We start from the raw sequence: 115343 nt of genomic DNA, 5'->3' as shown, positions 1-115343 counted from the left end.
AAGGCATGGCTGTGGCGCGTCGTTTGTTCAAGCCTGAGCAGTATCGCCCGGTGGATTACAAGATGATCCCGACCGCCGTGTTCAGCCTGCCGAACATTGGCACTGTCGGCTTGAGCGAGGAAGAGGCGCGCGAAGCCGGCCACGACGTGCAGATTTTCGAAAGCCGTTTCCGCCCGATGAAGCTGACCCTGACCGAATGCCAGGAGCGCACGCTGATGAAGCTTGTCGTCGATGCCAAGACCGACAAGGTTCTGGGCTGCCACATGGTCGGGCCGGATGCCGGCGAGATCGTTCAGGGGCTGGCAATTGCCTTGAAGGCTGGCGCGACCAAGCGCGACTTCGACGAAACCATCGGCGTGCATCCTACTGCCGCCGAAGAGTTCGTCACCATGCGTACGCCGGTTGCCGGTTAATCGCTCTTTTCGCTCTCTGATGCGTCTGGTGCTGTTGCAATGACAGCCGCCAGGCGCAGGCTTTCATCGAGGCTCGCCTGAGTCTTGAGCAATTCCATCTCCAGCATTTTGTTTATCTGCGACTGCTCGTCGACGTTCTGCTTGAGCGACTGACTTTCCAGCAGGGCGGCGCGCAAGCGTTCCTGGAGGAGGGTGCGTTCGCTGTCGATGCGGTTGACCTGCTCCAGCAGTTGATCCTGACGGCCGTTAGTGTGTTTCAGTTGCTCCTGCAATAGCCCCAGCTCTCGCAGCGTTCCGCGGTTCTCGGTGAGCAGGCGCTCGTTGTCGCGGTGCAATTGAGTAATCTCATCCTGACGCACCAATGCGCTTTGCTGGGCTTGGCGCAGTTCCATCTGAATTTGCTGCACCTGGCCTTCGTGGCGACTTTGCTCCTGCTCGCGTTGTTCCTTGACGGCGTTGCGGTAGTGTTCCAGGGCATCGCGCGTGTGCAGGTGCTTTTCTTCCAATGAGCGGATCTGCTCATCCTTGTCTTGCAAGCGCAGTTCGAAATCGGCCAGCGCCTGGTTCAGTCCGGCGTTGCGGGTTTGCTCGGTCTGCAGCATGGAGCGGGTTTCTTGCAGGGCCTCGGACTCTTGAGTCAGTGCCAGGCTTTGAATCTCGTATTGCTGGTGCAATTCAGTATTGGCTTGCCGGGCTTCGGTCAGCTGGATTTCCAACTCTTTTCGTTGCTGATCGAACTGCGCGCGTGCCTGGTCGATGGGTTCTTGCGCCTGCTCCTTGAGGCGTTGCGCCAAGCGCGAAACCAGCCCTGCCAGCTCATCATCGATGGGCTCTGAAGGCGTTTCGGTGCGTTCGCTGCCGTCATCCAGCTCCTTCAGGTAGCGGTGGATGGTGGTTTTCGAGCCGGTATTGCCCATTTCGATCCGTACTGCATCGATGCTGGGGTTTTCGCCACGGGCGAGGATTGCCAAGCGTGCCGCCTGCACCACTGCTTTATTTACGCCGCCACGAGCCATGTGTTCTCCTACGATTTCGTACTGTGGTACATGCCACCAAGGTACGCAGTGTACCATCTTGTTTGAGAAGATAAAAATTGTGAGTTATTGATACGGGATATACTGGTATTACCCCGTGTGATACGCCGTGCGGCAGGTTTTATCCCGCGAAAGCGGTACGTTTTAGAGAATTGAGCCCATGACTGATCTGGATCGCTACCTGCAAGCCGCCACCCGCGACAACACTCGTCGCAGCTACCGGGCGGCCATCGAGCACTTCGAAGTCAGTTGGGGTGGTTTCCTGCCTGCAACGAGCGACAGCGTGGCGCGTTATCTCGTGGCCCATGCGGGCGTGCTGTCGATCAATACGTTGAAACTGCGGTTGTCGGCGTTGGCGCAGTGGCATAACAGCCAGGGTTTTGCCGATCCCACCAAGTCGCCGGTGGTGCGCAAGGTCTTCAAGGGCATACGGGCGCTGCACCCGGCTCAGGAGAAACAGGCCGAGCCTTTGCAGCTTCAGCATCTGGAGCAGGTGGTTGCCTGGCTGGAACAGGAGGCGAAAACCGCCAAGGCGCACAATGATCAGCCGGGTTTGCTTCGCGCCAGACGCGACACCGCGCTGATCTTGCTGGGTTTTTGGCGTGGCTTTCGCAGTGATGAGTTGTGCCGCGTACAGATCGAACACGTGCGGGCGAGCGCCGGTTCAGGCATCACCCTTTACCTGCCGCGCAGCAAGAGCGATCGCGAGAACCTCGGCAAGACTTACCAGACCCCGGCCTTGCAGCGACTCTGCCCGGTGAACGCCTACATCCAGTGGATCACCGAAGCCGCGCTGGTCCGCGGACCGGTGTTCCGCGGTATCGACCGTTGGGGCCATTTGAGTGAGGAGGGCTTGCACGCTAACAGCATCATCCCCTTGCTGCGCCAGGCCCTGGAGCGTGCCGGCATTTCAGCTGACCACTACACCAGCCATTCCCTGCGACGCGGTTTTGCCAGTTGGGCCCATCAGAGCGGTTGGGATTTGAAATCGTTGATGAATTATGTGGGCTGGAAGGATGTGAAGTCGGCCATGCGCTATGTTGAAGCCAGCCCGTTTGTCGGGATGGCCCGAGTCGCTGAAAAGCCATTTGCGCGCTAGATACCGTTTTCTTCTATTAATACTGTCCGCTAATAGCGAAAACCAATCAGCAGCATGAGCTTTGCCAATGAGCCAAGCGGTGATCGAGTGGGTAGGATTCACCCCATCAACTTCTCAACCGAACTTTTCAACCCTGACGGAGAGTCATCGATGCCTATCATCAACAGCCAAGTTAAACCGTTCAAAGCAGACGCCTTTAAAAATGGCGACTTCGTAAAAGTGTCGGACGCTGACCTGAAAGGCAAGTGGTCTGTCGTGTTCTTCTACCCAGCCGACTTCACCTTCGTTTGCCCGACCGAACTGGAAGACCTGGCTGACAACTACGACGCGTTCCAGAAACTGGGCGTCGAGATCTACAGCGTTTCCACCGACACCCACTTTGCCCACGCTGCCTGGCACAACACTTCGCCAGCCATCGGCAAAATCCAGTACACCATGATCGGCGATCCTACTCACGCCATCTCCCGCAACTTCGACGTGCTGATCGAAGACGCTGGCCTGGCTGACCGTGGCACCTTTGTGATCAACCCTGAAGGCCAGATCAAAATCGTTGAACTGAACGATGGCGGCGTTGGCCGTGACGCTTCCGAGCTGCTGCGCAAAATCAAGGCTGCTCAATACGTCGCTGCTCACCCAGGCCAGGTTTGCCCAGCCAAGTGGAAAGAAGGCGAGGCCACTCTGGCGCCGTCCCTGGACCTGGTCGGCAAGATCTAAGTCTGTGAAAGCATCATCAGGGCGGGTTTCCGCACCTAAGTAAGCTGCTACCGCCCTCAAAAACGCCCGGGCGAGATTCGCTCGGGCGTTTTTTTATGTCTACGTCTCTTCACCAAACTGCATGGAAATCGCCCGTATGTTGGACGCCAATCTTAAAGCCCAGTTGAAATCGTACCTGGAACGGGTCACCCAGCCGATCGAGATCGTTGCCTCCCTTGACGACGGTGCGAAATCCCAGGAAATGCTCGCATTACTCAAAGACGTTGCCAGTCTTTCTACCCAAATTACCTTGCTCGATAACGGTGACGATGCACGCAAACCATCGTTCTCGATCAACCGCCCGGGTGCCGATATCGGCCTGCGTTTCGCCGGCATCCCGATGGGCCATGAATTCACTTCGTTGGTGCTGGCATTGCTGCAAGTCGGCGGCCACCCATCGAAAGCCAGCGTTGAAGTGATCGAACAGATCCGTTCGCTCAAAGGCGAGTTCAGCTTCGAGACTTATTTCTCGCTGTCCTGCCAGAACTGCCCGGACGTGGTCCAGGCGCTTAACTTGATGGCGGTACTGAACCCGAACATCCGCCACGTCGCCATCGACGGCGCGCTGTTCCAGGCTGAAGTCGATGATCGTCAGATCATGGCCGTGCCAAGCATTTACCTGAATGGCGTTAACTTCGGTCAGGGCCGCATGGGCCTGGAAGAAATCCTCGCCAAGATCGACACCAGCGGCATCGAGCGTCAAGCCGAGAAGATCAGCGCCAAGGACGCCTTTGACGTATTGGTCGTCGGTGGTGGTCCAGCGGGTGCTTCGGCCGCGATCTACGCTGCTCGTAAAGGCATTCGCACCGGTGTGGCGGCTGAACGTTTTGGTGGCCAGGTCCTCGACACCTTGGCCATCGAGAACTTCATCTCCGTGCAGGAAACCGAAGGGCCGAAACTGGCGGTGGCGCTGGAAGAACACGTCAAGCAATACGACGTCGACATCATGAACCTGCAGCGCGTTGACAAGTTGGTGCCGGGTAAAAGTGGCGAGCTGCACGAAATCCACTTCGCCAGCGGCGCGACCCTGAAAGCGAAGACAGTGATTCTCGCGACCGGTGCGAGGTGGCGTGAAATGAACGTCCCGGGCGAGCAGCAATACCGCAACAAAGGCGTGGCGTACTGTCCGCACTGTGACGGTCCGCTGTTCAAGGGCAAGCGCGTGGCGGTGATTGGCGGCGGTAACTCCGGTGTCGAAGCGGCCATCGACCTGGCGGGCATCGTGTCACACGTCACCTTGCTGGAGTTTGACGTGCAGCTGCGTGCCGATGCGGTGTTGCAGCGCAAGTTGCACAGCCTGCCGAACGTCACCGTGATCACTAGCGCGCAAACCACTGAAGTGTTGGGCGATGGTCAGAAGGTTAACGGCTTGCGTTACAAAGATCGCCAGTCTGATGAACTGCGTACCGTGGAACTGGAAGGGATCTTCGTGCAGATCGGTTTGCTGCCCAACACCGACTGGCTCAAAGGCACCATCGACCTGTCGCCTCGCGGCGAGATCATCGTCGATGCCCGCGGTGAAACGTCGATGCCGGGCGTATTCGCTGCCGGTGATGTCACCACCGTGCCGTACAAGCAGATCGTGATTGCGGTGGGCGAGGGCGCCAAGGCTTCGCTGAGCGCATTCGATCACCTGATCCGCACCTCCGCGCCGGCATAAACGTCGTCGCTGAAAACACAAAAACCCCATGAGTGATCATGGGGTTTTTTGTGCCTCACACCTTCCCACCGGGGAATGGTGGTGGAGGTTACATCGGGGCTGGCTGGATGATCTCAACCCAGTACGCATCCGGGTCTTTGATGAACGCCAGGCTCTTCATGCGACCGTCGTTCAGGCGTTTCTGGAAATCGCAGCCCAGCGCTTCAAAGCGTTCGCAAGCGGCACGGATGTCCGGCACAGAGATGCAGATATGGCCGAAGCCGCGCGGGTCGGTGTTGCCGTTGTGGTAGGCGAAATCTGCATCGTTCTCGGTGCCGTGGTTGTGGGTCAATTCCAGAATGCCCGGGATCGATTTCATCCATTCGGTACGGGCGGCAGCGTCGGCCGGAATCTGGGCTTTATCGACCAGCGCCAGGAAGTACAGGCTGAATTCGGCTTCCGGGAAGTCGCGTTTTTCCACCAGCGAAAAACCCAGGATGCGCGTGTAGAAATCCAGGGACTTGGTGATGTCTTTGACCCGCAGCATGGTGTGGTTGAAGACGAACTTCTGGGTGGCGGTGTCAGGTTGCGCGGTCACGCCGGGGAAAGTGTTCAATTCGTGCAGGCTCATGGGCCCTCCGGAAAATAAGTGGGGCTAACGAATGGCGACAATGATACGCAAGGGCTGGGACATCACCAAACGCAAACAGTCGGCTATTGCCTGACGGACGGGCGAGGCTCAGACTTTACGGTTCAATCCGTGAGTGTTCATTGCAATGATCCGATTCTGTAAATCGACGTTGGTCCTGTTTTGCCTGCTGTCAGGTGCTACTAGCGCTCATGCGGATGCGCCGGTGGTGACCTGGCCAAATGGCTGGGAGGTTGAAGCCGTGCCGCAAGATGACGCCAAACCAGAGGTTGTCCGGCAGCGCGCGGTGAAAGTCGACCAGGGCGGAACACCGGTGCTGGTAATGGAATTGACCATGACTCCAGTAGAAAGCAGTCATCAGGTCAATCTGGAAGGCGTGTTGCTGGAAATGCGCAAGTCGGTGCAGAAAGACTTTTTTCAAAGCGGCTATCAAAGTGTCTGCAACAAAATTCATCCAGCGCCCTTGAGCCGCTTATCGGGGTTGGAAACTACCTGCACGATTACACAGAATGGTCGACATGTGCTGTCGCAAACATTGGTCGCGGCGGTGGATGCCGATAAGGCCTATGTTCTTTCCTACGCGGGGCAGTCCGAGGCTTATAAGGCAAGTCAGGACGAAATAGCAGCAGCTCGTAACAGCTTGAAACTTTAGCTGACGGTTTGCATGACTGCAGATTTCAGCGCGATCCGAAATTTTTAGATACCCAAACGGATTAAGCACAAAGTTGAGTCGGCAAGTAGCGAGTTGATCGTCTCCTTTCGTTGCATTTAGAAGGCGTTTATAAAAAAGCCCTGCATTGGCAGGGCTTCTTTTATCACCGCGAGTGCTTAGCCTCGCAGCCAGGAATCAACGGTAGCGGCACCGTACTGTTCCTTCCAGGCTTTCAAACCGCGGTGGTTGCCACCCTTGGTTTCAATCAGTTCGCCGGTGTGCGGGTTATGGTAAACCTTGACCACGCGAGCGCGGCGGGTTTTAGGGGTTGCTGTCTGCAGGCCGGATTTTGCCGGGTTCGGATCGAGGATGGCGATGATGTCGCGCAGGCTTTTGCCGTAGGTTTTCATCAGCCCCTGGAGCTTTTCTTCGAACTCGATTTCTTTCTTGAGCCCGGCATCATTCTTCAGCGATTCCAGCTGCTTGAGCTGTTCTTGAAGGGCCTTTTCAGCGGCACGAAATTCAGCGAGTCTGGACAAATTCATTACTCCAATAGTGTGTTTGGCTGATACCAACCGCAAACAAAGCTATAAGCCAAGAGCCTTGAAGCGACTCGGTGATAGTGGCTCACCTGCCAATCTTGCACAGGCATGAAAAATTGTAGTAGTTAATTGGCCAAGAGTAAATCCTGTCTTTTTCTTCATGTAACAACAGTAGACTTTTGATTCAATTTGGTGCGCTGTTTCGTTGTCTCGTCGCTTAAAACCGCCGGTTAATGGTGCCTTAATGCATTAATGAACTCTGCACCGGGCATCGGTCGACCGAACAAATAACCTTGCAGGAAGTTCACGCCATGGGCGGCCAGATAGTCACTTTGCGCCTCGGTTTCCACGCCTTCGGCGACGATCCCCAGATCAAGCTTGGCCGACAGTTCGATAATGCTGTCCAGAATGTGCCGGGAAAGCGCGTCAACGCCGATCATCGCGACAAAACTCTGATCGATCTTTAGGAAGTCCACATTGAACTGACGCAGGTAACCGAGGCTTGAGTGGCCGGTGCCAAAGTCATCGATGGCGATCATCACGCCCAATGCGTGGAGCTGCTCGAACAATTGGTGCGTGATGGCTGTCGGCTCGATCAGTTCGCGCTCGGTCAACTCCAGCACCAGATTGATGGCGCCCGGCGCAAAGGCACTGAGAAACTCACGGCAGTCCTCGACCAGATCCAGGTCCTTGCAATGGCTGGCAGTGATGTTGATGCCGATGTGGAACGGACCGTCGAACGACGACGCAGCAGGCGCCAACAATGCTGCGGTCTGTCGCATCAACGAGCGGGTCATCGGCACGATCAACCCGGAATGCTCGGCAAAAGGAATGAACAGGTCCGGGCGCACCAGGCCTTCCTTCGGATGGTTCCAGCGCATCAACACTTCGGCCCCGGACCAGGTTTTAGTATCGCCATGCACCACGGGCTGAAAATACGGAACGAACTCGGCAGACTCCAGCGCACGCTGCATTTCGTGACTGGGGGATGACGAGCGTTTCTGTAGGACATGTCCGATAGCGCCCGACACCATCCCGAAGAAGATAAGCAAACTGAACAGCGGCGGATACTCGCTGCTCATGTAGCGCCAGGTTTCACCCTTGGGGAAACCGGCGGCGACCTCAAAGGCATAACGCGAAGATGTCAGTTCAATTGGCGCCACTGGCGAGGCCATCAGAACACCTTCATGAAACGCGCCATCGGCAGATAACCAGTTGGGACCGACTTGCAGCAACAACACGGTTTTGCGGCCGATCATGCGCAGCACGTTGCTCAGGTGATAGCCGTCCAGGGTACTCATCGCGCCCTGTTTTCCTTCACTGAGTCGATACACCAGTAACGCAGTATCGGGCGTGACCGGGTTGCCTTTCATCAGCAGCAACTGGCCTTTGGAGTAGTCGCCGGCACTGATCTTTTCCTGGTAGTCACCGAACAACGAACTGCAATAAATGTTGTTGTCCCACACTAGGTTCGTCGAGCGCACGAACGGTCGGCGGGTAACCTGCTCGCGCAGGGCCAGTTTGACGTCATTGCAAGGTTGGCCGGCCAGCGGCAGCAGTTCGCGCGCAGCCTGGGCGGTATTGTCGAGTATCAACTCGAATTGGCGGACGGCTTCTTCGGCCGTCAGCTCGGTACTTTGCTGGAGCGTGCGCTCAGCCTGCATATAGAGGATGACGCCCCCCAACAATACTGGGAGCAAGCCGCTCAGCAGCGTTACAACCAGTCGTTTGCCGCGCTTGCGGCGGGTTTTGGCGTTCAGTGGCATTCGCGAAGCCTGTGACGATGAGGTACGGCTCTCAAATGCTGGGAGGATAACGGCACGTCCCCCAAAAAGAGTTCAGGTAGTGGGCATGATAGATGGTCGTCGATCCTTTTGCCGCTCAACGATAGCTCAGGCTTGAAGCCAGTTGAATAAACGCCAGCGTTGCGGGCGACGACTGACGCTGGTCGAGCACCGCCAGGCACACCTGCCGAGTAACGGGTGGCGACAGCGGTTTTTTCACGTAGCGGCTGTCGTTGTCGTCGGGCAACGAGCCTTCGGCGACAACGGTCACGGCATCGCCACGGCCCACGGTGTCGAGGGTGCTGAGTAGCTGCGAGCAGCGATAACGGATGTTCGGTGTCAACCGGGCAGCACTGAACAGCCGTGAAACCAGCTCCGAAGATCCGGCTTCGGTCAGCACGAACGGGTCGTGACACAAGTCGCTCAAACTCAGGCTGTCGCGACCCACCAGCGGATGACCGGCGGGCAGCAGGGCGACCATCCGGTCTTCGATCAGTGGGAAGGTGTCGAAACGATCTTCGGGCAGCACCACGAAACCGATATCGATTCGCCGCTCTTCCAGCCACTGGAGAATCTGACGGTCCGGTCCTTCGTCGATGTGGACTTCGATACCGGGGTGAGCGGGGCGGTAGTGCTGCAGGATCTGTGGCAGCAGTTTGATCGATGAAGTCGGGCCGAACGAGCCGATACGCAGGGTGCCATGCTTCATTCCGCGGGCGTCGGCGGCTTCCTGGCGCAAGGTGTTGGCCAACCCGAGCATCGCCCTGGCGCGCGATAAGAGCTGTTGGCCGATGTCGCTCAGTTCGATTTGAGACTGGTGGCGCCTGAACAACTCGACCCCCAATTCCTGTTCCAGCGACTTCAGGGCGTGAGACACCGCCGATTGGGAAATCCCCAACCGATTGGCCGCCATTGTGAAGCCGCGCAGTTCGGCGACCAGCGAGAAAATCTCGAGTTGTGTCAGGGTCATGAGTCTTTACTCATTTTACGATGATCGCGCATTAATCCAATGATACGTCATCTACCCCCGATTAAAGTCCTGACGCCTTATGAATAGCTATGCGCAAACCATGTCATCGGATGTCCCGGTGTATCTGAAACTCGCTGCCGTCACCATGATCTGGGGCGGGACGTTCGTGGCCGGCCGGTTTCTCGCGGACAGCCTCAGCCCGTTGTTTGCCGCCAGCCTGAGATTCCTGCTGGCCAGCGTGGCGTTGCTGGTGTTTTTGCTGCTGGCCCGCGTGCCATTGGCGAAACCGAGCCCCAGGCAATGGCTGCAACTGACACTGTTGGGGTTCTTCGGGATCTTCTTCTACAACCTGTGTTTTTTTTACGGGCTGCATTACATCAATGCTTCGCGAGCGTCGTTGATCGTGGCGCTGAACCCCGCCGTGATCGGACTGGCGTCATGGCTGCTTTTCAAGGAGCGCTTGAGCCGGACGAAGGTCGTCGGGATCGCGGTGTGCATAGCCGGGGCGAGTCTGGTGATCGTCAGCCGAAACCCGCAACTGCTGGCCGGCAATGCTAACGCCTGGATCGGTGACCTGCTGATTTTCGGTTGCGTGCTCGGCTGGGGGATTTACTCGCTGTTCTCCAAGGACCTGAACCAGACGCTGGGGCCGGTGCAGACAGTGACGTATTCGATTCTGCTGGGTACGCTGATGCTCTGGGTGACCAGTGCGGTGCGCGGTGAACTGAGTGTCAGCGCGCTTATCGGTCTCGGCCCGCAACAATGGCTGAGCCTGATGTACCTGGGCGTGTTGGGCTCGGCGCTGGCCTACATCGGCTATTACGACGGCATTCGCCAAATCGGCGCGACACGTTCGGGGGTGTTCATTGCCTTGAATCCGCTGACTGCCGTGATCCTCGGCGCGTTGCTGTTGGGCGAGCAGTTGACGCTGGCGATGTGCCTGGGAGGAGGGCTGATTCTCGCCGGGATTTTCCTGTGCAACAAACCCCTTGCGCGAGCAGGGAAAAAGGGGATTTGATACAGAAGGCGGACAAACCTATTTACGCTGTGTAGAATCGGGTTACGCATACAATAATAATCGTCTTCTGGAAGCAGAAGCCTCGCCCGCATCAGCCTTGGGTCGACAATGAAAAGTTTCGGGTTTCAATTGATCTACGGTGACTTCCTCGCCCGCAGCGTGCGGGGCATCTCCTGCGCGCCACCCGCCGGCTTCAGCATTATTAGCAACTAACGTTCCGTTAATTCTAAAAAATGATGAGGCGCCAAAATGGCAGATTTATACGAAAACCCAATGGGCCTGATGGGCTTTGAATTCATCGAGCTCGCATCGCCGACCCCGAACACCCTGGAGCCGATCTTCGAGATCATGGGCTTCACCAAGGTCGCGACCCACCGCTCCAAAGACGTGCACCTGTATCGCCAGGGCCAGATCAACCTGATCCTCAACAACGAACCGCACAGCGTCGCTTCATACTTCGCGGCCGAACACGGCCCGTCGGTGTGCGGGATGGCGTTCCGCGTCAAGGATTCGCAGCTGGCCTACAAGCGCGCACTGGAAATCGGCGCCCAGCCGATCCACATCGAAACCGGCCCGATGGAGCTGAACCTGCCAGCGATCAAAGGCATCGGCGGCGCGCCGCTGTACCTGATCGACCGTTTCGGCGAAGGCAGCTCGATCTACGACATCGACTTCGTGTTCATCGAAGGTGTGGACCGTAACCCGGTCGGTGCTGGTCTGAAAATCATCGACCACCTGACCCACAACGTTTATCGCGGTCGGATGGCGTACTGGGCCAACTTCTACGAGAAGCTGTTCAACTTCCGTGAGATCCGTTACTTCGACATCAAGGGTGAATACACCGGCCTGACCTCCAAGGCCATGACCGCGCCGGACGGCATGATCCGCATCCCGTTAAACGAAGAATCGTCCAAGGGTGCCGGGCAGATCGAAGAGTTCCTGATGCAGTTCAACGGTGAAGGCATCCAGCACGTGGCCTTCCTCAGCGATGACCTGATCAAGACCTGGGATCACCTGAAGAGCATCGGCATGCGCTTCATGACCGCGCCACCGCAAACCTACTACGAAATGCTCGAAGGCCGTTTGCCGAACCACGGTGAGCCGGTCGATCAGCTGCAATCGCGAGGGATCCTGCTGGACGGTTCGTCCGAGTCGGGCGACAAGCGCCTGCTACTGCAGATCTTCTCGGAAACCCTGATGGGCCCGGTGTTCTTTGAGTTCATCCAGCGTAAAGGCGACGATGGTTTCGGCGAAGGTAATTTCAAGGCGCTGTTCGAATCGATCGAACGTGATCAGGTTCGTCGTGGTGTACTCGCCACCGAATAAGCCGCATCAGATGTAAGAAAGCCCGGTCAGCAACAATGCTGGCCGGTTTTTTTTGGATCATGCAAAACCAATGTAGGAGCGAGGCTTGCCCGCGAAGGGGCCGATGAAGACGCTAAAAGCTTCGCGGGCAAGCCTCGCTCCTACATTGGTTTGCGTCGTTGTCGCACCAGGTGTTTGAAGCCTTCAAACACCAGCACCACTACCGCCAACCAGATCGGAATATAAGTCAGCCATTCCCCAGGCTTGATGCTTTCCCCGAGCAGCAACGCAACGCCCAGCAGCAACACCGGTTCCACATAACTCAACAGCCCGAACAGGCTGAACGGCAACAGCCGGCTGGCGATGATGTAGACCACCAGCGCCGACGCACTGATCACCCCGAGTATCGGGATCAGCAGCGACAACCACGGATGTTGATCAAACACGCCGAAACCCTGCTCACCACTCTGCACGAACCAGAACGCCACCGGCAGCGTCAACGCCATGTCCAGCCATAAACCGCCAAGGTTGTCGGCTGCCAGACGCTTGCGCAGGATGAAGTACAGGGGATAGCCGATGCAGACCAGCAAGGTCGCCCAGGAAAAACCACCGACCTGATACACCTCGTTGATCACGCCGAGGCAGGCCAGCATCACGGCGATTTTTTGCAAATAGGACAGGCGCTCGCCATAGGCAATCCGCCCGGTCAGCACCATGGTCAGCGGCAACAGAAAATACCCGAGCGACACATCCAGGCTGTAGCCGTTGAGTGGCGCCCACATGAACAGCCAAAGCTGTACACCGAGCAGGGCCGAAGAGGCGACCAGGCCGGCGATCAATTTCCGATTGCCAGCGATGCGCCGGAAAATTTCGAGCACACGCTTCCATTCGCCGGAGACCACCATGAACACGGTCATGCACGGCACGGTCAGCAGCATGCGCCAGCCGAAAATCTCCACGCCGCTCAGGGGCGTGAGCAACGAGGTGTAGTAATACATGACGGCAAACAGCACCGAGGCCGAGACCGATAAAGCGATACCTTTAGACAAACTGCCCTCGCGAGGTTGGACGTGAAACGGGCGCAGAGGATACGTGGTTTTCGCGTTCAGTATTGACGAACTGATCAACATTGATCGAGTGCGAGAGCGGCGCTGCGGTCTTAGCTCAGAAGCCGAATCGGCTCACCGGCAGACCACGCCTGGACATCCTCGATCATCTGCGAAAAGAACTGATGGTAGTTCTGTCGACTGACGTACCCGACATGGGGCGTCGCCAACACATTGTCCAGCGTTCTGAACGGATGATTCACTGGCAATGGCTCGACGTCGAACACATCCAGCGCAGCCCCCGCCAGCCGATTCTTCTGCAACGCCTTGATCAGCGCGGCCTCATCGACAATCGGTCCGCGGGCGGTGTTGACCAGCAGCGCCGAAGGTTTCATCCAGTTCAGCGCTTGGGCGCCGACCAATCCCCGGCTGCGATCACTGAGCACCAAGTGAACCGACAGCACATCGGCCTGCTCGAACAGTTCCTGCTTACTGACGTAGGTCACGCCCACCTCGGTGGCACGTTCGGCCGTGAGGTTTTCGCTCCACGCGATAACCCGCATCCCGAACACCTGACCGAACTGCGCGACGCGTTTGCCGATGCTGCCGAGGCCGAGGATCGCCAGCGTCTTGCCGTGCAAGTCGCCACCCAGGCCTTGCTGCCATTTTCCTGCGCGCAAGGCATTGGTTTCGACCACGAGATTACGGGTCGCGGCCATGATCAGCGCCCAGGTCAGCTCCGGAGCGGCATGTTTGTAGCTGTCGGTGCCACTGACCTGGATGCCCAGAGCAGCAGCGGCCTTGAGGTCCAACGCGGCATTGCGCATGCCGCCAGTGACCAGCAGTTTGAGCTTGGGTAACTGGCGCAGCAGGTCTTCATCAAACCGGGTGCGCTCGCGCATCACGCAGATCACCTCGAACTTGCCCAGACGCTCAGCCAGGGTTTCGTTGTCGGCAGGATAGTCATGGATAAAACGCACTTCGCCGAGGCTGTCCAGCACTGACCAATCGACCACGTCACGGGCCACGTCCTGCCAATCATCGATCACCGCAATCTGCACAGCCATCAGCCTTACCTCATCAACGAACGGGATTGGATTTGTTCAGCCAGTCGAGCAGTGCCTGGTGGAATTGCGCCGGTTCTTCCATCTGCGGCGCGTGGCCCATGCCAGGGAATTCAACCAGTGTGGACTGCGGAATCAGTTTCGCCACTTGCTTGCCGAGCACGTCGTAGTGACCGAGCTTCGCCTTGACCTCCGGTGAGGCAATGTCACTGCCGATGGCCGTGGTGTCGGATGTGCCGATCAGCAAAAGCGTCGGCATCTTCAGGTCCTTGAATTCGTAATACACCGGTTGGGTGAAGATCATGTCGTAGATCAACGCCGAGTTCCACGCCACTTGCGTGTGCCCCGGGCCTTTATTCAGGCCGGCAAGCATATCGACCCAGCGATCGAATTCAGGCTTCCAGCGGCCACCGTAATAGGTGTTGCGTTCGTATGTGCGGATGCCGTCGGCGCTGAGTTTCAGTTCGCGCTCGTACCATTGATCGACGGTGCGATACGGCACCCCGAGGGCTTTCCAGTCTTCCAGGCCAATCGGATTGACCAGCGCCAGTTGCTCGACCTGATCGGGGTATTGCAGCGCATAGCGCGTGGCGAGCATGCCGCCGGTGGAGTGCCCGAGCACGCTGGTCTTCTGGATGCCAAGGGCTTTGAGCAGTTGCTGGGTATTGGTCGCCAATTGCTGGAACGTGTATTGATAGTTGTCCGGTTTGCTGGAGGTGCAGAAACCGATCTGGTCCGGCGCAATGACCCGGTAACCGGCTTCGCTCAGGGCTTTGATCGAGCTGTCCCAGGTGGCGCCGCAGAAGTTTTTGCCGTGCATCAACACCACGCTGCGCCCGTTGGCCTTGCCGTGGGCGGCGACGTCCATGTAACCCATCTGAAGGGATTTACCCTGGGACTCGAACGCGAAGTGCTTGACCGTGTAGGGGTACTCGAACCCTTGCAGTTCCGGCCCGTATTCCGGGCCTTCAGCATGAGCCAGAACCGGCAATGCCGCTGTCAGAAACAGGCCGGGCAACCAGCGCGAAAGAGCAAGGGGCATGGGTGGACTCCGTTGGAAAACAGCCGATGCTGGATCGGCATGATTAGGGCGACATTAAACACAGGCAATTGCCGCACCTGATCGTTCAACCGATCCAGCCCAGCGTGGCTAGGGCCAGCACCCCATAACGAGCACCCTTGGCGAGGGTTACGATCAGCAGGAACCGCCCAAACGGCTCGCGCATGACGCCTGCCACCAGCGTCAGCGGGTCACCGATGATCGGCACCCAGCTCAGCAGCAATGACCAGTGACCATAGCGTTGATAGTGTTTTCGGGCCTGTTCGAGATGGCGCGGGCTGACCGGAAACCAACGCCGGTCGCGAAACCGTTCGATGCGACAGCCGAGCCACCAATTCACCACTGAGCCAAGGACATTGCCCAGCGTCGCGACGGCCAGTAGCGACCAAAGCCAGTATTGCCCGCTGAGCAACAGCCCTACGAGCACCGCTTCGGACTGCAACGGCAGCAAGGTCGCGGCACCGAATGCCGAAAAGAAAAGCCCGATGTACGCACCGCCCATCAATGGGCAGGGTAGTCCGCCACCACCACATCAGTGCCGTCCTTTTTCAGGCCGATCACTTGATAAGCATCGCTCATGCCGTCCATTTCCATCCCGGGCGAGCCCATCGGCATGCCCGGTGCCGCAACACCCAGCAGGTCATCGCGTTTGCTCAAGGCAAGGACTTGATCCGCCGGAACATGGCCTTCGACGAATTTGCCATTGATGAGGCCGGTGTGACATGACGCCAGGCGCGGAGGCACGCCGTGCTGTTGCTTGAATTCGCTCATGTTGGATTCGACGTGGTCTTCAACCTTGAAGCCATTGGCCTCGAGGTGGCTGATCCATTTTTTGCAGCAGCCGCAGTTGGCGTCACGGTGGACTTCGATCGGGATCAGGTCGGCGGCCTGGACCAGGGAGGAGATAAAAAGGGCGCTCAGGGCGACCAGACGCAGGTGGGTTCGCATGGGGGGCTCGTCTCGGGGTTGCGGCCAAAAAGATACATTTTGACCATTTTTTGCCGCGGAGAGATACGAGGTTGTTTCGAAGTAATACCGCCAGTTCCTCACCAGACCAAGCTCCCTCGCCACAGGGAGCTTGTCAATCAGCAGCGGTCAACGCACCTTGAACCGCCCCATGATCGCGCTGACGCGAGTGTTGGCTTGCAGCAGTTGCTGAGTATTGAGCTCGCTGGCCTGACCGCTTTTCACCAGCTCATCCACCATGTGGCGGATCTGCACCATGCTGCGGTTGATCTCTTCGGTCACCGCGCTTTGCTGCTCGGCGGCGGTGGCGATCTGCGTGCTCAGGCTGTTGATGTGGCTGACCGAACCGGCCATTTCATCCAGGCCCGTGTTGACCCGCGCCGTGGCATCGGCAGCGGACTGGCAGCTGGCCTGGGTGTTTTCCATGGCGCTCACTGACGAACTCACGCCTTGGGTCAGGCGCTTGAGCATTTCATTGATTTGCGAAGTGCTGGCCTGCGTGCGGGCGGCGAGGGCGCGGACTTCATCGGCGACCACTGCGAAACCACGACCTTGCTCACCGGCCCTGGCGGCTTCGATGGCGGCGTTGAGTGCCAGCAAGTTGGTCTGCCCGGCAATGGCGCCAATTACCCCGAGAATCTCGGTGATGCGCTGCGCATCCTCCTGCATGCTTTCAACTTTATGGGTGGCGCTTGCCACTTCGTCGATCAAGGCGATCACGCTACTGGACGCTTCACCAACGACGACGCGCGAACGGTCAGCGTTTTCGTTGGCGCGCTGGGTGAAGGCAGCGGTTTCTGCGGCGTTCTGCGCGACACTTTCGGCGGTCGAGCTCATCTCGGTGATCGCCGTGACCGTCTGATCGGTTTCAGACGCATGGCGGACCAAAATCTGGCTGGTGTGGGCGGAGGTGCGCTGCAAGTTGTCGAGGCTGGACGCCATCGCGCCGGTGGCCTGGGTGACTTCGCCGATCATGTTCTGCAAGTAGACGATGAAGGCGTTGACCGAGTGCCCGATGGCGCCCAGCTCGTCTTCGGCGCGGATGGTGATGCGCTTGGTCAGGTCGGCATCGCCAGCGGACAGGGCGTCGATGTTGGCCTTCAGAATTCTCAAGCGCTGAACCAGTTGGCGAATCGCGTAGATCTGCAGCAACACCAGCAGGATCACCATCGGGATTTGCAGCAGACTCAAGGTGCTGAGCACATCGTCACGCTGGGCGGTGATCAGCTTGGTCGGCAGGGCAGTGGCGAGGAACCACGGTGTGCCCTCGATCGGGCGCATGAAGAAGGTGCTGGCTTCACCGTTGTTATCGAACTCGCCCCGCTGCGACTGATCACGGTTTTGCAGGCCGGCCTTCACTTGGCTGGCGAAGGGCGAGTTGCTGGCCAGTTCACTGATGCTCTTCAGCACGATCGGCCCGCTGATCCGCGAGCTGTTGCTGATGATCTTGCCGTCGGCCTCGACGATCAGCATTTCTGCGCCGAGGTCTTTTTCCTTACGCGCGATCAAGTCGTTGAAGAAACCCAGGGTCACGTCGATGGTCGAGACACCATACGCCGCGCCATTTTTCTGAATGGCCATGGCGCAGTTGGTCCGCGGCTCGGCGCTGGCGTCATCTTTATAGGCAGCAGCCCAGGCGCATTGGCCGCGCGGGGTTTGCACGCCGCCCTTATACCAGGTCTGGTCGTAATAGTTGGGGGCCGCATCACTGTTCCAGAACGTATTGACCGCGAGCTTGCCCGAGGCGTCGCGGTGCCAGAAGGTGCTGAACTTGTTGCGTCCGGCCTCACGCTGGCCGGGCAACGGCCAGATCCCGCCACCGAACACTTTCAACTCGCCGTACTGATCGACCAGGCCTGGCAGCACCGTATCGATGGCGGCGCTGTCGAGTAATGGGATGGTCTGGGTGATGCTGCGCTGTTGCGCCTGAACTTTGTTCAGCTCGCCCTGGATTTGCTCGGCCACTTCGGCGATGCGGTTGAGGGCCACCTGTTCTTCGGTGTGGCGAAGTTTAGGCGCGACCAACTGGCTGATGCCGACCACTGTCAGAACGAACAACAGCAAGATGAACAGGACCAGAAACAGCGTGTAGCGAGCCTGGATAGTGCGGAATGCGGGCATGGGACCGGTCCTTGTGCAGCGTTTTTATTGTGGTTTTCGATCGAAAGATCGGCGCTTCAAAGGGCTATCGGCCCGCAACAGGCGAGCTTTAGGTACGAACGTACAAGAATGGAGCTGGGTGACGGACGGTCAGCCCCTGAAGGGTGTCAATGTGGATACAAATGCACTGTTCAGGACGCATTACGAGCCGAATCAGTTGTGTCGACCAATGTTGGAAAGTTGGTCTAGACCAATGAATAAAGGCACTTGGTGCTTTGTATCTTAAATGTACGAAAATTGTAAAAACCGGAAATAGTTGTAGGCAGTCGGGAGTGCAGTCATGACTATCGGCTATGCCGGGGCTTGGACGTCCAAGGCAGGTTTACTGGTTAAAGATACGGGCGGCGGCAAGCCTGTAACGCAAAGCGCCAGGATCAAGCAGATGCTGGCACTGGTGTGGACCAATCCAAACGCGCTGAGCACGGCGAAAATGGATGCAATGAAAATCCACCGAAACGTAAAAGGTTTCGACCCGGAAAATGTCTCCGCCAAACAACTGGGCAAGCTCAGTGCCTTCCTTAGAGGTAAAGGCCTGATTTCCGATACTACGTGGATGACGTTAATGAATGCCGGTGACAAGTTTGACCGGTTCGGGGTTCAGAATGACCCGGATGCAAAATTCAATGCGCTGGAGTATTTCGCCACGCAACTGGACACCATCCAGAACAACAGTATCAGGGGCGACAAGTACGCCACTGGCCTGATCCCGGAATACAAGACAGCGATCTACGTATTGCAGAACTTGCAGACTTACGGCAAGGGCAATGGGACGACGGTGCCACCTACCGATGGTGGCGTCAGCGCCAAGGCCTGACATTCGGTAGTGCTGGCCCACTCAGACCGGGTGGGCCAGGCGTCGGTTACCGGTCAAGCAACTTCATCACTTCCTCTGGATAGCGCAATCCTGCGGTGGCATTGGCCGGGAAGATCGCTTCCAGCGCGTGCAATTCGTCGCGGCTGAGCTTTACCTCCAGTGCGGCAACATTCTCCTCAAGGTATTTACGCTGTTTGGTCCCTGGAATCGGGATCAGGTAGTCACCCTGCGCCAGCACCCAGGCCAATGCCAATTGGCCTGCCGTCACACCTTTGTCGGCTGCCAAGGCCTGAACTTGCTGCACCAGCAACAGGTTTTTCGCGAAATTTTCCCCTTGAAAGCGCGGGCTGAAGCGGCGGTAATCGTCGGCGGCAAAGTCATCCGGGCTTTTCAATGCACCCGTCAGAAAGCCGCGACCCAATGGGCTGTAAGGGACGAAGGCAATGCCCAGGCGCTGACACGCGGCCAGGCAACCGTTCTCTTCCTGATCGCGGCTCCACAGCGAATACTCACTTTGCAGCGCGCTGATGGGATGGACCTTGTGCGCACGTTCCAGCGTGGTCACCGACGCCTCACTCAACCCCAGGTAACGCACTTTGCCGGCCTTCACCAACTCCGCCATGGCGCCGACAGTTTCCTCGATGGCCACCTGCGGGTCGATCCGGTGCTGGTAGTACAAATCCAGGGTTTCAACACCCAGGCGTTTAAGCGTGCCGTCAATTGACTCGCGAATGTAGTCAGGTCGACCGTTCACGCCCCGGGCTCCGGGGTTGGACGGATCGCGGACGATGCCGAACTTGCTGGCCAGGAACACCTGCTCGCGCTTGCCGACAATCGCCTTGCCGATCAGCTCTTCGTTGGTGTGCGGGCCGTACATGTCAGCGGTGTCGAGCAGGTTGATCCCCAGTTCCAGCGCCCGATGCAGGGTGGCGGTGGCTTCGCGGGTATCGACACCGGTCGTGTAGAAATCGGTCATGCCCATGCAGCCCAGACCGATGGCAGAAACCTGCGGGCCATTTTTGCCCAATTGACGTGTTTGCATGAAATCAACTCCCTGTGGTGTAAGCCCCTAGTGTTGACCTCGACAGAAACAAGATAAACCGGCTAAAACTGCTTTCACTGTTCGTAATTTCTAAATAATCACTTGGATCACCTGACAAATGGACCGTTTTAACGCCATGCGCGTGTTCACCCGAATCGTCGAGCTGGGCGGCTTCGCCAAAGCGGCGGACAGCCTGCAGTTGCCCCGCGCGTCGGTGAGCATCCTGATCAAGCAACTGGAGGCGCATCTTGGTGTGCAACTGTTGCAACGGACCACGCGGCAGATCAGCCTGACCCTCGACGGTGCCGCCTATTACCCCCGTTGCGTGCGATTGCTTGCTGACCTGGAGGAAACCGAAGCGGTGTTTTCCGCCGCCCACCACAATCCCAAAGGCTTGCTGCGAGTGGACATGCCGTCCGGGATCGGCCGCTTGATCGTGATCCCGGCATTGCCGCAATTCACCCGTCGTTATCCACTGATCGAGCTGGATATTGGCTTGAATGACCGACCTGTCGACCTGATCCGTGAGGGCGTCGATTGTGTGTTGCGCGGCGGTTCGGCGCTGGATGATTCGCTGGTGGCGCGGCCGCTGGTCATGCTGGACCAGGTGACCTGCGCGAGCCCGGAGTACCTGCAACGCCACGGCTCGCCTCAACATCTGGCCGACCTTGAGGGCCATCTGATGGTCGAGTATTTCTCCAGCACCACCGGCAAGCGTTACGGGCTGGAGTTCGTTGTCGACGGCCAGATTCAGTTGATCGATCTGCCCAAGCATGTGTCGGTTAACAGTGCCGACGGCTATCTGGCGGCGTGTGAGGCAGGCTACGGACTGATCCAGACGCCTTACTACCACGTTGCCCGACAGTTAAACGAAGGCCGTTTGTGTGAAGTGCTCAAAGCGACTCCGCCACCCGGGATGCCATTGACGGCGCTCTATCCCCCACACCGCCAGTTGTCCCGGCGGGTGAGGGTGTTTGTCGACTGGCTCGTGGAGCTTTGCGCGCAGCCGGGCAATGACTTTCACAGAAAAGACTCAAGCGGCTGAGCGCGCGCTGCCCAGTGATTCGGTGTTGCGCTGCAAGTCGTCGTGCAACTGTTGCATGTAGGGGCAATGCAGGTTGAGGTGCCGAGGCTGTGCCCCTCGATGAAACAGGGCGAACCATCCATGACTGCCGGGCTTGGGCATCAACCCGGTGAAGGTGAAACCAAGCCGCGTCAAGCTGTGCAGGTCCTCGGCAAAGTGCTGCGACAACGCCAGTTGGGTCGAGATCATCCAGTGTCCGGGTAATTGCCGTATCTGTTCGAGCAGGCGCTTGGTCAGGCGGTGAATGACTATGTCGAAACGGTGATGGTGTTGCGTGATCTGTAAGGGCATCGCAGGTGGTGTTGTCGTTTCCGGATGGGTCCCGAACAGCGAACACAGGTGTTGCATAAACCCCCGGTAACGCTCGGGCCAGGGAATGTCGGGGAGCGGGCGCGCGTGGCCTTCGACCAGGTGGCAACCCATCACGATGGTTTCCGGGTGCGGTTCGGCGAACGGCGAAGGAACGTAGTCGGGAAGCACTCCCGTACTGTGGAAGCCAATGTTTGCGGCCATGCGTTGCGTGTAGGGGTGGTGGGTCACTTGTTTGATCAAGACGCTTGTGAAACCCAGCGGCCCTGCCTGCAACAGCAACTCCCGGCCCAGACGCGTCGCGATACTGTGCCCCTGCGCAGCGGGATGCACCACGCTGAGGGCCAGTTCCGCGGTCTGCGGGGACGCTTCATGGCACAGCGCTGCATGCCCGAGAACCCGCACGTCGTCCACCGCCAGCATGGATTTCCAGCGGCCGTCGGCAATGTGCTGGCTGATCATGTTTGGCAGGTAAACATCCGGTTGAACGTAATGATCGCCATAGACCTCGCGAAACAACTGGCTCACGTCGCGGGCGTCGCAAGGGCGGTAGCGTCGAAAAATCAGATGAGACATCACGCAGTCTCCGGCGATGGCGCGTCATAGGTGCGCAAGTCCAGGACCCGCATCTGCTTGCCCGAACGAGGATGAAGTTTCAGTTCGGTGACGGTGCAGGACAGCACTCGCAACTCCAGCAGCCCTTCGCGATTCAGGTGCTCGAGCGCGGGGTAGTGGGCCACAAGCGCTTCATACAGCGCCCGGCACAGCGGGGCGGTGGCCACGGTTTTAGCGTCAGGCACCCATTTCACACTCACGATGTCCTTGTAGCCGTCATGTTCGATACGCAATTGCCATTGGTCGGTGTCAGCGACGCGCTGGACGATCTGCTGCATTTCGTCGATCAACAACGACATAGATCCCACCCGAACCCGCTGACTATGGGCACTCCGTCCCTTGAGGGCGAATTTGCGCATCGGGATTGTGCCAGGCTCACGCCAGCAGGCGCGGTCGCCCACCGGGTAACGCAGCAGTGGCATGAGCCGGCGTGTCAGGTTGGTCACCACCAGCAACCCGGTGCGGTCGCATTCGTCGATGACTTCACCGGTGAGCTCATCGACGATCTCCAGAAAGGTCTGTGGTTCAAAAACCCGATGCTCGCCCAGAGCGCAGTCGCGGCTGGTGGCGCCAATCAGGCCTGCATCGACGCTGGCATAGCCGATTGAGGCGATGCGCACGTTGGGAAACACCTGGTTGAGAATTGCCAACTGCGGGGCGAACAGGCTTTCGCCGCCGTACAGCAACGTATCAACTCCGCACAGCACCCGTTGATGCTGAGTCAGGTACGCCGCAAAGCTTAATAACTGAGCCGGTACGCCGACCAGCACATTGATCCGGTGTTGATCAAGCGCATCGGCCAGGACGTCCATGCTGACTTCGCCGGTGAACGGAAACTCGCAGATGGACCGTTTCACGTGCGCCAGGGAGTCGTGGATGAACACAAAACTGGCATAGAGATCGCCGCAGAAGAACAGATTGGCAACACGATCGCCGTTTTCCAGCTGCGAGGAAATACTTTCGCCGAACGTGCCCACCAGCGTTTGCCATTCATCCGAGGTGTAAACCGACAGTTTGCCGTGACTGGTCGATCCCCCGGTTTTGAACACCAGCGCGTCATTGATCTGCCCCGTCAACACTGGCCATTTATTCAGATCGTTACTGTCAGCCCAATAGTCGGCCACGTTAGTCAACGGCAAGTCTTTTAATTTAATACCTTCTGCCGGTAAGTGGCTCAGGTGTGTACGGTAGAAATTTGAGTGTTGCCTTATGTAAGGCACGAGTTGTTCAAGCGAATAAGTTGTTTTCACTGGGTTCTCTTTTTTATCAGGCGTTATCAAGGCAAAAAGACTAACGATGTCATTATTTTCTATTATCAATAACCAACGGTATTTTTCCGCTGTGATTGTTTCTTGTGAATTCGGATTCGGCGCACTCGTGAACCTCCACCGTTATAAGCTCGGCGTACACGGCATTGGCCAGTGCTTCATGGCTCAATAACTTTTCATAAACCTTATCGGCCTCCAGGTTCGCTAAAACCTCCAGCCGCTCCCTGCCATCGGGGGCGTGGTCCAGGACAAGTTGAACAGGCATGCCGACGCTTTCCTGCAACGCCATAGGTGAAATGAATTCCGTGCCCATCCGTATCAGCTTGCCGTGGCGCTGCAACAACTCGAATCGGGGCGTGTCGAGTCCACAAGGACAGGCTCCTGGTATCCAGCGGCCCGTGTCTCCGACGTCATACCGGCGCACAGCCTGGCCTTGCCGGGCCCGGGACGTAAACAGCAGCCGGCCGATCTCGTTGGCCTGTACCGGCACGTCGTGTTCGATATCCACGATTTCCAGATGCTGGGTATCGCACATCAAATGAAAGACGCCGTCTGCCGTTGCCGTGCAGGCATGCCCCAACGGGCCGGCGTCGACCGAGCCATAGATCGCCGAGCGGATCGTCGAGACTCCGCAGCTTTCCATCAGGCGCAGGCTGGCCTGGCCGGGGTGCTCCCCGCCAAGGAACACTTTGCCGATGCCGGCGTACGCGCGAAGTCGGCTTTGTTCGTTGAAAAACAAGCGATGCAACGTACTTGGCATGCCGATCAGCACGGTGACGCGGTGATCAACGATCATCTGCGCAATTTCGCTGAAGTCATCATGGTGCGGCGCCCCCATGGGGAAATGCGTGACGCCCATCTGTTCCAGGACCTTGGTGAAGCTGGAGAAGCCTCCATACAGGCTGCCGCCGTAAAACAGGTTCATCACCCGATCCGTTGACGGGTCGAGGCCGGCGGCAAACATCCCGTCAGCCGCAGCGCGCATCTGCTGTTGAAAGTCGAGATAGCTGAACCCGGCGAGGGCTGGCGTACCGCTGCTGCCCCCGGAGCGAAAATACAACTGTGCCGCGGCGTTGATCGGCTGGGTCGTGAACGCGTTTTTGTCCATGATCGGTTCATGACGTGTATCGGGCGCGGAGGGGAGCGCATCGAGCGTAGCCCGGCCAGATACAACCTCCGGTGCCAGACTCACTGAGAGGCGGCGACTGAAGCGTGACAGCGCGTAGACGCCGTCGTGGGGCTCGCCGGGGTAGCCGTCATGAATCAACCCGCACGGCGCGATACGCGTGACGCCGGCGTTGACCAGCGTCCGCACCAGCCCAGGCGTCTCTGCCGGAGCGCAAATCAACGCGCAGCTTTGCAGGACCGTGCGCCAAGGTAATAGCGTCTCGGCGATCAAGTGTTGCGGCACGGGTTTGAGCAGCAGCGTACGAAACAGCGGCGAGGGCGCGAGCATTTGGTGGTGATCCCAGATGACTCTCCATCCGGGGCCGGCCCAGACCTGGCCGGTCTGGTTCCCAAAGCAATGTTCCAGTTTCGCCATGGCGGTGCGGGTGGTGATCTCAGAGGCTTCCTGGTCTGTCGGTACCAGCGCTGGCCAGTGTGAAGCGCGGCGTGTGAAGGCTTCAGCCAGACGTTCACCCATGTCCCGCAAAACCGCCGGATCGCTGCTGTCCACCAACAGCCATTGCGGGCTGGAACACGCTTGCTGATCGAGACTGCACACCTCATCCACCAACGCGTCCAGCGTCGAAGGACTCGCCGCGTCGGGCAACAGGTAAGCGAAACTGATCCTGTGACCCCAATCGATCCAGCGACACCCGGCCGGGATTTGCTGACGAATCGCCTTGAGGGCCTTTTCACCGCCCCAGGCGGCGACGCCATCGGCGTGGGTGCAGAGTTGCGCGATCTGAGCAGTGCCGACCGGCAGCACCGCAATGAAATCAGCCAGCTTGCCGCTGGTGTCGCAGTGCACCAGCGCCGCGAGTAACCGGGCGGTCAATCCTTCATCGCTGGAGCTGGGGCGCAGCCAGTTGATGTTGCCGGCCAGCAGGCTTTCCAGGACCGCACAGAACGCCAGCAACGGCGCATTGCCCGGCGTCACGTGCACCACCAGCCCCAATGGGTGCCAGCTTTCAAAACACGCTTGCCGGTAATCGATTCGCCGCAGCGATCGCGGTTGTACACCCAGTTCTCGCTCAAGTTTGGAACGCAGGTTGCTGCGCTGGCAGAAGTCGACAAGCCCCGATTGTTGATCGTTGTCGAGGCGCACATCGAGCCTGCCAGCCTGCAATTGCAGGATGAAACGGGCCGCTGCGTCGATCACGGTGTCGCTGTCGATCGGTGTATTCAGCAGTCGCGGCAGTTGTGGGTGCAGCTCCTCGAGCGCAGCTTTGAGGGTGATGTCGTCACGCAGTTCGCCATTGATCAGGTACATATCAGATCCCTCCAATCAGTTCAGACGCGGCCATTGCGCAGCTTCGGCTGGCGGTCGTGCCGGCGCGTCCATGCAGTTCAAACCAGTCGGTCTTCAAGCCGCACCCGCAGCTTGCACCGGGGTGCAACGTCGCCAGATCCCCCATGACCACGGCGTGCGCGGGGCTGGACGAAATGTAGGGCGACACGAACTCCAGCAAGCCGCGCCGGCCGTAGGGCTGGACGGTGAAATCGGCTGGATTGCGCACGAAGACCTTCGAATAAACCGGCACATGAAAATGCTGGTGAGCGCACTGGATGTAAGGCACTGCATGCTCGACAGCGCCGTAGCCGTCCCGGCAGCGGGCCAGGTCGATGCCCAGTTGGCGGTTGATCCGCTCATACAATTGCGACAATGGAATTTCCTGCGCCGCCTGGGTTTTCCAGCCGCCACCGAGAAACACCAGTGACTCGGCCGGCAGCTTCAGGTCCGCTACGCCGGTGTCTTCCATGTGCTGCAACGCGTGGGAAAGGAAGGCAGGGAAGCCAAGAATGCGAACGGGTAAACCTTCTTCGGCAAACGCCTGCAAGGCGTGGATCACCCCAAACAGATCAAACTCATGACCATTGCCAGTCAGGCGCAATCCATAGACGACACGGTTTACCGGCGCATAGCTGCACAGAAACTGGTCGGTGTAGGCGGTGCCCAAGGTAATCGCAGCCTTGGGTTCATAGCTCAGGAGCAAGTAATTGCAGGGACTGTGCGGAGTGTCCCAGCCGTAATGGCGAAAAATGTGGCTCACCATGCCTTGGGCAGCGGCCATGCTGCGCTGGTCATAACGCAGGCGACTTTTCTGGCCGCTGGTGCCGGACGATGTCAGTTCCAGCGCGCCTTCGCCCGTGGGGCCGTACAACAGGTGACGCTTGAAATAGTTGGCGAAAATCGGCGGCAGTCTTGACCAGTCATCCAGCGTCTCCAGGTCCTGTGCATCAAGACCGTTGCTGTTGAGCCAGCGCTCATAGCCAGGCGTGTGGTGACAATGAAACAGGCTGATTTCCGCCATGGCCCGGTCGAACAGGCCTTCAGGCACGGAATCCAGGCAATAGGGTTGCGTTAACGCGCAAAGCGCATCGGTGTGGGGTAACTGGATCATCAAAGGACCTATCGGGTCAGGCAGCAAGCGGGAGGTGGGAACGCCGCAGAAACAGGCGCAAGGGCAGCAGGCACATGAGCCCTGCGATACCCGCCATCAGGGCGAAGGATTCGTGGCTGTCGCCGGCGCCGGCCGCCGCAATCAGTGACCCGCCGCCGCCCATGACGGCGATTGAAATCATGCCGATCATGGCCGAGACCAGGCCCTTGCTGTCGTCGCTTGAAAACAGCGCGAGCCGGTAGAGAGCGGCATTGCTCATGCCCAGGCCGACGGCGTACAGCGCCAGGACGCTGATCAGTACGGGTGTTGCAGCGCCATAGAAACCGATGACAAGCAAGGTGATGAGCCCGCCACAAAACGGCCAAAGCGCGTATCGAATCAGTTGCGGCAGCTCAGTGTTGGCAATCAATCGGTTGAGTATCAGATTGCCGACAATCACCGCCGCAAACACCGGGATTTGCCACAGGCCGTACTCAAACGACGAAAACCCCTGGTTCTGAATCAGCAGGAGCGGCGCCAGTCCGATCCAGGCGATCAATGGCAGGCTCATCACGCCCAGCGCAACCGAGGCCGTCATGAAACGCAGGTTGGTGAGTAACGCGACATAGCGACGAAAGATGCCGCGCCATTCGAAGGGTATTGCAGCCAGGCGCTGACCATCGTGGCGCAGAGTCCCGACGGTCTCCGGCATGAAGGCGAAAAGCGCAACCCAGGTCAGCACGCCAATAACGCCCAGCAGTAAAAACAGCTCCCGCCAGGAGATCCATTCCAGCAACAAACTGCCAAGCAATGGCCCCAGAAGCGGAGAAAGCAGGGCAACATTCCCTAGCAGCGCCATGATTTTTACCGCGTCGGCTTCGCAGAAGACTTCCTGCAAGGCCGGGTAGCTGACGGCGATGACGAACCCCAGCCCCATGCCTTGAATCAGGCGCAAGGCGTTGAAGGCGAATATGGTCTGCACGTTGAACGCGGCAACGCAGGCCAGGGCGAATAGCGCGCAACCGACAAGCAATACCCTGCGACGACCGAATTGATCGGACAGCGGCCCGATCAGCCACTGCAGAAGAATGCCCCCGGCCAAATACAGATTAAAGGCATAAGGGACATGCTCGGGACTGGCATCCAGTTCTCGAGTGACAGTCAGCATGGCTGGCATAATCATATCGCTGGCCATATAAGTGAGAAGTTCGAAAAGAGCAATTGCGATGCAAAACCCGAATAATCGAATGGGTCTTATATTAATCAAGGCGCGGCGCATGAAATTCCTTTGGGGGCTGAAGTTGTAAAGTGAGTTCTCAGGTGACGAGGCAAGAATAGTCATCATCGATGAATGATTTCATTGCGGTTATTGAGACACAAAATTTCAGAGTTTTTGTGACCGGTCTAGCTCGCGGTTCAAAGGAAAAAAGAGAGGTTGTTTGTGAAGTGACTTACAGTAGTGCGGGAATATTCCTACACGAAAAAGCCCGCTAAAGAGCTAATGCTGTTCACTTAAGCGCGGGCACTCATTTGTGGCGAGGGGATTCATCGAAACGTCGCACCGCCCCGTTCGGCTGCGAAGCAGTCGTAAATCCACACAACTCGGTCTGTCTGAACGGGCGCAGGGGGCCGCTTCGCAGCCCAACGGGGATGAATCCCCTCGCCACAGGTTCTCGCTCGACTGATGATTGTCTTAAGTGAACAGCATTACGCTAAAGAGCGGGCTTATTTACAAGTATTACAGGGTACGTTTTTTTATAAGTGATCAGCTTTGCACTTGCAAATGCGCGTTAACGGTGCTGGTAATAACCAGGTCCACCCCTGTCGTAATGGTGGTCGCCGTGCCAGCCGCCGTGGGGGAAAACGATGCAGCCGCTCAGGGTCAGCAGAGCGAGCAGGGGAATCAGCAGTGTGATTCGACGGAACATTTGAAAATCCTCATGGTTATCGCCGCGATAAAGCCAAATCTCTTCATCGGCTGTAACATGAGACCCCGTTTGCAGCGTCCCATTCCCGCACATAGGTAGGGGCTTGGCATGCTTTCGGATACAAGCCGGATACATTTTTCAGGTTCAGGAACTCGCAATGACTCAATCGCAACGTTTGAAATACTCGATTCTGATCTCCCTGGTGGTATTGGGGATCATGTTCGGTCTTTCGTATCTGCAAAACACAGGCGTCATCAGCGAGAAGCTGTTTCAGTACATCGCCATCGGCGTGGCGGTGGTCGTGGTGGTGATCAATGGCGTGATGCGTCGCAAGGTCAAAGCTTGAGCGACGCACCTTTGAGCTGATCAGTCGCGATGAAGCATGGCTACAGCGTCTGGATGCAGGCTGTAGCTTTTGTCCGCATTGAGCGTGATCACGCCTTCGCTGCACAAGCGTTTCAACACTTCTCGCACACTGAGAAAGGACAGGGGAATATCCAGGTCCAGCAAATGGCCGTGCACCCCGCGCACGCCCAGGCTGCGCTCGCTTTCGGCGGCGGTCAGCAAGGCGTCGATGACTTTGAGGCGAATCAGGCTGGTTCGCAGACCAAAGCTTTTGAGCAGCAATCTGATCCGTTCGTTGCCATTGCGCTCGCCCCGTTGATTGAAGACGCCGGCGCCCATGGCTGAGCCCTTTGGCGCGTTACCACCGTCCGTTGGCAGTTGCGAGTTGTACATGCAAAAACTCCTTTTCCGAGCCGGCCAGGAAATGTGATGGGTGCTCTCATTCAATAAGACGTACGAGCACGACAAATAATGAAGGCTCGAATGTAGAAAATTCGTCACCGTCACGTCACAGGCCTGTGAGATGGCCGGATAAAGCGCCTTTGCGGGCCTAAATTTTTGTCGTGGGTTTCGTTCCTAGGGGGAGGCGCGGTGCGTGTTTGACGCAGGGTGTTTGTCTTTTCGATCAGGAGCGAGCGTGATTATTTCCAGTCAATTAACCAGGTTGAGCCTTGCGGGCATGTTGGTGGGGCTGAGTCTTGCGGCAAGCGCGCGCAGTACGCCCGAGCAGGCGAGCGCCGACATTCGCCGCACCAGTTTCGGTGTACCGCATATTCGTGCCGAAAACGAGCGTGGGCTCGGTTATGGCATCGGTTACGCCTACGCGCAGGACAACCTGTGCTTGCTGGCCAATGAGATTGTCACCGTCAATGGCGAACGTTCGCGCTATTTCGGCCCGGATCAGCTGACGGTCGAGGAGCGCGAGAACCAGGTCAGCGATCTGTTCTTCACCTGGCTCAACACCCATGAGGCCGTCGCCGGATTCTGGAAGGCGCAGACCCCGCAAGTGCGTGACCTGGTGGAAGGTTATGTCGCGGGGTACAACCGCTCGCTGCGCGAACGTCGCGCACAGGGTTTGCCGCAGCAGTGTCAGGGCGAATGGGTACGGGACATCACCTCGCAGGATCTGGTCAAGTTGACTCGCCGTCTGTTGGTCGAAGGCGGAGTAGGGCAGTTCGCCGAAGCACTGGCCGGCGCCACGCCACCACAAGACGTCGCCCAAGTGGCCGGCGACGCGTCGTCATTTGAGGTAGCGGCTTCGCGCATGCAGCGCTTTGCCCTGGATCGCGGCAGCAATGCGGTGGCGGTTGGCAGCGAGCGTTCGTTCAATGGCCGCGGGATGTTACTGGCCAACCCGCATTTCCCGTGGATTGGCGGGATGCGCTTCTATCAGATGCACTTGACCATTCCCGGCAAGCTGGATGTGATGGGCGCAGCGTTGCCGGGGCTGCCGATGATCAACATCGGTTTCAACCAGCACCTTGCGTGGACCCACACCGTGGACACGTCCAAGCATTTCACCCTGTATCGCCTGCAACTTGATCCCAAGGATCCGACCCGCTACCTGCTCGACGGCAAGTCGCTGCCGATGGACAAGCAGACCGTGACGGTGAGCGTGAAGCAACCCGATGGCCAGACCCAGGCGGTGTCCCATGTGGTCTACAGTTCGCAATTCGGCCCGATCGTGCAGTGGCCCGGCAAACTCGACTGGGACAAGCAATACGCCTACAGCCTGCGCGATGCCAACCTGGAAAACGACCGGGTGTTGCAGCAGTGGTACGCCATGAACCAGGCCGCCAGCCTCAAAGATTTGCAGGCCTCGGTGCAAGAGCTTCAGGGCATCCCGTGGGTCAACACCCTGGCGGTAGATAATCAGGGACAGACGCTGTACATGAACCTGTCGGTGGTGCCGAACGTCAGTGCCGACAAACTGGCCAAGTGCAGCGACCCGCACGCCGGGGTGCAGATGATCATCCTCGACGGTTCCAACAGCGCCTGTGCCTGGGACAACGACCCGAACGCGGCGCAAAAAGGTATTTATGCGGCGGACCAGTTGCCGCAACTGCTGCGCAAGGACTACGTACAACACTCCAACGACTCGGCGTGGATGGCCAACCCGGCGCAACCGCTCACCGGTTTCTCGCCCCTGATCAGTCAGGAAGGCCAGCCACTGGGACTGCGCTCACGTTTCGCCCTGGACCGGCTGAGCACGCTGAGCAAGGCTGGCCCGGTCTCGGCGGCGGATTTGCAACGGATGGTGATGGATGATCAGGTGTACCAGGCCGGGCAGGTGATGCCGGACCTGCTGCAAGTTTGCGCCGGTGATCTGGGCGCCGATGCCGCAGCGCTGGCTCCGTTGTGTGCGAGCCTCAAAACGTGGGATCGCAGCGCGAATCTGGACAGCGGGCTCGGTTTTGTTCACTTCCAGAATGTGATGGAACCGTTGCAGCAAGTCCCGGGCATCTGGCGAGTGGCGTTCGACCCGAAAGACCCGCAGCACACGCCACGTGGGCTGGCGCTCGATAATCCGCAGGTCCTCAAGGCGATTCGCGAGGTGATGCTGGCGTCGGTGGAACAGGTGAAAAAACTGGGGCTCAAGGATGACAGCCGCTGGGGCGACATTCAGGTGGTCAGTAGCGGCGGCCAACAGACGCCGATCCACGGCGGGCCGGGCACGCTGGGCGTGTACAACGCTATCCAGAGTGTGCCGAGAACCGATGGCAAACTCGAAGTCGTCAGCGGCACCAGCTATTTGCAGGTGGTGACCTTTGATGACAAGGGGCCGCACGCTCAAGGTCTGCTGGCCTTCTCGTTGTCCAGCGACCCGACGTCGAAGTATTCCCGGGACCAGACCCTGGCGTTTTCGAAGAAGCAGCTGAGCCCGTTGCCATTCACCGAGCAACAGATCACCGCGGATCCGCAGTACCAGGCGCAGACGATCCGCGAGCAGGATGAAAAAGCCGGGAAGGTGGCCGCTCAGTAAGAAGAGTGTAGTTCAAGCAATAATAAGGCCGCATCCCGCTGAGGGTTGCGGCCTTTTCAGCTTTTGGGGGTTTGTTGCGGGATCGAATTGAGCACCGGATTACCTTCCTTGTTACGGGTCAGGTAGACCGGCAACACTTTGGGCAGGGAAGCCACCAGGTTGTTCAGTTCTTTGATGTTATAGATGCCACCCAGACGAATCGTGCCAGTGCTGTAGTCAGCGACCATTATCGGTTTGTTCAGATAACGGTTGATCAACGGCAGTGCGTCGTTCAGCGCCAGATCATCGAGCACCAGTTTGCCGCTGCGCCAGGCCAGGGAATTGTCGTTGGGGTAGGTCTGGTTGATCTGCGGCGTGAAGTCGCCGTGTTTATAGCGTGCCTGCATCGCCGGCCCGAGACGCAAGCCGTCGCCCGGAAGATCGTCGTTGCTGCTGACCAGCACCGACCCTTCAATCAGGTTAACGCGCACCTGATCTTCATACATCCAGACGTTGAATTTGGTCCCGGTGACCCGAATCCTGCCGTCCGCTGCCCTGACAATAAATGGGCGAGCCATGTTGTGGCTGACGCTGAAGAAGGCTTCGCCTTTTTCCAGCGTGACCCGGCGCTGATCCTTGTAGTTGCTGAAGGTCAGCTCGCTGCCCAGGTTCAGTTCCACCTGGCTGCCATCGCTCAGGGTGACCTGACGAACCGTGTCACTTGCGTCGAAGTGCTGATACGAATTCGGTAGCCAGCCCATGTTCCAGCCGCTGTACGCCGCCAGCGGCAACGCCAGGGCGCAAACGGCGGCGGCAATGCCGACCGTACGCCACGGCGTGGCAGGTTTGAAGCGGGCAACCGATGGGAAGGCTTCGGGGCGCGGCAAATCCCCCGCGACTTCCCAGATCTCCAGCATGGCCTCGTACTCGAACGCATGCAGCGGATGAGCTTCACGCCATTGTTCGAAGGCGATCCGCTCTTCGGCGGTGCAGTCGACGGCGTGCAGACGCATGCACCAGTGCGCAGCGGCATCGGTGATGGCGTCATATTCGGCTTGCGAGAGAGAATTGTCGGTCATTGACTCATCCTGATTTCCTGCATTCTAACCTTGAGGGGAAGCATGCGAGAACAGCCGTCATGGCAATTAACCATCAATTGAGAATTATTTTTGACATCAGGGCGTGCTGACGTGCAGTTGGCGCCCCAATTGACTGACCAACCAGGAGACGCTGTCAGCATTACTTAGCTGCACGGCCAGCCTGACCAGTGGATCTTTCTTGAAAGTGTGGCGGGCACCGCTCAGGTTTTCTGAGCCAGTCAACGCCAGAATATGCGCCTTCACCCGATCCGTATCTTCATAAGACGTACTGCCTGGATCCTCCCACACACCGGTATCAGGATCCTGGGTCATAAACAGCTGGGTCAACGGCGTCTTGATCGAGAGTGCCGTGGTCTGAGCGTCGGTTAAGGCGCGTTTGAGTTCAGTTGCCGGGGGAGTGGCTGTTCCAATCAGCTCGGTGAACGGTCTGCCGGGATCGAGATAAGAAATGTCCTCGGTTTTACAGGCCATGTGCGACAGCTCATGAATCAAGGTCACTGCTCGGGCATGGGTGTGGATAGGGAAGGCCGCGTCGGTCAGGTGTTGGCGGTAAAGTTCGAATCCGGGATCGAAGAATCTTTCCGCGAGGTGAATTCTACGGTTGGCGTCTGAAGCCACGATGAAGGCAAATGTGTTATGTGCGTCTTCGGTCAGTCTGCCGACCGCAAAACGACTGGACTTCGGTTTTCTGAGTGATGGCTCCAGCAGCGCGGTGAAAACGTCGCCGACGACTTTTTCAATCTTCTCGACATGCGCCGGCAGCACTTCCTGCACACCCATGAAATCCATGACGAGTTGATGCACGGGAGTGACCTTACCGTCGGAAGTCTTCAGCAGTTGCAGATTTCGATAGCTGTTCCAGGCATAAGTCGTTGCCAGGTCCAGCGCTTCGTCGATCTGGCGGGCCTTTTGCGGAAACTTGCGACGAATGGCGGGCATTCCTGTGGCATCGACGTTCATGCCCTCAAAAACTGATCGTGCGGTCTCCCATCGTCCGAACAAGCTGAAGCGGGGCGCGGATTTCGGCCCATCAAGCACCCATTGTTTCGATCCGTTCTGGCGCAGAAGCGGGCCACGGGTGTTCGTGTCGCCGATGCGCCAGTGGGTACCGCACTTCATGACCGGATACACCTTTCCTTCAACCGGCCCGTACTGTTTTTTTGTCGTTGGATGGGTGTAGAGCCCAAGCTTTGCGTCTGATGTCAGCGAACCCAGATCGACATTAATACTTTCATGGCGTTTCAATTTCGTGCGTTCGGGGGCGGTGACGTCGATGTCCTGCCATTTGAGCCTGGTATCGGGTGTTTTTGTCTCTGTCTCTGTCTCCGGTGTGGCGGGTGTCGAAGGCAGCAATGTCTCATTCCCCAGTGATTGGCGCAGCGTAGAGAGTTCGGCCATGCCGCTGATGAACTCTTTAATGGCGACGCCCCATTTATGGGTTTGCAGGTCTTCGGCGGATTGCTTGATATCGCGGTAACTGCGCCACACCGTCTCCGGGTAGGCGAGTTTGCCCATGAAATACGAATAGGCCGCGTGCAGGTCTTCGCCCAGTACATGCTTGATGGTTGCCCATTCTCCCTGTTTGTTGTCATCGGACTGGCAACCGAGCAATCGGCCCAGCAACGCGGCGTTGTCATTGAGCAGATGTTTGAACAGGTTCCCCTTGATCGGATTGGAGGCCAGCGTAGTCACGGTGGAGAGATGACCCGTGTTCTTCGGCTCGGCTCTGGCAACACGGCGATGGGTGGTCGCCATGCGGGTCTCCAGCAGTATCCGCTCGGGCTGCGGCAGATTCAGCAGTAGCCAGTCGAGCAACGGTCCGCGGGTCTTCAGTTCTGCCAGCAGTTGCGCTTCATTTTCATATTCCTTAACCCCGTGTCGAGGGCTGTGAGGTGCAACAAGCACCTGGGGTGCCGCGCGATCAGCCGATGAGCCGATCAGATAAACACCGGGCACTTTGATTGTCTGGTCACTCTTGATCCCCAAAAACTCAAGCGGACGGATGATCGCGTGGGCACCGTCGACGGCTGCGCGGGCAATAGCGTCTGGCATGTCCATGACTTGCCGGATCAGATCAAATCCGGTCTTGCTCAGATGTTCCTGCAGATGTTCTGCATGGGCGTAATGCATCAACTGCCAAGGTAATTGTGTGTAAAACCGCTTCCTGCGGTCCGTGTTCGCCTGGGTGTCAGCCAAGGCGTCGCTGACTATTTTCTGCTGATGTTCGCCCGGTTTGAGATTTCGTATCAGGTCTTTGATGTAGCGTTCGTCCATCCCCTCGGGAATCACGGTGGTATCCAGTGACACCAGTTTGAAATGGAGGTGATCCAGCTCCTTGAGGTGAGTCAATGCAAAGTCGGTCAGGGTTTGGGTTCTGGCGACAGATGTGGGGCGGGCGCTGATCTGGACCTGGACGTTGTCCGGGTTGATGTTGAAGTCGTCTGCCTTGAGTTGTTTTTCAAGTTCATGGTGCGCCGTGCGTTGCAGTGACCGTATTCCGGTCAGGTAATCCTGGTCGTCTTTAACGTTGTTGAGGTATTGCTGAAGCAGCTCGGCATGCAGAATCAGATCGTTGACGGGCGCCTGGGCCAGCCATGCCGGCAGTTTTTGTTGCGTCGTCAGTGACCGCGCAATGTCTACCGCACGGTCGAGCCCTGTCATCGGCTTACGCAGCGCCACCAGATTCAGGAGACTGGTCAGCGGCGTGGCGGAGAGCTTGGTCGCCAGCGCGTTGGTCAGGCACGACTGGTCCAGGTGCACATAGGGTTTTTGCAGATAGTCAAGAAAATGCCCATAGACCCGCTGCAGGGGCGCCAACGTGTAAGTCTTGCCAGGCAATCGCTCGCTGCGGCCAAGGTTCTCCAGGAGCGTTGAGCGAAGGTTGACGTCTGCGAGGCGTCCTCCGAGTTCGGTCAGCAACGGTGTCAACGCCTTGAAGGCTTCAAACCCTAGCGCTGGCGTCCACAAAATCGCCTTGCCCGAATGCACCGGGTCCAGGCCACCTCGCTCAGTCAGCACAAAACAACTGGCCAGTTTCAACGGGGCCGTTGCGTCGCCGGCCTTCAGCACTAGGGAAAATACCTCCGGCAAAAAGCCGTTCAATGCCGCTCGCTGCAGGTGTATCGGGCTATCAAGCACGGTTTTGATGATGGCCTGTTCCGTCGCACCCAAGGTGCGCGTGACGGCACGCAGCTTCAATTCACTGCGCAATGCGGTTGACAGGGTGTGGGTGAAACTCGATTGCAAGCTCGCCACGGAGGGGCCCAGTACGCGCTGCGCGTCAGCGATTGAGCGGGTTGCCGTGGAGATGGCCGGGTGTTTTTCCAGAAGGAGATCAAGCGCCTGCTCGACAGCATTGAGCAGCGACAGCTCCTCTTTGGCCGACTCGGCACGCACGGTGGCCGGTCGTGCGCTCCCGCCCCGGTCCACGCGTATACTCCAGCGCCCCGAAGGTTCGGGAGTCAGCAGTCGATCATCGATCAATCCCCGTACATCCAGTGCGCTGTCGAGCAAGGCATGGGGGTTGATCGTACCTGCGCTTTCGCGCAAGCGGCTCAGCGCATGGGACAGGTTGTCCTGCTGCTTGCCAAGAATGTCGACCATCAAATGTTTAAACACCGGGCCGATGACCGGTTTGCCTTCAATCAGGCGCTCAACCGGCTCCAACGCAAGAAAGGTGGCGCGTTCGTCCAGCGACATGAAATTGAGTAGCGTGTCTTCATGCCCTTCGGTTTTCATCATCTCCAGCACGATTTTTTTGACCGCCGGCAGATTGCTCGTCGCTTCGATCCCTCTGGAGGGGGTGTAGAGAAAATCCAAGGTGTTGGTGCCCCCGATCATCAAGGTCGAGGCCAGCTCGGCAAAGTGCTTGAAGGGCGCAGTCACACGCACTTTCTCGACGCGAAGCGGATCGTGCGCGTCAGGCGAGAGGCTGACTTTCATCAGTTGCAGGTAGTCCTGCGTCGTTAAAATACCGTTCTGGCGCTGGTGTAGAAGCTTTGTGTGAAAGGTGTCGCGCAAGCCTTCGGTGAAAAAATCCAGACGTGACAAGCCAATGCTCATTGAGGTGTTCCAGAACAAGGCGAGCAGGCTGTGCAAATGAGGCGTAAAGCTTTGCGCGATCTCCTTCACCGCGCTTTCCCATGCCTGGTTATCAGCGTCGCTGCTCACGTTATGCTCGGGATTGGCGAAGACTCTTGAATCGCCAGCGGGCCAGTGGTTGGTCAGGTAGAAATGCAGAAGCGCATCGCTCAGCGGTATCGACGAAATCGTGTGCTGGTCTTCGTTGCCGTCGAAGGCTGAGACGGTCTTCATGAAGCTCTTCAATTTGGTCAGGCGCTGGTCCAGTGTAGGGAATGCTTTGTGCAACGCGTGCTTGAGGGTGTCGTCCAGCATCGATTGCAGCGTTGGCGTCTTGAGCAGCTCATCCTTCATCGTCTTGATGTTCTGTTCCTGATTGCGATCGAGGTTCTGTTGCTGGTCCTGAAATACCGCACCTTCGATATCTTTGGTGGAAACATCGGGTGCGGTGGCGGCGGGTAAAACGCTGCGTTGTTCGATGGAGAGAAAGCGCAACAGCTCCCGCTTCGCTGTAGCCTGCGCCAGCCATTCCTTGAGCTTGTTTTTGAGGTCGGTCATGTCCGCAAACTTGATCAAGCCTTTCCTCGGTGTGTAGAGCGTGACCTCTGCATCGTCAGGCCGGCTCATGGCAAAGGCGCCGGCCAATTGAATATCCGGTGTGCCCGTCACCTTCAGCAACAGTTGGTAGACGTGCATAGGGTCTTTTTGCGCAATGCGGGCAGCGTGGGTGGCCAGGTAAACGTGCTTCAACCATTTCAGGTCGGCGAGTGTGAAATTCAGTGCTTTTTCTCGGTCACCGGGCTGTTTGGCAGTGGACGCACGCTCCGCCTCGTCGAAAAAGTAAGGCTCTACAGGTTCAGTCATGGTTTTTCCTCATGCTGCGATCAGCGGCCTGGCGCAGGCTATTGCTTGAGGAAAAACACTAAGGTCAGTGGAGTGCTTCGGTGCGGTACATATTGCTTGAGCCGAACAGGCGAGACTTGACAGGACGCCGGTAAAACAGCGCTTAATCGACGCCTGCTTCAGGTTGCACTGCAACCTCGTTTCCCTGGTGCCCGTACTCAATAATAAAACTGGAGCTTCAGATGACCGCAACGCCCGAAGTGGCCGTCAGTTCGACCACCCCATCGCTCAATTTCGACGAGCTCGTTCTATTGCTTGAGCAAATTTTCCTGCGCCATGGCACTTCATCCGATGTCGCTAAAACCCTGGCGTTGAACTGCGCCGGCGCTGAACGCGATGGCGCCCACAGCCATGGCGTGTTTCGTATTCCAGGGTATGTATCGACGCTCAAGAGCGGCTGGGTCAATGGCCAGGCCGTGCCAGTGGTCGAGGACGTTGCCTCGGGTTTCGTCCGGGTCGATGCCGGCAATGGTTTTGCCCAGCCCGCGCTCGCGGCGGCCCGTGCACTGTTGGTGGAGAAAGCCCGCAGCGCCGGGATCGCGGTGCTGGCGATCCGTAATTCTCACCATTTCGCGGCACTGTGGCCGGATGTCGAGCCTTTCGCCTATGAAGGGCTGGTGGCGTTGAGCGTGGTTAACAGCATGACCTGTGTTGTGCCCCACGGCGCCGACCGGCCGTTGTTCGGCACCAACCCGATCGCCTTCGCTGCGCCCCGGGCTGACGGTGAACCGATTGTGTTTGACCTCGCCACCAGCGCCATTGCCCATGGCGATGTGCAGATTGCCGCACAAAAAGGTGAACGCTTGCCGACGGGCATGGGCGTGGACGGCCTTGGCCAGCCGACTCAGGACCCGAAGGCGATTCTGGAAGGGGGCGCGTTGCTGCCGTTTGGGGGGCACAAAGGTTCAGCGTTGTCGATGATGGTGGAACTGTTGGCGGCGGCACTGACCGGCGGCAATTTCTCTTTCGAGTTCGATTGGTCGAACCACCCGGGAGCCAAGACGCCCTGGACCGGCCAGCTGCTGATCGTGATCGACCCGAGCAAGGCGGCCGGGCAGAATTTCGCCGAGCGCAGCCAGGAACTGGTCCGGCAGATGCACGGCGTAGGGCTTAAGCGCCTGCCGGGCGATCGACGTCACCACCAGCGAACCAAGTCGACCCCTCAAGGCATTCAACTGGATGCTCAGACATTGGCGAATTTGCGAGAACTGGCAGGGCTCTGAAACGCTTTTTGTAGGAGCCAGGCTTGCCGGCGAAGGCGTATTTGAAATCGCCTTCGCCGGCAAGCCTGGCTCCTACAGGTTCGATGTATTTCCGTTTAACGGCGACCCAGCAACAACCCGACCACCAGGCCGAAACCGGCGGAGATGGCCACGGTTTGCCATGGATGACCACCGATGTACGTCTCGGTCGCGTCGACCACAGGTTTTGTGCGGTCGCGAACACTGGTGACCGAGTCCCGGGCCTGCTGGAGTTTCTGAGCGATTTGCGCGCGAAGGGTCTCTGCTTCCTCACCCACCAGTGAAGCGCTGCTCTTGAGCAGTTTTTCCGACTCTTCGATCAGGGACTGAAGTTCGCTGAATGCCTGATCCTTGATCTGGTCATTGGCGATTTGTGTGGCAGTTTTCCGGGCCATTGGGTACTCCTTGCAGGTAAATGGGCAGTGAACAATGGAGTCTTGCACGACTGAAAAAGTTGCAGCGGGTTTGCGTATCGACTGTGCGCCGAGGAAAAATCCGGAGTCGGACATTTCCTCCTACAGTGTAAGATGTCGCCTATTTTACGCAGCAGGTAATTCCCATGAGCTTCAATCTGGCCGACAAACCCCTGGCTGAGCGCGCCGCGCTTGAAGATGAGAAATCCCGTCTGTTCGATCTCTGGCAAAGCAACCTTGGCAAGTCCAAGGGCGAGGCCGCGCGGTTGTTCGGCGAGCGCGCCAAGCGCAAAGGTAAATGGGCAGAATGGGTTCGCTCGGAACTCGACGGCATGTCGCCCCCGGAATTCGCGAACATGGTGCGCAGTGAAGTGAATCGCTTGATGGCCGCCAAGTAAGGCCAGCCTCAGGCAAAACTTGCGACGATGGCCTCGCGCACTTTCAACACCACTGGATCGAGCTGCGTGCTGGTGCGCCAGCCCAGTTCGATCGGGTAGCGCGGCAAGGCCAAAGGGCAGGGCAGCAGCGCCAGTCCGCAGAGCGCCGCAATACTTTCAGCGGCGTGGGCCGGAATGGTCGCCACCGCCTGACTGCCTTTAAGCAAGTGCGGCAACGCCGCAAAGTGTGTCGTCGAGGCGCACACCCGCCGATTCAGACCCAGCGCCGCCAATCCTTCATCGGTGATCCCGATGAAACCGCCCGACGACACCAGAATGTGTTCGCGGGCCACAAATTCTTCAAGACTGATTTCCGTTTGCCCCGGTGTCAGGCTGAGCGGGTCCACCAGGCACAGATAACCGCCTTCACCCAGTACCTGACGGCTGAGCAACCGCTCGGTAAACCCGCCTGCGGTGATGGCCAGATCGATGCTGCGTTCCATCAACGCCTGAGCGACGATCTGGCTGTGAGTCTGCCGGAAGATCAGGCGCAATTTCGGCGCACTGAGCGCAATCGCCTCGATCAATCGCCGCCCGTAGGCAATCTCGAAATCATCCGACAACCCCACTGTGACCGAACGTCCGTCGTAATGATTGGCCGCCGGATCGACCATCGCCAGGCTCTGACGGCATTTGTTCAGCGCGTCGCTCACCACCGGTTTCAACTGGTTGGCCCTGAGCGTCGGTGCCAGGCCACGGCCGGTGCGCACAAACAACTGATCGCCATACATCTCGCGCAGCCGTCGCAGCGCCGCGCTGACGGCCGATTGCGTCACGCTCAGGCGCAGTGCCGCGCGGCTGGCGCTGGATTCTTCATGCAGCGCTTCGAAGACTTTGAGCAGGTTGAGGTCAACCGTGGCGATATTCATATGGCTCATATCATTCAGCAGTGAATCGGGCTTTATTCATGATCCCGTGGCGCATGAGAATGGGCAACACCTCATTGCTTTCGGAGTGACCGCCATGCCCAAGTCCATGGTTGCAGCGTTGCAAATCGGCGCCTTGCCCGGTGGCAAGGCCGAAACCCTTGAACAGATTCTCGCCTGGGAAAACACGATTATCGAATCCGGCGCCGCGCTGGTGGTCATGCCTGAAGCGTTGCTCGGTGGTTACCCAAAAGGCGAGAGCTTCGGCACGCAACTGGGCTATCGTCTGCCGGAAGGTCGCGAGGCGTTTGCCCGGTATTTTGCCAACGCCATCGACGTGCCCGGCGCGGAAACTGAAGCACTGGCTGGATTGTCAGCGCGCACCGGGGCCAACCTGGTGATCGGCGTCATCGAACGCGCCGGCAGCACGTTGCATTGCATGGCGCTGTATTTCGATCCGCAGGCCGGACTGGTCGCCAAACACCGCAAGCTGATGCCCACCGGCACCGAACGCTTGATCTGGGGCAAGGGCGATGGCTCGACGCTGCCGGTGATCGACAGCCAGGTCGGGCGAATCGGCGCGGTGGTGTGCTGGGAAAACATGATGCCGCTGCTGCGCACGGCGATGTACGCCAAAGGCATCGAGGTCTGGTGCGCGCCGACGGTGGATGAGCGGGAAATGTGGCAGGTCAGCATGCGCCACATCGCCCATGAAGGACGCTGCTTCGTGGTCAGCGCGTGTCAGGTTCAGGACTCACCGCAGGCCTTGGGCGTGGAGATCGCCAACTGGCCGGCGGATCGGCCGCTGATTGCCGGCGGGAGTGTGATTGTCGGGCCCATGGGCGACATTCTGGCGGGGCCGTTGCGAGACGGGCCGGGGTTGCTCACCGCTGAAATCGACACCGACGACTTGATCCGCGCGCGCTACGACTTCGATGTGGTCGGTCACTACGCGCGCCCGGATGTGTTTGAGCTGAGCGTCGACGAACGAGCCAGACCTGGCGTCCGTTTCAACACATAACCTCTCCCACAATTGGAATTGGGTCCATCACAATCTCCCGGCCGGCCAGGAACCCTGTGGGAGCGGGCTTGCTCGCGAAGGGGCCATAACATTCAACATCTATGCTGGATGTGCCGGCCTCTTCGCGAGCAAGCCCGCTCCCACATTGGGATCTCCAGCGTCAGGATCTTTCGGGATTACCAGGTGCCGGTAGTAGCCCCCGGCAAGCTCAGTTTGCCAGTGTCCACAAACCTCATCGTGCCAAACAAACCGCCGGCCAGTTTGCCGCGCAGCACGTAAGGCAGATTGTTCAGAGTTTGCGTCTGGCTCAGGCCCAGGGTCTGGCGTATCACCGAGAACGCCGAAACGCTCACCGGCACGGTCAGCACGGTTTCGGAAAAGCGTGCAATCGAGCCCGACTGATCGCTGACGCCGGAGGCAAGCGGCTGGCCATTGACCTCCAGATTCAGCGCCACGCCGTTGTAGTCGATCGGCGTTTCGTTGGGGTTCTGCACGCGTATCTTCACCGCAAAGCGCACTTCCATGTCCTGGCTTTGCAGCGGCTCGATGCCGACCACATTGATGTTCAACGGATCGCGATTGGGGAAGAGGGCGCAGGCGCTCAGGGAGAGCAACAGCAGGGAAAGGATTGTCGCGTGGACGCTGCGCAGGGACAGGCTCTCGTGTAGAAAAGGGCTGAACCGCCAGCGGCTCAGCCCTTGAGCTTTCCTAGCGGTTCAACTGTGCGACCGCCGCAGGCCGTGCGGGTTCACCCTTGGCCGGGACATCCGGATTCTCCATGACCTGGAGGATCGAGGCTTCCGGATCGAAATCGTCCTCTTCCAGCTCGATGAATTCTTCGGGCAGGAAGATGTTCAGCACGATAGCGCACAACGCCCCGACGGTGATCGGTGATTCGAAGATGTTGTGCAGCGCCTTCGGCAGCTCGCGCAACACTTCCGGCACCGCGGCGACACCCAGGCCCATACCGATGGAAATCGCCACGATCAGCATGTTGCGTCGATGCAAACCGGCTTCGGCGAGGATCTTGATCCCGGCCACCGCCACGGTGCCGAACATCACCAGTTCAGCGCCGCCAAGCACCGGTTTAGGCATCAACTGCAGCACCGCGCCGATCATCGGGAACAGCCCCAGCAGCACCAACAAACCAGCAATGAAGAACGCCACGTAACGGCTGGCCACGCCGGTGAGCTGGATCACGCCGTTGTTCTGGGCGAAGGTCACCATCGGCATGCTGTTGAACACCGCCGCCATGGCCGAGTTGAGGCCATCAGCCAGCAGACCGGACTTGATCCGGCGGATGTAAATCGGGCCCTTGACCGGCTGCCGGGAAATCATCGAGTTGGCGGTCAGGTCACCGGCGGCTTCCAATGGCGACACGAGGAAAATCACCGCCACCGGCACAAACGCCACCCAATCGAAATTGAAGCCATATTTAAACGGCACCGGCACGCTCATCAGCGGTACGTCGGGCAGGCTGGCGAAGTTGACGTCGCCCATCAGCCAAGCGACGACATAACCGAGGGTCAGGCCAATGACAATCGCCCCCAGGCGCAGGAAGGGCACATCGACCCGGTTCAACACCACGATTGTGCCGAGCACCAGCGCCGCCAACGCCAGATGACTGGCCGCGCCAAGGTCCGCCGCGCCGAAGCCACCAGCGATGTCGGTCATGGCGACCTTGATCAGCGACAGGCCCATGAGGGTAATGATGGTGCCGGTCACAACGGGGGTTATCAGCATCCGCAGCTTGCCAATGAACTGGCTCAACACCACTTCGATGAACGCGGCGAAAAAGCACACACCGAAGATCGTCGAGAGGATTTCATCGGTGCCGCCACCCCGGGCCTTGACCATGAACCCGGCGCTGAGAATCACGCTGATGAACGAGAAGCTGGTGCCTTGCAGGCACAACAGGCCGGAACCGATCGGGCCGAACCGCCGCGCCTGAACAAACGTGCCCAGGCCCGAGACAAACAGCGCCATGCTGATCAGGTACGGCACTTCGCTTTGCAGTCCGAGGGCGCCGCCCATGATCAGGGTTGGCGTGATGATGCCGACGAAACTCGCCAGCACATGTTGCAGGGCAGCGAAGACCGTGGCGGTGAGATGCGGGCGATCGTTAAGGCCGTAAATCAGATCGTTGTGGCGCGGGGCAGGGGCTTTTTCAGAGGCGGTCATGGTTGTTTGCGGGCCGAAAGGCAGGCCGGGTCAGAAAATGGAGGCGCAGGATGCCAGAAAGACTATTTCGAGGCGAGCGATGAGCCCGATACCCAGGTCGCTCCCACGAGAATGTCGCTGGTCTCAGGCAAACGCCGCGAGTAGATCCTCTTCAAACGCCTTCTGCGCATCCCCCGGCACTTGAGCGCGATGGCGCGCCAGATGAAACGCCACGTCGAAGCTCATGTCATCCCGGCGCACAGCGCGCAGCAAGCCTTTGTCTTCCCAGCCGCGGGCAAAGTGATTGGGCAAATACCCGACGTGTTTACCGGACAGCACGAAGGCGAGGGTGCCTTCGACCTGCTCGGACCTTGCCGAACATAGCTTCCCTTGGAAGGGCTCATCCATGCGCAGAAAGCGATAAGGATGATCAACCCGGTCACACGCCTGCAACGCCAGATCATCCGGCGCATCGTCGGTGAACAGCGGATGCCCGGGGGCGCAGTACAGGTGTTGGGTTTCGGTGAACAGTTCGCGGTAGTCAAACGCGCTTTGCACCTGGGAGAAATAGCCGATCGCCAGGTCCAGTCGCTGTTGCAGCAGCAGGCGTTCCATCTCGCCGGGCATGGCGCTCATCAACTCGATGCGCACCGATTCGTCACGTTCACGAAAACGCCGGATGGCATCGGCCACTTTTTGCAGCACCGATTGATCCAATGCCTCGGACAAGCCCAGGCGAACTTCGCCGATCAAACGACCCGCCACGCCGTTGGATTGATGGCGGAACGCTTCGATGGATTCAAACAGCCCGCGTGTTGCGCTCAGCAACTGTTCGCCCTTGGGCGTGATCCTGAATCCACCCTTGCCGCGACTGCACAAGCGATAGCCGAGCCGGGTTTCGAGTTTGGCCATTTGCTGGCTGATGCTCGACTGGCTCAAACCCAGTTCACCTTGCGCCGCGCTGAAACCGCCGCACTCCACCACGCGGACAAATAAGCGCAGCAGTTGCAGGTCGAGGTCGTGGAGTTGACCGAGCATCAAACATTACTCCGCAATAAAGTCAGGTTAACAAACTTGATATTTCGCCAATGTATCCGAGCGCGCACGCTGCAACCACTTCCTCTGGTCAGGTGTTCGTCATGGCTCCCGCAATCAAGCTGTGTTTACCCGCGCTGTTCCTCGCCATGGCCGTGTCGGCCCAGGCTGAGGAAAAGACCCTCAACCTCTACAGCTGGGCCGATTACGTAGCGCCTGAAACCTTGCAGCGTTTCGAAAGGGAAACCGGCATTCACGTGCGTTACGACACGTTCGATTCTTCGGAAGTGCTTGAAACCAAACTGCTCACCGGCGGCAGCGGCTATGACGTGGTGGTGCCGTCATCCAGCGTATTGGCCCGAGGTTTGGCAGCCGGTGCGCTGAAGGAGATTGATCACGAAGGGCTCAAGGGCTACGCCAACCTCGACCCGGACCTGTTGGAAAAACTCGCCGCCGTCGATCCCGGCAATCGTTATGGCGTGCCGTATACCTGGGGCACGCTGGGGTTGGGGATGAATGTCGAAGCGGTGCAACAACGCTTGCCGGGTGTGCCGCTCAACAGCCTCGACCTGCTGTTCAAGCCGCAATACGCCAGCAAGCTGAAGGACTGCGGCATTGCGATTCTCGATTCGCCGCAAGAGGTGATCGGCCTGGCATTGCACTATCTCGGTAAAGATCCCTACAGCACCGACAAGGCTGATCTGACAGCCGCCGAGGCGTTGTTGCATCAGTTGCAGCCCAATGTGCTGTACGTCGCCACCGGGCGGCAGATCAGCGATCTGGCCAATGGCAGTGTTTGCCTGGCATTGACTTACAACGGCGATGCCAGCATGGCCGCCGACCAGGCGCGCAAGGCCAACAAACCGTTTGAGGTGGCCTACCGGATTCCGAAGGAAGGCACGCTGGTCTGGCAGGACAACCTGGCGATTCCCAAGGACGCACCGCACCCCGAAGCGGCCCGGGCGTTCATCGAATTCATGTTGCGCCCCGAATCCGTGGCGGCGCTGACCAACACGTTGTTCTTTGCCACGGCCAACCAGGCGGCGACCCCGCTGGTGGATGAAGCCGTGCGCACCGACCCGGACATCTACCCACTGGCGGACACCCGCGAACGGCTGTACGCCGACCGCAGCATGAGCCTCAAGGACATGCGCTTGCGCACTCGTCTGTGGACCACTTTCCGTAGCCGCCAATAAATAATAAGGAGATCACCATGGACGTCCCGATGCAAAACGATCAGGCCATGACCCGCGACAGCCTCTTTGGTACTGCCGCCGAAAGTACCTACGCCGGTATCACCAGTTTCATGCGTCGTCGCTACAGCCGTGATTTGCGCGGCGTCGACGTGGTGGTCAGCGGTGTGCCCTTCGACACCGCCACCAGCAACCGCCCGGGTGCGCGTTTTGGACCGCGTGGCATTCGCGCCGCCTCTACGGGAATCGCCTGGGAACGCCACTGGCCGTGGACCTTTGATCCGTTCGATCATCTGGCGGTGATTGACTACGGCGATTGCGACTTCGATTACGGCTCGCCGCACTCGGTGCCGGAAAGCATCGAGGCCCACGCCGAGCACATCCTCAACGGCGGTTGCGCGATGCTGACGTTCGGCGGTGACCACTTCATCAGTTACCCGCTGCTCAAGGCCCATGCACGCAAACATGGCCCGCTGTCGTTGATCCACTTCGACGCCCACAGCGACACCTGGCCGGACGAAGAGGGCAAGCGCGTCGATCACGGCACCATGTTCTGGCACGCGGCCAAGGAAGGTCTGGTGGATCCGTCGCGCTCGGTGCAGATCGGTTTGCGCACCACCAATGACGATCACCAGGGCTTTGAGGTGCTGGATGCGCGGCAAGTGCATCGGCAAGGGTGTGAGGCGATTGTCGAGGCGATCCGTGCGCGGGTGGGGGATAACCCGGTGTACCTGACGTTCGACATCGATTGTCTCGACCCCGCTTTCGCACCCGGCACCGGAACGCCGGTATGCGGCGGTTTGAGCACGGTGCAGGCGCTGGAAATACTCGGCGGGTTGCGCGGGATCAATCTGGTGGGGATGGACGTGGTGGAAGTGGCACCGGCCTACGACCATGCGGACATTACCTCACTGGCGGCGGCGACATTGGCGATGGAAATGCTGTGCCTGTATGCGGCCAGACATAAGGTCAACCGGTAAGACGCCTTCGCGGGCAAGCCTCGCTCCTACAAGGATCACATCGAACCTGGAGCGAGGCTTGCCCGCGAAGCTTTTTCAGGCGACCGGGATAATTGGCAGATCGAGGGCCTCAGCCCCGGTATAGCGCGCCGCCGAACCGGCAATCGTTTCATGCGGAACACCCTTCGACACACCACTGACCTCATCAAGCCGCGACAATTGCTCAGCACTCAATTGCACGTTCAACGCACCCAATGTCGCATCCAGTTGCTCACGAGTACGTGAACCAAGAATCGGAATCAGCGCCGTCGTCGAACGCTTGGCCTTTTCCCGCAATCAGGCAATGGCCACGTGGGTCGGCGTGGCTCCAAGTTCAGCCGCCACCGCGAGCAACGTGTCGAGCAGGGCGGTTTCGTGGGCGCTTTTCTCAGTGTGAATCAGCATGCCGAGTTTGGCGGCGCGGTTGTTCTCATCATTGCTGCGGTACTTGCCCGTGAGGAACCCACCACCCAGCGGCGACGCCCCAGCCGGTGCCGATGTTACCGGCGCCCAGCGCCAGTTCCGAAACCCGCAAACCGGTTTTGCGGCCGAAGACTATGTAATGCACGAGGTAACTCCTAAAGAACGACGCCGGGGAGAGGATATAAATGTCCAGCAACATGTATTTAATATGATGTGAGTAATATGAGCCGTCAAGGCGCTTTTTCATTCGGGGCAAAAGGTCCGACCTGCGGGGCAATGATTCTTCAGTCGACCCCTCGCCACAAAGTAGGTGTGACTGAGCGTCCGCGCAGCCTTTTGCTCCTGCCAGTTTCTGACAGCAGCCTCTGCTAAGCTCCGACGACTTTTCAGGAAAGAGCCTGCCGATCGTGTCGCGTACCACTCGTTTACTCACGTTGCTGCAAGTGCTGCGAGGTAAAAGTCGTCCGGCCACTGCTGCAATGCTCGCCGGTGAACTGGAGATTTCCGAACGCACGCTGTACCGCGACATCGCCGAACTGACCGCGCTGGGCGCACCGATCTTCGGCGAGGCGGGGGTCGGTTATGTGTTGCGCAGCGGTTTGTTTCTGCCGCCCCTGATGCTCAATGCTGACGAAACCGAAGCCATCGTGCTGGGTTTGCGTTACGTGGATCAGCGTGGCGACGAGGTGTTGAGCAAAGCCGCGGCCGACGCTCTGGCGAAGATTGCGGCCGTGTTGGCCCCTGAAGCTCAAGATGCATTGCGCAATCCGACAGTGCTGCCGGGCCCGCGCGGTTATGGTTATCCGCAAAATGCAGTGCCGTTGAGCGTCTTTCGTCAAGCTATCCGCGATCAGTCCAAACTGAATATCGACTATGCGGACGCCCATCAGGTGCCCAGTCAGCGGTTGATCTGGCCACTGGCGCTGGGCTTTCTCAATGAGGTGCGGATCATTGTCTCCTGGTGTGAGTTGCGCAGTGCCTATCGCACCTTTCGCACCGACCGGATTTCCGCTGCCCATGAGCAGGGCGAACGCTATCCGGGGCGGCGCAGCGACTTGTTGCGCACCTGGCGCAAGCAAATGCAACTGGATGAGGCCGGGCGTTTCACTCCTGACAAGAACTGACACAGACCTGTTCTAGCATGGCTCCAGAATCAATAAACAAGGAGCCGCACCCATGTCCAATCCAGCCTCTTCACTGGCACCCGCCATCGCCGCTTACATTGCCGCCGCCAATGCTCGCGACACCTCGCGTGTTGGCAGTTTTTTCGCTGAGGATGCCAACGTGTTCGATGAGGGCCAGCACCGGATCGGCACGCAAGCCATCGCCCAATGGATGCAAGACACTGCGCAACGTTACGAACCACGGGTCGAAGTGCTCGACGTTCAGCTGCGCACCGGCAAAGTCCTGGTGCACAACCTGATTTCCGGGACATTTCCCGGCAGTCCCCTGGAACTGAGGTACATGTTCCGCCTCAATGAACAGGGCAAGATCGCCAGGCTAGACATCTCTCTGTAAATCCTGACGCGTGGCATACTCCCGCGCATGAATGTCGACTCTCCCTTAAGTGCCTGGCAACACGCCATCGAACAGAAGGGTTTCGTCCAGGACGAAGCCCAGGAACATGCCGTGTGGGCGCTGCAAAAATGCCACGAAGCCTTGCATGAAGGCCGCGCGCCGATCACTGGTGTTTACCTCTGGGGGCCGGTCGGACGGGGCAAGACCTGGTTGATGGACCAGTTCTACGAAAACCTGAAGGCCCCGGCCCGGCGTCAGCACTTTCACCATTTCATGGGCTGGGTGCATCAGCGTTCGTTTCAGTTGACCGGCACCGCCGACCCGTTGAAGGCATTGGCCCGTGAATTGAGCGAAGAAGTGCGGGTGTTGTGCTTCGATGAATTGTTCGTCAACGACATTGGCGACGCGATCATCCTCGGGCGTTTGTTTCAGGTGATGTTCGAGCAGGGCGTGGTGGTGGTCTGCACTTCCAACCAGCCGCCGGACCAGCTGTACGCCGATGGCTTCAACCGCGACCGTTTCGTCCCCGCCATTGAAGCAATCAAAAAGCACATGCAGGTGATCGCGGTGGATGGCGGCGAAGACCATCGCCTGCATCCCGGCGCTGCTCTGCAACGTTACTGGGTGACGGCGCCCGGGCAGCCCAGCGCGCTCGGTGAAGTGTTCAAGGCACTGACCGTTGGGCAGTCGCTGTCCGACGAGCCGATCACGGTCGGTTACCGTTCAGTCAACGTGGTGCAGGCCAGTGCCACCGTGCTCTGGTGCCGTTACGCCGACCTGTGCGAACAGCCGTTTGCCGCCATGGACTTCATGGCCCTGTGCGACACCTTCAGCGCTATTCTGTTGAGTGACGTGCCCAATCTCAGCGCGCAGAAACGCGAAGGACGCATCGCCCGAGGCACCGAAGACGGTGCCGAGCGGGTCGTGGCCGGTGATCGCGAGCTGCCGCAATTGTCAGTGCATGACGACGGTGTCCGGCGTTTCATTGCCCTGGTGGACGAGTGCTACGACCGTAAGGTGCCGCTGTACCTCGAAGCGCAGGTGCCGATGGCCGTGCTGTACACCGAGGGGTACCTGGAATTTCCGTTCCGCCGCACGTTAAGCCGTTTACAGGAAATGCAGCTGCAACGTTTCGCCGAAGCCTAATTACCGGGAGCCGCGAAGATGAATCAGCCCCTGTCTCATCATTTGCTGACCATGGCTTATCAGAATGCCTGGGCCAATTACCGACTCGCCAAAGCGTGGAATCGGTTGACCCCGGCCGAACTGGCGGCACCGCGCGTCAGCTTCTTTCCCAGCCTCATAGCCACCCTCAACCACATCCTGACCTGCGACTGGTTTTACGTGGATGCGCTGGAGCGGGAGTTGCGCGGCCACGACCCGCACCCTGATTGCTATGTGTTCTTCACCGAGGACGAACCGTTCACGACGGGCGACGAGCTGCAGCGCGAACAAGCGTATGTCGACCGCCGCCTGATTGCCTACTGCGAACAATTGCGCGACACCGACCTGGGGCGAATCGTGACCATCGCCCGGGACACGCCGCAACATGACAGCCGTTTGCGCTTACTGTCGCACCTGTTCGAGCACCAGCTTCATCATCGCGGTCAGGTTCACGCCATGCTCAGCGGCACTTCGGTCAAACCGCCGCAACTGGACGAATTTTTCTGCGCCGGTGAATCGCGGTTGAGGGCCGAGGATTTTACCGAACTGGGCTGGACCGAAACGCTGATCTGGGGCGTTTGAGAAAGGTTCGGGTTGTCGAAGACGGCGCCTCGCGATAATGTCCGTCGACCTCCCGGTGCGACAGACGTGCCGGGACAACTTGACGGGACGTTGACGATGGAAAAGGAATCCGCAGAAATTCTGGTACTTCAGGCCAGCTACACCAATCCACTGCATGCCGAAGCCATCGGCGTGGTGCTCAATGCCTACGCCGAAGACCCGATGGGCGGCGAGCAGCCATTGCCCGAAGACCTCCTGCAACAACTTCCGGGGGAGCTGGCCAAGCGTCCTCATGCGTTCAGCGTACTGGCGTTTGTCCGCGGCGAGCCAGCCGGGCTGGTCAATTGCTTCGAAGGTTTCTCGACGTTTGCGTGCCGGCCGCTGGTCAACGTGCACGATGTGTCGGTAGCGCCGAAGTTTCGCGGCTTGGGGTTGAGCCAGAGGATGCTGCAAAAGGTTGAAGACATCGCCCGTCAACGGGGTTGCTGCAAGATCACCCTGGAAGTCCTCGAAGGCAATGCTGTCGCGCAGGCGTCATATGGCAAGTTCGGATTTGCGCCCGGCATGATCGACCCGGCCCATGGCCGAATGCTGTTCTGGACCAAGAACCTTTAACGCCCCATGAATAGCCTCGATGGCACGCAGGGCAGGGCGCCCATGGCAGACAAACCGTGGGTGATTTTCCTGATCTTCCTGCGTCTGGGGCTGACCTCGTTTGGCGGCCCCGTCGCGCATCTGGGCTATTTTTGCAGTGAATTCGTTCAGCGTCGGCGCTGGTTGAGCGAAGCCGCTTACGCCGAATTGATTGCCCTGTGCCAGTTTCTACCGGGCCCGGCGAGCAGTCAGGTGGGCATGGCGCTGGGCTTGTCCCGTGCCGGCTATTCGGGGGCATTGGCGGCGTGGGCGGGTTTTACTTTGCCTTCGGCACTGATCCTGACGCTGTTGGCGTTCGCCATCACCCACGGTGGCTGGGCATTGCCGACCGGTTTGATTCACGGGCTGAAAATCGTCGCCGTCGCCGTGGTTGCCCACGCCGTGTGGGGAATGGCCCGTACGTTATGCCGAGGTCCGGTGCGCGTGGGCATCATGCTGGTGGCGACTGTCGGGGTGTTGCTCTGGCCTACGTCTGCCGGGCAGATGACGGTGATGGCCGTGGCGGCGTTGATCGGGTTGGTCTTGCTACAGAACGCAAATGGAGCGCAGCAGGAGGGCCTGTCGATTCGAGTCAGTCGACTGGCAGGCTGGCTGGCGCTCGGCCTGTTCGTGGCTCTGCTTCTGGGTTTACCGCTGATTTCGCACCGCTGGCCGGACTCGCTGATCAGCCTGTTCGACGGCTTCTACCGCACGGGTGCGCTGGTGTTTGGTGGCGGCCACGTCGTGTTGCCGCTGTTGCAAAGTCAGGTGGTGGGCACGGGATTGCTGAGCAACGACGTGTTTCTCGCCGGTTACGCCGCGGCTCAAGCGATGCCGGGGCCGTTGTTCACGTTCGCGGCGTTTCTCGGCGCGTCCATCAGCGGCTGGAGTGGTGCGCTGGTGTGCGTACTGGCGATTTTCCTGCCGTCGCTGCTGTTGGTGATCGGCGTCCTGCCGTTCTGGCAGCGCTTGCGTGGCAATGGCCGGGTGCAAGCGGCGCTGGCCGGGGTGAACGCCGGGGTGGTCGGATTGTTGCTGGCCGCGTTGTATCAGCCGTTGTGGACCACCTCGATCCTCGGCCCGCTGGATGTGCTGTTGGCGGTGCTGGCATTGATGGCGTTGCTGTTCTGGCGATGCCCGCCGTGGTTGCTGGTGCTGCTCGGCGGCTTTTGCGGTGTACTGCTGGGCGCTTGAAGCTTTTCAATCGGGCATGAAAAAGGGCGTCCATCAGGACGCCCGTCAGTCATCGTTTAGTTCGGCCGATAGGTTTCGGTCACCTGTGCCGTTTGATCGTTCGGAACCCGCAGTTCAATAGATCTGGTTTCGACGCCATTAGCCTGCTGTTGTTTGAGTCGCAGGGTTTCGAAGTAGTACCTCATTCGTTCGGCGCCGCCTTCGGCAAAGGCAGCGGTGGAACCGAACATCATCAGACTGGCGAGGATCAACGCGGTACGTTTCATGGTTTGCCTCCCACTACGGATATCGGGTGCCTTTCATCCATGAACCAATGTTGCCGGGACATTATCCGCCGATTCCGTTATTTGGGAATTAACCACCTCAGAGCTTCCAGTCCAGGCTCAGGGTGACCGTGCGCGGGTCGCCCCAATAGACGCCGTTGTAGAACCCGACGTTGTCGTAATACTTTTTGTCGAACAGGTTGTCGACGTTCAGCGAAGCCGACAGGTGCTTGTCGAACTGGTAACGCGACATCAGTTTGACCACGGTGTACGCCTCCTGGCGGATGTTGGTGCTGGCGGTGATGATTTCGCCATCGGCGCCACGGCCGACCGGGCGTCTGGCGGCGCGGTAGACGTCGCTTTGCCAGTTCACCGCGCCGCCCACGGTCAGTGCCTGCCAGTCGCCGGGCAGGCGATAGGCCGTGGAGAAGCGGAGCATGTTCAACGGCTGGTTGGTGTTGTTGCGCTGCTTCTCGCCATTGGCCGAGTGGGTGTAGGTGTAGCCAGCCGTCATGTTCCAGCCCGCCATCACCTCGCCGGATACCTCGGCTTCAAAGCCCTGGACCTTGTTGCCCTTGCCCCCCGATTTGAAGAATTCCTCGCCGGTGACCGGGTCCGGTGGCACCGAGTCGTCGCGTTCGGCGACGTTGTCCTGCTTGCTCCAGAACACCGCGGTGGCGAGGTTGAGTCGTTCTTCCAGCAGGCTGCCCTTGAGCCCCAGTTCATAGTTGCTGCCAACCACCGGCTCCAGGTATTGGTGATTGCTGTCGCGATCCTCCTGCGGCTTGAAAATGTCGGTGTAGCTCACGTACACCGTGTATTCAGGCGTGAGGTCGTAGAGCAGCCCGGCGTACGGCGTCCACATGTCGTTGTGCTGCTGGCTGATGGCTTCAACACCGGTCCGTTGCAGGTTGCTGTCGTATGTGTAGGTGTTTTTCGAGATCTCCCAACTGCCGTAGCGACTACCGAGTACCGCGTGCAGGTCGTCGGTCAGGGTCAGGCGCGTGGCCAGGTAACCGGCCTTTTGCCGGGTGCTTTCATCGGACCCTTTCAGGCTGGTGACGGTGTCGGGGAATTTGGGAATGCCGCCCATGTACTTCCAGTCAGGGACTTTCTCGTAATCCGACGACCGTGCGCCGTCTACCGTGTAAGGGTTGTCTTCGCTGCGTTCGGCTTCGCCATAGCCAATCATCATTTCGTGCTCGCGTCCGAACAACGAATATGGGCCGGACACGTTGAAGTCATAGGCCTTCATTTTTTGCGTGCCGACCATGTGGCTGACGTTGGCGAACATGCCGCTGCGATCCGCCTCGGGGAAACCGCCACCGCCATAGTAAATCTTGCCGTCGGTGTCACTCTCGCGGTGGGTGTAGGCCGCCTTGAGCTGCCAGCCGGCGCCCAGTTGCTGGTTCAGCGTGGCAAACGCGGTCTTGTCCTTCAGCGGCCACGAACTCCACGGCGTGGCCATGTTGGTGGAGCGTCCCAGGTTGGCTTTGCTGCCGTCAGCGTTCCAGTAGGGCACGGTGCCCCAGGAGGTGCCTTGCACCTGCTTGTCCTGATAGTCGTAACCCACGGCGAGCACGGTGTCGTCGGTCAGGTCGGCTTCGAGAATCCCGTAGCCGACTTCCCGTTGCTGCTGGTACTTGTCACGGTAGGAACCGCTGTCGCGATAGGCCAGTACACCGCGACCGCGCAGGCGCCCGTCGAAAGCCAGCGGTCCACCAACGTCCACATAGCTGTAGTAATCGTCATAGCTGCCGCCGCTGACACCGGTCTGGGCTTTCCATTGCGCGGTCGGCCGTTTGCGCACCATGTTGATCGTCGCTGAAGGATCGCCGGCACCCGTGGTCAGGCCGGTCGCGCCGCGAACCACTTCGATGCGGTCGTAAATGATGGTGTCGGAATCAGACTTCATGTAGCTGAAGGTGTTGAGCATCCCGTCGATCTGGAAATTGTTGATCGAGTAACCGCGGGACGAATAGCTGACGCGGTCCGAGTCGTTGTGCTGAACCACCACGCCGGTGGTCTGGCTCATGGCTTCGGAGAGCGTGCCGAGTTTGAAATCGTCCATCTGCTGGCGCGTGACCACGGACACCGATTGCGGCGTTTCCTTGATCGACAGGTTCAACCGCGTCGCGGTGCTCATGGCGCCGGTGGTGTACGACTCGGTGTTTTCGGTGGTGCTGCCCAAACCCTGGGCGGTCACATTGGTGATGCCCAGTTCAAGGGTGCGGCTTGGCTCTTGATCGGGGACGGTTTCAGCCAGCAGATCGGGGCTCAGTGCAGCACTGCACAGGCCCAGGGTAAAGGTCATGGAACGGGTGATAGGCGCGAACATCGCGGCCGACTCCTTGTCTTCGAGGGAAAAATTCCGTTTGTTCAAAGACGAAGGGGGAGGAGGGGATTTAGTTCTAAACGAGAATAATTGTTATTTTAAGATGTTTCGGAGGTGGCTTTCATGCAGAAGAAAGCTGGAAACACGAGACCTGTGGCAGCTGGCGAAGCCCTGTGGGAGCGGGCTTGCTCGCCAAAGCGGTGTGTCAGTCAACGATGATGTAGAAGCTGGCGGCCCCTTCGCGAGCAAGCCCGCTCCCACAGGGCTTCGCCAGCTGCTAGGTGTGCGCTGGAGCCATGGATTAATTATGCGCAACCTCCGGATCGCCAGGCTTGCCCTTGGGCTTCATCAGGCTGAAGTCGATCAACGGGCGCGACTGACGCTCGTACGGATTACCGATCATCAACGGACGCGGCTTGAAGCTGTCGCTCACAAGGCTCTTGCTGCGGTCCAGTTCGTCAAAACTCAAACCCGCCAGATCCGCCCAGGTGTGGATCAGGTGAGAGCTGCTGTACGGCCGCGCCAGGTCACCGGCAAAACTCCAGTCGTGGGTTTCACGCCATTTCGGCGAAGCCCAGGCCATGAACGGAATGGTATACATCGGCGACGTCGGCTTGGCCTCGTTGCGCCCCAGCGTGCTGTGGCCCGGGGAGTCGAAGACATCTTCACCGTGGTCCGAGAGGTACATCAGAAAGCCGTTCGGATCGGACTTGGCGTAGTCCTTGATCAGGCTCGACACCACGAAGTCGTTGTACAGCACGGCGTTATCGTAGCTGTTGTAGGTCGGCACCTGATCGTCACGAACGCCCTCGGGCACACCTTTGCGATCGGTGAACTTGTTGAAGGTTGGCGGATAACGGTACTGATAGCTCATGTGCGTACCGAGCAAGTGCACAACGATCAGCTTGCGCGGCGCGGCGTCTGCCAGTGCCTTGTTGAACGGCGCGATGACGTCGCCATCGTACTGCGCGGCGTTCTGGTTGCGGTTGTTGTTCAGGTACACCTGCTCGTCGGCCTGTTCGGAGAAGGTCGTGAGCATGGTGTTGCGCTTGGTCATGGTTTGCTGGTTGGTGATCCAGAAGGTCTTGTAGCCCGCCTGTTTCATCATGCTGACCAGGGACGGCGTGGACAGGTAAAGGTCCGGGTTTTCTTCGTCGGCGAAGGTCAGTACCTGCTGCAACGCCTCGATGGTGTACGGGCGCGGGGTGATGACGTTGTTGAAGACCGCCATCTGATCCTTGAGCTTGTCCAGTTCCGGCGTGGTTTCACGCGGGTAGCCGTAGAGGCTCATGCGCTGACGGTTGGTGGACTCGCCGATCACCAGCACCAGGGTCGCTGGCTGGTTGGCCATCGTGTCCTTGAGGTTCTTCAGTGGTGGAATCTTGCTCGCGCTGTCGAGCATGTCTTGCATGCCGGCCAGCGTGTCTAGGTAACGGTGATACGCCACCGCCATCTGCCAAGGCACCGCCGGCTCGATACGGGTTTCGAATTTCTCGAAGCCGCCGGCCAGGCTACCGGTGCGCGCGGTTTGCTTGATCAGCGGGTAACCGACCACGGCTACCAGGATGGCGGTCGCGGCTACCAGCGCTCGACCGCGGGGCATGTACACCGGGCGCAAGCGAGTCCACAGGAAATACGCGAACAGCGTGTGGGCGAGGAACGCCGCCACCATCCACCAGGCGAAATACTGGGTCATGTACTCGCCAGCTTCAGAGATGTTCGATTCGAACATGATGAAGATGACGCTCTGGGAAAATTCCTGCTGATAGATGAAGAAATAACCCAGGCTGGCCATCGAACAGGCCCACAGCACCACGCCAATCAGCGCGGCCAACACTCGTGTCTGTCTAGGGAACAGCAGCATCGGCGCGAGCCAGATGGCACTCATCACAAAGGCCTGGCGGAACCCGGTGAAACCCGAGGTGCCCGTCAGTTGAATCAGCAGTTGGGTAATGCCGGAAAAATACCAGAAGAACAGGAACAGCCAGAGAAATCCTGCCCAATCGAAACCTTTCGCAGTCGTAGTGCTGCGTTTAAACACAGTCATTCAGCGCTCCAGCCAAGAAATCACGTCGACCCGTCGGGAGCCTTCCATGTTGCCGACGAACAGAGGCCGCGCGGATACCGAGCGGCCATAATGAGCCGGAGTATCAACAGGTCGGTGTGAAAACTTTGTGAGTTGCCACAAACGGCAAGGCAGGGAAGCGGTGTCGGAAACAGCAGAGGGCTGTTTCCGAATCAAGCGAGGGGATCAGGCGTGGGGAGCACGCTGGGTGACGGGCAAAGGCTGAGCCGAAGAGCTTTGTGTGAGTAAGCGCAGCTGCGCGAGTTCCTGCTTCAACAGGTCGCGCTCTTCTTTCAACTGGCGCAATTCATCACGACGGATCGTGACGTAAAGGGTTTGTGCTGGCCGTGCTGCTTGTACTGTGCCCATTGCTCACCTCGCAAATGGCTGTCTCAACTGTAAATCCGCCCCGACATCGGTGCTTATCTACTATCGGCGCCAATTTTGATTTCTTTTGCCCCTGAAGGGAACTTTTTTATTTTTCAGGGTCGTTGTGTCTTCAGTTCGATTTCTGACGTTATCAGTCAGGATCGGGCACAATGCCCGGAAACTTCACGCCAGCGCTCTGGACTAACCCACATTAGTCGCGTTGGGCTATAACCTTTGACACATTTTATTTGTAGTAGGGAGCATCAGCACATGCAACTCGGGATTATTGGACTGGGCCGCATGGGCGGAAATATTGCGCGTCGCCTGATGCTCAACGGGCATACCACCGTTGTTTACGACCGCAATACCGCCTTCGTCGACACTCTGGCCGCAGAAGGCGCCAAGGGCGTCATCGACCTGCCGGCGCTGGTCGCAGGCCTGGCCAAACCACGTGCGGTGTGGGTCATGCTGCCGGCCGGCGCGCCGACCGAAGACACCATCGACACCCTGAGCACCTTGCTCGAAGCCGGCGATACCATCATCGACGGCGGCAACACCTTCTATAAGGACGACATCCGCCGGGCGAAAACCCTGTCGGAGAAAGGCCTGCACTACATCGATGTCGGCACGTCCGGCGGCGTCTGGGGCCTGGAGCGTGGTTACTGCATGATGATCGGCGGCGAAGCCGAGGTGGTGAAACGCCTTGATCCGCTGTTCGACAGCCTGGCACCGGGCATGGGCGATATCCCTCGCACCAAGGACCGCAAGTCGGAAGACGATCGCGCCGAGCGCGGTTACATTCACGCCGGTCCAGCAGGCTCTGGCCATTTCGTGAAGATGATCCATAACGGCATCGAATACGGAATGATGCAGGCCTTCGCCGAAGGCTTCGACATCCTCAAGACCAAGGCCAGCACCAACCTGCCGGAAGATCAGCGTTTTGACCTTAACGTGGCCGACATTGCCGAAGTCTGGCGCCGTGGCAGCGTCGTGTCGTCCTGGTTGCTCGACCTGACCGCCGACGCACTGGCCAGCGATCCGAAACTCGACGGTTACTCAGGCTCGGTCGCTGACAGCGGTGAAGGTCGCTGGACCATCGAAGCCGCCATGGAACAATCGGTGCCCGTACCCGTGCTGTCGAACTCGCTATTCTCCCGCTACCGTTCGCGCGGTCAAGGCACCTTTGGTGACAAGATCCTTTCGGCCCAGCGCTTCGGCTTCGGCGGCCATGTGGAGACTGCGAAAAAATGACCCGTCTGATCCGCAATAAATCCAAGGCAGAACCCGCACCACCGACCACGCTGTTTCTGTTCGGTGCCCATGGTGACCTGGTCAAGCGCTTGCTGATGCCGGCGCTGTATAACCTGAGTCGCGACGGTCTGCTTGGCGATGGACTGCGGATCATTGGCGTTGACCACAACGCCATCAGTGACGAAGCCTTTGCGCAGAAGCTCGAAGATTTCATTCGGACCGAAGCGGCCACCAAAGTCGGCAAGGGCGACGCAGCCCTTGACCCGGCGCTGTGGGCCAAGCTTGCCAAAGGCATCAGCTACGTCCAGGGCGACTTCCTGGACGACAGCACTTATCAAGCGCTGGCGGCAAAAATCGCCGCCAGCGGCACCGGCAACGCGGTGTTCTATCTGGCCACCGCGCCGCGTTTTTTCAGTGAGGTGGTGCGCCGTCTCGGCGCCGCCGGCTTGCTGCAAGAAACACCCGAAGCCTTCAGAAGGGTGGTGATCGAAAAACCATTCGGCTCCGATCTGCACACCGCTGAAGCGTTGAACGCGTGTTTGCTCAAGGTGATGTCGGAAAACCAGATCTACCGGATCGATCACTACCTGGGCAAGGAAACCGTGCAGAACATCCTGATCAGCCGGTTCTCCAACAGCCTGTTCGAAGCGTTCTGGAATAACCATTACATCGACCACGTGCAGATCACGGCCGCCGAAACCGTCGGCGTGGAAACCCGTGGCAGTTTTTATGAACACACCGGCGCCCTGCGGGACATGGTGCCCAATCACCTGTTCCAGTTGCTGGCGATGGTGGCGATGGAACCGCCGGCAGCCTTTGGCGCCGATGCGGTCCGTGGCGAGAAAGCCAAAGTGGTCGGCGCGATACGTCCGTGGTCCACGGAAGAGGCGCGGGCCAACTCGGTGCGTGGCCAATACGCGGCCGGCGAACTCGATGGCAAACCCTTGGCCGGTTATCGTGAGGAAGGCAACGTAGCGCCGGACAGCAATACCGAAACCTACGTCGCGCTGAAAGTCATGATCGACAACTGGCGTTGGGTCGGCGTGCCATTCTACCTGCGCACCGGCAAGCGCATGAGCGTGCGCGACACCGAGATCGTCATTTGCTTCAAGCCTGCGCCGTACGCGCAGTTCCGCGATACCGAGGTCGATGAGTTGCAACCGACCTACCTGCGCATCCAGATTCAACCCAACGAAGGCATGTGGTTCGACCTGCTGGCCAAGCGGCCCGGGCCGGCCCTGAAAATGGCCAATATCGAGTTGGGTTTTGCCTACAAGGATTTCTTTGAAATGCAGCCGTCCACCGGCTACGAAACGCTGATCTACGATTGCCTGACTGGCGATCAGACGCTGTTCCAGCGCGCCGACAACATCGAAAACGGCTGGCGCGCCGTGCAGCCATTCCTCGATGCCTGGCAACTGGACGCGAGCGTGCAGCGCTATCCGGCCGGCGAAAACGGCCCGAAGTCGGCTGATGAGCTGCTGGCCCGCGACGGTCGCGTCTGGCATGGTCTCGGATGAGTGACGTCACGCAACAACCCATCCGTTTTCTGCTGAGCGACATGGATGGCACATTGCTGCTGCCCGATCACACGCTCAGCCAGCGCACCATTGAGGCCGTCCGATCCTTGCGCGAGGCTGGCGTGCTGTTCAGCCTGGCCACCGGGCGTCCACCGAAAGCCATGTTGCAGCAGATCGAAGCCCTCGGCGTCGATCTGCCAACGGCGGCGTTCAATGGCGGCACGATCGTCAATCCCGACGGCAGTTTGCTGGTCGCGCATTATTTACCGGCAACGGCTGCGCTGACGGCGTTGGCACTGTTTGCCGATCAGCCGGACGTTGAAGTCTGGGTGTTCAGTGGCGGCGACTGGTTGCTGAAAGACCCGAGTGGGCCGATGGTCCCGCGCGAGCAGCACGGCCTCGGTTATCCGCCGGTGGTGGTCGAGAGTTTCGAGCCGTTTCTGACGCGCATCGACAAGATCGTTGCCACCAGCAGCAACACACAACTGTTGATCGAACTGGAAGCGCAGTTATTGCCGAAAGTGGAGGGCCAGGCACAGGTCTCGCGCTCGCAACCGGTGTATCTGGACGTGACGGCAATGCAGGCGAACAAGGGCGCTGCGTTGGCGACACTGGCCGAGTTTCTCGGTGTGCCGCTGGAGCAGACCGCTGCGATGGGCGATGGCGGCAATGACCCGGCGATGTTTCATCGCGCCGGATTGTCAATTGCCATGGGGCAGGCGGAAGAAGCGGTGAAGCGCCAGGCCGATGTGGTGACAGGCACCAACACCGAAGACGGCGCGGCCCAGGCGATTGAGCAATACATCCTCCCTCGCCAGTTCACCTAAAACCAATGTGGGAGCGGGCTTGCTCGCGAAAGCGGTGTGTCAGTCAATATTTATGCTGAATGACACACCGCATTCGCGAGCAAGCCCGCTCCCACATTTAGGATTGTGTTACAGCCAGTAGCTGACGGCGTACCAACCCAGCACACCCATCACCACCGTATACGGCAACGCCATCCACACCATCCGCCCATATGACAGGCGAATCAGCGGCGCAATCGCCGACGTCAGCAAAAACAGAAACGCCGCCTGGCCATTAGGCGTCGCCACGCTCGGCAGGTTAGTGCCTGTATTGATCGCAATGGCCAGCGTTTCGAAGTGCTCACGGCTCATGTGGCCGGAGATGAACGCCTGTTTCACTTCGGTGATGTAAATGGTCGCCACAAACACGTTATCGCTGATGGCCGACAGCAATCCGTTGGCAATGAACAACATGCCTGGCTGCTGATCGGCCGGCAGCGCCAGCACCCACTGGATCAGCGGCGTGAACAACTGCTGATCGTGGATCACCGCGACCACCGCGAAGAACACCACCAGCAATGCCGTGAACGGCATGGCGTCCTTGAACGCGTTGCCGATACGGTGCTCGTCGGTGATGCCCGTGAAGGCGGTGATCAACACGATCACCATCAAACCGATCAAACCCACTTCAGCCACGTGAAACGCCAGGCAGCCAATCAGAATCAGTGCCGCCAACCCTTGAACGATCAGGGCTGCACGCTGGCGCGAGGTGCGTTTGACGTTGTCTTCGGCAGCGTAATTGGCCAGTACGGTGCGCACGTTGTCCGGCATCAGCGTGCCGTATCCGAACCAGCGCAATTTCTCCAGCAGGACGCAGGTCACCAGACCTGCGACCAATACCGGCAATGAAACGGGCGCGACTTTAAGAAAGAACTCGAAAAAGTGCCAGCCCATTTCGTGGCCGATCAGCAGATTTTGCGGCTCGCCAACCAATGTGCAGACGCCGCCCAATGCCGTGCCCACGGCGCCGTGCATCAGCAGACTGCGCAGGAACGCACGAAATTGTTCGAGGTCGTCATGATGCAGTTTGGGTAGGTGCTGATCATCGCTGAACTCACTGTCCTGACGCGGATCATTGCCCGAGGCGACGCGGTGATACACCGAGTAAAACCCCACGGCAGCACTGATGATCACCGCCGTCACCGTCAAGGCATCGAGGAACGCCGACAGAAATGCCGAGAGGAAGCAGAACATCAAGGCCAGCAGGGCCTTGGAGCGAACCCCCAGCAACAGGCGCGAGAACAGAAACAACAGCAGGTCTTTCATGAAGTAGATGCCCGCTACCATGAACATCAGCAGCAGGATCACCGGGAAGTTGTGCACCAGTTCGTCATAGAGCGCTTGCGGCGTGGTCATTTTCAGCAGCAGCGCTTCAATCAGCAGCAACCCGCCGGGCATCAGCGGATAACATTTGAGGGCCATGGCCAGGGTGAAGATGAATTCCAGCACCAGCAGCCAACCGGCCGCCACCGGACCTACTGTCCACAACACCAGGGCGTTGAGTATCAGGAAGCCGACAATGCTCGCCTTGTACCAGCGGGGTGAGTGGCCGAGGAAATTGTGCGCGAAGGCGTGGGCCATTGAACCGGACATCGGCTACTCCTTGTATTAAGAAGCGCGCAACTTGCCGTAAGCCGAAGGGAAGATCAAGTGTGGGAAAAGTGGTTGTCCTGACCGAGATAGCGCACCACAACCGCCCGATAGTTGCCATCCAGCGAATAACCGCCTACGACAATCCCTCCATCCGCCTGAACGGCCATCGAGGTGGCGGTGTCCAGGCTGCGGCCCAAACGGGTGCGAACCCAGCAGGTGCCCTCGGCAAAGCCGGGATCCAGCTGCCCGCCAGGTAAGTACCGGGCCAGGAGGAAGTCGGCTTCGACTCCGCCAATGGTGGCGCCAACCGTCAGCACGCGGCCGTCTGGCTGGAGTTGGGCGGCGGTCCACTGACAGCCGCTGAGACCGACTTTCAGCAGATGTGGCTGGCCACCGTTGCAACGAGCGTCCGGGCGACCGTTGCTTTGCAGTTTCAGCGCCAGGCAATGCATCGGGTCGCGGCTGGTGCCAAAACACTGCAAGTCGCCATTGTCCTGCTGGACGATCTGGCTGACTTGGGCGCTGTGCCCCTGAACGCTGAAGGTCATGAATCCATCCACGGCGAAGCTATCATCCAGGCTGCCGTCGGGCAGGTAGCGCGCCAGCAAGCCTTCTTCAGGGAAATTGATCGAACCGCCGACCATGATCCGACCGTCCCGCTGCACCATCAGGCTGCTGAGCCAGGAGTTCATCAGCAAATGCCTGACGATGACAAAGCCGCGGCCATTGAAGGCGCTATCCAACTCGCCATTGCAGGTAAGGCGAATCAGCAGGCCAACGTGATCGGCCAGTTCGAAATGGTGATTGGCCAGTAGTAGGATTCGGCCGTCAGCCTGAACCTTAACGTCGCAGGCTTCGGCCCCCGGCACCCCGGGAGGGAGCCAGGCGTCGCGCATGCCCAGTGACAGATTTCCCGGCAGGCGTATGACGCAGCGTCCATTGTCGCCAAAATCCCTGACCGGGTGACCTTGAGAGTCGAACAGCGCCAGGGCCGGCAACGTCTGGTGAGCGTCTTGATAGTGCAGGCCGGCGACCAGAATATTCCCGTTGGCCAGGACAAGGACTTTGCCCGCCATTGCCTCATAACCGCGCTGGAATTGCCCGATGACGCTGCCGCGAGTGCCGAATGCCAGGTCCGCCGAGCCGTCTTCAAGCAAGCGGGCCAGGCCAAAGCAATGGCCGTCGCGAGTGCCGACCTTTGCCGCCACCAGCACGCGACCGCTCGAGTCGATCGCCACGCTGTTGGCGATGCTCGACGTACTGCCGGCGAAATACACTTGGGTTTTGCCGTTGGAGGCAAAACTTTTATCGAGATGACCGGCCGTGTACTGCGCTGCAGGTCGGGCAAAAGCAGTCTGGTCTGGCATGCGCGCATCTCCTTGCGAGCTGACCGAAACCCGGGTACCGGGAGGGCAACTGCGTGTGCAAAACATTCAATCCCTGAATGATCGATTGCACAACTGTCACAACTAACGGATGGAGGGTCGTTTTGTGCCAGAACAGTGTCTTTTCGAACCATTGACAAGCCTGCCAAGTAATTCGTGGCAGGCAAGTTGGAAGACGGGGGCAATGACTACCGAAAACAGCCACTAAAAGAATGGCGAGGGGGGCGGATCACACTTGAGTAATCCGCCAAAACCCTTAGTGCGGCATGGACCAAGATTGCAGCGTGTAACCATCCTCGCTCAGTACGGCGCGAGCTTCTTCCAGGATGTGTTCAAGTTGCTCAGGATCAGAGTACGCACTGCTTGGAATCTGTGTGCGGCCGATGTGGGCATTGGTGCGATCGATAATGGTCAGGCTAAGTTCGCCATTGCCGTCTTGTGGGGCCCAGGCCACGCATTGGAAAGGTTCAAATGCACGGCCGGCAATCAAAAGAGCTTCGTTGATACGGAGCGGGGCGGTCATGGGGTCTTCTCTCTTTATGCCCAATCAAGTGACAGGCCGTCGGTTGGGCTTACCGTTCGGCTGGTTACTTGTACTGATGCCCTCAACCGGGGGTCAGGTCACACACAATCAAAAGAAATTTCAACTTTCTTTCATATACTCAATGCAGGGGCAGGTTTTGAAAGCTGAATGAAAGGTTGAACTCGTTAGGTAACTAACAAACTTGTTCTTATAACTAATAACGCGACGTTCCTATAGTCAAACGGTACAAGGGTGCGTCAAATTCTTGCTAATGTTACAGCCAGATCCGCCAAACGACTGTTTTTTAATAATATTTCCTAAAGTTTGGCGTCAAGGAACAGTCATGATCGAAACGCCTGCGTTACGACGTCTGTTAGTAGTTGACCCCTGTGATGACTGCCATCGTCTGTTGCCGGGTCTGCGCTCTGTGGGCTGGGATGTTGACAGCTGTTCCCTGGAGAATGCCGCCGACCGAACGTGCGACGTTGGCCTCTTGCGATTACAACCCTTTCATCTGGAACGCCCGGAAGCCGTCAAAGAGTTGATCAGCCGCAGCGGCACCGAGTGGATTGCCGTACTCAACCAGGAAGTCCTGCGCCTGCAAAATGTCGGTGATTTTGTTTGCGAATGGTTTTTTGACTTCCATACCTTGCCGTTTGACGTTTCCCGGGTACAAGTCACGCTGGGACGAGCGTTCGGCATGGCGCGCCTGCGTGGGCAGGGCACCGTTCACATTGATCAGCCTGAGCATGAGCTGCTGGGCGACAGCAAACCGATTCGTGAACTGCGTAAGTTACTCAGCAAACTGGCGCCCACCGAATCTCCGGTCCTGATCCGGGGCGAAAGCGGTACCGGTAAAGAACTGGTCGCCCGCACGCTCCATCGACAATCCCAGCGTCACAGCAAACCTTTCGTAGCGATCAATTGCGGGGCCATTCCCGAACACTTGATCCAGTCCGAACTGTTTGGCCACGAGAAAGGCGCCTTTACCGGCGCCCACCAACGTAAGGTCGGCCGGATCGAAGCGGCAAATGGCGGCACACTGTTTCTCGATGAGATCGGTGACCTGCCACTGGAGCTGCAAGCCAATCTGCTGCGCTTCCTGCAGGAAAAACACATCGAGCATGTCGGCGGCAGTCAGCAGATTCCGGTGGATGTGCGGGTATTGGCGGCGACTCACGTCGACCTTGAGGCGGCGATCGAGAAGAAACGCTTTCGTGAGGATTTGTACTATCGCCTGAACGTACTGCAAGTTGTCACCGCGCCCCTGCGTGAGCGTCATGGCGACTTATCGATGCTGGCCAATCACTTTTCTCACTTCTACAGTCATGAAACCGGCCGCCGTCCTCGCAGCTTCAGCGAAGACGCCTTGATTGCCATGGGCAAGCACGACTGGCCGGGCAACGTTCGCGAGCTGGCCAACCGGGTACGTCGCGGGTTGGTGCTGGCCGAAGGGCGGCAGATCGAAGCGCGAGACCTGGGGCTGATCAGCCAACAGCCCTTTGCCGCGCCGATGGGCACGCTGGAAGACTACAAGACCCGCGCTGAACGCCAGGCCTTGTGCGATGTTCTTAACCGCCACAGCGATAATTTGAGCATCGCCGCCAAGGTGCTGGGGATCTCCAGGCCTACCTTCTACCGTTTGTTGCACAAGCATCAGATACGATGAGCGATTGCAGACCCGTAGGAGCGAGCGGTACGGCGATCCGACTTGCCCGCGAAGAACGCTACGCAGTTTAACTGAATCACCGCGCTATCGTTCTTCGCGGGCAAGCCTCGCTCCTACAGGATCAACAAAAAAACCCGCCGAAAAAGCGGGTTTTTTGTGGGTGCCGGATCAGAAGTAGTACGGGAATTTCAGACTGAAGGAAAAGTCTGGCGAGTCGTCGGTCAGGCCGATGGCCAGGTTGGGCACGATCGTCAAGTTATCGGTTGCTGCCAGGGTCATGCCGATGTTGAAGTTGGCAGAGTTGTAATCGCTGTTGGTGATCGATTGCCAGTCGCCACCGTCAGGCCTGATCTTGCTCTTGCGGGCGAACTGATCGGTGAACGAGAACGACATACTCATCTTCTCGTTCAAGGCGAATGCAATGCCTGCGCCGACCTGCCAGGAATCGCCCAGCTTCACGTCCCCTTTCACCTTGGAGCCGACCTGAGGGCTGATGTCGCTGAAAGAGTCCTGCACGTTGTAGGTGTAGGACAGGCTGCCGAACAGTACGGCCGGGTCGAACGTCTTGACCAGCGAAATCCCCGGGGTGATCGACCAGATACCATTGCCGGTAGGCAAGTCCTCGGGTACCGCGAGGTTGTCGTTGTTCGGGTCTTCGATCAGCTTGATGCCGTAAGGGTCGTCACCGGTTGGTGCCTTGACGCGCAGTGTAACGACCGCGTCGGGCAGATTTGCCGACTCGTCCAGAAACTTGTAAGCAATGCCAACGTTCACGTCGCCGATGGTCGGATCCCGCGTAACGGTTGCGTCCGACGTCACCGGACCTGCGCCTCCGGCGCCACCGGAGGAATACGTCGATTCGCGATAAACCACGGGGACGTTGATGTCGAACTGCCAGCGTTGCGCCACGTTGTAGCGGGCGGTCAGGTCCAGTGTCCAGTTGTCGGCCTTGATGCGGTCGAGGTTGATGTTGCCGAGAAAAATCGAGTCCAGTGCCAGAAAGCCGTTGAGCGTTAATGCACGGGTATCGTAATGCGTGTAGGTCAGGCCGGTTTCGACGCTGAACTTGCCGCCACCGAAGAAGCCGCTGGCTTCGTCATAAAGGTTGGAAACGCTTTGCGCAGGCTCCGAATCATCCTTGAGCGATTGGCCATAGGAACTGCCTGTGGTTCCCGGCGCACCGGCGGCCACCGCCTGGCCACCCCTGGCCGGTTCGGCGGGGGATTTGGTCAGGCGTTTGGGAGCGGGTGTCGCCGGTGCTTCTTCGACTTGGCGAACGCGTTGCTCAAGGACCATCAGCGCGTTCTGTTGTGCTTCGTAACGCTGTTTCAACTCCATGAGTTCTTGTTTTAGGATTTCGACCTGGGGGTCCGGTGCTGCGTATAGCAAAGTGGTCGGGGCCAGGCTACTCAAACAGACAAAAGCTCTGAACGTTAAAGATCGGTGCATGGGTTAGTAGTCCCTTCTGACTCTGATGAGACTGAGCGTAGATCAGAATCCGATAGTGCGAAGACCTTTAAGCTGGTCCAGGTTGCCGCTCACCGATCCGGCTGTCGGCACATTGTCACGCAGCACGACATTGAAGGAAGTGAGGTTGCGGACCTGATTGCTACTGCCGAGCAAAGTCGTATTCTGCATCAGCCCACCCTGGGCCAGGCGTTGTACGGTACTGCCCTGATTGTTGTTGGCTACGATGTTGAGTTGCACACCAGTCCCGGTTGAGGAAATGCTCAGCGAGCCGGCGCCATTGTTGCCAACCAACGTTGAGCCTGCGGTCAATGCCTGGCCCTGCTGTTGCGTTTGTTGTGGTTGTTGCGTGGCTGTCCCCTGGCTAGCCTTTGAGACGTTGATATCAACGTTGTTGTAGGCAGTATTATTGTCGCCGGCAGCACGCACGACTTGAGTGACGCCCTCGGTGGTGTTGAGGCCGCTGCCGCCAGTGACGGTGCCCGTGCCAGTGCTCGCGCCTTGCGAGCGCGCTGAGCCATTACCTTTTTCGTCGATCATTGACACATAGAACTGTGGCTTGATGGTCGATTGTTGAATTTGCATCGTGGACGTTGCGCCGATCACTTCACCGTTGGCATTTTGCCAAGTGCTGGTCATCGCAATGCCGAAGCTGACAATCCGTCCCGGCATGACATAGCGGCCACGCAGGGTTGCCAATTCCTGGTCTTTCAGTTCGATGGGTTTGAATGTCTGTGCCTCGGTCGGCAGGCTGGCGGCCAGGCAAAGCACGGCCAGCCAGATTGGAGTCTTCATGGGATGCTCCCGGAGCGTCGTGCTCCTTTGTTATTAGAAGAAGTCGCTTTGGATGAATCCGAAATCCATCAACTCTGCGTCTTGCACCGGGCTGAAGGCGTTTATGCGGTTCTTGGCGGTCAGCGGCATGGGTGGGTCGAGCAATGCATTGGTTTTGTCGTAGCCCTGGCCGATGACGGCAAAGATGATGCCGTTCCAGCCTTTGACGAAGTCATCGACTTTGTAACGTTTATGACCGAGTACCGGATCTCCGATATAGACCCAGCCGTTATGGATTCTTTGCATGACCACAAAGTGTTTGTAGCCACGAATATCCATGAGTACCACCACCGGAATTCTGATGTCGCTCAACGTTTCCGGCGCTACCCGATAGCCACGGGCCCGCATGCCGATACTTTCCACGTAACGCTTCATGTCGAGCATGGAGAAGCCCTGTACGCGGACGAGATCTTGATCGGAGTGTGCAAGCATGCCTTCGATGATCTGCTCTTCATTCACGTCCAGCCAATAGGCTTGGCGCAAGATGGTCGCCAGCGCAGCCGCGCCGCAACTGAAGTCGGTTTTCTGTTGTACCAGGTCCTCAAATTTACGTTCGCGAACGCTCTGGATCGGCTTGTACACCAGCGCGCCACCCGGCAGGACGGAAAGCGGCATTTGTGCAGCCTCGATCACACTGGCCACGCAAAGCAAAAATGCCAAGGCAGTAATGCGCATGATGGGACGCCCCAAGAGGTGTTGAAAAAGGCCCCCGTAAGGGGGCCTCCAAAGACAGCCATTAGAACGAGTTGTTGGAAATGGCCAGCGAGTTGCTTTGTTGGTTGCCCACACCAGCAGCCACGTTGACGCCCAGGTTGCCGCTGCCGCCATTCACCGAACCACTCAGGGTTGCAGTGTTGGTCACAGGGTTGGCCCAGCCAGTTGGAGTCAGCACTTGATAGGAGTAGGTGTTGCTCAAATCATAAGAGCTGCTTTCACTGTAGCTTTTCGCTTTGTCGTATGCAGACTCGGACGATTTACTGCCCGATTCTTCGTACGAGGAGTCAGACGACTTCGTATACGATTTATCGTACGATTTTTGGAACGAGGAATTGCGCGATTTGTCATACGACGAGTCGCGAGATTTGTCGTACGAGGACTCGTGCGATCTGTCATACGATTTGTCTATCGATACATCAAGCGTTGCGTCGAGCGATGCGTTTAACGATGCGTCGGAAGAACTGCTGCGGGTGCGGTCGCCCCAGCCATTATTGACGGTAGTGGAGTTGGAAGCCGCCGCAGCAGCGTCCAGCGTAGCGCTCAAGGAAGCACTCAAAGAAGCGTTCGAAGAACCGCTAGCACTACTGCTGTTGGAACCGCTGGCATTACTGCTGTTGGAACCGCTCGCATTACTGGCGCTAGAACCGCTTATATCAACGCTTTTGGAACCGCTGGCGTCATAGCTCTTGGCGCCGGCCGCGTTCCAGCTCGAAGAAGCGCTTTGACTGCCGCTCGCCTCAAATGACTTATCTTTAGAGAAACTGCCGCTCGCCGTATTGGTAACGGTGATTGTATCCACGCGATAAGTACGATCGGCGGCGTTGTTCACAACCAGGCCAGGACCGTTTTGATCTGCAGAGGCGGTGGCTGTTGCGTTACCGAGTGGAGCATTGGTATTGGCAATTGCCATGGTGTTTTTCTGCTGGTTCAGGTCGCCGCCAGCAATGTTGATGCCCATGTTGCCGCTGCCGCTATTACCCGATCCACTCATAACGGCAGAAGATGTGCTGCCGTAGTTGTCGACCCGGTTATTGTTGCTGTATTGCCGCACGCTAGCGGTAGCGGAGGCAGTGCCGAACACGAAGCTGTTGTCGAGACTGGAGTCAGAAGCAGCGTTTGCAATGGCGGCCGCGTTGTCTTGTTGGTTGCCATTGCCTGCAGCCACGTTGACACCAACGTTGCCACTGGTGCCTGTGGCAGAGCTGGTCATCTCGGCTTCGTTGACAGTCCCTTCGTTACGGATGTGGTTGTTGGTACTGCTTTGGTTATCCCAAGCATTGGCAGTCGCGTAAACAGGGATCTTTGTTGGAGGAGGGGTGTGATGACCACCGTTGTGGTGGCCCCCATTGTAGTGGTTGTCACGCTCCCCAGCTTGTACAGCAACAGCCATGACCGCAGCAATTGCGAATACCAGAGGCTTTATTGCCATCGAAGGTTTCATGGTGATTCTCCGTGCTTATTTTAGGTTAAGTGTTGTTTCTTACCTTTTTGGGTCAATTCGCGACCCGTACGCTCAGGGTGTTGGCCGTTCGGTTTCCCACCCCGGCGCTCTGATTCAACTGAATCACCCCACGGCTACCGGTGAAAGCCTGGTCACTGGTAGTGACCTGGCGATAGCCTGGTGCAGAGTCAGTCGGATCGGAGTTGTTGAGCAGCGCCACGTTCTGTTGCATGAGGACGCTGTCGTCGATACTTTGCGGCTGTGTACTGATGCTTATCCGCAGGGCATTGGCTTGCTGGTTGCTCGCGCCCGTGCTCTGGTTGACACCCAGTACGCCATTGCCGTGGCTGAATGAGTCGCCTTGAATGCTGGATCGGGCATCGATCCTTGGGTCGACTTGCGTACGCAGCCGTTGGCGAATCTGTGTGGTTGCACTGGCGTTGGTGCCAATGGCGATGGCCCGGGCATTGGCCTGTTGCTGATAATCGCCCGCCGCCTGGTTGACCGTGAGGTTGCCTTGGTACTGCATGCCCGAACCGTCGATGTCGGCGTTATTGATGACGGGAGGTTGGGCAAAGATCGATGCACTGCAAAACATGGCGATAAAGAGCAGCGTACGATTCATCTTAACGGTCTCCCGTTATGATTTTCAGAGCACCCAGGCCCTGCTGGACGTTTGAATTGACCATGTTGGCAATACCGTTGCCCGAGTTTCCGGAACGTCCAGCGGGGAGGTTGGAAAGCTGGGTCTGGTTGCTGACATTGCCGCCCATGTTGTTGGTGTTTTGAGTGATCAGGCGGTTGATGCCTGCACCACTGGCGACGTTGGCAAAGTCGCCGTCGCTCAACTCGTTCGTTTGCTTGAGGATTTGTTTGGACGGGTTGGCATTGACGGTCGTGGGGTTAGGATCGGGAATCAACGGTGGAATCGTTGCGTTGCGCGGTTGGACATCACGTTTGATAAGAATGATGCCGTTTTCAGCCTGTACAGGCAGGCAGACACTTGAGCCCAGTGCGCATCCGATCAGCAGGAGGCTATAGATGCGTTGATCAAATTTCCCCACGGCGGCAATTCCTTCTGTAGTTGGAACGCTGGCCCTTATCAGCGTTGTGAGGTAGAGAGCAGAAGGTGTGCCGCTTTTGGTTTTTCGTTTAAAAACAGTGGGTTGGATTTAATTGTCGAGTTAGTCAAAAAAAAATTGTAACGCCACTGAGACAGACCCACGCCAAAGCGCAGCCCATGCGGGCGGCATTGCTCGTCGAGGGCACTGAATGCAGGTTGTATCAGTGGCTTAACATATTATTGCAGGAGTGCTCGGGCCGCTTTAGCTTGCGGCTCTGCACAGGGGAGGGTGTTTCAGGAATGGAACATCGGTGACGGGTAGGGCAACCCTGTCAGGCCTTGAGCAAGCGCGTGACAGCCTCGAATGCCGCGTCCCTTCGCTCTTGCCAATCACCTTGCACTACCTGGCAAGGCTGGCGGTGCAGGTCAAGCCATTGGCGGCTGGCCTGGAAAAACGCCTGGCGTTCTGCCAGTTGCGGTTGGCAACGTTGCCCGTCGTCATGCCAGGCTACGGTTTCAGGGCTCAGCAGCAAATGCAGGTCGTAGTGACGTGACAGCAATGCTTGCTCGATCCATGTCGGGCAATCGCCAAACAACGTGCGACTCCAAAGGATGTTGCTCAAGAGGTGTGTATCGAGAATCAACAGTGACGGTTGTCTGGCGCGTGCTTCATCCTCCCAAGTCAGCTGGCCATTGGCAATGGAGGTGATGTCATCGTAGCGAGTTTCGCGGGCTTCGCTGTCGATGAAATGCCGAACGTACTCATTGACCAATATGCCGCCAAAGTTGGCGTGAATCTCGTTCGAAAGCCAGCTTTTGCCGCTGGATTCCGGACCTGTTAGCACCAGAACTTTCATGCGCGCAATGCCGGGTCGGCGCGCCACTCACGCCAGCCTTGCACGGCCAGCAACAAGAACAGCGCGTAGAGGGCGGCGGTCAGGTACATGTCCTTATAGATGAACAGCCCGACGAAAATCACATCAACGGCGATCCACAGCGGCCAGCATTGCACGCGTTTTTGCGCCATCCATAATTGCGCCACCAGGCTGAACCCTGCCAGCGCAGCGTCGAGCCATGGCTGGGCGGCATCCGTCCAGTGCGCCATGGCGGCGCCCAGCAGCAGACTGCCAATGGCGCCGGCCAGAAGGCCCAAAGCAATCGATTTCCCATCGAGGCGGCTGACCTGTCGGCCGGTATTCGCCTCGCCCGCGCGGGTCCATTGCCACCAGCCGTAGAGCTGCAGCCCGGCGTAGACCACTTGCAGGAGCATGTCCGAATACAGCTTCACTTCAAAAAAGATCCAGCTGTAAAGCAACACCATGACCAAGCCGATCGGCCAGCACCAGGGGTTCTGTTTGACCGTCAACCAGACGGCAATCACGCCGAGGGTGGCGGCAAACAGTTCAAGCCCGGACATGGAGGTTCCTTGGGGGAAGACAAAGAGGGTGCGGATTGTACCGGCAGACACCGCCAAGTAGAACCGGCTTGCGCGGCCGGTAGCAGCTGCCGAGCTGCGCGAGGCTGCGTTCGGCGACGAAGTCGTCGTGAAATCAGCCCCGCAGTGCATCAGGAAAACAGCGCTCGCAGGGTTTACGACGACTTCGTCGCCGGACGCAGCCTCGCGCTGCTCGGCAGCTGCTACAAGAGGGCGTTTTACACGCGGAACTGTTTGAGAAGGCCGTTCAACTGCTCGCTCAAGTCCTTGAGCCGGACACTGGCCACGCTCGACTGCTCCGCCGCCAGCGCGGTGCTGTGGGACAACCCCGCGGCCTGGGTGACGTTCTGATTGATGTCTTCCACCACATGGGCTTGCTGCAGGGTCGCGCTGGCGATAGACGCGTTCAACCCGTTGAGGTTGCGCAACGCCTGGCCGATTGCATTCAGGCTGGCGCCCGCAAGACCGGCCTGTTCGATGGTCAGTTGCGAGGCTCTGCTGCTGTCGCCGATCACTTTGACCGCCGCTTCGGAGTGCGTTTGCAGGCGTTCGATCATCGACTGGATCTCCGCCGTGGACTTCTGGGTGCGTTGGGCCAACAGGCGTACTTCATCGGCCACCACCGCAAACCCTCGACCTTGCTCGCCGGCCCGGGCGGCTTCAATAGCGGCGTTGAGCGCCAGCAAATTGGTTTGCTCGGCGATGGAGCGGATAACCTCCAGCACGCTGCCAATCTGGTTGCTTTCAGCCGCCAGGGTGCGAATCACTTCAACCGCTTGATCGATGGTGCCGGACAGTTTGTCGATCTGCTGCAAGCTGCCGTCAATGTTGATCTGCCCCTGCTGCGCCTGGGATTCGGCATCGCGCATTTCGCTGGCCGCGTGCTCGGCATTCTTGGCGACATCCTGCACGCCGTAAGTCACTTCGTTGATCGCGGTCGCCACCAACTCCATTTGCTGGGACTGTTGCTGACTGCGTTGCTGAGCCTGGGCGGCGTCGTTGCCCAGTTCGCTGGAAGACTGGCCCAAGGCGCTGGCGGACACTTGCAGCTCACTGATCACCCCGCGCAGTTTGGCGGTGAAGGCATTGAAGTGACGGGCCAACTGAGTGACTTCATCCTGGCCATGGGTGTCGAGGCTGCGGGTCAGGTCGCTTTCACCGCTGGCGATATTGGCCATGGCGGTCACGGTAGCCTGGAGCGGACGCACGATGCTGCGAGCGATCATGATCACCAGCAGCGCCATGATCAGCGCAATCACCAGGCCGACGAAAGAAGCCTTCCACACCTGACCATAGAACTCGGCCTGCATGTCATCGATGTACACCCCCGAGCCAATCACCCAACCCCAAGGCTCGAACAATTTGACGTAGGAGGTTTTCTCGACAGGGGCGCTGGCACCCGGTTTAGGCCAGCGGTAGTTGACCGTGCCGGCACCCTTGGCCTTGGCGACGGCAACCATTTCGTTAAACAGCGCAAAACCGTCCGGGTCGCGAATTGCCGAGAGGTTCTGGCCATCGAGTTTAGGGTTGGCCGGGTGCATCACCATCACCGGCGTCAGATCATTGATCCAGAAATAGTCGTTCTGGTCATAACGCAGACCGCGCACGGCCGTCAGTGCCTGCTTCTGTGCGGCATCGCGGGTGAGTGTGCCGGCGGTTTCCAGGCCGTGGTAGTAATCCAGAATGCCGCTGGCGGTCTGCACCACGTGCTGGGTTTTCTGGGCCTTTGCCTGGTAAAGGTCGTCATGGATCTGTTTGAGCATCAACACGCCCAACGTCAATAACATCACCACCGACACGATCAAGATGAGCCACAAGCGTCGGCTGATCGACACACTGCGCAAGCTGTTCATAACGCTGTCACTCCGATTTCTTTTTCTTGTAATAAACGATTGCCAGCATCCAACCACGCTTTGCCGGTCGGGCATATGCGACCCAAGTCTCATTACGCGGCAGCGTTATCGAGGCTTGTCTGATAGGATTTCGGCCCCGCGCGGAAAAACCTGAACCCAAGTTGATTTTTCACGGAGTTTTTACGGCTCCGTCTGGATACTTTGCGCGCGGGACTTCAGCTACGCTTGGTGCGATGAACGCTTAAAAAATTAATGGGGCATGCCTTGGCGCATCGCCTTTGGGGGATTGATGGAACTTTGGACCGCCTTGCAGGCATTGATTCTTGGAGTTGTAGAGGGGCTGACGGAGTTTTTGCCCATTTCCAGTACCGGTCACCAAATTATCGTGGCGGACTTGCTCAACTTCGGTGGCGAGCGAGCCATGGCGTTCAACATCATTATCCAGCTCGGGGCGATCCTGGCGGTGGTATGGGAATTTCGCCGCAAGATCTTCGACGTGGTCATCGGCTTGCCGACGCAACCGAGTGCCCGACGCTTTACCGCAAACCTGTTGATCGCTTTCCTGCCTGCGGTGGTTTTGGGGGTGATTTTTGCCGATCTGATCCACGAATATCTGTTCAACCCGATCACCGTCGCCACGGCATTGGTCGTGGGCGGGATCGTGATGCTGTGGGCGGAACAGCGTCAGCATGAAGTGCATGCCCACACCGTCGACGAGATCACTTGGAAAGATGCCCTGAAAGTCGGCTTTGCCCAGTGCCTGGCGATGATTCCCGGGACCTCTCGTTCCGGCTCGACCATCATTGGCGGTTTGCTGTTCGGGTTGTCGCGCAAGACGGCCACCGAGTTCTCGTTCTTCCTGGCGATGCCGACCATGGTCGGTGCAGCGGTGTACTCGGGCTACAAGTACCGCGACCTGTTCGTGCCGGCTGATCTTCCGGTGTTTGCGATCGGCTTCGTCACCGCGTTCATCTTCGCGATGATTGCCGTCAGAGCCTTGCTGGTGTTCATCGGCACTCACAGCTATGCGGCATTCGCCTGGTATCGCATCGCGTTCGGTCTGCTCATTCTGGCCACCTGGCAGTTCGGTTGGGTCGATTGGGCTGCAGCACGTCCATGAATGACTCCAGCGCGCGCAACAATCCCGGACGCGAGAAAATCCAGCATCTACGGCTGAAACTGCTGGTGCTGGCGATCCTGTGCGCGCTGCCGCTGACGGGCTCGGTGTCGTTGTGGCTGCGCGGGATTTCGCTGATTCCGCTGGCGGCCTATGGCATCGTCAGCGTGCTGGCGTTCTTTCTGTACTGGAGCGACAAGCGCAAGGCTCGCGCCGACAGCTGGCGGACCCCGGAGAACGTCCTGCACGCGGTCGAACTGGCGGGCGGCTGGCCCGGCGCCTTGCTGGCCCAGCAAGTGTTTCGGCACAAGACCCGCAAGCTTTCGTTCCAGCTAGTGTTCTGGCTTATTGTGCTGATGCACCAGGTGTTCTGGATCGATCAGCTGTTTCTTGGCGCGCATCTGTTTGCATTGTTCTAAAACAAAGAGTTTTAAAGCAGCAAACTGATCTGGGTGCGCTTGGGCAGCTTGCTCACCACCAGTTGGTGAGAGCGTTGCAACAACCCTTGCAACTCTTCGCTGCCCAGCGGGTAGGGCGTTTGCATGATGATCCACTGAGCCCGCGCCAGATATGGCGCCGGGTGAATGCCCGGGCGGTCGCAATGTCCAAGGAACAGATCCTTGTCGACCTTGAAGGCCAGGGAATCGCCGCGCAGATTCTGCAAGGCGAACATCTTGTTCCCGGCAATCGAAAACACCCGAACGCCTCCCCATTTATAGTCTTCCCGCGCGCCGGGCAACGCGAGACAGAATTGCGCGACGTCCTCTTCGCCCATGCGTCCAGCCTTCATATCAATCGGTCCCCACAGGCATTGAATGATTCGATCAAATGGTCGATCCAGGCGCGCACGGCCGGCATCACCCCGCGCCGATGAGGGTAGACCGCTTGCAGCCAGCCGCCAGGCAATGACCAGTCGGGCAGCAACTGCACCAGCGAGCCATTCTCCAGTTCCGTTTCGCAATACATCATCGGCAGCATCGTAAAGCCTTGGCCGGCGAGCGTGCAGGCCTTGCGCACAATGAAATCGTCGATGCCCAATCGTGCTTCCAGGCTCAAGTCATAGCTTTTGCCCTGTTGATCGAGCATGCGGATGTGCACCATTCGGTCGGCTTCCAGCGCGCCGAGCACCGGCAAGGCTTTCAGGTCTTCGGGGTGGTTGATCTCACGTTCGTGCAGGAAGGCCGGGCTGGCGACCATCGCCATCTGCGCCTGGCGCAAGCGACGGGTCACCAGCAGCGGATCCTCATCGCCCAAATCACGGACCCGCAGCGCGACATCGACACCTTCAGTGACCAGATCAACACGGCGATTGATCAGCATGACTTCCAGTTGAACCTGGGGGTATTTTTCAAGAAATCTGCTGATCACCATCGGCAGCATTTCGTGGGCCAGGCCGACGGGGCAGGAAACCCGCAAGCGTCCCCGGGGCTCGCTGGACATACTGGCCACGGCCTCATCGGCCATCTCGGCTTCCAGCAGCATCGCCTGACAGTGCCGCAGGTAACGTTCACCCACCGCCGTCAGCTTGAGCTGCCGAGTGGTGCGTTGCAGCAGGCGCGCGCCGAGGCGTTCTTCCAGTTCGGCAATGCGGCGTGACAGCCGGGACTTGGGAATCCCCAGCAAACGCCCGGCCGCCGGCTTCGACCACCTTGGCGAAATAGTAGAGGTCGTTGAGGTCTTGCATGATGGGAATCCGATTGTTCTATCAGTGGGACGAACTATCGCATTGTTGCGGGCTAATCAGCTATTGGTTTCATCTGTAGGATCCTCCCCATCAGATCGCCCGGTGGCGATCCTCACCTGGAGATCCCTTATGAAACTGTTGCATATCGATTCGAGCATTCTTGGTGACAACTCGGCTTCCCGTCTGCTGAGCAGCGAAGTCGTCAAAGCCTGGCAAGCCGCCGAGCCAACCGCCGTGGTGACATACCGCGACCTGGCCGCTGATGCCATCAGCCATTTCTCCGCCACCACCCTGGTTGCCGCCGGCACCACCGCTGAACTGCGCAACGCCGCGCAACAGCACGAAGCCGAGCTGAGCGCCACCACCCTGGCCGAATTCCTCGCTGCCGACGCCGTTGTGATCGCAGCGCCGATGTACAACTTCACCATCCCGACCCAACTCAAGGCCTGGATCGACCGCATTGCCGTTGCCGGTCAGACCTTCCGCTACACCGAAGCCGGCCCTGAAGGCCTGTGCGGCGGCAAGAAAGTCGTGATCGTCTCGACTTCCGGCGGTCTGCATGCCGGTCAGGCGACTGGCGTTGCGCATGAAGAGTACTTGAAAGTGCTGTTCGGCTTCATCGGAATCACCGACATTGAGTTTGTTCGTGCCCATGGCCTGGCCTACGGTGACGAAGTGCGCACCAAAGCCATGAGCGACGCTCACACGCAAATCAGCGAGCAGTTGTTCGCCGCTGCGTAAGACTTGGGTAAAGAGTACAAACAGCTCAGGCACCAAAAAAACTCTGTATTCTGATCACGCAAGGGTCAGATACGGAGTTTTTTGTTTCTGATCGTTGCTGGTTGTTTCATATAGTGGCCCGAGTTATGCCGTAAGGGTTACCGTCTCCGGTCAAGTAACAAGGTGGGGCATCCCATGGTGCGTCTTTGTGCAACGTTACTGATTTGCCTGCTCAGCAGCCTGAATTCAGTGCACGCCGCGCCTGCGCCGCATCCTCACTGGAGCGTCGGCTTCCATGAGATGAGTTTTCTCGACCCTCTGGATTTGCAGCCGATGCGCGCCATCGCGTTCTATCCCTCCAGCGACCGGGAGCACACCAGCAAAATCGAGGGTTACACCGTCGAAGCCGGCGAAGACACCCGAGTTGCCATGGGGCGTTTCCCGATGCTGATGCTGTCTCACGGCAACACCGGAACCCCGCTGGCCCTGCACGACCTTGCCACCTCGCTGGCACGCAAAGGGTTTGTGGTGGTGGCGGTGATCCACCCTGGTGACAACTCCAAAGACCACAGCCGCCTCGGTACTTTGAGTAACCTTTACGGCCGGCCCATCCAGATTTCCGAAGCCATTACCGCGACCCTGAGTGATCGCATGCTCGCGCCTTTCGTCAATGCCGATCAGGTCGGCGTGATTGGTTATTCGGCGGGTGGCGAAACGGCGCTGATCCTGTCCGGGGCGACGCCTGACCTGGATCGTCTGCGCCGCTACTGCCAGGAACGCCCGGACGACCGCGATGCCTGCAACACCAAAGGCGAGTTGATCGTCGACCGTGATGACTTGCAACCCGTGGCGGATCCCCGTGTGCATGCGTTGCTGCTGATGGCGCCGCTTAGCCTGAAGTTCGGCCGCCACACACTGGCCGACGTGCATGTGCCGGTGCTGCTCTACAGCGGGGATGGCGACAAACTGGTGGCATTCGACAAAAACGCCGCCGCCCTGGCGCGCAAACTGCCGATCGCACCGGACTTCAAATTGCTGGCCGGGGCAGGGCACTTCGTGTTCATGGCGCCTTGCAATGAAGAGCAGATCGCCGCCATGCCGGCGCTGTGCACCGACGCTGACGGCGTCGACCGCGAAGACATCCATCGCAACATGGTGTCCGAGGCCGGGCGGTTCTTCTCTCATGCGCTGGGCAAGCCTACCCGGGCCGGGATGCAAACCGCTGATCAGTGATTCCACCCGAACCCTTGTGGGAGCGGGCTTGCTCGCGAAGGCGGCGTTACTGTCGATACTTTAGTCGTTTGACACACCGCCTTCGCGAGCAAGCCCGCTCCCACAGGGGATCACACGCGTCAGGCTGTAGCGCGGCGTTTCAGCAATAAGGTCAAACCGAGTCCAGTCACCGACAACATCGCCGCGCTGAAGAAAATCCACGAATACCCCAGATTCAACGCGACAGCGCCCATCAACGGCCCGGCAATCGCCAGTGCCAGATCGAAAAACACGGCATAGGCGCTCAAACCCGCGCCACGACTGGAGTTGGGCACCTGCTTGATCGCTTCCACCCCCAGCGCCGGGTACACCAGCGACAGACCAAACCCGGCCAGGCCGGCGCCGATCAGCGTATAAGCGGTCGAGGGCGCAAGCCACAGTAGCACCAGGCCCACGGTTTCAATGCTCATGCAGGCAATCGCCGAGGTGAAACCGCCGAAGCGGCTGATCGCGGAGATAAACAGCAATCGCGACAAAATAAAGCAGATGCCGAAGACCGTCAGGCAGTAGGCCGCGCCGGTCCAGCCACGGCTGACGTAATACAAGGTAATAAAGGTTGTCAGGGTGCCGTAACCGATGGAGGCCAGGCTCAAGCTCGCACCAAACGGTGCAATGCGTCCGAACACCGCCCAGAATGGCAGGCGCTCACCGCGAATCACCGGCACCGAGGGTTTATTTCGGATCAGCAACAGCGCGGCCAGGGCCAGCAGTGACAGCGCGATGCCCAGGCTGGCAAAGCCGTATGCGGCGACCATCACCACGCCCAGCGGTGCACCGATCGCAATGGCGCCATAAGACGCAATGCCGTTCCACGAAATCGAGCGCGCGGTGTGCTCCGCACCGACCTGGCCCATGCACCAACTGATCGTGCCCACGCCGATTAAGCCCTGGGCGACGCCAAGCAACAAGCGTCCGACAATCAGGATCGACAGGCTCAGCAGTGGAAAGCTTTGCAGCATTGTTGAAATCAACGTCAGCACGCCACTCAGCACGATCCCCGACAGGCCGTAGACAATCGCCCGTTTGGTGCCAATGGTGTCTGACATGCGCCCAGCCATGGGGCGGCTGAGCAGGGTGGCCAGGTACTGGGAACCGATGGTCAGCCCGGCGACGATCGCGCTGAAACCCAGCTGCTCATGGACATAGCCCGGTAACACCGCAATCGGCAGGCCGATGCAGAGGAACGCAATAAAGGTATAGAAAACGATGGAGACGATCTGCAGGGTAATCGCCATGGAGCTTTGCGGTGGCAGTTGCTGCGCAGACATGAGGGCTCGTTCGCGGGCGGCGGTGGGAGAGCTGCATCATGGCGTGGGTTGGAAATAAAAGGAAGCAGGCTAACTATGCTCGTCGAGTTTGAGGGCCTCTTCGCGGGCAAGTCGGATCGCCGCACCGCTCGCTCCTACAGGATTTGCGTCGTGCGCAATGATTGTGGACGACATCGATCCCGTAGGAGCGAGCGGTGCGGCGATCCGACTTGCCCGCGAAGAGGCCTTCAGCACCAAAACATCCCTCGGCCCTGAAATGCAAAAGCCCCGTCACAAGGACATAATGCTGTTCACTTGAGCGCGGGCACTCATTTGTGGCGAGGGGATTCATCGAAACGTCGCACCGCCCCGTTCGGCTGCGAAGCAGTCGTAAATCCACACAACTCGGTCTGTCTGAACGGGCGCAGGGGGCCGCTTCGCAGCCCAACGGGGATGAATCCCCTCGCCACAGGTTCTCGCTCGACTGATGATTGTCTTAAGTGAACAGCATTACGTCACAAGGACAGGGCTTTTCATTTATAGCGAACGCTTAGAACACAACGCCCTGGCTACGCAGGTAGTCATCATAAGTACCGCTGAAGTCGATCACGCCGCTAGGGCTCAACTCGATAATGCGGGTGGCCAGGGACGATACGAACTCACGGTCATGGCTGACGAAGATCAGCGTGCCCGGGTAGTTTTCCAGCGCCAGGTTCAGTGCCTCGATGGATTCCATGTCCAAGTGGTTGGTCGGTTCGTCCATGATCAGCACGTTCGGCTTTTGCAGGATCAGCTTGCCGAACAGCATGCGACCTTGCTCACCACCGGAGATGACCTTGACCGACTTCAGAATCTCGTCGTTGGAGAACAGCATCCTGCCGAGGGTACCGCGAACGATTTGCTCGCCGCCCTGGGTCCATTGGCCCATCCAGTCGAACAGGTTGCAGTCGTCTTCGAAGTCGTGTGCGTGGTCCTGGGCGTAATAGCCCAGTTCCGCGGCGTCGGTCCACTTCACGGTGCCGGCATCCGGGGTCAGTTCGTTGACCAGGGTGCGTAGCAGGGTGGTTTTACCGATACCGTTCGGGCCGATGATCGCCACGCGCTCGCCAGCTTCAACCTGGAAGCTGAAGTCCTTGAACAGTGGCTTGCCGTCGAAGCCTTTGGCCATGCGCTCGACGATGACCGCTTGACGGTGCAGCTTCTTGGTTTGTTCGAAACGGATGAACGGGCTCACACGGCTCGAAGGCTTGACCTCAGCCAACTGGATCTTGTCGATCGCCTTGGCGCGGGACGTGGCCTGCTTGGCTTTCGAGGCGTTAGCCGAGAAGCGGCTGACGAACGATTGCAGTTCCGAAATCTGCGCTTTCTTCTTGGCGTTGTCCGACAGCAGTTGCTCGCGGGACTGGGTCGCCACGGTCATGTACTCGTCGTAGTTGCCCGGGAACAGACGCAGCTCGCCGTAATCCAGGTCAGCCATGTGAGTGCACACGCTGTTCAGGAAGTGACGGTCGTGAGAGATGATGATCATCAGGCTGGAGCGCTGGGTCAGAATGTTTTCCAGCCAGCGGATGGTGTTGATGTCCAGGTGGTTGGTCGGTTCGTCGAGCAACAGCACTTCAGGATCGGAGAACAATGCCTGCGCCAGCAATACGCGCAGTTTCCAGCCTGGGGACACTTCACTCATCGGGCCGAAGTGCTGCTCGATGCCGATACCCAGGCCCAGCAGCAATTCACCGGCGCGGGATTCGGCGGTGTAGCCGTCCATTTCGGCGAATTCGGTTTCCAGCTCGGCCACAGCCATGCCGTCTTCTTCAGTCATTTCCGGCAGCGAGTAGATACGGTCGCGCTCGGCTTTGACCTTCCACAGCTCTTCGTGACCCATGATCACGGTGTCGATGACGGTAAATTCTTCGTAGGCGAACTGGTCCTGGCGCAATTTACCCAGACGCACGTTCGGCTCGAGCATGACCTGGCCGCCGGACGGCTCGAGGTCACCGCCGAGGATTTTCATGAAGGTCGACTTGCCGCAGCCGTTGGCGCCGATCAGACCGTAGCGGTTGCCCGCGCCGAATTTTACCGAAACGTTTTCGAATAGCGGCTTGGCGCCGAACTGCATCGTGATGTTAGCTGTAGAGATCAAAGGTTTTTCCTGCGAAGCATTCAGAGTAGCTAGGGTTGCGGCAGTACCGATTCAGTACCCGTTTCCGGTATCCGAACCACGGGAAATGCATCCCGGTCAGAAGCGGAAGGTCCATCTGGCAATAAGTGGACAGCAGCATATGGAGCGCTTGGCCCGAGTCGAAGTGCGCTGAGGCGGGTTCATTCCCGTCATCAACCAAGGGGGGCGCGTAATGTTTGGCGGCGATTGTACTGGTCTGGCTCTTTAAACGATAGGGCGTTGAGGCCACGCGGGCGCTTTGGCGGCACCAGCGGACAGATTTTCACATTTGAAGGTTAACTATTGGTTACAAAATGAGACTAAAATCCCACTTTTTCACCTGACGCCGACTATCGGCACAGGCTCAAGGACGCGCCACCGGGACCGCTGTTTCGTATTCAGACACTGCACTAGACCCCTGGGCCGCTGGGTTGGCGGGGGAAACAGTTTGTTCACTTCTGACATGTGACGATTTCTGTGAAACTGATTATTGCCGCTATATATGTAATATCCATTGCCTACGTCCACCTGCGCGGTCGGGTGCGTCACAAGCTGGGCCGCCAATTGAGCGATCACTCGTCCTTTCTGGCGCCAATCAATTGCTTCCTTTATATGTTCTCGAAAATCCCCAACAAGCCTTACCTCGACCCGGCCGATTTCCCAGACCTGAGTCCGTTGCAGGAGCATTGGGAAGAAATTCGCGCGGAAGGCCAGAACCTGCTTCGGGCCGGGGAGATCAAGCGCTCGAACCAATACGACGACGTCGGTTTCAACTCGTTCTTCAAGACGGGCTGGAAGCGCTTCTACCTGAAGTGGTACGGCGACAGCCATCCCTCGGCGACGAAACTCTGCCCGCGCACCACTGAACTGGTGCAAAGCATCGGTTCGATCAAAGCCGCGATGTTCGCCGAGTTGCCGCCGGGTTCCAAACTGGTCCGCCACCGCGATCCGTATGCCGGCTCTTACCGTTATCACCTGGGCCTGGAAACGCCGAATGAGGCCGGTTGCTATATCAACGTCGATGGTGAGAACTACCACTGGCGCGACGGTGAAGCGGTGATGTTCGACGAAACCTTCATTCACTACGCCGAAAACACCACCCAGCAGAACCGCATCATTCTGTTCTGCGACGTCGAGCGGCCGATGAAGTACCGCTGGGCGGCGGCGTTCAACGGCTGGTTCAGCCGTAACGTGATGTCGGCGGCGGGCGCGCCGAATAATGCGGGGGACAAGACCGGTGGCATCAACCGTTTGTTCGCCAAAATCTACAAGATTCGCCTGCGCGGCAAGGCGCTGAAGAAGCGTAATCGCAAACTTTATTACCTTGAGAAGTGGGCGATTTTTGGTGGGTTGCTGGCGGTTTTTGTTCTGATCTGAATGTTGTGTTGTTACATATGGCCCCATCGCGAGCAGGCTCGCTTCCACATTAGAACTCGGTCAACTGTAGGAGCGAGCCTGCTCGCGATGGGGCCATGACAGACACCGCAGAACCATCAATCAGCCACGAGAAGTCTTCGTGGCTTTTTTCTGCGCAGCGGGTTTAGCCGCCGGTTTGGCCTTAGCGGCACCCTTGCCCCCAAGGCTACGTTTAAGCAACTCAGTCAAATCAATCACATCAGCGGTTTTACGTTCCTCTTCGCCCGTCGCCGTTTCCACATCCTCAATCTTGCCTTCATTCGCTTTCTTCTCGACCAGCGCCATGATCTTGTCTTCAAAACTGTCGCGGTAATCCTCGGGTTTCCAGTCGGCGCTCATGTCTTGCACCAGACGCTTGGCCATGTCGAGTTCGCCTTTGGCCAGTTCAGGCTTGGTCACTTCAGTGCCCAGCTCCAGCGTCTCCAGACTGCGCACTTCGGCGGGCCAACGCAGCATCACCAGCACCATCGCCGATTCGAGCGGCATCAACGCAGCCAAATGCTGACGGGTATGCAGGACAACATGGGCGAGTGCGACCTTGTTGGTCTTGCTCAGGGTTTCGCGCAACAGCGCATAGACCTTGCCGCCGCGTTTGTCCGGCGCCAGGTAATAGGGCGTGTCGATGTTTTGCAGGGGGATCTGTTCGGCGTCGACAAAGGAAAAGATGTCGATGGTCTGCGTTGATAATGGGTGCGCCGACTTTATTTCGTCCTCGCTGAGCACCACATAACGGCCTTTTTCGTACTGCACACCTTTGACGATGTGTTCCTTGGTGACTTCCTTGCCGGTGACCTTGTTGACGCGCTTGTAACCCACCGGGTCCATGCTGCGGCTGTCGAGCCAGTCGAAATCCACGCCTTGCGAGGAGGTCGCCGAGACCAGCGCCACAGGGATATGCACCAGCCCGAAACTGATTGCGCCTTTCCAGATTGCCCGTGCCATGGTCGTCTACTCGCAAGTGATGTGTTCAGGTGACCCGCGGCGCGGCGCAAAAGTTTCAGCGGGCTGCGGCCCGGTCCTGCGGGGTGGTCAACTGGTGTTACATCTTATGAAAGAGGTTTTAGTTAACAAATCCGAACCCCGGGCGTAGCGTGCTATCGAAGACCCTATCCACGCTGACGCCCGGAGGCCTCCCATGAACAGATTCGTGCTCGCCTGCACCGTACTGGCATTCAGCGGCCTGTTAAGCAATCTGGCCCAGGCCGACGTCGCAGTGCCGTCGTCTTCTTTACTGCTAGCCCAAAGTCCAACGGGCAGTAGCAATAACAACCCTTACAACAGCCCGATTCGCCGGGCCAATCCCAATAGCATGCAAGGCACGCAACCGAGTGCCCCGGCCATTCGCGGGCCGAACACGGTGCCGGTACCGCGTCCACCGACCCTCGATAATGGCGGCATCGGCAATCGCTATCCGCAGGACCGAACCGCTCCCGCCACTCCACCCAAATTCATTCCCAATCCGCCTCATCGAGACGCAGACACCAGCAACCGTTGAACGGCAGGACAGGTTCTTGCCAGCCATTCGAACGACATAAGGAATCGTGCATGTTGCGTAAAACCCTCTTGGCCACCTTCTGCGCCAGCGTACTGATCACCGCCACGGCACCCGTTTTCGCGGCACCGCCCCAGGACATGAACAGCGAACAGGGCACCCTTGAGGTCTGGCAAGTTGCCAAGGGCCTGGAACATCCTTGGGCCTTGGCGTTCCTGCCCGACCGCAAGGGCATGCTGGTCACCGAACGGCCCGGCAATCTGCGGGTGGTCGATTACGACGGCAAACTGTCGGCGCCGATCAATGGCGTGCCAAAGGTCTGGGCCAAGGGGCAGGGCGGCTTGCTCGACGTGATGCTGTCGCCTGACTTCAAGCAGGACCGCACGGTTTATCTGGCATACGCCGAGGGCGGTGGCGCGGGCGACAAGGCCGGCACGGCGGTGGGGCGAGGGCAACTGTCCGAAGACCTGAAAACCCTCAAGGATTTCAAAGTGATTTTCCGTCAGGAGCCCAAGCTTTCGGTCGGCAACCACTTCGGCTCACGATTGGTGTTTGATCGCGACGGCTATCTGTTCATCACCCTCGGCGAAAACAATGACCGAGCCACGGCCCAGGACCTCGACAAGTTGCAAGGCAAGGTCGTGCGGATCTATCCCGACGGCAAGGTGCCGGACGATAACCCCTTTGTCGGGCAGGCCGGTGTGCGCCCGGAAATCTGGTCCTATGGCCAGCGCAATCCGCAAGGCGCGGCGCTCAATCCGTGGACTGGTGTTCTCTGGGGGAACGAGCATGGCCCGCAGGGCGGTGACGAAATCAACATCATCGAACGCGGCAAGAATTACGGCTGGCCGCTGGCGACCCACGGCATCAACTATTCCGGCCAACCGATCCCGGAAGCCAAGGGCAAGACCGCTGAAGGCGCCGTAGCGCCGCACCATTTCTGGGAAAAATCCCCCGGCCTCAGCGGCATGGCGTTCTACGACGCTGATCGCTTCAAGGTCTGGCAACACAATGTGTTCATTGGTGCGCTGGTCAGCCAGGAGTTGATCCGCTTGCAGTTTGATGGCGACAAAGTGGTTCACGAAGAACGCTTGCTCGGCGAACTCAACAAGCGCATTCGCGATGTGCGCCAGGGGCCGGATGGGTACTTGTATGTGCTGACCGATGAGGACGAGGGCGGGCTGTACAAGATCGGCTTGAAGTAACTGGTTCCTGAAACCACCACTTCCCCTGTGGGAGTGAGCCTGCTCGCAATAGCGGCGTATCAGTCACCAACAGTGTCGGATGTGAAACTGCCATCGCGAGCAGGCTCGCTCCCACACAAGATAGGTGGCGTCACCGGGCATACAGGATAACCGCCGCCCGAAGCTTGCCCCGGCCAAAGCTGCACATTTTGTCGAACTCCCCATGGCTGACCGGCAAATGCTGGCAGTCCATCGGTTGGCGATGTTGGCTGTGGTCCACGTCCGGGTCGTGCAGGTAGACGAACTCGTCATCGCAATCGGTGACGATCACCCAATGGGGCGCCTTGGAGCGGGTCAGCCGATAGCTGCTGATCAGCACCAGCGGCTGTCCGCCATCGCCCAGTAACCGTGGAAGGTTCAGCGGGCCACCGATGACTTGCTCCACATCAGTTTCGAGTAGCTGCGCGGTGAACTCTTCGTGCACCAAGCGCATTACGTCTTTTTTATGCTCATCGCGCACGCCATCGAGAAACAACGGCCCGTCCATGCTCAGTTGCAAACGCACTCGAAAACCCCGGCGCCATGCCGCCAGTGCCAGGCCTTGAGGGCTGCATCCACCATGGCCTGCGGTCATGAACACCGTCGTCGCCTCACGCCATATCTGCAATTCCTCGCGGCGTTCCAATACCCGGTCCGCTTGCAGCGCCCCCATGGCCATCAGCAGGCAAGCCGGACCGCAGGTGAAATCGGTGGTTTGTCGATACCAGGGCACCTTAATGCTGCGCGAATCGCGGTGCTCAAGGATGCGTTTTTCCAGGCGTAGCGCGTCGGCATGGTCCTGGTAATAGTCATGGATCAGCGCGAAACGCCGGTAGCCGTTGCGCTCATACAAGGCAATCGCCGCCGGGTTGTCGATACGCACTTCAAGCCGCAGGTAGGCACAATCATGTTCAAGGGCGCAGGACTCGACGCGTTCGAGCAACTGCTTGCCCAGTCCGCTGCCGCGCGCCCCGGTCGCGATCGCAATCGAATAAAGCCGCGCCAGCGAAGTGCCCCGGTGAAACAGCACCACCGCGTAACCAACCAATTGCTCGCCACGCTGGGCCACCAGCAGCTGGCCGTGAGCCCGCGTGATCATCCACAGAAAGCTGCGACTGTTGAGCCGGTCCGTGGTGAAACATTGCTGTTCCAGTTCCAGGAGCGCGGGTAAGTCTTCAACTACCGCCAAGCGAAAGACAGTATTCATATGACCGCCGTAAAAGTTGCGTAACGAAACGGGACTTTCGAAAAAGTTCGTGCTTAATAGGAAAGGTCTTGTTCTCCAACGGATCAATCACTATGTCAGCGGTACAAGGTCATTGGCGCGAAGTATCCGAGCAAACTTTGCCGGCAGCAACTTATTTAAATGACGCAGGCAGAACTTCAAGTCAGTTGATTATCATCGTCGAACGCAAGGAAGACTGGGCCTCGTATTTCCCCAGCGAGGACATTGTCAGCGCTCAGGAATACCTTGAGCAGACGCGGGACAACGAACAGGGCAAACGGGTCCAAGTGATCAACCTGTGCCGCAGCTACAAGTACCTGGGGCACGGTTATTACTGCTCATTGCTGGCCGAGGCCCGGGGGCACAAGGTCATTCCGTCGGTGCGAACCATCAGCGAACTGACAAAAAAATCCCTGTACGGCCTGGCGCTGGACGACCTGGATAAACCCCTGGAAAAAGCCCTCAGCAATCATCTTTACAGCGACACCGAAGGCTTTACCCTGACGTTGTACTTCGGCAAAACCAATATAGAACCCTTGCAGGATCTGGCGCGTCAGTTATTTGAAGTTTTTCCGTGTCCGATATTGTTAGTTGAGTTTCGCAGAACCAATGGTTGGCACATCGAAGGTATCAAGTCCGGCACCTTGCACAAGTTGCGCGAAGACCAGGAAGATCAATTCGCCAACTCCTTGGACAGTTTCAGCCGCAAGATCTGGCGTGTGCCACGCTCACGGCGCCTGGCCCGTTATGACTTGGCCATCCTGCATGACCCGCAGGAAGCCTTACCGCCCTCCAACCCGAAGGCACTGGATAACTTCGTACGTGTCGGCAAGACCTTGGGCATTGATGTCGAGCTGATCGAGCGCAAGGACTACGCGCGCATTGCCGAATACGACGGCCTGCTGATCCGCGAGACCACAAGTGTCGACAACCACACCTATCGCTTTGCGAAAAAAGCCGAGAGCGAAGGGCTGGTGGTGATGGATGATCCGGCGTCGATCCTGCGCTGCACCAACAAGGTGTACCTGACCGATCTGCTCAAGAGTCATCAGCTCGGCATGCCCGCCACCGAAATTCTCTACAAGGATCGACCGGAAGATTTCGAACGGGTCGGCGAACGGCTGGGCTTTCCCTTGGTGTTGAAGATCCCCGACGGCTGTTTCTCCCGGGGCGTGATCAAGGTCGAAAGCCAGCAGGCCTTGCTCGAAGCGACGGCCGAACTGTTCGAACACTCGGTGCTGCTGCTGGCTCAGGAGTTCTTCTACACCGAATACGACTGGCGCATCGGCGTACTTAACCGCAAACCGATCTTCGCCTGCCAGTACTTCATGTCCAAGGGCCATTGGCAAATCTACAACCACAAGGCCAAGGGCCAGGACATCAACGGCGAATGCCGCACCCTGGCAGTCCACGAAGCCCCGCGAGCCGTGGTCGACCTGGCCGTGAAAACCGCCAACCTGATCGGCGATGGCCTGTACGGCGTGGACCTCAAACAATCCGGCGACAAGGTGGTGGTGATCGAAGTCAACGACAACCCGAACATGGACGCCGGCATCGAAGACGCGTACTTGCAGGACGATCTGTACTCGTTGGTGCTGGAAGAATTCGTCCGTCGGCTGGAACTGAAACGTCGCGGTCAGGCCTGGTGAGCGGCCGATGATCAAATGCTTTCAACTGGCCGGCGGCGCCCTGCAATCGGTCGAACGCCTGGACGCCGAGGTGATGCTGTTCAGCAACCCTGATGCAGCCGAGCGAGATTTGCTGCACAGCCACTTCAAGCTCGATGAGCATGCCCTAGCCTCGGCTCTGGACCCTGACGAGGTGTCGCGCATCGAATTTCACCCCGACAACCTGTTCCTGATCTGGAAGCGCCCGGAAAACTATTCCGGCGCGGGCAGCCTGGCCTTTGAAGTGTCGTCCTGTGGCTTGCTGTTTTCAGCGGATCGCCTGCTGGTGATCGCCACCGACGATGCGCCGCTGCACGGGCTCGGCACCCGGCAGCGGTTGAACACGCCGCTGGATGTGTTGCTCGACCTGCTGTCCAACAACATCCATCACTATTTGGGGCACCTGAAGGTGATCAAGATGGTTGCCCGGGAGTTGCAGCAGAAATTCAACGCATCGATGCAGAACCAGCATCTGATCCAGATGTTCAACCTCAGCGAAAGCCTGATCTATTACATCAATGCGATTCACAGCAACGGCGCGGTCCTGACACGGCTGCGCAACCACGCGGCCAAGGAACACTTCAGCACCGAAGCCATCGGCCTGATCGACGACCTGATCATCGAAAACAACCAGTGCTACAAACAGGCGGAAATCTACTCCACGGTGTTCTCCGGGCTGATCGACGCCCGCGGCAACCTGATGAACAACAGCATGAACAACCTGCTGCGCAAACTGACGTTAATCAACGTGGTGTTTTTGCCGCTGAACCTGATTGCGAGCATTGGCGGCATGTCCGAGTTCAGCATGATGACCGGGGACACGCCTTGGTGGGTTTCGTATCCGTTGTTTCTGACGGCGATGATGATCGGGGCGGGGGGAATGGTGCTTGGGCTCAGGCGCTTGGCGAAATAGTTTTTGCGGTTGTCAGATCGCTTTCGCGGGCAAGCCTCGCTCCTACAATGGAATGCATTCCAATGTAGGAGCGAGGCTTGCCCGCGAAGACTTAATCAGCATCACAACAACACCTGAATCAGGCTTGCTGCCGTGCATCAACGCAACTCTTGCGGTCTTTAAGCCCACGGACCACGAGGTACAACAATGGCCCGACCGACACGAAAACCGCTGTGATCAACAAATACGGAATCACCGACACCCCCGACTGCCCACGCTTGCGCGCATCCTGATACATCCAGATTCCCGCCAGCGTCGCCAACAGGTAAAGATCAATCACCACCTGCGCAGTATCCGGGCGCGACATCAGGCTGATGCCGAATTCGATCAGCGACTGCTCCGCCTGAAGCATCACTGAAACGGTGTAACCGGCAAAGGCGATCAAGGCAACGAGGGGCAGGGCGACAGACTTCATGGTTTCCTTCCTTGGGACAATGAGTGGTGTCGCCAGCCTACAGACGCCGAAAAAAAATGGCCATTGACTTGCCATCAATGCCCGGCTAATTTCCAGCCATGACTTCCACCGTATTGCGCTGCCAGCCAAGCATTATTACCGCCATTCCTTATCTGGCGGGCTAGCTCACGACTGCAGCACCCAACCCGCCCTAGAGGCGGGTTTTTACTTTCTGTCTCCCGGGCTCCGATCAACGTCAGGAGACGACCATGAGCAGCACCCCCGCCCAGCAGGCTTTGCTTGAGCACTACGTGAAAAAAATCCTCGCCGCGCCGGTGTATGAACTGGCCGTGTGCACACCGTTGCAACCCGCGCCAGCGCTGTCCGAAGCCTTGGGTAATCAGATCCTGCTCAAGCGCGAAGACTTGCAGCCAACCTTTTCCTTCAAGATCCGCGGCGCTTACAACAAGCTGGTGCAACTGAGCGATGAGCAAAAGGCTCGCGGCGTGATCACGGCGTCGGCGGGCAATCATGCCCAAGGCGTGGCGTTGGCGGCGCGTGAATTGGGGATCGCCGCAACCATCGTCATGCCCTGCACGACGCCAGAATTGAAGGTGCTCGGGGTACGCAGTCGCGGTGCTGACGCCGTGCTGCACGGCGAGAGTTTTCCGTTCGCCCTCGACTACGCGCTGCGTCTGGCCGAGCAAACCGGTCGCACCTTCGTCTCGCCGTTCGACGACCCGGACGTGATCGCGGGGCAAGGCACCGTCGCCATGGAGATCCTTCGCCAGCATCAAGGCCCACTGGACGCAATTTTCGTCCCGGTGGGTGGCGGAGGTTTGATCGCCGGCATCGCGGCGTACGTCAAATACCTGCGACCTGAAGTGTGCATCATCGGCGTCGAGTCAGAACATTCCGCGTGTTTGAACGCCGCGTTGCAGGCAGGTGAGCGTGTTGTACTGCCCAATGTGGGCACCTTCGCCGATGGCGTGGCCGTTGCGCAGATCGGCGCTTACGGTTTTGAGGTCTGTCGGTTTTGTGTCGATGAAGTGCTGACCGTCAGCAACGACGAACTGTGCGCCGCGATCAAGAATATCTACGACGATACCCGCTCGATCACCGAACCCTCCGGCGCCTTGGCGGTGGCCGGAATCAAGAAGTACGTCGCTCAGACCGGTGCGCGCGGTCAAACCCTGGTGGCGATCGATTCGGGCGCCAATATCAATTTCGACAGTTTGCGGCATGTTGCCGAGCGCGCCGCGTTGACCGGCGCTTCAGCATGAGGAGGGGCGAGGTTATTCCTGGACCGCTTTCTCGACCTTGCTCGACGCCGACCAGATCCGATAGCGGACTTCGACGTCCTTGGGCACGTAGAGCACGATCGGCAACTTGCTGTTGTAACGAAGCATGAAGCCGTCACCGACCACCGGCACGAACTCCTTTTTACCCTTGCCGTCGGGGCAGGCCATCATCGTGCTCATCGGGCCGATGACTTTTTCCAGGCGGTAGAAGGGATAGCCCCAGCCTTCAAGGTTTTTTTCTTCAAGGATACCGCCAAGACGCTGGCGATTGCAGTCCACGATCAGGGTCTTGCCGGCCAGCACCTCAACCTCGAAGTTTTCTTCCTGTGGCTGCGGCGCCACATGAATGACCTGGCGGGTAAAACCGCTCTCAGGCTTGGGAAATGGCGCGACAGTTTCGAGCTTTGCGGCATGAGCCACGCTCGAAAGACTGGCAACAATCAGCCCGACGGTAGTGACAAAGGTCAATGAACTCATGGTGCCTCCTTGCGTGTGAGTAGGGTCAGCGGATACTGGAATGACAGGCGCATTCTTACTGTCGGTCTCCGCTAATGCAAACCCGCTCGGGTTGTATGCAAATTGCAGGGCTGAAGCGGCCCTTTGTTGCAAATTGCATGAGGCCGTTTATAGGCATGTCCGTTAAATCGTTGATTTACCGATGAGCTGCACGGCGAAATTTGCGGCATGTTTTATGCTCATTCAGGTCTTGAGTTGACCGGGACAGTATTGAGTCAGCTTGGAACGCGAGGACGGTCTAGTGTTTGAGACGTAGAAACCCCGCCTGAGGAAGAAAAGCGGGTGATTTCAGCACGGACCAACGCTTGAATTTATTTGGCAATCTCACAATTAGGAGAGGGTCGCCATGTTTCTTTCTGCCCTGGAACTTCGCAATATCGTTGAAAGCAGTTTTCTCCCGAAACGCTGCCAGTGCACGTTGTCACCGGACTTGTCGATGACGGTCAAGGTGTATTCCGACCGTAGAACCGATCATCTCGATCTATCCGTGACCGGAATAGATGCCAAACAGCTCAATGGATGCCGGGAAATCAGCGACCTGATTGCAGGTCTACGCTCTGAGATGCAGCATCAGGAAGCGATTCAGACACTGCATCCCGACAAAAAAGCGCTTTAACCCGCAGTTTCGAGTTCCACTGAAACGCGCCGGGTCTGGACAAACCCCAGTCCCAGCGCCGACTCGACCACCACAGCCAGCAAAATGCCTGGCCCGGCATGGCCGTTGAGCCATTCGCCAAAACCCAGAATGGCCAGTCCGAAACAGCCGACGATAAACCCGGTGCTCAGCGCATTGCGGGTGCCGGACGGCGCCTCGTTTCGAACCAGATAAAACATCACGCCCAACGCCGCGAACAGCACCGCACCGCGCCGCGCAACAAGACCTGCCGCAGACGAATACTCAATACTCCAGAGCGCCAGCAATACGTCCGGCATCAAACCCCAGACCAGGGCCAGTAAAAAACACAAAAGGGAAGTGAAGGTCGACAGGGTGCGAAACGATAACTGCATGGCGGATCCTTGCGGCAGTGAGGGACGCGCCAAAGCATAGCGCCTGATCCCTCACAGGAATACCGTAAAGTGCAAAATCAGACCTTTCGGTCAGTTCTGATAACTGCATGCGTCAGAAAGCTTCCTATAGCTGATTTCTTCAGGCTTGCCTGACGTATCGATGTACTTCATGTCGGCCGTGATCACTTTGCATTCCAGCGTGCTCGGCTCAGTCAGGGCGACCACTTTGCCGATGTTCAGCGGCATGCCGTAGTGATAGGGCACGGCCTGCGAGGGCGAAGTGTCGTTGGCCTGGGCAAGCCCGGTAAACGCGGTGCAGGCGAGGGCGGAAGTGATCAGCAGCGTGCGGATGTTCATGTGACGATCTCCAGTGCAGACGTAAAGTCAGCTCGACGGATTGGGCGTCGAACCTGCCGCACTGGGCGTCAGAGGAACCTGAGGGCGTGCGGTCCAGTAAAGTTTTGGACCGCGGGGTTAACGTTTGGTTAACCCGGCTGAACGCCGCCTGTCGCGAGGGCGTTTCTGTCAGAAGTTTCATGTGGGAAACGATCTACGGGATCTTCGGCCTGGTCCTACAAGGTCAGATGCCTTGTCGACTTTCGCCTGATGGGGGGCAGCGTTTACTGTTTGGGCTCGCTGCAAAATCAGCGGACAGGTTTGGTCACCTGTAAGAACAGTGCACATATGTGTGCCATGATTCGCCCTGCGGACATCTACGTCCTTTCGGCGCATTGTTATGGCGGCTGTGTGCAGGACGCCTTCGGGCGAGCTGAGTTACTGTTCTCGGTTGACCAAGCCTGTATACAGTCCGCCTCCCACCGTTTGGTCACGGTGGCGGTGGTTACTTCAAAACAGATGAGTAACTTACTATGCCTACGCTTAACCCGTTTCCCGATCGCTACCGTTCAATCAACAGCAGCGTTGCCGACTCAAGTCCTTTGGTGATCGACACCGAAGCCAATCCCCAAGACATTCTCGAAGCCGCCTTACAGCGAGTCCGGGCCGCCAGCCAGTTACTTGAAACTCTTCATTGCCAATGCTTCAAGCACGGCGACGTTCAAGACATTCCGCACATTACCCATGCGCTTTACCTGCTGACTCAGGATGGTTTTGATCTGTTGCAGGTGGCTCAGCAGCGGATGATGGGGTGGAAGGCGCCTGCTTGATGTTTCATCTTCTTTACAGAAAATCCAGCGTCACTTGACGCTGGATTTTTATGTTGAAGTGTTCTAATAGTAATAAAAATTTGAAAGCGTTATCGTGTCATGTGTTAGACCGCATAACGCTATGCGAGCAAGCGTGAGGTTACTGCTCAAAAGCTTTAATCGATGGGTCATGATAAGATTCGTCGATTTCGATCCCCGCGGCGCGGGCTTTTTGCTCGATAATCAATCTTGTTTGATGAAAACTGTTTAATTTTTCCGGTAACAAGTCTGTCCAGCGATTCCTCTCATTCTCAGGGATGCTGGACTTCCAAAATTCTCTTTCTGATAGAAATTCCAGCGTAATCAGATAAGTTCCTGTCTTCGTAGGGTTATCTTTTGAATCATGGCGCCACGCTTTTAGATTTAAGTGAACCCCGTCATTGTAGAAGTACCAGTTGTAGAAAGGGCTGATTTTTAGCCAGCAGTCGATATCTATAGGGTACTCAGGGTCTAGCCAAGGGTGACTTGAAACATGGTAGCCCAATACGTTGTCTGGGGAGTCTATCTTAAGAACTTGTGATCCAGGGATTCGTGGGTCTTCTACAAAGTAATAATGTTCCCAGCCTGATGATTTGATGCTTTCGATTAGCTGGTAAATAAATGTTTTGTATTGTTCGTGCGTGCTGTTGTCTGGGAGGCCTCGAAGTGTGACGTCGATATCTTCGACCTGATTTCCAACTCTTTCATCGACAACAATAGTGATATTGGTAGTTTGGTTTAGGTGGAGTGAGCTGGAGTCGGTTGTAATGATAGTGTCAGGAAGACATTTGTCGTTTGCCGATTTGTTTATTTTGTACCAGCACAGCTCAAGATCTTTCATACATGCTGATGAGAATTTATTGCTGTTTTTATCTAATGTATTTTGAATGGTTGCATTAAGAGTTATTTCAGTTGGGGGTATTTTATTATTCATGTTTGAGTCGCTGTCATTGCAGGCAGAAAGAAAAACACAGGCAATGATAAGCCAATTAAATTTCATTGGGCGTTCGCCCAAGTCGAAATCGTGCGTATTTTTCCTTCCTTGTAGGATTTACGTGTCTTCATAAGTCCGTGATATCCGTTAGCAATATTGTCGATAAATTTCATAAGGTCGACCTCGTTTTAAAGTTCGCCCTCTGTCATTTGTACCTTGAGTTCCAAATCGCAGTCAGGGAGGCTGACGCTTCTGGTGCGGGTTTCCAAGCGCAGATTGAAGCGCTTGATGACCGGTTTTGTGACGGCTATGCCGGAGTCTTGCTGGTGGGGCACGAACGAGAGTTTGCGGAATATTGTGTGGTGAGTTTGGCGTGCATGCGAGTACGGAGGTAGCGCAGCATCCGACCTGAGATACACCACCAGAACAGGACGAAACCACCCTGAATAGAATCGTCAAGATGACTTTTTCGGCAGTGAGTTACCGTTTGGGGAAGATCGCCACCGCGCCTGCTACCAAGCACATTGCAAATAGCAACGTGGGTAGCAGACCATCCTGCATATGGTAGCCCGGTAATTGGGCCAGTAGATAATTCAGGTACAGTCATCATGCTCAAACATGGGCTATTGTTCTAGTGCGTGAATCGGTGGATCCCGATAGGACTCATCGATTTCGATCCCTGCGGCGCGGGCTTTTTCTTCCAGTTCAAGTCTAGTCTTGTGGTAGGTATTCAACCTTCCTGGCAAGAGCTCCTTCCAATGCTGCCTCTCTTTATTGTCTGTAATGCCGTCGAGCCAGAACTCACTCTCTGATTGAAAATTCAGCGTAATAAGGTAAGTCGCCTTTTCGGTTGGGGCTTCTGAATCGTTTTGCTTCCACGCTTTAAGGTTGAGATAGATGCCGTCTTTGTAAAAATACCACCTGTAGAAAGAGCCAACCTGAAGCCATCTCTTCAGATCCAGTTGGTAATTAGGGTCCAGCCAAGGGTGGCTGCTGACGTATCGCCCGAACACCTCGTCAGGACTACTGATTTTTCCCGCCTGCGAGCCAGAGATCCTAGGATCTTCTGGAAAATAAAAGTGTGACCAGCCAGATTTTTTTATTTTTTCTATCAGACTGAATATCAAGTCCCGATATTGTTCGTGTGTGCTTCCTTTTGGGAGCCCACGTAATATTACGTTTAGGTTTTCGATGTTTTCTGTCGTGTCTTTGTCTAATGCAACTGTAATATTTACAGCCTGCTCCAGGCTCAAAATGCTGCCGTTATTTTTTACGTTGATCGTTGGTAGGTCGGTGTCATTTGCCGATTTTTGTATTTTATACCAGCAGGTATTTACCTGGGGCATGCAGCTTTCCGTGAATGGAGTCGGTGTGTTTGTTGTGATATTTTTTATAGAAGATAAAAGTTCGATTTCAATGATTTCTGATTGATTGGTCATGGTAGGGGTCTCTGTCGAGTTGCTAACGTCATCGCATCCACTGATCAATATTAAAATGGCGATTAGGATTTTTTTCATTGTTGATTTGACCAGCTTGAAATCTTTTTGATCTCGCCTTCCATGTATTCGGCTTTTTTACCCATTAGCAAGTGGTACTGATTGGCTATTTCAGTGATAAAAACCATTCTGTCAGTTTCGTCATAAAGATCACCTTTCTTCATTTGAACTCGTAATTCAGGCTGTTCAACGTCACAGGCGGTGCTAAAAGCGGCTACTCTGACCGGAACAAATGGAGCCCACTCAAATCCAGCTTGCATCTTAAGCGTGGTTTGAAATGCCTTGCCATCATAAATAAGGGGCTGAAGAATTTTTCGTTGCTCATGGTTTGCAATATCCATTAGTGACGAAAGTTGCATTTCGCGCCTAGCCGTGCCTTTAGATAGATTTTCCGTGTTTTGAATGGATTTGAAACCTGATTTTATTTCGTCGGTAACATGCAAGTTTCCAAGTGTACTGAGCGCATCATCCGCCCAAGGCAGACTATCAATATTTGTCTTTATCTGCCCCTCACAACTACGCGCATTACGCTCCGGCGCGCACTCATCGAATTGATCTTTATATTTACTGTAAAACCAATGCCAGACAAAAATATCCTGAAACAGCCAGAAATTGCCTTTGCCCAGTTCGTTCTTACCAATACGCAGAGGGGGCTGAATGGCGAGGGGGGTCAGTGTCAGGTAGGGTTCACTCGGAATAAAATCCAACCCGCATTTGACCTGCTTGCTGGCAAATGCCGCAAGCCCCATCCAATAGAAGCGACCCTTGAGTTCCGGTTTTCCATCTTCACCTTGTTCGAGATAGAAACTGGCGTAAGCGGCGGCAATTCTTGCGGCGCGAGCGCCAAAGTCAGAAATCAGTTCATATTTGCTAGAGGCAGATGAGCGTTTTTTGCTCAAGCGGCGTATGGCTTCTTCCTGGCCCATGGCCCACAACTTGTCGCAGCCGAGGACAACCTCGTGGACGGAGCATTCTTTGGCATTTGTTTTAAAGGTTGTTATTGGCGCACTCATTTCTTTCTGCTCGCTTCATAGTCGTCCGCACCGGAAGGCACGACCAGTTCATCCCAGACAAGGTGAGCTTTTACCGGCTCTTCGGCTTCTGTCTGGACTCGCGGGTGGAGGCCCTCAGCATTACTTCTCGATATTTGGGGAGCGGTTTCCGATGGCACGATCAGTGCCGCCTTGACTGACTTAACAGGTTGCCCACGCCGTGTAACAAACTTGAGTTGTTCGTCATAGCTTTCACTGATTTTCTTCGCATTCAGCAAGCTTCCTGCCCGCGCTTGATCTGCAATGACTGGAATAAGGGGAACGAGAATACCAATCCCGGAACCGGCCCCCGGCGAGCCCCCGGTGTTCACTTTCACCTCAGCCCCACTAATCGTCACCCCCCCCGCATCAACCTTGACGAAACTCCCGCCAGCCTTGGCCGTCAGTTCCATCCCGCCTTCAACCACCACCTTCTCGCCAGCGTGGTAATGAATCTCCTGACCCGCCTCGACAAACTGCGTCGTCCCCACTTTCACATGCTGGGTCACCGCGACCGTCAGGTGATCATCCGCCCGCGCTTCGGTCTTGCGATCCAGTTGCGTGATGCGGTGTTCTTCAACCTTGAACTCGCTGAAAACATTAGCCTCGACCGTGTCATGGCGCTCATTGCCGATGCGGATTTTCTGGTCGTGCTCAATGTTTTCATCCCAGTCGCGCTGGGCGTGCAGGTAGATTTGTTCTGCGCCTTTCTTGTCTTCGATGCGGAACTCGTTGTAACCCTTGCCGCCCGGTGAGCTCAGGGTTTTGAAGGTGCTGCGGGTCTTGTTCGCCGGCAGGTCGTAGGGGACGACGTTTTCCTTGTGGAACAGGCAGCCGGTGATCAGCGGTTGGTCGGGATCGCCTTCGAGGAAGGTGACGAGGACTTCCATGCCGACCCGCGGAATGGCGATGCCGCCGTATGCACTGCCGGCCCAGCCGGTGGCGACGCGTAGCCAGCAACTGGTGTTGTCGTTGGCCTGGCCGTCGCGGTCCCAGTGGAATTGCACTTTTACGCGGCCGTATTCATCGCAGTGGATTTCTTCGCCCGGCGGGCCGGTGACGATGGCGGTCTGGCTGCCCAGGACTTTCGGTTTCGGGTGTTCGAGTGCAGGGCGGAAGTGCGCGTCCCACGGGGTGGCGAGGAATTGGTTGCGGTAGCCCTGATGGAAATCGTCTTTGTTGTGGGTGACGTCGCTGGTGACGTTTTTGCCGAGCACTTGCGGCTGCTTGCCTTCGTGCACGACTTCGAGCAGCAACCAGAGGTCGTTCCACTCGGCGCGCGGGTGTTCGCTCAGGGCCATGAAGTGGCCGCTGACCAAGGTGGGCTCGTCGCCTTTGCCTTCGGCCAGTTTGTAGTCGCTGCGATGCCGCTCCAGCGCGCGGGTCGCCAATTGTTTGCCGCGTGCACGGTCGGTGAAGCGGCCGGGGTAGTCGTAGTCTTCAAGGTCCGGCGCGAAGGTGCTCTTGGCGGCGCCTTCGGGCAGGATGCGCGGTTTTTCGAAGTCGTAGTCGCGGCGGCTGACGCGGGAGGTGCGGGTTTCCAGGCGCAGGTTGAAGCGCTTGATCACCGGTTTGGTGGCGGCCATGCCGGAGTCTTGCTGGTAGGCCACGGGAGAGAGTTTGCGGAACACCGTCTGGTCATCGCCGAACACCAGTGTGTGGCCGCTGGCGCTGTGCTGGAAGTGGAAGTGAATGCCTTCCTCTTCACACAGGCGCTGGATGAAATGCAGGTCGGATTCGTCGTACTGCACGCAGTAGTCGCGCTCGGGGTAGATCGTGCCGAGCTGGAAACTGTAGGCGTCAGCCAGGATGCCGCGCGCCTCAAGTACCTGGGCGATGATTTTCGGCACACTTAAATGCTGGAAGATCTGCTGGTCATGGTTGTGACGCAGGTAAGCGAGTTGCGGGACCAGGCTGATGCTGTAGCGCGTCAGGCTTTTGCCGGAGTCGCCTTGCTCGATGCGATAGACCAGACCGTGGATGATGCCCTTGCCGGTAGCGCCGAAGGTCAGGCAGCCAGGCTTGTGCAGTAACTCTTCGAGTTTCAGGTCGGGACGGGCGCTGACCAGTTCTATATCGAAACAGAACGGTTGGTTGAGGGTTTCGCGACCGACGAAGCTGAGCACTTGCAGGTCAACGGAAACGCCTTCCAGCGTCAGGGAAATATGGGTTGCGTTCGCGTCCAGCATGCCTTTAATTCCGTCCTTTGAATAAGCTGGTGCGGATGGTGCAGGATTAAAGCGCCTCGTTCAAGGAAACGAGCCGTCAGATCCATCCCCGCCTCAACCACCACTTTGTCGCCTGCGTGGTAGTGAATCTCCAGACCCGCCTCAACAAACTGCGCCGTCCCGCGCATGTTCAATTGGAGGATGTGCAGCGCGCTAGCCCGTCACCTCCAGGAAACTTTAAGGGCCAGCTCTGACTTACTTCCAAGAGTCGTACGGCACACCAAACTTCTCGACATAGGCTTTGGACACATCAGAAAGTGAATCGTACTCACCGCCAGACTTACCTTCATACGGGCCGCGCGGATCAATCACGGCTTTTACCGTAGTTACCTCAATCGGTGTCATACAAGGGCCGCCTACCCAGACTCTGGCGATACCTCCGGGGACCAGCCTTATGCCGATTGAATCACGATAACCTGTGATCCATTTCCCATCGGCCGCGCAGAACACTTTCTCCCCCTTGCGCATGATCTCTCGAGTGGCTTCGGGGATTTTTATCACCATCAGGTAGGTTTGCGGTTCGACCAGCGATTGCCAGCGGACATAGATCTGTTGGGGCAAGTCCGCCCCTGTCACACGTTTTCCGCCTCCGGCAGGCCCTCTTTTCGGCCAACCACGTGGATTGCCGGCGTTGTTGGGAGGCGATTGCATTGACGCGATGCCACTCGCCGAACGTTGAAACACATGGTCCTGAATATCGACGACATCGGCTGTTTCGATCCAAACTTCCATGTAGTCAGGGGCAGAAAACCCCAAGTGCCACGCCTTGTAGGGCATTGACTGACTATTCGCAAATATGCAACCACTGAGCAACAATGCCACGATGGCAAAATGAACAAATTTACTCATTAGGATGTTGTGGTTGGTCATTTCCAAGAGTCATATGGAACACCAAATTTTTCTACATAGGCCTTGGATTCATTGGAAAGTGAGTCGTACTCACCGTCAGACTTACCTTCATACGGGCCACGCGGATCAATCACAGCTTTTACCTTGGTCACTTCGATCGGTGCCATGCAAGGACCGCCTACCCATACTTTGGCGATGCCGCCAGGGACCAGCCTTATACCGATTGACTGACGATATCCTGTGATCCATTTCCCATCGGCAGCGCAGTAAACCTTTTCACCCTTACGCATGAGCTCCCGAGTCGCCTCCGGTATCTTAATCACCATTTGATAGGTTTGTGGTTCGACCAGCGACTGCCAGCGGACATAGATCTGTTTGGGTAAATCCGCTCCAGTTACGTATTTACCGCCGCCCATGGGAGCTCTTTTCGGCCAACCTCGGGGATCACCGGAGTTGTTGGGCGGTGTAATCAATGACGCAACGCCACTCATTGCACGTGGAAACACCTGTTCCTGAATATCGACTACATCCGCCGACTCGATCCATACCTCCATGTAGGCGGGGGCCGAGAATCCTAGGTACCAAGCTTTGTAAGGCATTGACTGGCTGTTGGTGAGCGTGCAGCCACTGAGCAATAACGCACAGATGGTAATTCGTAAGAAACTATTCATTAGTCTGGGATGGCTCTCTCGCTACCACGAGCCATACGGCACCCCAAATTTCTCGACATATGCTTTGGATTGATCGGATAGCGTGTCGTACTCACCATTAGACTTACCTTCATAGGGACCGCGCGGGTCAATCACAGCTTTTACCCTAGTTACTTCTATTGCTGGCAGGCACGACCCCATCACCCACATTTTGGCTATACCACCGGGCGCCAAATTGATAACCAATGCGTTGCGGTAGTCTGTTATCCACTTACCATCAAATGCACAAAAAGCTTTTTCTTCCTTGCGCATGATCTCCCTGGTCGACTCAGGTACGTTGATCACCATCTGGTAAGTTTGCGGCTCGACTAGCGACTGCCAGCGTACATAGATCTTTTGGGGTAACTCCGCTCCAGTCACGTTCTTACCTTTGCCAATTCCTGGTCTTTCGGGCCACCCTCTAGGGTCACCTGTATTGTTGGGAGGTGTCTGAATGGCAGCTGTGCCACTCATTGCGCGTGGATACACTTGTTCTTTGATATCGACCACATCAGCCGACTCGATCCATACTTCCATGTAATTAGGGGCCGAGAATCCTAGGTGCCAAGACTTGTAAGGCATTGAATTGCTATTGGCGAACGCGCAGCCACTGAGCGTCAACGCGACGATGGCAATACTTAAAAATTTACTCATTAGGATGTTGTGGCTGGTCATTTCCAAGAGTCATATGGCACACCAAATTTTTCGACATAGGCTTTGGAGACTGCCGAAAGCGGGCGATGTTTACCTCCAGACTCTCCCCCGTACGGACCAAGAGGAGCAATCTCGGCTTTCATCCTAGTAACTTCGATCGGTGTCATGCAGGGACCGGCTACCCAGACTTTAGCGATACCTCCCGGAACCAACATGATAGCGACTGAGTCCCGATATCCGGTGATCCATCTTCCGTCAGCTGCGCAGAAAACCTTTTCCCCCTTGCGCATGATTTCCTGAGTTGCCTCCGGTATGTTAATTACCATTTGGTAAGTTTGCGGCTCGGCAAGCGACTGCCATCGGACATAAATCTTTTTGGGTAAATCTGCCCCTGTTACATTTTTACCTTTTCCGATGCTCGCTCTTTTTGGCCAGCCTTTGGGGTCCCCCGAGTTGTTAGGGGGCCTTAGTATGGCTGCATTCCCACTCATCGCACGTAGATACAGCTGTTCCTGAATATCGACTACATCTGCTGTTTCGATCCAAACCTCCATGTAGTCGGGGGCCGAGAACCCTAAGTACCAGGATTTGTAAGGCATTGACTGACTGTTGGCGAGCGCACAGCCACTGAGCAGAAAAGCGGCAATAGCGACACGTATAAAATTACTCATTTGGGTGCACCGTGCGCACATAGTTCTCGTCTGGTCGATTAATGAATACTATATTCAGGTCGCTATTGTTTCGATTTTTGGCAGCATTCCAGTTGTCGGATAAATGAACGTAACGCTGGAACAACAGTTCCTCCTCATGCGGAGTAAGTCCTGTTGTTTTGCTTTTCCCCAGGGCGTATTCCATCAGTTTTTCGGAAATAGGAATGAGTTCTGCAGGTAATGCAAGTCGCGGTTCACTTTCGTCAATCTCGTCAAATGGTACTCCATTTTCCACGGCCAGCTTGCGCATGATCCGAAAGTAGATCAAGGACAGATCACTGCGGACTTCTCGCTGGCTGCTGACCGCAGCATAAACGTGTTTCATGTCTTTTTGATTGCCCTTCTCAGTACTCCGAAACGGAACCTCCCATGTCCGGACCTCCAACGAAAGGTGATATTGGGACAATTGGTCTTGAAACCTTCTCAAGTCCTGTTGGGCGAGCTTGTAACTATTGGCTTGAGTGAAAGGAACTTTCTCTTCAACCTCGCTTTTACGCGGCTTGCTAAGCAGGATGCGCTCCATTGCTTTTGGTAAATATCCACCTCCCAGATCCGAGTGCACGCCGGGCAAGACAATATCCGCCGCACCAAGACTATTGAGGGCAAAGTTATAACGACGTTCATTTCGGGCGACCAATTGAATGACTTTTTTAGCCGCATCTGGTGCCACAAAGATGTTGATGCCAGGGTTGTAGGCGTTATTCCCATCAAGGTCTCCTACCAGGAGATTGGCAATGGCAGCGACGGTGTCGTAAACGCCGATAAAATTTATAGATACATCTGTTTGTGGCTGCCAGGCAAAGCTGTCAGATAATACCGAGGACCCGATTGGTAACGCTTTGGCAAGGATGCTTTGGTCGCCTTTTAATACCTCATTTGCAAAGTCCCTTGCTGCTGCTGAGCCGCGACTGAACCCGAAAATATCGAACTCGATTTTCGCCACACGTTTATCGGGATTGTTGTCTTGGAAGGTACGGATCACCCGAAGAAGCAGCTGTGGAGTTTCTTCAACTCGCGCCCGGACGCCTTGCGCGCCCAAGCCTGTGCCTTGCGAAAATGTAGAGTCCTGCGCGGTACTGCTAGTACCGATTCCATCTACATAAACTGGCAAGCTCGCTGTCTTGGCATCGATAGGCAGAGTCTTATCCGCCTCGTTTACGTAAAGGTCATATAGCCTTGCCACGTTACTGACATCGTTCCCGTAGCTATTGTCCGGGGAGCTTCCCTTACCGTCATAACCATAAGAGGCGCAGAACTGACGGATATCCTCTGCCATTTCCTCCAGGTTTACATCCGGCGCAAAGCAGCCAAAGACGCGTTCACTGTTGTTACGGTTATTGCCCGTACCATCGAAGAACACCCCAACTCGCAAGGTAATGTCTTCCAGCTCAACCTCTTCCTCCTCTTCCTCAAGCTCTTCTTCCACCGCCTGTGGCGCGGCTTTAGGCGTTTCATCAGCAACCGCATTGAACTTGCCAACCGGCGGAGCACTCAGCAATTTCCCCGCAAGGGCAGCCGCAGCGGCGCCCGGCGTGATCGGTGGCAGAATCTGAATCCCGGAACCCGCCCCAGGCGAGCCCCCGGTATTCACCTTCACCTCAGCCCCACTAATCGTCACGCCCCCCGCATCCACCTTGACGAAACTCCCGCCAGCCTTGGCCGTCAGTTCCATCCCGCCTTCCATCACCACCTTCTCGCCAGCGTGGTAATGAATCTCCTGACCCGCCTCGACAAACTGCGCCGTCCCGACCTTCACATGCTGGGTCACCGCCACCGTCAGGTGATCATCCGCACGCGCTTCAGTCTTGCGATCCAGTTGCGTAATCCGATGTTCTTCAACCTTGAACTCGCTGAAAACATTGGCCTCGACCGTGTCATGACGTTCATTGCCGATGCGGATCTTCTGGTCGTGCTCGATGTTTTCATCCCAGTCGCGCTGGGCGTGCAGGTAGATCTGCTCTGCACCTTTCTTGTCTTCGATACGGAACTCGTTGTAACCCTTGCCGCCCGGTGAGCTCAGGGTCTTGAAGGTGCTGCGGGTTTTGTTGGCCGGCAGGTCGTAGGGGACGACGTTTTCCTTGTGGAACAGGCAGCCGGTGATCAGCGGTTGGTCGGGGTCGCCTTCGAGGAAGGTGACGAGGACTTCCATGCCGACGCGCGGGATGGCGATGCCGCCGTAGGCACTGCCGGCCCAGCCGGTGGCGACGCGCAGCCAGCAGCTGGTGTTGTCGTTGGCCTGGCCGTCGCGGTCCCAGCGGAATTGCACTTTGACGCGGCCGTATTCGTCGCAGTGGATTTCTTCGCCCGGCGGACCGGTGACGATGGCGGTCTGGCTGCCCAGGACCTTCGGTTTCGGGTGTTCGAGGGCCGGGCGGAAGTGCGCGTCCCACGGGGTGGCGAGGAATTGGTTGCGGTAGCCCTGATGGAAATCGTCTTTGTTGTGGGTGACGTCGCTGGTGACGTTTTTGCCGAGCACTTGCGGCTGCTTGCCTTCGTGCACGACTTCGAGCAGCAACCAGAGGTCGTTCCACTCGGCGCGCGGGTGTTCGCTCAGGGCCATGAAGTGGCCGCTGACCAGGGTGGGCTCGTCGCCTTTGCCTTCGGCCAGTTGGTAATCGCTGCGATGGCGTTCCAGCGCGCGGGTCGCCAGTTGTTTACCGCGTGCGCGGTCGGTGAAGCGGCCAGGGAAGTCGTAGTCTTCCAGGTCCGGCGTGAAGGTACTCTTGGCGGCGCCTTCGGGCAGGATGCGCGGTTTTTCGAAGTCGTAATCGCGGCGGCTGACGCGGGAGGTGCGGGTTTCCAGGCGCAGGTTGAAGCGCTTGATCACCGGTTTCGTGGCGGCCATGCCGGAGTCTTGCTGGTAGGCCACGGGCGAAAGTTTGCGGAACACAGTCTGGTCATCGCCGAACACCAGTGTGTGGCCGCTGGCGCTGTGCTGGAAGTGGAAGTGAATGCCTTCCTCTTCACACAGGCGCTGGATGAAGTGCAGGTCGGATTCGTCGTACTGCACGCAGTAATCGCGCTCGGGGTAGATCGCGCCGAGCTGGAAACTGTAGGCATCAGCGAGGATGCCGCGCGCCTCAAGTACCTGAGCGATGATTTTCGGCACACTCAAATGCTGGAAAATCTGCTGGTCATGGTTGTGACGCAGGTAAGCGAGTTGCGGGACCAGGCTGATGCTGTAGCGCGTCAGGCTTTTGCCGGAATCGCCTTGCTCGATGCGATAGACCAGACCGTGGATGATACCCTTGCCGGTAGCGCCGAAGGTCAAGCAGCCAGGCTTGTGCAGTAACTCTTCGAGTTTCAGGTCGGGACGGGCGCTGACCAGTTCTATATCGAAACAGAACGGTTGGTTGAGGGTTTCGCGACCGACGAAGCTGAGCACTTGCAGGTCAACGGAAACGCCTTCCAGCGTCAGGGAAATATGGGTTGCGTTCGCGTCCAGCATGCCTTTAATTCCGTCCTTTGAATAAGCTGGTGCGGATGGTGCAGCATTAAACCGCCTCGTTCAAGGCGCAAATGCCGTAGGCGTGGATGCCTTGTGCTATCGGGAAAACCCCTAGATATGGGGTTTCGGCTAATGAATGCGGGGGATGCTTCGTCATCCTTTGCAGAACTTCACCGCGTCACACCCTTGCGGTGACCAGGAATCCATAGTCATTTTCAGACTCCAGTCGTTCAAAGCACTTAAAACCCCTTAAAACCCCTCTGCCGTCATTGCCTACTGATCGTTCCCACGCTCCGCGTGGGAATGCTTCATTGGACGCTCCGCTTCCGCTTTTGGGCCGCAGAGCGTCCCGGGCTGCATTCCCACGCAGAGCGTGGGAACGATCTGTCAGATTCAGCGCATTTCCAACTGCTGCCGATACGGCAAATCCGGCCCGGTCTTGCTGCATGTCAGCGCCGCTGCCTGCACCGCAAACTTCAACATCCCGTCGATTTGCTCGCGCTCAAGCGATTGCACGCCTTCAACAGAATCCAGCTGCTGCTCGGTCAACCAGGTAATCAGCGCCGCCTGGAACGTATCGCCAGCGCCCACGGTGTCGGCGATCTTTACCGAGCAGGCCGACACCGACCACGAACCTTGAGTGCGGCTGTACACAGTCGCTCCCTCGCCACCACGGGTCAAAAACACCAACTGGCAGCGATGTTGCAGCCAACCCTCGATCACCCGCTGCGGATCCTGCTCGGGGTACAACAGGCTCAAATCCTCATCGCTGACTTTAATCAGGTCAGCCAACTCAACCAGCGTCGCAATCCGCGAACGCCACAGATCGATGTTCGGCTCAGGATTGAGTCGCACATTCGGATCAAGGCTGATCAAGCGTTTACCGCTTTCCCGCTGCACCAACGCCAGCAGCGTGTCGGCAATCGGCTGCACCACCAGCGAATACGAGCCGATGTGCAAACCGCGCACTTCAGGCCCCAGCTCAGGCAGATGCTCAGGTTTGAGCTGCCGATCCGCACAACCTTCACCACGGAAGCTGTAGTGGGGCGAGCCATCGGCACCGACGGCAACCATCGCCAAGGTCGTCGGCGCAGCGAAATCGACCAAATAGTCGGGACGCACGCCTTCATCTGAAAGCACTTGCTGCAAACGTCGGCCAAGGTAGTCGGTCGATAACCCGGCAAACAGCGCCGACTCGACTCCCAACCGCCGCAGTCCAACCGCGACGTTGAACGGCGAACCACCGGCAATCGCCTTGAAATTCACTTTTGAAGCCAGGCCGCTGGCGTCGTCTTCACTGAAGAAATCGAACAGCGCTTCGCCACACACCAGATACATAATTGTTCGCTCTTTAAAGGGTTGCGACATGCTGTTGATAGCGTTCATAGGCCTGCTGACAGGCCGCTACATTGTCGGCAATCGGCAAGGTTTCACTGGCTGGATCGAATTTTACGCAACGCTCGCAAAGGTCCGCCAGACTGTCCTCGTGGCCGTTTGCCCAGGACTTGCACCACGCCGCCTGTATCGCCGCGCCGAGGGCGGCGGCTTCGCTTTGTTCGGTGCAGATGACCGGGGTGTTCATGATGTCGGCGACCATCTGCCGCCACACCGGGCTTTTCGAGCCGCCGCCGATCAGGCAAATGCTGCGGCTTTGTAAGCCATTCTGGCGCAGCAGGTCCAGTCCGTAACGCAAACCGAAGGTCGTGCCTTCCACCACCGCGCGGCACAGGTTGGCCTGGGTCAGGTTGGTCATCGTCAAGCCTAGCAGGCTGCCAGTGGCGTGGGGCAGGGCGGGGACGCGCTCGCCGTTGAGAAACGGCAGCATGCACACGCCTTCGGCCCCGATGGGCGCTTGTGCCACCAGTTTGTTGAAATGCTCGATATCGAGGTCGAACAGCTCGCGGATGCCCCCCGTGGCGTTGGTCAGGTTCATGGTGCAGATCAGCGGCAGCCAGCCACCGCTGGAGGAGCAAAACGTCGCGACCGACGCATCCGGGCTGACTTTCGGCTGGTCGGAATAGGCGTACACCGTCCCCGAAGATCCGAGGCTCATGGTGATCGCGCCGGGCTTGATGTTGCCGGTGCCGAGGGCGCCCATCATGTTGTCGCCGCCTCCGCTGGAGACCAGCGCCTGCGGGTTGATGCCCAGGTGTTCGGCGATACCCGGCAGGATCGTGCCGACCGCTTGATGCGCATCGATCAACTCCGGTAACGCGGCTTGCAGGCGTCCGCTCGGGTCGATGTCGCGCAGCAACTGCCAATCCCACTGGCGGCTGCGCACGTTGAAATACCCGGTGCCGGAGGCATCGCCGTACTCGCTGCAACTGCGGCCGGTGAGCCAGAAGTTGAGGTAGTCGTGGGGCAGGAGGATGCGGGCGATTCGGGCGAAAATGTCCGGGTGCTGTTCTTTGGTCCATAGCAGTTTGGAAACGGTGTAGCCCGGTGCAATGACCACGCCGAGGCGCTCCAGCGAACCCTTTTCGCCGCCGAGGTGGTCCAGCAGACGGTCGTTTTCCGGGGTGGATTCGGTGTCGCACCAAAGCTTCGCCGGACGTAGCACCTGGCCCAGATCATCGAGCAGCACCAGACCGTGTTGCTGGCCGGAGACACCGATGCCGAGGATGTCCTGACCTCCGACTTTAGCGGCGAGCAACGCACGGCGGGTGGCCAGGGTGAACGCCTCCAGCCACTGATTGGTGTCTTGCTCGCGACGACCGTTTGCGCCGCTGAACAAGCTGTGCGTCGCGGCGCCCTGACCGAGGACCTGGCCGCTGTGGGCGTCGAGGATCACGGCTTTGGTGCCTTGGGTGCCGCAGTCGATGCCGAGGAAGAGGTGTTGGTTTGTCATGGAAAATCCTTGGATCGTCAGGTCAATCTAGGTGAAGCCATTCGCGGGCAAGCCTCGCTCCTACAAGGTTAGTGTCGAGCGCGGATCAGATGGTTGACCCCGGACCTGTAGGAGCGAGGCTTGCCCGCGAAGACGGCGGTGGTCTCACCGCCGCACTTACGCCAACACCCGCTCCAACGTCCGCGTCACACCCACTTCCCGCAAGCTGTTGCAGCACCATTCAAACGCCGCCACAAACTCCGGCGAATTCGGAATTGCCGTACCAAAGATCTCCTCAACCTCCAACAACCGCTGCGTAATCAACACATCATCCGCCACCAGTGCCTGGCAGAACGTCGCCCGCGGATCAGGAATCGAGTAGGTGTCCCCGTTCTCATCCACTGCCTTCAAATACAACGCCCAGGCCGCCACCACCAGCGCGGCACGCTTGGGATCCCGGCCATCGGCAATCAGGCGATTGATCGTCGGAATGGTGAACTTGGGAAACTTCGACGAACCGTCCGAACACACGCGTTCCAGCTGATCGGCAATCGCCTGATTGGAGAAACGCGCGACCAGCGTGTTCTTGTAATCCGTCAGGTCAATCCCCGGCACGGGCGACAGCTGCGGCGTGACATCCAGGTCCATGTAGGCACGCATGTAACGCACAAACAGTGGGTCATTCATGGTCTCGTGCACGAAGCGATAACCCTTCAGGAACCCCAGATACGTCAGGGCCAGATGACTGCCGTTGAGCAGTTTGATCTTCATCTCTTCATACGGCGTGACGTCGTCGGTAAATTGCACGCCAACCTTTTCCCAGGCCGGACGGCCGTTGACGAACTTGTCTTCCAGCACCCACTGCACAAAAGGTTCGCAGACCACTGGCCAGGCATCATCCAACGCATGTTTGTCGGCCAGTTGCAGGAGATGCTCGGTGCTGGTTATCGGGGTGATACGGTCAACCATGGCGTTGGGGAAGCTGACATGGCTGTCGATCCAGTCGCGTAGATCGGCATCGCGTAAAGCGGCGAAGGCCAGCAAGGCTTTGCGGGTGACCGCGCCGTTGTGCGGCAGGTTATCGCACGACATCAAGGTGAAGGCCGGCGTGCCAGCGGCGCGGCGTTTGGCCAGTGCGGCGCAGAGGAAGCCGAACACGGTTTTCGGTGCGTCCGGGTTCGCCAGGTCGTACTGGATTTGCGGCAGGTGCGCCATGAACTCGCCGTTGCTGTCGTCGATGCAATAACCGCCCTCGGTGATGGTCAGCGAGACGATGCGGATCTCCGGGCTGGCGAGTTTGTCGATCAAAGCCGCCGAGCTGTCTTCGGCCAGCAGCATGTCGCGAATCGCGCCGATGACCCGGACTTCGGTGTCGTCGGTGTCGCCCAGCTCGAACAAGGTGAAGAGGTAATCCTGCTCTTTCAGATCGTCCCGGGCGCGGCGGTCTTCGGCGCGCAGGCCGACCCCGCAGATCGCCCAGTCCAGGCCTTCACCGGTGTTCATCAGTGCGTCGGTGTAATACGCCTGATGGGCACGGTGAAAACCGCCGACGCCGATGTGTGCAATGCCCTGGCGCGTATCGCTCAGGGTGTAGGCGGGCAGGACCACCTCGGGGGCGAGGCGGTTGAGGTTCTGCTTATTGAGTTTCATCACAGGCTCTCTAAATCAGGCCGCTGCGCGCAGCGGACGCGTCAGCGCCACGCCGTCGGCATCGAATAAATGGCAGTGTTCGGCGTCAAGGTTCAGGCTCAAGGCTTCGCCGTAACGGCTGGCCAGGTCGCCACGAACCCGCATGGTCAGCGCTTCACCGGAAGAGGTCACGACGTGGCAGAAGGTGTCGCTGCCCAGGCGTTCGCTGACGTCGGCGGTGACTTGCAAGGTGCAGTCGCCGGTTTGCGCGAGGTTGAGGTGTTCCGGACGAATGCCCAGGGTCACCGCGCCGCCGACGTTCAGATTGGCGCCGGTTAGTGGCAGCGTGATGCGGGTGCCGGCGTCCAGCATGACTTCACAGCTTTGAGCCTCGACGCGGGTAACTTTGCCCTTGAGGAAGCCCATTTTTGGCGTGCCGAGAAAGCCTGCGACGAACAGGTTGGCCGGCTGGTGGTACAAGTCCAGCGGCGAGCCGACTTGCTCGATTTTTCCACCGTTGAGGACGACCACTTTGTCGGCCATGGTCATGGCTTCGACCTGGTCGTGGGTCACGTAAATCATCGTCGCTTGCAGGTCTTTGTGCAGACGCAACAGTTCCAGGCGCATCTGCACCCGCAGGGCGGCGTCGAGGTTGGACAGCGGTTCGTCGAACAGGAAGATTTTCGGGTTACGCACGATGGCGCGGCCGATGGCGACCCGTTGACGCTGGCCGCCAGACAGTTGCTTCGGCTTGCGCTCCAGCATCGGCCCCAATTCAAGGATGCGCGCCGCTTCGCCGACTTTTTTCTCGACTTCAGCTTTCGGCACACCGGCGAGGTCGAGGGCAAACGACATGTTTTTGCGCACGCTCATGTGCGGGTACAAGGCGTAAGTCTGGAACACCATCGCCAGGTCGCGTTTGGCCGGGCTGACTTCGGTGATGTCGCGACCGTCGAGTTCGATGGTGCCGCCGCTGACTTCTTCCAGCCCGGCGATCAGCCGCAGCAGCGTGGACTTGCCGCAGCCTGATGGGCCGACGAAGACCACGAATTCCTTGTCGTTCACTTCCAGGTCGATGCCTTTGATGATGGAAAAGCCTTCGAAGCCTTTTTGCAGATTCTTGATTTTCAGGTTGGCCATGATGATGGGCCTCCACTTGTTGTTATTCAGTTGAGCCTGGCGCGCTTTTCTGTAGGAGCCAGCGGTGCGGCGATCCGACTTGCCGGCGAAGGCGTCCGGGAGATCGCCTTCGCCGGCAAGCCTGGCTCCTACAGGGGTTGTGCCCGTTTTATTTCACGGCACCGAACGACAGGCCGCGGACCAATTGTTTCTGGCTGATCCAGCCGAAGATCAGGATCGGCGCACAGGCCAGCGTCGACACCGCCGACAACTTGGCCCAGAACAAGCCTTCGGGACTGGAGTACGAAGCGATCAACGCGGTCAGTGGCGCGGCTTTCGACGAGGTCAGGTTCAGCGACCAGAACGCCTCGTTCCAGCACAGGATCAGCGACAGCAACACCGTGGAGGCCAAGCCACCCTTGGCGATCGGCAGCAGCACCCGGACCATTTCCTGCCACAGCGTGGCGCCATCGAGGCGCGCGGCTTCGAGGATGTCCTTGGGGATGTCCTTGAAGTAGGTGTAAATCATCCAGACCACGATCGGCAGGTTGATCAGCGTGTAGATCACGATCAGCGCGATGCGTGTGTCGAGCAGGCCGAAGCTCTTGGCCAGCAGGTAGATCGGCATCAACACGCCCACCGGTGGCAGCATCTTGGTGGAGAGCATCCACAGCAGCGTGCCCTTGGTGCGCTGGGTTTCGTAGAACGCCATCGAGTAGGCCGCCGGCACCGCGATCAACAGGCACAGGGCTGTGGCGCTGAACGAAATCACCACCGAGTTCCAGGCGAAGCTGAAGTAATCGCTGCGCTCATTGATGTGCAGGTAGTTCTCCAGCGTCGGGGGGAAGATGAACTGAGGCGGCGTGGCGAAGGCGTCGATTTCGGTTTTGAAACTGGTCAGCACCATCCAGAAGATCGGGAAGAAGATCAGGATCGCGATGGCCCAGGCCAGGGTGCCGAGCAGCAGACTTTGCAGACGGCGGGATTGTTGAAGAGTCATGGCGCAGGCCTCAGGCTTTGTCTGTCAGGTTTTTGCCGATCATGCGCACCAGCACGATGGCCGCGATGTTGGCGATCACCACCGCGATCAAGCCGCCGGCGGACGCCATGCCGACGTCGAACTGCACCAGCGCCTGGTTGTAGATCAGGTAGGCCAGGTTGGTCGAGGCATAGCCGGGACCACCGTTGGTGGTGGTGAAGATTTCTGCAAACACCGAGAGCAGGAAGATGGTTTCGATCATCACCACCACCGCAATCGGCCGCGCCAGGTGCGGCAGTGTCAGGTGCCAGAAGATCGCGATCGGACCGGCACCGTCGAGGCGCGCGGCTTCCTTCTGTTCCTGATCGAGGGACTGCATGGCGGTCATCAGGATCAGGATCGCGAAGGGCAGCCATTGCCAGGACACAATGATGATGATCGACAGCAACGGGTAATGCGCCAGCCAGTCCACCGGCTGCGCGCCGAACAGCTTCCAGACGTAGGCGAGAATCCCGGATACCGGATGGAAAATCAGGT

Annotated in this window: 103 protein-coding genes and 7 pseudogenes (2 of these 110 running past the window's edge); 38 read left to right on the top strand and 72 right to left on the bottom strand. The window is 58.0% G+C overall.

Annotation, left to right across the window (positions count from 1 at the left end):
- Positions 1-413 carry the 3' portion of a glutathione-disulfide reductase gene (gene gorA, locus EYC95_RS01005; protein WP_131058691.1) on the top strand. The gene continues 946 nt to the left of window position 1, outside the view, so 413 of the gene's 1359 nt are visible here — the last part of the coding sequence; its start codon lies beyond the left edge, outside the window; it ends in the stop codon at positions 411-413.
- Here the strand turns inward: gorA and EYC95_RS01000 are convergent.
- Entirely contained in the window at positions 410-1429 is a 1020-nt protein-coding gene (locus tag EYC95_RS01000; protein ID WP_131058690.1) for a DNA-binding protein, read from the bottom strand. The genes gorA and EYC95_RS01000 overlap by 4 nt on opposite strands.
- A gap of 178 nt (positions 1430-1607) precedes the next feature.
- Between EYC95_RS01000 and EYC95_RS00995 the strand changes: the two genes are divergently transcribed.
- From EYC95_RS00995 to ahpF, 3 genes are all read left to right on the top strand, one after another.
- The gene (locus tag EYC95_RS00995; protein WP_131058689.1) at positions 1608-2546 is read left to right on the top strand and encodes a site-specific integrase; all 939 of its coding nucleotides are present in this window, start codon (positions 1608-1610) and stop codon (positions 2544-2546) included.
- A 150-nt stretch (positions 2547-2696) separates the two neighbouring features.
- Entirely contained in the window at positions 2697-3260 is a 564-nt protein-coding gene (ahpC, locus tag EYC95_RS00990) for an alkyl hydroperoxide reductase subunit C (RefSeq protein ID WP_010460707.1), read from the top strand.
- Positions 3261-3396: 136 nt separating this feature from the next.
- Entirely contained in the window at positions 3397-4959 is a 1563-nt protein-coding gene (gene ahpF / locus EYC95_RS00985) for an alkyl hydroperoxide reductase subunit F (protein ID WP_131058688.1), read from the top strand.
- 88 nt (positions 4960-5047) lie between these two features.
- Here the strand turns inward: ahpF and gloA are convergent, their stop codons facing one another.
- A complete protein-coding gene (gene gloA, locus EYC95_RS00980) occupies positions 5048-5569 on the bottom strand; it encodes a lactoylglutathione lyase (protein WP_131058687.1) in 522 nt (173 codons plus the stop codon).
- 145 nt (positions 5570-5714) lie between these two features.
- On the opposite strand from gloA, the gene EYC95_RS00975 reads away from it, so the two are divergent.
- Complete coding sequence (locus EYC95_RS00975; RefSeq protein WP_131058742.1) at positions 5715-6239, top strand: DUF4946 domain-containing protein; 525 nt, start codon at positions 5715-5717, stop codon at positions 6237-6239.
- 176 nt (positions 6240-6415) lie between these two features.
- Here EYC95_RS00975 and EYC95_RS00970 read toward each other — a convergent pair whose 3' ends face one another.
- The 3 genes from EYC95_RS00970 to EYC95_RS00960 form a co-directional block, all read right to left on the bottom strand.
- Positions 6416-6778, bottom strand: a complete 363-nt coding sequence (locus tag EYC95_RS00970) for a histone-like nucleoid-structuring protein, MvaT/MvaU family (protein ID WP_131058686.1) — start codon at positions 6776-6778, stop codon at positions 6416-6418.
- A gap of 233 nt (positions 6779-7011) precedes the next feature.
- A complete protein-coding gene (locus EYC95_RS00965) occupies positions 7012-8547 on the bottom strand; it encodes a cyclic diguanylate phosphodiesterase (RefSeq protein ID WP_131058685.1) in 1536 nt (511 codons plus the stop codon).
- A gap of 115 nt (positions 8548-8662) precedes the next feature.
- Positions 8663-9535: a LysR family transcriptional regulator gene (locus EYC95_RS00960; RefSeq protein ID WP_131058684.1), complete on the bottom strand. Its 873-nt coding sequence runs from the start codon at positions 9533-9535 to the stop codon at positions 8663-8665.
- A 79-nt stretch (positions 9536-9614) separates the two neighbouring features.
- Here EYC95_RS00960 and EYC95_RS00955 point away from each other — a divergent pair, with 79 nt between their 5' ends.
- Both EYC95_RS00955 and hppD read left to right on the top strand, forming a co-directional pair.
- A complete protein-coding gene (locus EYC95_RS00955) occupies positions 9615-10553 on the top strand; it encodes a DMT family transporter (protein ID WP_131058683.1) in 939 nt (312 codons plus the stop codon).
- A gap of 249 nt (positions 10554-10802) precedes the next feature.
- The gene (hppD, locus tag EYC95_RS00950) at positions 10803-11879 is read left to right on the top strand and encodes a 4-hydroxyphenylpyruvate dioxygenase (RefSeq protein WP_131058682.1); all 1077 of its coding nucleotides are present in this window, start codon (positions 10803-10805) and stop codon (positions 11877-11879) included.
- Positions 11880-12019: 140 nt separating this feature from the next.
- Here the strand turns inward: hppD and rarD are convergent, their stop codons facing one another.
- The 7 genes and pseudogenes from rarD to EYC95_RS30940 form a co-directional block, all read right to left on the bottom strand.
- Complete coding sequence (gene rarD / locus EYC95_RS00945) at positions 12020-12907, bottom strand: EamA family transporter RarD (protein WP_131058681.1); 888 nt, start codon at positions 12905-12907, stop codon at positions 12020-12022.
- Between the two features lie 110 nt (positions 12908-13017).
- Complete coding sequence (locus tag EYC95_RS00940; protein ID WP_131058680.1) at positions 13018-13971, bottom strand: D-2-hydroxyacid dehydrogenase family protein; 954 nt, start codon at positions 13969-13971, stop codon at positions 13018-13020.
- A 13-nt stretch (positions 13972-13984) separates the two neighbouring features.
- A complete protein-coding gene (locus EYC95_RS00935; protein WP_131058679.1) occupies positions 13985-15010 on the bottom strand; it encodes an alpha/beta fold hydrolase in 1026 nt (341 codons plus the stop codon).
- A gap of 85 nt (positions 15011-15095) precedes the next feature.
- On the bottom strand, positions 15096-15530 hold the full coding sequence (locus EYC95_RS00930; protein ID WP_131058678.1) for a YqaA family protein: 435 nt from the start codon (positions 15528-15530) through the stop codon (positions 15096-15098).
- Positions 15530-15976, bottom strand: a complete 447-nt coding sequence (locus EYC95_RS00925) for a DUF411 domain-containing protein (protein WP_131058677.1) — start codon at positions 15974-15976, stop codon at positions 15530-15532. The genes EYC95_RS00930 and EYC95_RS00925 overlap by 1 nt, the downstream gene beginning before the upstream one ends.
- A 147-nt stretch (positions 15977-16123) precedes the next feature.
- Positions 16124-16648: pseudogene (locus EYC95_RS30945) on the bottom strand (methyl-accepting chemotaxis protein); the annotation flags it as partial.
- A gap of 336 nt (positions 16649-16984) precedes the next feature.
- Positions 16985-18115 (bottom strand): annotated as a pseudogene (locus EYC95_RS30940) (cache and HAMP domain-containing protein); the annotation flags it as partial.
- Positions 18116-18434: 319 nt separating this feature from the next.
- Between EYC95_RS30940 and EYC95_RS00915 the strand changes: the two are divergent.
- Positions 18435-18968, top strand: a complete 534-nt coding sequence (locus tag EYC95_RS00915) for a hypothetical protein (RefSeq protein ID WP_131058675.1) — start codon at positions 18435-18437, stop codon at positions 18966-18968.
- A 46-nt stretch (positions 18969-19014) separates the two neighbouring features.
- Here the strand turns inward: EYC95_RS00915 and EYC95_RS00910 are convergent, their stop codons facing one another.
- Entirely contained in the window at positions 19015-20010 is a 996-nt protein-coding gene (locus EYC95_RS00910) for an aldo/keto reductase (RefSeq protein ID WP_131058674.1), read from the bottom strand.
- A gap of 118 nt (positions 20011-20128) precedes the next feature.
- Between EYC95_RS00910 and EYC95_RS00905 the strand changes: the two genes are divergently transcribed.
- Complete coding sequence (locus EYC95_RS00905; protein WP_131058673.1) at positions 20129-21055, top strand: LysR family transcriptional regulator; 927 nt, start codon at positions 20129-20131, stop codon at positions 21053-21055.
- Here EYC95_RS00905 and EYC95_RS00900 read toward each other — a convergent pair.
- The 6 genes from EYC95_RS00900 to EYC95_RS30080 all read right to left on the bottom strand — a co-directional run bounded on the left by EYC95_RS00900 (position 21044) and on the right by EYC95_RS30080 (position 28762).
- On the bottom strand, positions 21044-21979 hold the full coding sequence (locus tag EYC95_RS00900) for a GNAT family N-acetyltransferase (protein WP_131058672.1): 936 nt from the start codon (positions 21977-21979) through the stop codon (positions 21044-21046). The two genes, EYC95_RS00905 and EYC95_RS00900, sit on opposite strands and share 12 nt — an antisense overlap.
- Complete coding sequence (locus EYC95_RS00895) at positions 21979-23268, bottom strand: phenylacetate--CoA ligase family protein (protein WP_131058671.1); 1290 nt, start codon at positions 23266-23268, stop codon at positions 21979-21981. Before EYC95_RS00895 ends, EYC95_RS00900 begins: the two co-directional genes overlap by 1 nt.
- A gap of 52 nt (positions 23269-23320) precedes the next feature.
- Positions 23321-25723, bottom strand: coding sequence for an aldehyde dehydrogenase family protein (locus EYC95_RS00890; RefSeq protein WP_131058670.1), 2403 nt, complete (start codon positions 25721-25723; stop codon positions 23321-23323).
- A 1-nt stretch (position 25724) separates the two neighbouring features.
- Positions 25725-26855 carry an acyl-protein synthase gene (locus EYC95_RS00885; protein WP_131058669.1) on the bottom strand — a complete coding sequence of 377 codons (1131 nt, stop codon included), beginning with the start codon at positions 26853-26855 and terminating at the stop codon, positions 25725-25727.
- 16 nt (positions 26856-26871) lie between these two features.
- Complete coding sequence (locus EYC95_RS00880) at positions 26872-28113, bottom strand: MFS transporter (protein ID WP_131058668.1); 1242 nt, start codon at positions 28111-28113, stop codon at positions 26872-26874.
- Between the two features lie 511 nt (positions 28114-28624).
- Positions 28625-28762: a hypothetical protein gene (locus EYC95_RS30080; protein ID WP_165557409.1), complete on the bottom strand. Its 138-nt coding sequence runs from the start codon at positions 28760-28762 to the stop codon at positions 28625-28627.
- A 157-nt stretch (positions 28763-28919) separates the two neighbouring features.
- On the opposite strand from EYC95_RS30080, the gene EYC95_RS00875 reads away from it, so the two are divergent.
- Entirely contained in the window at positions 28920-29108 is a 189-nt protein-coding gene (locus tag EYC95_RS00875; RefSeq protein ID WP_131058667.1) for a hypothetical protein, read from the top strand.
- A 20-nt stretch (positions 29109-29128) separates the two neighbouring features.
- Here the strand turns inward: EYC95_RS00875 and EYC95_RS00870 are convergent, their stop codons facing one another.
- Positions 29129-29500, bottom strand: a complete 372-nt coding sequence (locus EYC95_RS00870) for a fe2+ zn2+ uptake regulation protein (protein ID WP_131058666.1) — start codon at positions 29498-29500, stop codon at positions 29129-29131.
- A 244-nt stretch (positions 29501-29744) separates the two neighbouring features.
- On the opposite strand from EYC95_RS00870, the gene EYC95_RS00865 reads away from it, so the two are divergent.
- Entirely contained in the window at positions 29745-32090 is a 2346-nt protein-coding gene (locus EYC95_RS00865) for an acylase (protein WP_131058665.1), read from the top strand.
- A gap of 56 nt (positions 32091-32146) precedes the next feature.
- On the opposite strand, the gene EYC95_RS00860 is transcribed toward EYC95_RS00865, so the two are convergent.
- On the bottom strand, positions 32147-33148 hold the full coding sequence (locus tag EYC95_RS00860; RefSeq protein WP_131058664.1) for a FecR family protein: 1002 nt from the start codon (positions 33146-33148) through the stop codon (positions 32147-32149).
- Between the two features lie 96 nt (positions 33149-33244).
- Positions 33245-38113 carry a dermonecrotic toxin domain-containing protein gene (locus EYC95_RS00855; RefSeq protein ID WP_131058663.1) on the bottom strand — a complete coding sequence of 1623 codons (4869 nt, stop codon included), beginning with the start codon at positions 38111-38113 and terminating at the stop codon, positions 33245-33247.
- A gap of 221 nt (positions 38114-38334) precedes the next feature.
- On the opposite strand from EYC95_RS00855, the gene EYC95_RS00850 reads away from it, so the two are divergent.
- Complete coding sequence (locus EYC95_RS00850) at positions 38335-39375, top strand: Ldh family oxidoreductase (protein WP_131058662.1); 1041 nt, start codon at positions 38335-38337, stop codon at positions 39373-39375.
- A 95-nt stretch (positions 39376-39470) separates the two neighbouring features.
- Here EYC95_RS00850 and EYC95_RS00845 read toward each other — a convergent pair whose 3' ends face one another.
- Positions 39471-39788: a YqjD family protein gene (locus EYC95_RS00845; RefSeq protein WP_131058661.1), complete on the bottom strand. Its 318-nt coding sequence runs from the start codon at positions 39786-39788 to the stop codon at positions 39471-39473.
- Positions 39789-39952: 164 nt separating this feature from the next.
- Between EYC95_RS00845 and EYC95_RS00840 the strand changes: the two genes are divergently transcribed.
- The gene (locus tag EYC95_RS00840; RefSeq protein ID WP_131058660.1) at positions 39953-40204 is read left to right on the top strand and encodes a hypothetical protein; all 252 of its coding nucleotides are present in this window, start codon (positions 39953-39955) and stop codon (positions 40202-40204) included.
- 8 nt (positions 40205-40212) lie between these two features.
- Here EYC95_RS00840 and EYC95_RS00835 read toward each other — a convergent pair whose 3' ends face one another.
- Positions 40213-41121 carry a LysR family transcriptional regulator gene (locus tag EYC95_RS00835; protein ID WP_131058659.1) on the bottom strand — a complete coding sequence of 303 codons (909 nt, stop codon included), beginning with the start codon at positions 41119-41121 and terminating at the stop codon, positions 40213-40215.
- A gap of 85 nt (positions 41122-41206) precedes the next feature.
- On the opposite strand from EYC95_RS00835, the gene EYC95_RS00830 reads away from it, so the two are divergent.
- Entirely contained in the window at positions 41207-42130 is a 924-nt protein-coding gene (locus EYC95_RS00830; protein ID WP_131058658.1) for a carbon-nitrogen hydrolase family protein, read from the top strand.
- A gap of 176 nt (positions 42131-42306) precedes the next feature.
- Here EYC95_RS00830 and EYC95_RS00820 read toward each other — a convergent pair whose 3' ends face one another.
- The 3 genes from EYC95_RS00820 to EYC95_RS00810 all read right to left on the bottom strand — a co-directional run bounded on the left by EYC95_RS00820 (position 42307) and on the right by EYC95_RS00810 (position 45328).
- Positions 42307-42780, bottom strand: coding sequence for an LEA type 2 family protein (locus EYC95_RS00820; protein WP_131058656.1), 474 nt, complete (start codon positions 42778-42780; stop codon positions 42307-42309).
- A gap of 58 nt (positions 42781-42838) precedes the next feature.
- Positions 42839-44311 carry a nucleobase:cation symporter-2 family protein gene (locus tag EYC95_RS00815; RefSeq protein WP_131058655.1) on the bottom strand — a complete coding sequence of 491 codons (1473 nt, stop codon included), beginning with the start codon at positions 44309-44311 and terminating at the stop codon, positions 42839-42841.
- Positions 44312-44434: 123 nt separating this feature from the next.
- The gene (locus EYC95_RS00810; RefSeq protein ID WP_131058654.1) at positions 44435-45328 is read right to left on the bottom strand and encodes a LysR family transcriptional regulator; all 894 of its coding nucleotides are present in this window, start codon (positions 45326-45328) and stop codon (positions 44435-44437) included.
- Between the two features lie 101 nt (positions 45329-45429).
- Here EYC95_RS00810 and EYC95_RS00805 point away from each other — a divergent pair, with 101 nt between their 5' ends.
- Together EYC95_RS00805 and speB are read left to right on the top strand one after the other, a co-directional pair.
- On the top strand, positions 45430-46521 hold the full coding sequence (locus tag EYC95_RS00805; RefSeq protein WP_131058653.1) for a polyamine ABC transporter substrate-binding protein: 1092 nt from the start codon (positions 45430-45432) through the stop codon (positions 46519-46521).
- A gap of 17 nt (positions 46522-46538) precedes the next feature.
- Complete coding sequence (gene speB, locus EYC95_RS00800) at positions 46539-47498, top strand: agmatinase (RefSeq protein WP_131058652.1); 960 nt, start codon at positions 46539-46541, stop codon at positions 47496-47498.
- A gap of 75 nt (positions 47499-47573) precedes the next feature.
- On the opposite strand, the pseudogene EYC95_RS00795 reads toward speB, so the two are convergent.
- Positions 47574-47996: pseudogene (locus EYC95_RS00795) on the bottom strand (aldo/keto reductase); the annotation flags it as partial.
- On the bottom strand, positions 47950-48084 hold the full coding sequence (locus tag EYC95_RS30425) for a hypothetical protein (protein WP_256656892.1): 135 nt from the start codon (positions 48082-48084) through the stop codon (positions 47950-47952). The pseudogene EYC95_RS00795 and the gene EYC95_RS30425, both read right to left, overlap by 47 nt.
- Before the next feature lie 262 nt (positions 48085-48346).
- On the opposite strand from EYC95_RS30425, the gene EYC95_RS00790 reads away from it, so the two are divergent.
- The 6 genes from EYC95_RS00790 (at position 48347) to chrA (ending at position 53009) form a co-directional block, all read left to right on the top strand.
- Positions 48347-49063 carry a YafY family protein gene (locus EYC95_RS00790; RefSeq protein WP_131058651.1) on the top strand — a complete coding sequence of 239 codons (717 nt, stop codon included), beginning with the start codon at positions 48347-48349 and terminating at the stop codon, positions 49061-49063.
- 52 nt (positions 49064-49115) lie between these two features.
- On the top strand, positions 49116-49457 hold the full coding sequence (locus tag EYC95_RS00785) for a nuclear transport factor 2 family protein (RefSeq protein ID WP_131058650.1): 342 nt from the start codon (positions 49116-49118) through the stop codon (positions 49455-49457).
- Positions 49458-49484: 27 nt separating this feature from the next.
- Positions 49485-50603: a cell division protein ZapE gene (gene zapE / locus EYC95_RS00780; protein WP_131058649.1), complete on the top strand. Its 1119-nt coding sequence runs from the start codon at positions 49485-49487 to the stop codon at positions 50601-50603.
- Positions 50604-50621: 18 nt separating this feature from the next.
- Positions 50622-51203: a DinB family protein gene (locus EYC95_RS00775; protein WP_131058648.1), complete on the top strand. Its 582-nt coding sequence runs from the start codon at positions 50622-50624 to the stop codon at positions 51201-51203.
- Positions 51204-51299: 96 nt separating this feature from the next.
- Positions 51300-51797, top strand: a complete 498-nt coding sequence (locus EYC95_RS00770; RefSeq protein ID WP_131058647.1) for a GNAT family N-acetyltransferase — start codon at positions 51300-51302, stop codon at positions 51795-51797.
- 42 nt (positions 51798-51839) lie between these two features.
- Positions 51840-53009: a chromate efflux transporter gene (chrA, locus tag EYC95_RS00765; RefSeq protein WP_256656891.1), complete on the top strand. Its 1170-nt coding sequence runs from the start codon at positions 51840-51842 to the stop codon at positions 53007-53009.
- Positions 53010-53065: 56 nt separating this feature from the next.
- Here chrA and EYC95_RS00760 read toward each other — a convergent pair whose 3' ends face one another.
- The 4 genes from EYC95_RS00760 to EYC95_RS00745 all read right to left on the bottom strand — a co-directional run bounded on the left by EYC95_RS00760 (position 53066) and on the right by EYC95_RS00745 (position 58041).
- The gene (locus EYC95_RS00760; RefSeq protein WP_131058645.1) at positions 53066-53275 is read right to left on the bottom strand and encodes a hypothetical protein; all 210 of its coding nucleotides are present in this window, start codon (positions 53273-53275) and stop codon (positions 53066-53068) included.
- 97 nt (positions 53276-53372) lie between these two features.
- Positions 53373-55610 carry a TonB-dependent siderophore receptor gene (locus EYC95_RS00755; RefSeq protein ID WP_131058644.1) on the bottom strand — a complete coding sequence of 746 codons (2238 nt, stop codon included), beginning with the start codon at positions 55608-55610 and terminating at the stop codon, positions 53373-53375.
- Between the two features lie 298 nt (positions 55611-55908).
- The gene (locus tag EYC95_RS00750; protein ID WP_131058643.1) at positions 55909-57654 is read right to left on the bottom strand and encodes a phosphoethanolamine transferase CptA; all 1746 of its coding nucleotides are present in this window, start codon (positions 57652-57654) and stop codon (positions 55909-55911) included.
- Between the two features lie 204 nt (positions 57655-57858).
- A complete protein-coding gene (locus EYC95_RS00745) occupies positions 57859-58041 on the bottom strand; it encodes a DUF6026 family protein (RefSeq protein WP_109630878.1) in 183 nt (60 codons plus the stop codon).
- 270 nt (positions 58042-58311) lie between these two features.
- Here EYC95_RS00745 and gnd point away from each other — a divergent pair, with 270 nt between their 5' ends.
- The 3 genes from gnd to EYC95_RS00730 are packed head-to-tail and all read left to right on the top strand — an operon-like array spanning position 58312 to position 61639.
- Positions 58312-59292 carry a phosphogluconate dehydrogenase (NAD(+)-dependent, decarboxylating) gene (gnd, locus tag EYC95_RS00740; protein WP_131058642.1) on the top strand — a complete coding sequence of 327 codons (981 nt, stop codon included), beginning with the start codon at positions 58312-58314 and terminating at the stop codon, positions 59290-59292.
- The gene (gene zwf / locus EYC95_RS00735) at positions 59289-60812 is read left to right on the top strand and encodes a glucose-6-phosphate dehydrogenase (protein WP_131058641.1); all 1524 of its coding nucleotides are present in this window, start codon (positions 59289-59291) and stop codon (positions 60810-60812) included. The genes gnd and zwf overlap by 4 nt, the downstream gene beginning before the upstream one ends.
- The gene (locus EYC95_RS00730) at positions 60809-61639 is read left to right on the top strand and encodes an HAD family hydrolase (RefSeq protein ID WP_131058640.1); all 831 of its coding nucleotides are present in this window, start codon (positions 60809-60811) and stop codon (positions 61637-61639) included. Before zwf ends, EYC95_RS00730 begins: the two co-directional genes overlap by 4 nt.
- A 108-nt stretch (positions 61640-61747) precedes the next feature.
- Here the strand turns inward: EYC95_RS00730 and nhaB are convergent, their stop codons facing one another.
- From nhaB to EYC95_RS00710, 3 genes are all read right to left on the bottom strand, one after another.
- Positions 61748-63250, bottom strand: a complete 1503-nt coding sequence (gene nhaB, locus EYC95_RS00720) for a sodium/proton antiporter NhaB (RefSeq protein ID WP_131058639.1) — start codon at positions 63248-63250, stop codon at positions 61748-61750.
- Between the two features lie 53 nt (positions 63251-63303).
- Positions 63304-64617, bottom strand: coding sequence for a hypothetical protein (locus tag EYC95_RS00715; RefSeq protein WP_131058638.1), 1314 nt, complete (start codon positions 64615-64617; stop codon positions 63304-63306).
- A gap of 274 nt (positions 64618-64891) precedes the next feature.
- Positions 64892-65158, bottom strand: a complete 267-nt coding sequence (locus tag EYC95_RS00710) for a hypothetical protein (protein ID WP_131058637.1) — start codon at positions 65156-65158, stop codon at positions 64892-64894.
- Between the two features lie 343 nt (positions 65159-65501).
- Here EYC95_RS00710 and EYC95_RS00705 point away from each other — a divergent pair, with 343 nt between their 5' ends.
- Entirely contained in the window at positions 65502-66827 is a 1326-nt protein-coding gene (locus EYC95_RS00705; protein ID WP_131058636.1) for a sigma-54 dependent transcriptional regulator, read from the top strand.
- A 168-nt stretch (positions 66828-66995) separates the two neighbouring features.
- Here EYC95_RS00705 and EYC95_RS00700 read toward each other — a convergent pair whose 3' ends face one another.
- From EYC95_RS00700 to EYC95_RS30930, 10 genes and pseudogenes are all read right to left on the bottom strand, one after another.
- Positions 66996-68276 (bottom strand): hypothetical protein, encoded by a 1281-nt coding sequence (locus tag EYC95_RS00700; RefSeq protein WP_131058635.1) that lies wholly within the window; start codon positions 68274-68276, stop codon positions 66996-66998.
- Between the two features lie 42 nt (positions 68277-68318).
- Positions 68319-69089: a hypothetical protein gene (locus tag EYC95_RS00695; RefSeq protein WP_131058634.1), complete on the bottom strand. Its 771-nt coding sequence runs from the start codon at positions 69087-69089 to the stop codon at positions 68319-68321.
- A gap of 33 nt (positions 69090-69122) precedes the next feature.
- Positions 69123-69803, bottom strand: coding sequence for a C39 family peptidase (locus EYC95_RS00690; RefSeq protein ID WP_131058633.1), 681 nt, complete (start codon positions 69801-69803; stop codon positions 69123-69125).
- 61 nt (positions 69804-69864) lie between these two features.
- On the bottom strand, positions 69865-71286 hold the full coding sequence (locus tag EYC95_RS00685) for a heme utilization protein (protein WP_131058632.1): 1422 nt from the start codon (positions 71284-71286) through the stop codon (positions 69865-69867).
- A gap of 52 nt (positions 71287-71338) precedes the next feature.
- Positions 71339-71911, bottom strand: a complete 573-nt coding sequence (locus EYC95_RS00680; protein WP_131058631.1) for an adhesin — start codon at positions 71909-71911, stop codon at positions 71339-71341.
- 1 nt (position 71912) lies between these two features.
- Positions 71913-72350, bottom strand: a complete 438-nt coding sequence (locus EYC95_RS00675; protein WP_131058630.1) for a hypothetical protein — start codon at positions 72348-72350, stop codon at positions 71913-71915.
- A 331-nt stretch (positions 72351-72681) separates the two neighbouring features.
- Positions 72682-73206 (bottom strand): AAA family ATPase, encoded by a 525-nt coding sequence (locus tag EYC95_RS00670; protein WP_131058629.1) that lies wholly within the window; start codon positions 73204-73206, stop codon positions 72682-72684.
- Positions 73203-73766 (bottom strand): nicotinamide riboside transporter PnuC, encoded by a 564-nt coding sequence (gene pnuC, locus EYC95_RS00665; RefSeq protein ID WP_131058628.1) that lies wholly within the window; start codon positions 73764-73766, stop codon positions 73203-73205. The genes EYC95_RS00670 and pnuC overlap by 4 nt, the downstream gene beginning before the upstream one ends.
- A 236-nt stretch (positions 73767-74002) precedes the next feature.
- Entirely contained in the window at positions 74003-74737 is a 735-nt protein-coding gene (locus EYC95_RS30935) for a methyl-accepting chemotaxis protein (protein ID WP_371928399.1), read from the bottom strand.
- A 123-nt stretch (positions 74738-74860) separates the two neighbouring features.
- A pseudogene (locus EYC95_RS30930) lies at positions 74861-75547 on the bottom strand (cache domain-containing protein); the annotation flags it as partial.
- Between the two features lie 379 nt (positions 75548-75926).
- Between EYC95_RS30930 and EYC95_RS00655 the strand changes: the two are divergent.
- On the top strand, positions 75927-76757 hold the full coding sequence (locus EYC95_RS00655) for an undecaprenyl-diphosphate phosphatase (RefSeq protein WP_131058626.1): 831 nt from the start codon (positions 75927-75929) through the stop codon (positions 76755-76757).
- On the top strand, positions 76754-77173 hold the full coding sequence (locus EYC95_RS00650) for a DUF1294 domain-containing protein (RefSeq protein WP_131058625.1): 420 nt from the start codon (positions 76754-76756) through the stop codon (positions 77171-77173). Before EYC95_RS00655 ends, EYC95_RS00650 begins: the two co-directional genes overlap by 4 nt.
- 11 nt (positions 77174-77184) lie before the next feature.
- Here the strand turns inward: EYC95_RS00650 and EYC95_RS00645 are convergent, their stop codons facing one another.
- Complete coding sequence (locus tag EYC95_RS00645) at positions 77185-77544, bottom strand: MmcQ/YjbR family DNA-binding protein (protein ID WP_131058624.1); 360 nt, start codon at positions 77542-77544, stop codon at positions 77185-77187.
- A pseudogene (locus EYC95_RS00640) lies at positions 77541-78438 on the bottom strand (LysR substrate-binding domain-containing protein). The gene EYC95_RS00645 and the pseudogene EYC95_RS00640 overlap by 4 nt, the downstream one beginning before the upstream one ends.
- Before the next feature lie 129 nt (positions 78439-78567).
- Here EYC95_RS00640 and EYC95_RS00635 point away from each other — a divergent pair.
- Complete coding sequence (locus EYC95_RS00635; protein ID WP_077747806.1) at positions 78568-79179, top strand: FMN-dependent NADH-azoreductase; 612 nt, start codon at positions 78568-78570, stop codon at positions 79177-79179.
- A gap of 174 nt (positions 79180-79353) precedes the next feature.
- Entirely contained in the window at positions 79354-80391 is a 1038-nt protein-coding gene (locus EYC95_RS00630; RefSeq protein WP_131058623.1) for a dienelactone hydrolase, read from the top strand.
- Positions 80392-80510: 119 nt separating this feature from the next.
- On the opposite strand, the gene EYC95_RS00620 is transcribed toward EYC95_RS00630, so the two are convergent.
- Both EYC95_RS00620 and EYC95_RS00615 read right to left on the bottom strand, forming a co-directional pair.
- Entirely contained in the window at positions 80511-81698 is a 1188-nt protein-coding gene (locus EYC95_RS00620; protein ID WP_131058622.1) for an MFS transporter, read from the bottom strand.
- A gap of 529 nt (positions 81699-82227) precedes the next feature.
- Positions 82228-83817, bottom strand: coding sequence for an ABC-F family ATPase (locus EYC95_RS00615; protein ID WP_010460520.1), 1590 nt, complete (start codon positions 83815-83817; stop codon positions 82228-82230).
- Between the two features lie 495 nt (positions 83818-84312).
- Between EYC95_RS00615 and lpxO the strand changes: the two genes are divergently transcribed.
- Complete coding sequence (gene lpxO / locus EYC95_RS00610) at positions 84313-85212, top strand: lipid A hydroxylase LpxO (RefSeq protein WP_131058621.1); 900 nt, start codon at positions 84313-84315, stop codon at positions 85210-85212.
- A 120-nt stretch (positions 85213-85332) separates the two neighbouring features.
- Here the strand turns inward: lpxO and EYC95_RS00605 are convergent, their stop codons facing one another.
- Positions 85333-86193 carry a Ku protein gene (locus EYC95_RS00605; protein WP_131058620.1) on the bottom strand — a complete coding sequence of 287 codons (861 nt, stop codon included), beginning with the start codon at positions 86191-86193 and terminating at the stop codon, positions 85333-85335.
- A gap of 193 nt (positions 86194-86386) precedes the next feature.
- Here EYC95_RS00605 and EYC95_RS00600 point away from each other — a divergent pair, with 193 nt between their 5' ends.
- Both EYC95_RS00600 and EYC95_RS00595 read left to right on the top strand, forming a co-directional pair.
- Positions 86387-86746, top strand: a complete 360-nt coding sequence (locus EYC95_RS00600) for a hypothetical protein (RefSeq protein WP_131058619.1) — start codon at positions 86387-86389, stop codon at positions 86744-86746.
- A 50-nt stretch (positions 86747-86796) separates the two neighbouring features.
- Positions 86797-87948 (top strand): PQQ-dependent sugar dehydrogenase, encoded by a 1152-nt coding sequence (locus tag EYC95_RS00595; RefSeq protein WP_131058618.1) that lies wholly within the window; start codon positions 86797-86799, stop codon positions 87946-87948.
- Positions 87949-88078: 130 nt separating this feature from the next.
- On the opposite strand, the gene rimI is transcribed toward EYC95_RS00595, so the two are convergent.
- A complete protein-coding gene (gene rimI / locus EYC95_RS00590; protein ID WP_131058617.1) occupies positions 88079-89173 on the bottom strand; it encodes a ribosomal protein S18-alanine N-acetyltransferase in 1095 nt (364 codons plus the stop codon).
- 92 nt (positions 89174-89265) lie between these two features.
- On the opposite strand from rimI, the gene EYC95_RS00585 reads away from it, so the two are divergent.
- Both EYC95_RS00585 and EYC95_RS00580 read left to right on the top strand, forming a co-directional pair.
- Positions 89266-90840 (top strand): RimK family protein, encoded by a 1575-nt coding sequence (locus EYC95_RS00585; protein ID WP_131058616.1) that lies wholly within the window; start codon positions 89266-89268, stop codon positions 90838-90840.
- Positions 90841-90847: 7 nt separating this feature from the next.
- Complete coding sequence (locus tag EYC95_RS00580; RefSeq protein ID WP_131058615.1) at positions 90848-91771, top strand: magnesium transporter CorA family protein; 924 nt, start codon at positions 90848-90850, stop codon at positions 91769-91771.
- Between the two features lie 118 nt (positions 91772-91889).
- Here EYC95_RS00580 and EYC95_RS00575 read toward each other — a convergent pair whose 3' ends face one another.
- Positions 91890-92225 (bottom strand): DUF2834 domain-containing protein, encoded by a 336-nt coding sequence (locus tag EYC95_RS00575; RefSeq protein ID WP_131058614.1) that lies wholly within the window; start codon positions 92223-92225, stop codon positions 91890-91892.
- Between the two features lie 248 nt (positions 92226-92473).
- Between EYC95_RS00575 and ilvA the strand changes: the two are divergent.
- Positions 92474-93469 (top strand): annotated as a pseudogene (ilvA, locus tag EYC95_RS00570) (threonine ammonia-lyase, biosynthetic); the annotation flags it as partial.
- A gap of 30 nt (positions 93470-93499) precedes the next feature.
- On the opposite strand, the gene eco reads toward ilvA, so the two are convergent.
- The gene (eco, locus tag EYC95_RS00565) at positions 93500-93982 is read right to left on the bottom strand and encodes a serine protease inhibitor ecotin (RefSeq protein ID WP_131058612.1); all 483 of its coding nucleotides are present in this window, start codon (positions 93980-93982) and stop codon (positions 93500-93502) included.
- A gap of 385 nt (positions 93983-94367) precedes the next feature.
- Here eco and EYC95_RS00560 point away from each other — a divergent pair, with 385 nt between their 5' ends.
- Positions 94368-94637, top strand: coding sequence for a DUF1652 domain-containing protein (locus EYC95_RS00560; RefSeq protein WP_131058611.1), 270 nt, complete (start codon positions 94368-94370; stop codon positions 94635-94637).
- Here EYC95_RS00560 and EYC95_RS00555 read toward each other — a convergent pair.
- Positions 94634-95029: a hypothetical protein gene (locus tag EYC95_RS00555; protein ID WP_131058610.1), complete on the bottom strand. Its 396-nt coding sequence runs from the start codon at positions 95027-95029 to the stop codon at positions 94634-94636. The genes EYC95_RS00560 and EYC95_RS00555 overlap by 4 nt on opposite strands.
- 90 nt (positions 95030-95119) lie before the next feature.
- The gene (locus EYC95_RS00550; protein ID WP_131058609.1) at positions 95120-95386 is read right to left on the bottom strand and encodes a DUF2790 domain-containing protein; all 267 of its coding nucleotides are present in this window, start codon (positions 95384-95386) and stop codon (positions 95120-95122) included.
- Positions 95387-95898: 512 nt separating this feature from the next.
- On the opposite strand from EYC95_RS00550, the gene EYC95_RS00540 reads away from it, so the two are divergent.
- Entirely contained in the window at positions 95899-96195 is a 297-nt protein-coding gene (locus EYC95_RS00540; RefSeq protein ID WP_131058608.1) for a hypothetical protein, read from the top strand.
- A 139-nt stretch (positions 96196-96334) separates the two neighbouring features.
- Here the strand turns inward: EYC95_RS00540 and EYC95_RS00535 are convergent, their stop codons facing one another.
- The 16 genes and pseudogenes from EYC95_RS00535 to EYC95_RS00455 all read right to left on the bottom strand — a co-directional run.
- Entirely contained in the window at positions 96335-97228 is an 894-nt protein-coding gene (locus tag EYC95_RS00535; RefSeq protein WP_165557408.1) for a hypothetical protein, read from the bottom strand.
- 542 nt (positions 97229-97770) lie between these two features.
- Positions 97771-98586: a hypothetical protein gene (locus EYC95_RS00525; RefSeq protein WP_131058605.1), complete on the bottom strand. Its 816-nt coding sequence runs from the start codon at positions 98584-98586 to the stop codon at positions 97771-97773.
- 74 nt (positions 98587-98660) lie between these two features.
- The gene (locus tag EYC95_RS00520; protein WP_131058604.1) at positions 98661-99656 is read right to left on the bottom strand and encodes a DUF2515 family protein; all 996 of its coding nucleotides are present in this window, start codon (positions 99654-99656) and stop codon (positions 98661-98663) included.
- A complete protein-coding gene (locus tag EYC95_RS00515; RefSeq protein ID WP_131058603.1) occupies positions 99653-101863 on the bottom strand; it encodes a type VI secretion system tip protein VgrG in 2211 nt (736 codons plus the stop codon). Before EYC95_RS00515 ends, EYC95_RS00520 begins: the two co-directional genes overlap by 4 nt.
- Positions 101864-101931: 68 nt before the next feature.
- A pseudogene (locus EYC95_RS30925) lies at positions 101932-102024 on the bottom strand (hypothetical protein); the annotation flags it as partial.
- 73 nt (positions 102025-102097) lie between these two features.
- The gene (locus tag EYC95_RS00505; RefSeq protein WP_256656890.1) at positions 102098-102772 is read right to left on the bottom strand and encodes a DUF2931 family protein; all 675 of its coding nucleotides are present in this window, start codon (positions 102770-102772) and stop codon (positions 102098-102100) included.
- Positions 102769-103422 carry a DUF2931 family protein gene (locus EYC95_RS00500; protein ID WP_131058601.1) on the bottom strand — a complete coding sequence of 218 codons (654 nt, stop codon included), beginning with the start codon at positions 103420-103422 and terminating at the stop codon, positions 102769-102771. The genes EYC95_RS00505 and EYC95_RS00500 overlap by 4 nt, the downstream gene beginning before the upstream one ends.
- A 21-nt stretch (positions 103423-103443) precedes the next feature.
- Positions 103444-104094, bottom strand: coding sequence for a DUF2931 family protein (locus EYC95_RS00495; RefSeq protein WP_131058740.1), 651 nt, complete (start codon positions 104092-104094; stop codon positions 103444-103446).
- 17 nt (positions 104095-104111) lie between these two features.
- Positions 104112-104765, bottom strand: coding sequence for a DUF2931 family protein (locus tag EYC95_RS00490; protein WP_131058600.1), 654 nt, complete (start codon positions 104763-104765; stop codon positions 104112-104114).
- The gene (gene tssI, locus EYC95_RS00485; protein WP_131058599.1) at positions 104758-108252 is read right to left on the bottom strand and encodes a type VI secretion system tip protein TssI/VgrG; all 3495 of its coding nucleotides are present in this window, start codon (positions 108250-108252) and stop codon (positions 104758-104760) included. Before tssI ends, EYC95_RS00490 begins: the two co-directional genes overlap by 8 nt.
- Before the next feature lie 393 nt (positions 108253-108645).
- On the bottom strand, positions 108646-109590 hold the full coding sequence (locus tag EYC95_RS00480) for a carbohydrate kinase (protein ID WP_131058598.1): 945 nt from the start codon (positions 109588-109590) through the stop codon (positions 108646-108648).
- Between the two features lie 13 nt (positions 109591-109603).
- A complete protein-coding gene (gene xylB, locus EYC95_RS00475) occupies positions 109604-111100 on the bottom strand; it encodes a xylulokinase (RefSeq protein WP_131058597.1) in 1497 nt (498 codons plus the stop codon).
- A gap of 156 nt (positions 111101-111256) precedes the next feature.
- On the bottom strand, positions 111257-112729 hold the full coding sequence (locus tag EYC95_RS00470) for a mannitol dehydrogenase family protein (RefSeq protein WP_131058596.1): 1473 nt from the start codon (positions 112727-112729) through the stop codon (positions 111257-111259).
- 15 nt (positions 112730-112744) lie between these two features.
- Positions 112745-113848 carry an ABC transporter ATP-binding protein gene (locus tag EYC95_RS00465; RefSeq protein ID WP_131058595.1) on the bottom strand — a complete coding sequence of 368 codons (1104 nt, stop codon included), beginning with the start codon at positions 113846-113848 and terminating at the stop codon, positions 112745-112747.
- Positions 113849-113996: 148 nt separating this feature from the next.
- Positions 113997-114827 (bottom strand): carbohydrate ABC transporter permease, encoded by an 831-nt coding sequence (locus tag EYC95_RS00460; RefSeq protein ID WP_131058594.1) that lies wholly within the window; start codon positions 114825-114827, stop codon positions 113997-113999.
- A gap of 10 nt (positions 114828-114837) precedes the next feature.
- On the bottom strand, positions 114838-115343 hold the 3' portion of the coding sequence (locus EYC95_RS00455; protein WP_256656894.1) for a carbohydrate ABC transporter permease. Its footprint extends 394 nt past the window's final position; only the last 506 of its 900 coding nucleotides appear in the window; its start codon lies off the right edge, out of view; it ends in the stop codon at positions 114838-114840.

Origin of the sequence: Pseudomonas sp. BGI-2 (genome assembly GCF_004310295.1) — a bacterium.
Taxonomy (GTDB): domain Bacteria; phylum Pseudomonadota; class Gammaproteobacteria; order Pseudomonadales; family Pseudomonadaceae; genus Aquipseudomonas.
Note: the sequence above shows the minus strand (reverse complement) of the source record. Positions and strands in the feature narration are given on the sequence as shown.

Excerpts from the sequence above, each read along its gene's own strand:
- EYC95_RS00680 (WP_131058631.1), bottom strand. The coding sequence starts at position 71,911 with ATGAATCGTACGCTGCTCTTTATCGCCATGTTTTGCAGTGCATCGATC.
- gnd (WP_131058642.1), top strand. The coding sequence starts at position 58,312 with ATGCAACTCGGGATTATTGGACTGGGCCGCATGGGCGGAAATATTGCG.
- EYC95_RS00910 (WP_131058674.1), bottom strand. The coding sequence starts at position 20,010 with ATGCAAACACGTCAATTGGGCAAAAATGGCCCGCAGGTTTCTGCCATC.
- eco (WP_131058612.1), bottom strand. The coding sequence starts at position 93,982 with ATGAGTTCATTGACCTTTGTCACTACCGTCGGGCTGATTGTTGCCAGT.
- EYC95_RS00810 (WP_131058654.1), bottom strand. The coding sequence starts at position 45,328 with ATGCTCGGTCAACTCCACGACCTCGACCTGCAACTGCTGCGCTTATTT.
- EYC95_RS00875 (WP_131058667.1), top strand. The coding sequence starts at position 28,920 with ATGACTCAATCGCAACGTTTGAAATACTCGATTCTGATCTCCCTGGTG.
- EYC95_RS00670 (WP_131058629.1), bottom strand. The coding sequence starts at position 73,206 with ATGAAAGTTCTGGTGCTAACAGGTCCGGAATCCAGCGGCAAAAGCTGG.
- EYC95_RS00580 (WP_131058615.1), top strand. The coding sequence starts at position 90,848 with ATGATCAAATGCTTTCAACTGGCCGGCGGCGCCCTGCAATCGGTCGAA.
- EYC95_RS00520 (WP_131058604.1), bottom strand. The coding sequence starts at position 99,656 with ATGAGTGCGCCAATAACAACCTTTAAAACAAATGCCAAAGAATGCTCC.
- gloA (WP_131058687.1), bottom strand. The coding sequence starts at position 5,569 with ATGAGCCTGCACGAATTGAACACTTTCCCCGGCGTGACCGCGCAACCT.
- EYC95_RS00645 (WP_131058624.1), bottom strand. The coding sequence starts at position 77,544 with ATGAAGGCTGGACGCATGGGCGAAGAGGACGTCGCGCAATTCTGTCTC.
- EYC95_RS00995 (WP_131058689.1), top strand. The coding sequence starts at position 1,608 with ATGACTGATCTGGATCGCTACCTGCAAGCCGCCACCCGCGACAACACT.
- hppD (WP_131058682.1), top strand. The coding sequence starts at position 10,803 with ATGGCAGATTTATACGAAAACCCAATGGGCCTGATGGGCTTTGAATTC.
- EYC95_RS00960 (WP_131058684.1), bottom strand. The coding sequence starts at position 9,535 with ATGACCCTGACACAACTCGAGATTTTCTCGCTGGTCGCCGAACTGCGC.
- EYC95_RS00460 (WP_131058594.1), bottom strand. The coding sequence starts at position 114,827 with ATGACTCTTCAACAATCCCGCCGTCTGCAAAGTCTGCTGCTCGGCACC.
- EYC95_RS00750 (WP_131058643.1), bottom strand. The coding sequence starts at position 57,654 with ATGACTGTGTTTAAACGCAGCACTACGACTGCGAAAGGTTTCGATTGG.
- zapE (WP_131058649.1), top strand. The coding sequence starts at position 49,485 with ATGAATGTCGACTCTCCCTTAAGTGCCTGGCAACACGCCATCGAACAG.
- EYC95_RS00845 (WP_131058661.1), bottom strand. The coding sequence starts at position 39,788 with ATGGCCCGGAAAACTGCCACACAAATCGCCAATGACCAGATCAAGGAT.
- EYC95_RS00575 (WP_131058614.1), bottom strand. The coding sequence starts at position 92,225 with ATGAAGTCTGTCGCCCTGCCCCTCGTTGCCTTGATCGCCTTTGCCGGT.
- EYC95_RS00700 (WP_131058635.1), bottom strand. The coding sequence starts at position 68,276 with ATGCACCGATCTTTAACGTTCAGAGCTTTTGTCTGTTTGAGTAGCCTG.
- EYC95_RS00495 (WP_131058740.1), bottom strand. The coding sequence starts at position 104,094 with ATGAGTAAATTTTTAAGTATTGCCATCGTCGCGTTGACGCTCAGTGGC.
- EYC95_RS00770 (WP_131058647.1), top strand. The coding sequence starts at position 51,300 with ATGGAAAAGGAATCCGCAGAAATTCTGGTACTTCAGGCCAGCTACACC.
- EYC95_RS00685 (WP_131058632.1), bottom strand. The coding sequence starts at position 71,286 with ATGAAACCTTCGATGGCAATAAAGCCTCTGGTATTCGCAATTGCTGCG.
- xylB (WP_131058597.1), bottom strand. The coding sequence starts at position 111,100 with ATGACAAACCAACACCTCTTCCTCGGCATCGACTGCGGCACCCAAGGC.
- EYC95_RS00620 (WP_131058622.1), bottom strand. The coding sequence starts at position 81,698 with ATGTCTGCGCAGCAACTGCCACCGCAAAGCTCCATGGCGATTACCCTG.
- chrA (WP_256656891.1), top strand. The coding sequence starts at position 51,840 with ATGGCAGACAAACCGTGGGTGATTTTCCTGATCTTCCTGCGTCTGGGG.
- EYC95_RS00505 (WP_256656890.1), bottom strand. The coding sequence starts at position 102,772 with ATGACCAACCACAACATCCTAATGAGTAAATTTGTTCATTTTGCCATC.
- EYC95_RS00885 (WP_131058669.1), bottom strand. The coding sequence starts at position 26,855 with ATGATCCAGTTACCCCACACCGATGCGCTTTGCGCGTTAACGCAACCC.
- EYC95_RS00870 (WP_131058666.1), bottom strand. The coding sequence starts at position 29,500 with ATGTACAACTCGCAACTGCCAACGGACGGTGGTAACGCGCCAAAGGGC.
- EYC95_RS00785 (WP_131058650.1), top strand. The coding sequence starts at position 49,116 with ATGTCCAATCCAGCCTCTTCACTGGCACCCGCCATCGCCGCTTACATT.
- EYC95_RS00855 (WP_131058663.1), bottom strand. The coding sequence starts at position 38,113 with ATGACTGAACCTGTAGAGCCTTACTTTTTCGACGAGGCGGAGCGTGCG.
- EYC95_RS00915 (WP_131058675.1), top strand. The coding sequence starts at position 18,435 with ATGACTATCGGCTATGCCGGGGCTTGGACGTCCAAGGCAGGTTTACTG.
- EYC95_RS00470 (WP_131058596.1), bottom strand. The coding sequence starts at position 112,729 with ATGAAACTCAATAAGCAGAACCTCAACCGCCTCGCCCCCGAGGTGGTC.
- EYC95_RS00975 (WP_131058742.1), top strand. The coding sequence starts at position 5,715 with ATGATCCGATTCTGTAAATCGACGTTGGTCCTGTTTTGCCTGCTGTCA.
- EYC95_RS00500 (WP_131058601.1), bottom strand. The coding sequence starts at position 103,422 with ATGAATAGTTTCTTACGAATTACCATCTGTGCGTTATTGCTCAGTGGC.
- EYC95_RS00930 (WP_131058678.1), bottom strand. The coding sequence starts at position 15,530 with ATGGGCGGTGCGTACATCGGGCTTTTCTTTTCGGCATTCGGTGCCGCG.
- zwf (WP_131058641.1), top strand. The coding sequence starts at position 59,289 with ATGACCCGTCTGATCCGCAATAAATCCAAGGCAGAACCCGCACCACCG.
- EYC95_RS00595 (WP_131058618.1), top strand. The coding sequence starts at position 86,797 with ATGTTGCGTAAAACCCTCTTGGCCACCTTCTGCGCCAGCGTACTGATC.
- tssI (WP_131058599.1), bottom strand. The coding sequence starts at position 108,252 with ATGCTGGACGCGAACGCAACCCATATTTCCCTGACGCTGGAAGGCGTT.
- EYC95_RS00840 (WP_131058660.1), top strand. The coding sequence starts at position 39,953 with ATGAGCTTCAATCTGGCCGACAAACCCCTGGCTGAGCGCGCCGCGCTT.
- pnuC (WP_131058628.1), bottom strand. The coding sequence starts at position 73,766 with ATGTCCGGGCTTGAACTGTTTGCCGCCACCCTCGGCGTGATTGCCGTC.
- EYC95_RS00730 (WP_131058640.1), top strand. The coding sequence starts at position 60,809 with ATGAGTGACGTCACGCAACAACCCATCCGTTTTCTGCTGAGCGACATG.
- EYC95_RS00540 (WP_131058608.1), top strand. The coding sequence starts at position 95,899 with ATGCCTACGCTTAACCCGTTTCCCGATCGCTACCGTTCAATCAACAGC.
- EYC95_RS00890 (WP_131058670.1), bottom strand. The coding sequence starts at position 25,723 with ATGTACCTGATCAATGGCGAACTGCGTGACGACATCACCCTCAAAGCT.
- EYC95_RS00940 (WP_131058680.1), bottom strand. The coding sequence starts at position 13,971 with ATGGCTGTGCAGATTGCGGTGATCGATGATTGGCAGGACGTGGCCCGT.
- EYC95_RS00690 (WP_131058633.1), bottom strand. The coding sequence starts at position 69,803 with ATGCGCATTACTGCCTTGGCATTTTTGCTTTGCGTGGCCAGTGTGATC.
- EYC95_RS00965 (WP_131058685.1), bottom strand. The coding sequence starts at position 8,547 with ATGCCACTGAACGCCAAAACCCGCCGCAAGCGCGGCAAACGACTGGTT.
- speB (WP_131058652.1), top strand. The coding sequence starts at position 46,539 with ATGGACGTCCCGATGCAAAACGATCAGGCCATGACCCGCGACAGCCTC.
- EYC95_RS00715 (WP_131058638.1), bottom strand. The coding sequence starts at position 64,617 with ATGCCAGACCAGACTGCTTTTGCCCGACCTGCAGCGCAGTACACGGCC.
- EYC95_RS00600 (WP_131058619.1), top strand. The coding sequence starts at position 86,387 with ATGAACAGATTCGTGCTCGCCTGCACCGTACTGGCATTCAGCGGCCTG.
- EYC95_RS00585 (WP_131058616.1), top strand. The coding sequence starts at position 89,266 with ATGTCAGCGGTACAAGGTCATTGGCGCGAAGTATCCGAGCAAACTTTG.
- EYC95_RS30080 (WP_165557409.1), bottom strand. The coding sequence starts at position 28,762 with ATGTTCCGTCGAATCACACTGCTGATTCCCCTGCTCGCTCTGCTGACC.
- EYC95_RS00805 (WP_131058653.1), top strand. The coding sequence starts at position 45,430 with ATGGCTCCCGCAATCAAGCTGTGTTTACCCGCGCTGTTCCTCGCCATG.
- nhaB (WP_131058639.1), bottom strand. The coding sequence starts at position 63,250 with ATGTCCGGTTCAATGGCCCACGCCTTCGCGCACAATTTCCTCGGCCAC.
- EYC95_RS00515 (WP_131058603.1), bottom strand. The coding sequence starts at position 101,863 with ATGCTGGACGCGAACGCAACCCATATTTCCCTGACGCTGGAAGGCGTT.
- EYC95_RS00490 (WP_131058600.1), bottom strand. The coding sequence starts at position 104,765 with ATGAGTAATTTTATACGTGTCGCTATTGCCGCTTTTCTGCTCAGTGGC.
- ahpC (WP_010460707.1), top strand. The coding sequence starts at position 2,697 with ATGCCTATCATCAACAGCCAAGTTAAACCGTTCAAAGCAGACGCCTTT.
- EYC95_RS00650 (WP_131058625.1), top strand. The coding sequence starts at position 76,754 with ATGAATGACTCCAGCGCGCGCAACAATCCCGGACGCGAGAAAATCCAG.
- EYC95_RS00760 (WP_131058645.1), bottom strand. The coding sequence starts at position 53,275 with ATGAAACGTACCGCGTTGATCCTCGCCAGTCTGATGATGTTCGGTTCC.
- EYC95_RS00555 (WP_131058610.1), bottom strand. The coding sequence starts at position 95,029 with ATGCAGTTATCGTTTCGCACCCTGTCGACCTTCACTTCCCTTTTGTGT.
- EYC95_RS00935 (WP_131058679.1), bottom strand. The coding sequence starts at position 15,010 with ATGCCCCTTGCTCTTTCGCGCTGGTTGCCCGGCCTGTTTCTGACAGCG.
- EYC95_RS00815 (WP_131058655.1), bottom strand. The coding sequence starts at position 44,311 with ATGACCGCCTCTGAAAAAGCCCCTGCCCCGCGCCACAACGATCTGATT.
- EYC95_RS00635 (WP_077747806.1), top strand. The coding sequence starts at position 78,568 with ATGAAACTGTTGCATATCGATTCGAGCATTCTTGGTGACAACTCGGCT.
- EYC95_RS00480 (WP_131058598.1), bottom strand. The coding sequence starts at position 109,590 with ATGTATCTGGTGTGTGGCGAAGCGCTGTTCGATTTCTTCAGTGAAGAC.
- EYC95_RS00955 (WP_131058683.1), top strand. The coding sequence starts at position 9,615 with ATGAATAGCTATGCGCAAACCATGTCATCGGATGTCCCGGTGTATCTG.
- EYC95_RS00835 (WP_131058659.1), bottom strand. The coding sequence starts at position 41,121 with ATGAGCCATATGAATATCGCCACGGTTGACCTCAACCTGCTCAAAGTC.
- EYC95_RS00860 (WP_131058664.1), bottom strand. The coding sequence starts at position 33,148 with ATGACCGACAATTCTCTCTCGCAAGCCGAATATGACGCCATCACCGAT.
- EYC95_RS00655 (WP_131058626.1), top strand. The coding sequence starts at position 75,927 with ATGGAACTTTGGACCGCCTTGCAGGCATTGATTCTTGGAGTTGTAGAG.
- EYC95_RS00880 (WP_131058668.1), bottom strand. The coding sequence starts at position 28,113 with ATGCGCCGCGCCTTGATTAATATAAGACCCATTCGATTATTCGGGTTT.
- EYC95_RS00705 (WP_131058636.1), top strand. The coding sequence starts at position 65,502 with ATGATCGAAACGCCTGCGTTACGACGTCTGTTAGTAGTTGACCCCTGT.
- EYC95_RS00850 (WP_131058662.1), top strand. The coding sequence starts at position 38,335 with ATGACCGCAACGCCCGAAGTGGCCGTCAGTTCGACCACCCCATCGCTC.
- EYC95_RS00605 (WP_131058620.1), bottom strand. The coding sequence starts at position 86,193 with ATGGCACGGGCAATCTGGAAAGGCGCAATCAGTTTCGGGCTGGTGCAT.
- EYC95_RS00560 (WP_131058611.1), top strand. The coding sequence starts at position 94,368 with ATGTTTCTTTCTGCCCTGGAACTTCGCAATATCGTTGAAAGCAGTTTT.
- ahpF (WP_131058688.1), top strand. The coding sequence starts at position 3,397 with ATGTTGGACGCCAATCTTAAAGCCCAGTTGAAATCGTACCTGGAACGG.
- EYC95_RS00830 (WP_131058658.1), top strand. The coding sequence starts at position 41,207 with ATGCCCAAGTCCATGGTTGCAGCGTTGCAAATCGGCGCCTTGCCCGGT.
- EYC95_RS00630 (WP_131058623.1), top strand. The coding sequence starts at position 79,354 with ATGGTGCGTCTTTGTGCAACGTTACTGATTTGCCTGCTCAGCAGCCTG.
- EYC95_RS00465 (WP_131058595.1), bottom strand. The coding sequence starts at position 113,848 with ATGGCCAACCTGAAAATCAAGAATCTGCAAAAAGGCTTCGAAGGCTTT.
- EYC95_RS00925 (WP_131058677.1), bottom strand. The coding sequence starts at position 15,976 with ATGCGAACCCACCTGCGTCTGGTCGCCCTGAGCGCCCTTTTTATCTCC.
- EYC95_RS00745 (WP_109630878.1), bottom strand. The coding sequence starts at position 58,041 with ATGGGCACAGTACAAGCAGCACGGCCAGCACAAACCCTTTACGTCACG.
- EYC95_RS00905 (WP_131058673.1), top strand. The coding sequence starts at position 20,129 with ATGGACCGTTTTAACGCCATGCGCGTGTTCACCCGAATCGTCGAGCTG.
- EYC95_RS30935 (WP_371928399.1), bottom strand. The coding sequence starts at position 74,737 with ATGGAGTTGGTGGCGACCGCGATCAACGAAGTGACTTACGGCGTGCAG.
- EYC95_RS00525 (WP_131058605.1), bottom strand. The coding sequence starts at position 98,586 with ATGACCAATCAATCAGAAATCATTGAAATCGAACTTTTATCTTCTATA.
- EYC95_RS00710 (WP_131058637.1), bottom strand. The coding sequence starts at position 65,158 with ATGACCGCCCCGCTCCGTATCAACGAAGCTCTTTTGATTGCCGGCCGT.
- EYC95_RS01000 (WP_131058690.1), bottom strand. The coding sequence starts at position 1,429 with ATGGCTCGTGGCGGCGTAAATAAAGCAGTGGTGCAGGCGGCACGCTTG.
- EYC95_RS00550 (WP_131058609.1), bottom strand. The coding sequence starts at position 95,386 with ATGAACATCCGCACGCTGCTGATCACTTCCGCCCTCGCCTGCACCGCG.
- EYC95_RS00900 (WP_131058672.1), bottom strand. The coding sequence starts at position 21,979 with ATGTCTCATCTGATTTTTCGACGCTACCGCCCTTGCGACGCCCGCGAC.
- EYC95_RS00755 (WP_131058644.1), bottom strand. The coding sequence starts at position 55,610 with ATGTTCGCGCCTATCACCCGTTCCATGACCTTTACCCTGGGCCTGTGC.
- EYC95_RS00775 (WP_131058648.1), top strand. The coding sequence starts at position 50,622 with ATGAATCAGCCCCTGTCTCATCATTTGCTGACCATGGCTTATCAGAAT.
- rimI (WP_131058617.1), bottom strand. The coding sequence starts at position 89,173 with ATGAATACTGTCTTTCGCTTGGCGGTAGTTGAAGACTTACCCGCGCTC.
- EYC95_RS00695 (WP_131058634.1), bottom strand. The coding sequence starts at position 69,089 with ATGAAGACTCCAATCTGGCTGGCCGTGCTTTGCCTGGCCGCCAGCCTG.